This window comes from Erythrobacter sp. HA7-11 (genome assembly GCF_055693605.1).
Window position 1 is genome coordinate 2,593,283 of sequence record NZ_JBVFUF010000002.1, and the last position, 112,251, is coordinate 2,705,533.

Sequence of the window (112,251 nt, forward strand, 5' to 3'; positions counted from 1 at the left end):
GCGAGGTATTCCATGATGGCGAGGCTATCCCAGATGACCTTGTCGTCATCCCACAAGATCGGAACTTTGCCCGAGGATGGCTGAACGTCGCCCATTTCCTGCTTTTGCTGATCCCAGTGCTCGCCGAGGATCGGCACGGTAATCTCTTCAAATGATAGGCCGGATTGCTTGGCTGCAAGCCATCCGCGCAGGCTCCAACTGGAGTAATTCTTATTGCCGATAATCAGCTTCATGTAAGACTGGCTCCGTTGCGCAGGCGAGGCGACCCTAGGCTGAGTACGCCATTTTCCTGTCTGCCCTAGTTATTCAGTGTTTCGCTGTCGAGGCTGAACAGGTTACGATTACGCGATTTTTGGATTGGAGCCACGTTGCAATGACCCTACCGCCCTTTCACCTCGCCTTTCCGGTCGATGACCTTGCTTCTGCGCGCCAATTCTATGGAGAAGTGCTAGGCTGTGCGGAAGGGCGAAGTTCAGACGAATGGATCGATTTCGACCTCTGCGGCCATCAAATTGTCGCGCATCTCGCGCCAGAGGCTGCTGGGGATCGCGCTAGTAATCCCGTGGATGGGCATGGCGTGCCTATCCCTCATTTCGGTCTGGTTCTGGAGATGGGAGACTGGCAGGCGCTCGCCGAGCGGCTGACCGCAGCGAAGACGGACTTCGTGATCGAACCCACGGTCCGTTTCAAAGGCCAGCGCGGCGAGCAGGCGACGATGTTCTTCCGTGACCCCGCAGGCAACGCGATCGAGATGAAGGCTTTCGCCGATCCGGCTCAGCTCTTTGCACGCTGAGGCGTTTCGACGCGCAGCAGCCAATCAGTCGAGCGTAAAGCCGATCTTCAAGTGGACTTGAAAATGCGCGACTTGCCCGTCGGTGATGTGCCCGCGTGTTTCGACCACTTCAAACCATTGGAGGTTGCGAACGGTCTCATTGGCTTTGGCTACCGCACCGCGAATGGCATCATCGGTCGACTCGGTTGAACTGCCAACGACTTCGAGAATTTTGTAAATGTGGTCCGGCATGCTGCTCTCTCCTGTGAATTGAGTGCTCTCACTCTCAACGCACGAGACAGCAAAAACGGTCCTTCACTTCTCTGCGAACCAGCTCTCGCCCAGCGCGTCTTGTACGAGAGCAGCACGCAACGCGGCGATGCCCATCCCTTTCTCGCTGCTGGTTATGTGCAATTCGGGGTAGGCTGCGGGGTGCTTTCGCGATTCTTCCGCGACTGAGCGTGCCGTCTTTTCGAGCTCGCTCGCTTTGATTTTATCCGCCTTAGTCAGGACGATGCGATATCCGACGGCTGCTTCATCTAGCATTGTCATCATTTCGCGGTCGACTTCTTTGAGGCCATGTCGGCTGTCGACCAACACGAGATTACGGGCGAGAACCGGTACGTACCGCGCAGATATTGCCGAACCAGCCGCTTCCAGTTTTCGACTACTTTGATCGGAGCTTTGGCAAAGCCGTATCCGGGCATATCGACCAAGCGGAACAGCGTCGGCTCCCCCACTTCGAAGATGTTGAGCTCCTGCGTGCGGCCAGGCGTCACCGAAGCGCGAGCGATGGCTTTGCGTCCGGTCAGAGCGTTCAAAAGCGAGCTTTTGCCGACATTCGACCGTCCGCAAAAGGCGATCTCCGGCACAGTCGGCTCTGGCAGGAATTTGAGCTGCGGCGCGGACAGCAGGAAATCGACCCGCCCCGAAAACAGCTTGCTAGCCTGGCGTTCGCGAAATTCCTGCGCGCGTTCTTCTTCCGGCGTCATCGAACAACCTCAGCCCTTTGAGGCTTCCTCACGCTTGGCCGCCAGCGCCTTTTCCTCTTTCTCTTTTTCCATCGCCGCGCGCAATTGCGGGTGCTTGGAATAGAGATAGCTCTGCTGCGCGAGCGTCAGAATGTTCGACGTTACCCAGTAGAGCAACAGGCCAGCCGCAAACGGCGCCATTACGAACATCAAGATCCACGGCATGAAGTTGAAAATCTGCTGCTGCATGGGGTCCATCGCGCTCGGGTTGAGCTTGAAGGTCATCCACATCGTGATGCCCAGAAGCACGGCGAGCACGCCAATGCCAAGGAAGCCGCTGACTTCAAAAGGCAACAGGCCAAACAGGTTGAGGATCGTCCAGGGGTCGGGCGCGGAAAGGTCCCGAATCCAGAAATCGACCAGTGGCTCGTGGCGCATTTCGATGGCAAGGATCAGAACTTTGTAGAGCGCGAAGAAGATCGGGATCTGCACCAGCAAGGGAAGGCAGCCGGAAAGCGGATTGACCTTTTCATCCTTGTACAGCTTCATGATCTCTTGCTGCTGCTTTTGCTTGTCGTCCTTGTAACGCTCCTGGATCGCTTTCATCTTGGGCTGAACGGCCTTCATTGCGGCCATACTCGCAAAGCCCTTTTGAGCAATCGGGAACAGCAAGCCGCGAACGACAACCGTCAGCAGAATGATCGCGACACCGAAATTGCCGACCAGCGCGAACAGGTTTTTAAGCAGCCACAAAAGCGGCTTTTCAAGGAACCAGAACCAACCCCATGAGATCGCCAGACCGAAGTCATCGATCCCGGAGTCTTCGTAAGTATCGAGAACCGAGCTCTCCTTTGCTCCGGCGAACAATTGCGTCGTCTGGCTGACTTGCTGGCCAGCGGGCAAGGTCACGGCGTCATAGATCACATCGGTGCGGTAAAGACCGTCTCCGAGCGACCGGAAGCTCGCATCGACCGAGCCGCCATCTCCGGGTATCAAGGCAGACAGCCAATAGCGGTCGGTGAATCCCAGCCACGACGCAGTCCCTTCGGGCTCATAGGTTTGGCCATCGGTCAAATCATCATAGGCGTATTCTTCGTCTATCGTGCCATCGAAGACGCCGACCGGCCCGGAATGTACGATAAACTCGTCGGCTGATGCATTAGCATCGGTGCGTTTGATCAAAGAGAACGGTTGAACAACCGCGGCATTTTCACCGGTGTTCGCGACCGATTGCTCGGCCTCGATCATGTAATTTTCATCAATCGACAGTTTGATTGAATAGGTAAGTCCGTTCGCGTCCGCGTGCGTCAGAGTCACCGGCGTTTGCGGGGTCAAACGCTCGCCATCTGCCGACCAGACAACAGTCGGCGCCAGTCGCTCCGCATTGGCAAGAAAGCCAAACTCGGCAAAGTATTGACTGTCCGTCCGGTCTGGCGCGAACAGCCGGACAGGGCCACTATCCTTATCGATTGTGGCTTGGTGATCTTTCAGAACAAGATCATCGATCCGCGCGCCAACCAGATTGATCGAACCGGCGACACGCGGTGCATCGATCACAACTCGCTGCGGATCAGCCAATGCGGCGTCAAGATCAACGGGACCTGCGGGAGGCGTGACGCCTTCTGGAAGATCAGCCGGCACAACGCTCGTGCCCGGCGCCCCGCTTGCGCTCGCTCCTGCAGCGGGCTCGACTTGTTCAGTTGGAGCGGTGATCGACGCCTGCGGATAGAACACCCGCATAGCCATATCCCAACCGAGGATAAGCAAGCCTGACAGCGCCACGGCCAGCAACAAATTACGCTGATTGTCCAAGAGTTCGATCCCGTCCGTTCGTCGATTACTGTGTTATATAGATACTACACTAGCGATTGCTAGGGCACAGGGTCATAGCCATGTCCGCCCCAAGGATGGCAGCGCATTAGCCGTTTCGTTGCCAGCCATCCACCCTTGATCGCCCCATATTTGCGTAGGGCCTGAATGGCGTATTCCGAGCAAGACGGAGCATATCGACAGGTGGGCGGCAAAATCCGGCTTGGACCCCATTGCCAAGCGCGCGCGATGAAAATGAGTGCGTATTTCAATTGGCACGCTTTCCGCGGCGCGGTCGCCGCCCGCGCGCTGGATCACCTTGACCGGCGTAAGCCCGCTTCAAGGCCAATTCCAGCTCTTCGCCCATCTGCTTGAAATTCCGCTCCACACCACCTGCGCGGTACGATCAGAATATGGTCGTGATCAGCCAGTCCCGATTCGGGCAAGGCTTGCCATAACAATTCGCGAAAACGGCGCTTCATGCGATTGCGCACGACCGCGTTGCCGATCTTTTTAGTGACGGTGATGCCGTAACGCTGGCCTCTCCCACCATTAGGCCGCGTCAACAATACGAAACCCGGGCGTGCATTGCGGAGCCCCTTATTCGCGGCGAGAAAATCAGCGCGTTTGGTCAAAACCGTGGCCATGGGGTGCTCATATACGCAAACGGGCTCCCTATTGGGAGCCCGCAAAGCTATTCAAGTCACTTTGCATCGCCGCAGCGATGCGCGACCTTTGTTAGGCGCAGAGAGTCTTGCGACCACGCTTGCGACGAGCACGCAAAACCTTGCGGCCACCAGGCGTTGCCTTACGTGCGAAGAAACCGTGACGGCGGGCGCGCACGAGATTGCTGGGTTGAAATGTCCGCTTCATATCGTCCTCGAAATCAATTCTGCGATGCGGCCTCGAAAGCCGCAAAGCGTATCAATAAAACTGTACCAATAAAAAGGGCCGCCAACTGGCGACCTCAATCACCGCGTGCAGTTATGGGAAAGCGATGAGCGAGTCAAGGCTTGCGACGCGAATGAAGGGCTCGTCATTTGCAGCTTTGGCAATATTGTCAGGGGCAAGAAAATCAAGCGCAAGCCTGCGTTTGCGAACGAGCTTTCGCGCATCTGGACGCAGCCAATGGCGCATCTCTGCCGCGCCCAGCCATTTTGCGCTGCGGTGCGGAGCCGAATTGGTCATCGCATAAAAATTTTTCGCACGCGTCGCGCTCATTCCCATTTCCCGGTAATAGTCGAGATATAACCGGTTTTCCGGAGCATCTGGAGCGAAATCCTTTGGTTCACGCCCACGGCTGTCGAGCCACGAGTGGACGGCGAATTCGGCACCGTCATCCATTGTCCGCTTGGTCCCTGCAAGAAAAAGCTCGACCGCACCGGAGCGAACAGAACCGCCGTTAGGTACGTGTGTCGCAAGTCCCGCAGCACGGATCATGCGCCCAACCCTGAGATTGGCGATGTCGTCACTTGTTCCGGGCGCTTCGATCATCTCCAGCGATTCCAGATTGGGGAAATCGTGCAGCATGGCAGCGAAGTATCGTGGGCTCATCGGCCCAGTCGGACCGACAACCGCTGCGCGCTTGCCGTCCAGAACCTGAAAAGGCCCGTATTGGGCTATAGCGCCAACGTGATGACTGTGTGACAGCGGCAATGCATAACGCGCATTTTGAGGGGCACTCGCGCGCTCGGCATAAGTGTATTCAGCCACAATTTTCTGACTGGACCGTAATGCCGAATTTTGCGGCTTTCGTGGCTCTTGGGGAATTGTCTCTGAAACTCGAACCCAGCGCTGTTCGGCGGGGTCCCATTCTTCAACCCAGCGCTCAACAGCAATGGATCGCGAACCTGGATTATCTTGAGCCATTGCCGCGCTAGGGGACAGCAGTGGCAGAGCCAACAGGCTTAAAGCAGCAAATAGAATGTGGCAAAAGCGTTGCATGCTCATCGTATGAGCCGCAGGCTTTTTAAGAATGACGAAGTTTTATCCTTGCAAAAACCTTTAGGAATCGCCCCTATACGGCACGCAAGATCTTGCTAACCTTAGCCTCTTCTTTGGTTTGATGATCGATTTGGCTGGGGGAAGAGGCTTGGTCGCCTTAGTAAAAACTGTCGCATATCTGGGTCTCGAGGCTCGTAGCGTGGAGGTCCAGTGTCAGGTGGCATCGGGCCTCCCGCGCTTCACGATCGTTGGATTGCCCGACAAAGCTGTGAGCGAAAGCCGGGAAAGAGTGCAGGCGGCATTGTCTGCTATGGGGTTGGCCCTCCCGCCCAAGCGCATCACCATCAACCTTTCGCCCGCTGACTTGCCCAAAGATGGCTCGCACTATGATCTGCCGATTGCGCTAGCGCTATTGGCGGCCATGGGCGTCACCGATGCCGAACAATTGGTTGACTGGTTGGCTGTTGGTGAGCTTTCTCTCGATGGGCGCATTGTGGCGACCCCCGGCGCGTTGCTGGCCGCTCTGCATGCAAGCGAGCAAGAAGTGGGTCTAATCTGTCCGTACCGAGCAAGGTCCTGAGGCCAAATGGGCAAGTGGTGTCCCAGTGTTGGCCGCAAGCGACCTGGTCAGCCTGCTCAATCATCTCAAGGGCACGCAAACACTCGACGAACCTCCACGGGGAGAAGTCGAGGAAATGCATGTCAGCGCCGATCTGAAGCAGGTGAAGGGGCAGGAAACAGCCAAGCGCGCGCTCGAAATCGCAGCTGCTGGTGGGCACAACATGCTGATGGTCGGGCCGCCAGGATCAGGCAAAAGCCTGCTCGCCTCGTGTCTTCCGGGCATTCTTCCAGAGCTCACACCGTCCGAGGCGCTTGAGGTGTCCATGGTGCAGTCTGTCGCCGGGCTGCTCGACAATGGCAGGATCAGCCGGGCAAGACCGTTTCGTGCACCTCACCATTCAGCGAGTATGGCAGCGCTGACAGGTGGCGGCTTGAAGGTAAAGCCAGGTGAAGTCAGCCTCGCACATCTGGGAGTCCTATTCCTCGATGAGCTGCCCGAATTTCAGCGCCCGGTGCTGGATTCGCTCAGACAGCCGCTCGAGACTGGAAAGGTCGACGTCGCGCGGGCAAATGCCCACGTCACTTTCCCTGCACGCGTTCAACTGATCGCAGCCATGAACCCGTGCCGCTGCGGCCACGCCGGAGAACCAGGCCATGTTTGTGCGCGAGGACCGCGCTGCGCCAGCGAATATCAGGCTCGGATCAGCGGACCATTACTCGACCGTATCGATCTGCATGTCGAAGTTGGTGCGGTAAGTGCTGTCGACATGGCGATGGCATCGTCCAGTGAGAGCAGCAATGCCGTGCGGGGACGGGTCGCCGATGCACGCCGTGCGCAAGAGGCACGCGGTGTGCGATCCAATGCAGAACTAGAAGGCGAGAAGCTGGAACACTTTGCGGCGCCCGATGATGCGGGGCGTGACCTTTTGATGCGAGCCGCGGAGAAATTGCGACTGTCTGCGCGTGGATACACTCGAATGCTTCGTGTTGCGCGAACGATCGCTGATTTGGATGGTTCGCAGAAAGTTCGCCGTTCACATATCGCCGAGGGATTAAGTTATCGCCACCAGCCTGCAAGGGTTTGAGTTTTTTCGGCGTCTTGAAGCACTGGACGAGATGAACGCGCTCGATTCTCGCGCACAACCGCGCTAATACCGGAGCTGAAGGGTCATTAAAACGACTTCGTTCGCGGATGACACTATGCGCGCGCGCATCAAAATAGCTGAGGTTTGTGATGGCCCGCCCGTTTCGCATGGTCGATCATCAAAGCGTTCAGCCGAGGAGACCCGCATGATTACTTGGCTTCAGGAAAAATATCTCGACCTGCTGGGGTCGATTTACATTTATAACGAGCATCGCGGTTACACAGCGCTCGATCGTGTGCTGGAGGCCGTGCGCCAGCGTTCGCCCAACGACACGGAATTCATCGCAAAGGTTGAGCAGCACCGCGCCGATGAGCGCAAGCACTATGTCATGTTCAAACGGTGGTTCGAACTGCGCGGCACAATGCCGCTGTCGGTTGATCGCACATTTGGCCATATCGACCGCTTCATTGAGATCATGTTTGGAACCCAGATCGACAGCCTCGATACGCAAGCGATCGTCGATGATGATCGCCTGTTCGAGCGGCTGTGCCGGGTCATCTCTCTGACCGAACAGCGCGGCTATCAGCAGGTCGAGATCCTTCTCGGCAATCGATTTGTGAAATCCGATCCCGCGCTTATGCGCATATTTGAGGTGATCAAACGCGATGAGCCAAGCCATTGGGCGCCCTATGACGGATGGCTCAAAGATAATGCCAAGCGTGATCCCAAGTGGTGGGAGCGATTAGTAGACAGCTTCATCCATTCAGAGCTGCTGGTGGTGAAATTGCCGATCCTTTTCCTCAATCCGCTGGTCGAACGCCGTATCAATTGGGCGGATGATGGTGAGATTGACCCAGATCGCTATCAGCTGAAACGTGGTCTATCGCGCGCATAAGTGGCTCAGCATTTGCCCGCCTCTGAAATGAGCGACGAGACAACGACAGTGCAGGCGAGCTTGATAGCGCGCCTGTTCAAGTGGCGAGTTGGCGCGATGTTGGTGCGCAACACTGTGGTCAGCACCGGCGTGTTCCTGATCGGCCTCGCATGCCTGTGGGCATTGGTGGAATTTGGCAGGCTCGATGAAGTCATTGCTTCGGGTATCGGCTTCATAATTGCCAACACCTTGCACTATGTGCTGGCGCGCAGTTGGGTATTTCGCGGCACCGATCGCGAGATTGTCAGCGGCTATGCCTATTTCGTATTGAACGGACTGTTCGGGCTAGCCATCACCATGGGGTTGATGGCGATCATGCTGGAATACACGCCGATTAATTATCTGATCGCGCGAATTTTGGTCTCCGTCATTGCAGGTCTGGCGATGTTCGTCATCAACGCGGTGTGGAATTTCCGCCGCGTTTGAACCTCATCTCAACCAGCGGCGCGTTTGGCCTTGTTGAGATCGACAACGTCACCGCTACCCATGGCAGGATTGGGTTCTGCGATCGTACCGTCGGCGCGTTTGCCAAGGTTCTCACGGGCCACCAGCCAGAGATCCTCATGCGTGAGAATTCGCCCGTCGTGCGAAAGGATCGAGACGGGGCCGATCGGCAGCCGGTCCTTTTCATCGACAAGCACCGGGCTCTCTTCGACCTCAACGCCGTATTTCTGTCCCCACTGACGCAAAGCGAGCATCGCGGGCAGCAGATCGAAGCCCTTCGCAGTCAAACGATACTCAATCTTGCGACGATCATCTGCGCACGGTTCGCGCTTCAAGATGCCATGCTCAACCAGCTTGGCGAGACGGTTTGAGAGGATATTGCGCGCGATCCCAAGCTCGCTGAGAAATTCCTCAAAATGATGCAGGCCGTTGAAGCTCGCCCGAAGGATCATGAACGACCACCGTTCGCCCATGACTTCCAGCGCCTGCGGCAACCCGCATTCGGTCAATTCTCTCAATGGCTCGCGAATGTCGCCCATATTTCAGTCCCTCTCGTGAAACCCTTTTTAGCGCGTTTTTCACAAAGCTCAAAAAGATTTCAGTTTTTAGTTGCAACTAAAAACTTATTATCATAGGTAGTGATTCGCAACTAGTTTTGATTAGAGACCTAGTAGCAGATGTTGAATATCTGAAAAGGACCGAAGCGATGACCCTCTCCCTTCCCCGCGCCAGCCGCCTGTCGATTTTCGCCTTGGCGATTGCGTACACTGGCCTCACTTTTGGCGTAGCGACCGCGCCTGTGTCTGCGAAAAGTGGCGCTTACTACACTGCCACCCTCGCTCAACCTGCTGAAGACGATCGCGCCGTCGCATCTGGCGTGGCATGGTCATGCAAGGGCACGACCTGTGTTGCGAACAAAGGCAATTCACGCCCCTTGCGCATCTGTCGCGGCCTGTCGCGCGAGTTCGGTGAAGTTGTGACCTTCACTGCGAAAGGCGAAGAGTTGGCAGACGACAAGCTGGCCAAGTGCAACGGCAAGTAACTCCCACCCTCTCCTCTCGTCCGAAGCTCTCCAACTCGGACGAAGAACATGACCCCTGGCGCTTTCCCCAATTCGCGCCAGGGGTTTTTTGTTAGCGTGAGAGAAAACCAGCAGACATCAATTGCCGTTCAAGCGCGTACCGCATCCGTGAAGAGATGCGCACTCCAACCCCGTATTTGAGCAGCGGCAATATTGGCGGCATTGTCGTCCGTGAAAAACACCTGATCGGGTGCGAAACCACTGCGCTGTTCCGTGATTTCATAGATCCGCGGATCGGGCTTGGCGACCTGCTCTGTACCCGACACTATGATGTCATCGAAAAGATCGAAAATCAGCTGATTCGGTCTGAACCCGGCCCAGAATTCATGGCCAAAGTTGGTCAGGCAGAAAAGCGGAACGCCTTCTTCATGCAGTTGCTTCACCAAAGCGTGCGTACCCGGCACTGGCCCCGGTATTGTTTCGTTGAACCTCTCGGCATACGCGCGGATAAGCGCTTCGTGATCCGGAAATTCGGCAATCCGTTCGGGGAGCATCTCGGCGAGAGGCCGCCCGCGATCATGCTGGAAATGCCATTCTTCGGTAACGACGTTAGCTAAGAACCACTCGCGTTCCTGCTCATCTTCGATCAGCTTTTCAAATAATGCGCTGAGCCGCCAATCGAACAGCACCCGACCCACGTCGAAAACCACGGCTTTGGCAGCAACACTCACAATATGGTCTCCCAAAACACCAACGGCCCGCTCTCCTGTGCGGAGGCGGGCCGGTGCGTTCGCGCAATTGCCTGATCAGGCAATACGCAATCGAAAAGGCTGGTTAGCCCTGACGCGCTTTAAAGCGACGGTTGGTCTTGTTGATAACATATGTGCGTCCGCGACGACGAATAACGCGGCAGTCGCGGTGACGGTTTTTCAGCGACTTAAGGCTGTTGCGGATTTTCATTGTTCGTTCCTGATAATAAAACAGGCACCGGAGGCAGTCTCCGATGCCGGAAATTCTGCCGCCGCGCCTAAGCGCCAAAACGCGATTCGTCAACTGTTCTCGCGGATTTCCGTGAGTTTACGCTCCCACGCCAAAGCGTGCGCGATGATTGTATCGAGGTCGGCATGCTGCGGCTGCCACGGCAATGTTGCCCGGATCCGCGCCGGATCGGAGACCAAAGAATCTGGATCACCGGCGCGGCGCCCCTCAATGACCCGCTCAATCTTCTGGTTGGTCGCCCGGTCAACAGCATCCAAGACTTCCATCACAGAAAAACCGCGACCATAGCCGCAATTCATCGTCAAAGATCGCTCTGGCTGGTCCATAAGCGCTTCTAATGCGAGAACATGTGCCGCAGCCAAGTCGCTTACGTGAATATAGTCGCGCACCCCGGTACCATCGGGAGTGTCATAGTCGGTTCCGAATACACTTACCGAGGCGCGCTTGCCCAAAGCCGCTTCGACCGCGACTTTGATCAGATGCGTTGCCCCTGCTGTCGATTGTCCGCTTCTGGCTTCCGGATCGGCCCCGGCCACATTGAAATAGCGCAATGCACAAAAATTGAGGTCGTGCGCGCGCGAAACATCGCCGAGCATTTGCTCGGTCATCAGCTTGGACCAGCCATAAGGATTGATCGGAGCCTGCGGTGTATCTTCACTGACGGGCGACTCCTCGGGGATACCATAGGTAGCCGCCGTCGAAGAAAAGATGAAATGTTTGACCCCTGCCTTGGTCGCGGCATCGATCAGCGCCCGGCTTTTCGCCGTGTTGTTGTGGTAATATTTGAGCGGGTTCTCGACGCTTTCGGGCACAATGATCGAGCCTGCGAAATGCATGATGGCTCGGGTGCCCTGCTCTGCGAAGATGCGAGCAAGCAAGTTACTGTCTTCGATGTCGCCTTCATATAGAGCGACACCTTCAGGAACGGCAAAACGAAACCCGGTGGTGAGATTATCGATGACTGCGACCGGCCAGCCTGCATCTTTCAGCGCGAGAACAGCGTGGCTGCCAATATAGCCTGCACCGCCTGTTACAAGGACGGGCACTTTCGATTTGGAGATCATGTCTATCGCCTAGATCGTCTGGCCGCCTTTACGCGGCTGATGTTGCGTCTTTGCGCCGCTCTTTGCACAATCCAGCAAAAGGGTTCAAATACATAGATAAGGTTTTGGCAGGATTTTAGCAGCTAGGGCCGCCACGAGAGGACGCGAACATGAAACCGAGAATGATGCAGAGGTATGCGAAGGTCGCAGCATTGACCGCATTGGCAGGGCTCAGTGCTTGCGCGACCACCGCACCGCCCAGCCCAATCTCGGTGACCCGGTTTCATGATGCATCAAGCATCTCTGAGATTGGCCAGGGCGTTGTTTTTATCGAAAGCGCTCCCGGGCTTGAGGACCAATCGCTAGAATTGGCCCCATACAAGTCAGCAATTGCAGCTGAATTGGCTTCTCTCGGCTATCGCGAAGGACCGCGAACGGAGGCGGACGCAATCGCACAGATTGCCGTCGAAACCTTTGAGACCCGCGGCGAGCGCGCTGGGCGCAGCCCGGTAAGCGTCGGTGTTGGCGGGCGGACCGGCTCGTTCGGATCAGGGGTCGGTCTTGGCCTAGGCATCAATCTTGGCGGCGGTGCGAAAGCACGTGTCGCCCGGCAGATGTCAGTTGTGCTCAAGCCGGTCACCACTGATGGAAGCGCGGCTACGAACCTGTGGGAAGGACGTGCTCAGCTTGAAGTGACTAAGGAAACGACCGAGGACAGCGCGTCAGTTGTGGCACCACTTTTGGCAAAAGCCTTGTTCCGCGACTTTCCAGGCGGCAATGGCGATACGACCACGGTCGAAATCGAAAATCTCCAGCCAAGCGAGTAACAACTAAAGTGCCTGACATTGCAATTGATGCCGCGTTTGACAGTGGCAATATCGAAGTCCTGTCGATCAGCGGCCAGACGGCAGAGCTGGCCATTCCGCGCGATCACATGTCAGAATTCGCGCAGTGGTTCCATTTCCGCGTTACCTGTGAAGCAGGCGTCAAGCTTACCCTCAAAATCACCGGACTGAATGGAAGCGCATATCCTGGCGGCTGGCCCGATTATGATGCGTGTGTCTCAGAAGACAGGGAGTTCTGGGGCCGTGCTGAAAGCAGCTTCGATAAAGATAAAGCGAACGGCACGTTGACCATCAATTACGCTCCGTCTGGCAACACCGCCTGGTTCGCCTACTTTGCCCCCTATTCGATGGAGCGCCATCACGATCTCGTCGCGGAGGCAGCGTCATGTGAGGGCGTAGAATTGCTGCGCTTAGGGCAAACGTTGGACGGCCAGCCGATCGATTGCCTTGAAATGGGCGAAGGTGAACGTTCGGTCTGGCTCTATGCCCGGCAACACCCTGGAGAAACCCAGGCTGAATGGTGGATGGAAGGCGCGTTGGAGTGCTTGACTGATCCGACCGATCCGGTTGCGCGTGCCCTTCTTCAAAAATGCCGCTTCCATATTGTCCCTAACTGCAATCCTGATGGCTCGCGCCGCGGACATCTGCGCACCAATGCTGTTGGCACCAACCTAAATCGTGAGTGGGCAGATCCCAGCGCCGAGAAGTCACCGGAAGTTCTCGCAATCCGCGATTACATGGACAAGACCGGCGTGAATTTCGCAATGGATGTGCACGGTGACGAGGCCATTCCGGCGGTATTCCTCGCTGGCTTTGAGGGGATCCCCAGCTGGACCGACGAATTGGGAGAGAGCTTCTATCGTTACGAGCGCATACTCGACCGCCGAACGCCCGACTTCCAGACCAAGCTGGGCTATCCCAAGGCGCCGGCGGGCAAGGCAAATCTATCGATCAGCACAAATCAGGTCGCACATCGATATGGCTGCACGGCAATGACGCTCGAGATGCCATATAAGGATCTGGCCGATGCGCCCGAGCCCGAGCAGGGTTGGTCGCCTGAGCGATGCAAATTGCTCGCGCGCGATTGCCTCGCAGCTTTGCTGGAGTGGATCGAGACCGAAGCCACCTAGTCGAGGTGGGCCGGCCCGAACGCGTGAGGCAGCAATTGGGAAAGACGGACCGTGCGGACCTCGTCGTTACCAACGCAATAGATGGCTGGATCAGTGCCACCCAATTGCGCTAGTTCATTGAGCACTTGGCGGCATCGCCCGCACGGAGTGATCGGCGCTCCATCGCCTTTATCGTCAGGACCAGTCACCGCGACAGCGACCAGACCTCCGCGCACACCTTCAGCCATAGCCTTCGATACGGCAATCGTTTCGGCGCAGAGCGAAAGCCCATAGCTAGCATTCTCGATATTCGTGCCAGTGACCATTCTTCCGTCATCGAAAAGCAACGCCGAACCAACAGGATACTTCGAGTAAGGCGAATAGGACTGAGCCGAAGCCTCGCGTGCTGCGGAGATCAGAACCTGTTCGTCTATTTCTGTATCACCACCCATTCGATTGGCTCCTCTGCCGCCTCAGAAATCAATTGGCTGTTCGCACTCCACAATAGCCAAGGGCGCCCGGCATAATTCGGTTTAGCCCTATCACGCTCAAGCCAAAGATCACGCTCGACGGTGTTAGCGATTTTGTACCGTTCCTCAAAATCACGACTGACTTTAAGGACGACCGGCTTGCCTGCGTGCAATTCCACCTGATTGATGAGCGTCATGACCTCACTCTCGATAGCGGCATCACTTACCTTTGAAGCGCACTCTGCTTCGGCAAGGTTCAATTCAATCGCCGGGGGAAGGAGATCAGCATTCCGCGCCACCATCTGCGTGAAATAAGTGCTTTGCGGATCGGCAGGGAGGCAAGGATTGAATGGCAGGAGAACGCCGATCTTTAGCTGCGTGCCTGACGCACGCTCAATACGGGAGGCGAAATCGTCTTCTTCAGCGCGAGAACTGTCTTCTAGGCGGAGGTACACAAACTTCGCACCGATCGCGCTAAGTGCCGAAAAACGCACTTGCTCTGGTCCGGAACGGATGACCGCCCCCTGCTCTGGGTACGATGCTTCGTCGGGTCGCCAACTGCGCATGTCCCACCACAACCATGAGGCATAAAGAATGGTTGCAAACACTATCGTCGCCAAAGTGTAGAGCGCGAGGCGCCGCGCCAAAGGTGGCTGCTTTTTACGGCGTGCGTCGCTTCTCGTATTTCTTGATCGAATTGCCTTTTTTGCCATTTTCCCGCTGGTCTCTTTTCAGCCCTTGATGTGCAGGACGCAGATCAGAGTGAACAGGCGGCGAGAAGTGGCAAAATCGGTCTCAACCTTGCCCTCAAGGCGCTCCATCAAAAGTTCAGCCGCATTGTTGTGAATGCCCCTGCGAGCCATGTCGATTGTTTCGATCTCCGATGGGGTCGCCTTTCGGATGGCCTGGTAATAGCTGTCGCAGATCGCAAAATATTCGCGGATTGGCCGGCGGAAACGCGCAAGTCCGATCACCAGACTTTCGAGCAGGCTATCGTCCGTGTCGCTCACATCCATGACTAGGCGACCATCGCGAACAGACAGCTTCAAATGGAACGGACCATCAGCGCCGCGCTCAGTGCTCCGCACCGGCTTGAAAGTGTTTTCTTCGATCAAGTCGTAGATCGCCACGCGCCGCTCTTGCTCGACATCGGCATTTCGCCAGAGGATCGTCTCCTCATCGAGCGCAACGTGCGCGATGCGATAGCTTGCATTGGATTCGGGCGATTGATTGACCATCGTGGAAAGCGCCTTCGCAGATTGCAGCGGGGCTGTTCAAGCACTTCGCGAAACCATCCCCGCTATCCACAGTCATGTGAGGCGAAATTGCCGCCATTTGCACTTGCGTGTGAGGGCGTGAAGGCAGAGATAGGCCCGCATGGCCGAACCCGAATTTCTTCTACCAGCCGATTCACAAGCCGAATCTGGGCGCAAACTTCCCTCGAATCTCGAAGCGGAGGCAGCCTTTTTGGGTGCAGTGTTGATCGACAATCGGGTCATTGAGGAACTGCAGACGCCGATCCGGCCCGACCATTTCTTTGAGCCACTCCACGAACGCATTTACGCGCGGATCCTGACGCTGATTGAGCGCAATGCGACAGCCAGCCCGGTGACTCTGCGCCCCTATTTCGAGGGCGATGAAGCGTTGAAGGAGCTCGGCGGCACCAGCTACCTTGCACAACTGACTGCAAACGGAGCTGGCTTGCTCGCCCCCGAGAGTTGGCGCAGCAAATTTATGACTTGGCCCTGTTGCGCGAATTGGTGAGCGTTGGACGCGGACTGGTTGAAGGGGCACTCGATACCAGCGAAGAAGTCGATCCGATGGACCGGATTTCGCAGGCCGAAGCGGACTTGTTCAAGGTCGCCGAGGGTGCTGCGACCGGCAGCGAAGCCTCATCCTTCCGTGATGCTGCCTTAACCGCCATCAAAATGGCTGAGGCCGCGATGAATTCCGGCGGCGGGCTGTCGGGAAAGACGACGGGTCTGGATTCGATCGACCGAAAAACATCGGGCCTGCACGCATCGGACCTGATCATCCTTGCCGGACGCCCCGGCATGGGCAAGACATCGCTCGCGACCAACATCGCGTTCAATTGTGCCGAAGCGCATCTGAATTGGGAACGTGATGGAGGCGAATTCAACTATGGTGCGCCAGCCGCCTTCTTCAGTCTGGAGATGAGCGCAGACCAGCTTGCAACCCGTATTCTGGCGGAGCAGGCAGAGATCAGTTCTGAAGCGCTTCGTAGCGGTAAGCTAAGCCGTGAAGATTTTCAGAAGCTTTCGTTTGCGAGCCAGAGGCTGGCTGAACTGCCACTCTATATCGACGACACACCTGCTCTGACCATCGGGGCGCTGCGTACGCGTGCGCGAAGGATGAAGCGGCGGCATGACATTGGCCTAATCGTGGTCGACTATCTGCAATTGCTGCAAGGTTCGGGTCGCGCAAACGACAACCGCGTCAATGAAATCTCCGAAATCAGCCGCGGTTTGAAGACACTAGCAAAGGAACTCAGCGTTCCGGTGATCGCCCTCTCGCAGCTTAGTCGTGCTGTCGAGCAACGCGAAGACAAACGCCCGATGCTGTCAGACCTGCGCGAATCCGGGTCGATCGAGCAAGACGCCGACATGGTGTGGTTCGTCTATCGTGACGACTATTATCTTGAAGCGACAAGGCCGGATTTCCCGACCGAGGCGAGCACTCCGGAAGCGGTCGAGAAATACCGCGCTTGGGAGGAGGCTTTCGAGCAGGTCAAGAACAAGGCGGCCGTGAACGTCGCAAAGCAGCGCCACGGCTCGACTGGCATGGTCCCGCTTCACTTCCAGAGCGAGTTCACCAAGTTCTCTTCGCCAAATCTCAAAGATTATTCGGATTACGGATTCGAATAAAGGTGCAGGCCTTGTGCGCGCTTCACGGATTAAGGCGCCTGGCAAGCCACGCATCGGTAAGGCCCAGCCAGAGAGAGGCGCGCCACACGATCCGTCTCCAGAGCCCGGCGTTTTCGCGGTACCATTCCTCGGAAACCTCAGTGCTAGCGCCTTCCAAATGGTCAACGAATTCTCGAAGTCGCGCGGCAAGCTCCTCGTCCTCGACACGCACCATCAGCTCAAGATTGATGCGCAAAGACCGGCGATCCATATTCGCGCTGCCGAAATAGCTGATCGCATCGACAATGATCAGTTTCATGTGGAGCTTACACGGCTGAAACTCGAAGATTTTCGCGCCAGCGCGCAAAGGCAATTTGTAGAGTAGTCGAGCAGCCTCAATGCTCGCGTCAATGTCAGACTTGCCAGCAAGAACCATCCGGACTTTGCCACGGCGCGCGATCTGCGCGATCTGCCGGCGAATGCTGCGTTGCGGCGTAAAATAGGCGGTTACCAAGTCAAGCCGCGTCGCCTTAGCCATATCGCGCTTGAATTTGAACGCCCATTTGGGCGCCCTGACGACTGGCCCACCCAAAGTAAGCTGCACCGGACCGTCGCCGGGATCCCAATCGCGGACCATGCGGCGGATGGCGCGCAATTGCGATCCGCCATTGCTCACCCAGTCGCACAGAATACCGAACCATTCCGTGAACCGATTGACCACCGGTCCCTCGATCGCGACCGCCAGATCGCACCAACCGTTCTTTTCTGGCGGCGCGAAATAGTGGTCCGACACGTTTGAGCCGCCCGTCATCACGCGCTTGCCATCTGCGATGGCAAACTTTTGATGATTGCGGATCAGGTACCCCCTGCCGAAGCGCGGCGAAAAAACCTCGAAGGTGCCGCCGGCTCCAATAAGTGGATCGAAAAAGTGGTCCGGTGCATCACTCCCGAAGGCGTCGATGACAAGATGCACTCGCACGCCTCGATCGACGGCCTTAACAAGAGCATCGAGAACCTGCTGCCCCGATCCGTCGTGCTGGAACATGTAGTAGAAGATATCGAGAGATTCTGTCGCCTCAGCAATATGGTCGATCAATGCGGCAAGGCGATCCGAACCACCGGGATAAAATGTAAATGCGTGCCCCTGAGCATCCACTTGGAAACTATGCGAATCGCAATAGTCGCTGGTCGAGGTTTCAGCAGGATTGGGGGCAGGAGCGTCAGGCACGATTGCTCCATGCCCACTTGTGCAGCCCGTTGCAATTTCTTGACTCATCGTTGCAGCATCCCTACCTGCGTCGCTTCTTCCGAAATTTCAGACTTGTGAGGCCAGAATGGCACGCGTTACCGTTGAAGATTGCGTCGATAAGGTTCCAAACCGCTTCGATCTCGTATTGCTCGCTGCACAGCGCGCGCGCGAGATTTCCGGCGGCGCAGAGCTGACCGTTGATCGCGATCGCGACAAGAATCCTGTGGTGGCGCTGCGCGAGGTGGCTGAACAGACCATCAAGCCGAAAGAACTGCACGAATCACTCGTGACAGGTCTTCAGAAGATCCTCCCCGATGACGAGGATGATGCCGATGAAATCGGTTCTTTGAGCCAATCTGCTGAGGCGCTGCGGATCACTGCATCGGCACCGACACGCTCGACCTCAATCGGTTCGGATTACGACGCTGGCTGATCGCTCAGCTCGACATGACCTCAAAGAAAGGCTGCCAGAATGGCGGCCTTTTTTTATGCTCCCAGGTGAAGTGAGCGCCTGCGTCGTGCTTATCAGTTTGCTGAGCACAGCGACTTTGCGGGCGCTTCCGCAACCGCGTCCAACCTGCCTATAAGCTCAGCAGATTTGATGAGGAGCTCATGAGCGACATCTCGGAAGGCGTGGGGGCAGCCATCGAAGGCGCGCTGGCTGGCAAAGCTGTTGAACCCAAACATGGCGTAGCGCCTTCCCAAGGATGTGATCCCGCTGGCCAAGGCCAATGCCAGAATTGTGGCACCGAAACGATCGGTTCGCATTGCCATCGATGCGGACAGAAGACACACATCCATCGCAGCTTGGCAGCGATCGGCCACGACATCATGCACGGTGTGTTGCACCTCGATGGCAAGCTGTGGCGCACCTTGCCTATGCTGATCGCAAAACCTGGTGCGCTCACCAGGCGTTATATCGACGGGGAACGAGCGAAGTTCGTCAGCCCTATGGCGATGTTCCTTTTCAGCGTTTTCCTAATGTTTGCCGTTTTCCAGATGCTCGGCGTCACGACGCCAACCGACCTGAACAACAACGGATTCAGCGAGGCGATTGAAGCGGATGCTCAAGCTGAGCTCGACAATGCGACTGAACGGTTGGCGAATGCCGATGAAGGTTCAGCAGAGTTCGAGCAAGCTACCGAAGACATCGAGGCAGCGCGCGGGGCCATCAGCGCCATGAATGAAGTGCGTGCAGTTGATTTGGGTGAGAATGCTGAGATTAATCTCACGGGAATTAAGGCCATTGATGAGGGCTTGGTGAAGAAGTGGCAGGAAAATCCCAGCCTCATGCTCTATAAGCTGCAGACTAACGCCTATAAATTTAGCTGGCTACTAATCCCGATCTCGATCCCATTCGTATGGATCCTCTTCGCGTGGAAACGTCGATTCAAAGCCTATGATCACGCGATTTTCGTCACCTATTCACTGAGTTTCATGACGATCCTATTTATCACTGCCTCGCTGCTGATAACGGTCGGTGCGCCGCTACCCATCGTCGTGTTAAGCACGGCGCTAATCCCACCGATCCATCTCTACAAGCAGCTCCGGTACTCCTACACGCTAGGTCGCTTCGGTGCCTTCTGGAGGCTCGTTATGCTCAGCATCTTCATCTGGATCGCAGTGGCGTTGTTTCTGCAGGCGCTTCTGGCGCTCGGAGCTTTCTAGGCCCGAATGAGGAAGGGCGGCCTTGCTACCAAGACCGCCCTCAAGCGCTTTTACTGCTCTCAGGAAGCGCAGCGTCAGGCACCTTGCGGTGCTGCACCACCTTTATCGTCCTTGGAGCCAAACCGCTTTCCCGCCTTTGGAATGGCCGAGCCATGCGCTGGTTGGACCACCGAAGGTCCCTTCGGCTCGTCGGGGCGGTCAAACTTGCCGTCTTCCAACAGCTGCTTGATCTCATCACCCGTGAGCGTTTCGTATTCAAGCATCGCTTGAGCAAGAAGATGCAGCTGATCTTCATGCTTTTTGAGCAGCTCGGTCGCTCGCTTGTGGGCGCCTTCAACCAAGCCTTTGATCTCAGCGTCGATCAGCTTGTTCGTCTCCGCACCGCCCATCGTGCGCGCGGTCTGACCCATGCCGAGATAGCCCTCTTGGCTCTGCTCATATTGCAGTGGCCCGAGCTTTTCCGACATGCCCCACTTGGTCACCATATTGCGGGCCAAGTCGGTCGCGTATTGGATGTCGGATGATGCGCCAGAGCTCACCTTGTCGTGGCCGAAGATCAGTTCTTCAGCGACACGGTCGCCCATGCTTACCGAGAGGTTCGCATGCATCTTGTCGCGGTGATAGGAATAGCTGTCACGCTCAGGCAAACGCATGACCATACCCAGCGCGCGACCACGCGGGATGATCGTCGCCTTGTGGATCGGGTCCGACGCCTCTTCGTGGACGGAGACGATAGCATGGCCAGCCTCGTGATAGGCTGTCATCTTTTTCTCGTCCTCAGTCATGACCATGGAGCGACGCTCCGCACCCATCATGACCTTGTCTTTCGCGTCTTCGAACTCCTGCATCGCGACAAGGCGCTTATTGCGCCGCGCCGCCAAGAGGGCCGCCTCATTCACAAGGTTTGCGAGATCCGCGCCTGAGAATCCGGGCGTGCCGCGCGCGATGGTGCGTGGATTCACATCGGGTGCCAGCGGAACTTTCTTCATGTGCACGCCGAGGATCTTCTCGCGGCCATCGATGTCTGGGATCGGAACCACGACCTGGCGATCGAAGCGCCCTGGACGCAGCAGAGCTGGGTCAAGCACGTCAGGGCGGTTAGTCGCCGCAACGATGATGATGCCTTCGTTGGCTTCAAAGCCGTCCATCTCAACGAGGAGCTGGTTGAGCGTCTGCTCGCGTTCGTCGTTCGAGTTGCCAAGGCCATGGCCACGCGAGCGGCTAGACCGCATCAATTTCGTCGATAAAGACGATACACGGAGCATTCTTTTTGGCCTGTTCAAACATGTCGCGCACGCGGCTGGCGCCGACGCCAACGAACATCTCAACAAAGTCCGAGCCGGAGATGGTGAAGAACGGAACGCCAGCCTCACCCGCAATTGCGCGAGCAAGCAGGGTCTTACCCGTACCAGGCGAGCCGACCAGCAGCGCGCCCTTGGGGATCTGGCCGCCTAGTTTTGAAAATCGTTGGGGGTCCTTCAGGAACTCAACGACCTCTTCGAGTTCCTCGCGCGCCTCATCGATGCCAGCGACATCCTCAAAGGTAACACGGCCCTGCCGCTCGGTCAGCATCTTGGCCTTGGACTTGCCGAAGCCCATGGCGCCGCCGCCGCCGCCTTTTTGGACCTGGCGCAGTGCAAAAAATGCGATACCGAGGATCAGAATAAATGGCAGCGACTGGATCAGGATGTAAAAAAGTACATTGGGTTCTTCAGCCGCTTCGCCGGAGTATTTTACTCCGTTCTCATCCAGCAGTTCTGTGAGGCCGTCATCGCTTGGGACTGGGATAGTAGAGAATGGCTTCTCGTCATTCTTGAGCGTGCCAGTTATCAAGTTGGGTGCAATCTGAACTTCACTCACGCGCCCTTCGGCAACTGCTTCACGGAATTCGGAATAGCGGATTTGTTGACCAGTTGGCGCGGCGCCGTTGTTGAACATGGACACAACCACGAGCAGCGCCATGAAGATGCCGCCCCAGATCATCAATTGCTTTACCCAAGGATTGGGGTTTTCCGGTGGGTTTTGCTGCGGGTCGTTTTCGTCGCTCATTCGCTCAGATTCCTTATTTCCAACAGAATATGTAGGCGCGGATGGATGAATGGCAAGTTAGGTTCGACAGAGTGTGTTCAACTGAATTTCTGATAAGACTGATAGCGCGAAACGATCACATCAGACGTCGCACTGGTCCGAAGGCGCATACGCCCTGAGAAATACATCCACGGCACCCGCAATCCTGAGGTCGTTATCCTCTTGGCTTGGTACCGCGCCGAAGCGCCTCTCAAGGTCACCCATACCCTTGGCCATTGAAACGAATTGCTCGGCGGCGAGGTCCGCGTCTTCAATATCCAATTCGCCAGTCGCGCAAGCATGCGCCAACCAAGCGCTGAAGCTCTGCTTCATGCGCCAAGGTCCCGCCTCGAGAAACGCGTGACCGATCGCTGGCTCGTATTCGGTTTCTGCCGCGATACGCCTGTCAAACTGAATCATTTCCGGACGGGATAAAAACGCAAACATCGCTTGAGCAATGACAGTCAAACGGTCTCGGATAGAGCCGTGAGGAACCCCCTCAAGGCTAAAATAGCCGCGCATCTTCTCGCATTCGCGCTCGACAGTGGCTGCGAAGAGCGAGCGCTTGTCTCCGAAGTGATTGTAAATGGTCACCTTTGAGACACCGGCATCGTGCCGCGACCTGCTCGATAGAAGTCGCAGCGAATCCAACGTCAAAGAATCGCTCGGATGCCGCCTCAATGATCGCATGGCGTTTGGCAACGTCGGACGGGCGGCCCGGTTTCGGTTTTTCCGAGCTATTTTTCAATTCTTTGGAACTCATCCTGTTTTTGCCAGTTGACAATCTGAACGTCACCGTTCAGTTAAACGATATCGTTCACTATTGTCTAAACCGCTTGTTCCTGCAACCCCTCACTGCGCGAAAAGGTTCCCCCATCCCATGCTTTGGATCGCAATCCGGATGCTGACTGGCGATGCCCAAAAGTTTTACGGGCTTTTGTTCGGCATTGGCTTTTCGACCTTGTTGATCACGCAGCAGTTGACAATTTTCGTCAACTTGATCGAGCGCGGCGCAAGCGGCGTATATAATGTCGCTGAGGCTGAAATCTGGGTTATGGACCCGGTCAGCCGCACCACTGATGTCAAATTTGAAATGCCCGCCACCGCCCTTGATGAAGTGCGCTCCGTGCGCGGGGTTGAGTGGGCTGTTCCGCATCTTCGCTCGGCTGCCTCAGTGCGAAGTAGCACCGGTGATTTGGAACAGGTGGCGATTATCGGCGTCGATGACGCAACACTGATCGGCCTACCCAAAAATATGCTCGAAGGAGCAAAAGAAAGCCTCTCGCGCCCCGATTCCGTCATCATCGACGATCTTGGCGTCGTGAATATGTTTGAGGACGGGACTGATCCAATCGGCCAGCGGCTCGAGTTAAATGATCAGCGTGCCGTTATTCGCGGTATCGCTGATTCCATTCCCAGCTTCACTAGCCAGGTCACACTCTATACCAAATACAGTCAGGCGCTGAATTATGTCCCCGGCACACGCAATCGCCTAAGTTTCGTCCTTGCGGGAGCTAGTGAGGGCACCGATCCAAAAACGGTCGCACTTCGGATCGAAGAGCAGACAGGGCTGAAGGCACGTACACGTGATGAGCTGGCTCAAGCAGGGGTCGATTTTATCATCCAGAACACCGGTATCCCGACCAATTTCGGGATTACGGTATTCTTGGGCTTCGTTGTCGGCGTTGCAATTGTGGGGCTCACTTTCAGCCTGTTCATCCGCGATAATATAAAGCAATTCGGTGCGCTCAAAGCCATTGGTGTAACCAATGCCAAGATCATCAAAATGGTCGCTGCACAGGCCGCGCTTGTCGGCTTGATCGGATATGCCCTCGGCGTGATGGGCACAGCGCTCTTTATGTATGGGTTTAGCGAAGTTCCTGAATTTAAGGGTTTCTATATCCCGCTCCCAATCCCGATCATCAGTCTCGGCGCAGTGTTTATTATTTTGGCCCTGACCGGTTGGATCGCGATCCGCAGCGTCCTTCGCACAGAACCCGCAGCGGTGTTCCGGTGAGTACGAATGCAGAACCCGATCAAATGATCGACCAAGACGCAACTGCGATTTGTGCGCGCGGAATCGTGCGCGACTTCCAGGCTGGCCAGTCAACAATCCGCGTCCTTCACGGGATCGACACGGATATTCGATCTGGCGAGATGACCTATGTCGTCGGAGAAAGTGGCTCGGGAAAAACCACCCTGATCTCAATCATGTGCGGTATTCTCTGGCCGACCGAAGGCGAAGTGCAGGTCTTTGGCACAGACATTTACAGTCTGTCAGACACCGATCTGGTCAACTTCAGATTGGAAAACATCGGCTTTATTTTCCAACAGTATAATCTGATTCCCTCAATCGATGCCGCAGCCAACGCCGCCGTGCCGCTGATCGCGCAGGGGATGGACGTTGCTCCCGCACGCGAAAAAGCAATCGAGCTTCTCAAAAAACTCAATATTGGCGATCAAGCCGAAAAGCTGCCCAACCAACTATCGGGAGGCCAGCAACAACGCGTCGCTATCGCCAGAGCGCTGGTTCATGAACCCCGTTTGGTAGTGTGCGATGAACCAACAGCGGCGCTCGACGCAAGTTCTGGTCGCCGGGTCATGGACCTGCTGCGCGAAGTCGCAGTCGCACCCGATCGTGCCTGTATAATTGTGACCCACGACAATCGCATTTTTGATCTCGCAGACCGCATCCTCGTGCTTGAGGACGGTGTTGTAACCCATGATGGCACAGAGATGCCGGATGACCACTGATCTCACCGTTTGAGGATATTATGGCCTTGCTCCCCTCCAAAATCAGTTTTTCGCGCCAAGTTCTGCCGGTCATTGCATTGATCGGTCTTATCATTGCTGTGCTCTACGTGTTCGAGCTCTTGCCGGATCGCGAACTGAGCGAACCCGATCAGGAACCGCCAAAAGCGACGGGCGAGTTGGCTGACAGCAACCGTGTTGCGGGCTCAGGTCTGGTCGAGCCCTCGAGTGAAATCATCGACGTCGGCAGCGCGCTTTCCGGTCTGATCGTTGATCTGCGGGTTCAGCCGGGTGACTTTGTCGAAAAAGGGCAACCCCTGTTCGTTGTCGACGATCGGGCGATCAGGGCGCGCCTTCAAGAAGCAAATGCTGCGATTGGTGAGGCGCGCGCAGCCATTCGCGAGGCGCAGACCGCGCGATCCACCGCTCAGCGTCAGCTCGCTCTCTACAGGAACATTGATGATCCTGCCGCGGTTAGCCAAGCTGAGGTCATCCGCGCGGAAGGAGATGCTTCCGCCGCGAGCAGCCGTCTGGAACTGGCGCGCGCTCGGCTCACGGCTGCGCAAGCAAGCGCTGGTAGCGCGAGAACTGAATTGGGCCGATTGACGGTCCGCGCGCCAATCGCTGGAGAAATTCTTGCGGTAAACATCCGCCCAGGCGAATTCGTTTCCACTCAAGGTGGCAGTTCGACTCCATTCATCCAAATGGGCGAGACTCGACCCCTGCATGTACGAATCGATGTGGATGAGAACGAGGCTGTACGCTTGGCCCTGGGTGCAGATGCGACGGTGAGCCCGCGCGGCGCAGCGAGCGAGCAGGTGAAAGCCAAATTTGTTCGCGCCGAGCCCCAAGTCGTTCCCAAAAGACAACTGACCAACAGCGCAGCCGAGCGTGTTGACGTAAGGGTGCTCCAAGTCATCTACGAACTGCCAAGCGGCGATCTGTTCAGGGTCGGTCAGCAGGTCGACGCGTTTATTCCAGCCAACAATGGAGACGATACCAAGAACGAAGCCGAACCAAGCGCAGAGCAGGAAGGCTGAGGCGATGCATTTGTATTCACCAAAGCTGCTTGGTCTGGCCGCGCCGCTGGCTCTTGCTGGTTGTGTTGCAGGGCCGCCGCCAGAGATCGCAACGCCAGCGCCCGATCTACCCGAAGCATTTCTCTACGCTCCATCAGCGAGCACAAATGCAGCTCTTGGAGACCTGCTGCCGAACCATGATCCCGCATTCGTTGCCTTGTCCGAAACGGCAATCGAAAGCGGTCCGAACCTCGCTGAAGCTTTGGCCCGAATTGAGGCGGCCCGCGCCGGCGCTCGCGGTGCAGGAGCGAGCAGGTTGCCGACAATTTCTGGCGATGCAGCAGTCACCGGCACACGCATCAATCCAGCACAGTTCGGTGATGGCGCGGCGCAGGGCGGCTTTATCGACGCCGAGCAGGTTCAATACGGAGCCAACCTGATCGCCAGCTGGGACGCCGATCTTTTTGGCCGGTTGAAGGCGCAGGAGCGCGCTGCCCTCGCCCGGGTCGACAGCGCAAACGCTGCTGCAGCCGGCGTGAGAATTGCTCTGGTTGCAGAGATTGCGACCAGCGTGATCGACTGGCGAACGCTGGCCTCCCGCGAAGCTGAATTGCGCAATGATGTCCAAGCGGCGGAGCAACTCGCGAAGCTCGCCAAGACTCGCGAGGACGCAGGTTTATCGCCCGGTTTCGACCGCGTTCGAGCAGAAGCAGCGGCGAGCGCATCGCGATCACGGCTGGCAACGCTCGATAATGAACGCGCCCGCATTATCGGTCGCTTGGTGGTACTAACAGGGCGAAATGCTGGCGTGGTCAGTCAAACCCTGACTGTGGTTCCAGCCGAACGCGGCGCACTTCCGTCTGCGCCAGCCTCCTTGCCATCACAATTGCTTGCCAACCGACCCGATGTGCTCGCGGCAAACGCCGAACTTGCTGCCACTGACGCAGACCTCGCGGCAGCCGCTCGTCAACGGTTTCCGCAGCTCACCCTATCCGCAGCAATGGGCCTATTGGCGTTCAATCTTGGCGACCTGTTCGACAACAACTCGCTTGTCGGTTCTGCGACGGCGGGATTGGCGGCGCCGCTGCTCGACTTTGGCCGGATCGAAGCCGAAATTGACGGCGCCGCAGCAAACAAGCGCGCGGCATTTGCAGCCTATCGCGGAGTAGTTTTTCAAGCGCTGGGTGAAGCAGAGACAGCCTACGGCCTAATCGATGCAATCGACCGGCAAGCAGAGCTCGCAACAAAGGAGCGTGACGAATTGCAGCGCGCCGCGCGTTTGGCTGACACAAGATACAGAGCGGGGCTGGCTGATTTTCTGACTGTGCTAGAGGCTCGCCGAGCCGCAGACGATAGCGGCGCGCGGGCCGCACTTGCATCTGGAGAGGCCGAGCGTGCACGCGTCATCTTATGGCAAGCATTGGGCGGAAGCCAATCAGAGCAAGATGCGCTCGAATAGCCAATAGCTCGCTATGATCCCTATAAAATAACTTGCGAGGTTGAGCGCCGGAGCCTCTGCATTGGGCGCAATTCGAACGATCATCGCTCGCAGCGCCAATAGGCCGGCGATAATCAGCAGCTGCCCTGCCTCCACCCCCAGATTGAATGCCAGGAGAGCCGCTGGGACTTCTCCCCCGGGCAGGCCAATTTCGGCAAGCGCTCCTGCAAAACCAAAGCCATGGAGCAGGCCAAAAGCAAATGCGACGATCCAAGGTGCGCGCTTGGTCCAGGTCTCGCTGGCCGGATCCCTCAATGACTTGGCCAATTCGACCGCCAGAAACACAATCGATAATGCGATCAATGCCTCGACAGGGCGACCTGGCAAACCAGCATAGCCTAAACTTGAAGCGATCAATGTGATGGAATGTGCGATGGTAAATGCGGTCGCAGCCTTGATGACCGGCCAAGGTTTTACGATCAGCAAGACCAACGCGATTACGAACAACAAATGGTCCCATCCCGCGAGGATGTGCTCGACACCGATGATAAAGTAGCTCTGAAAAACCTGCCATCGGCTTGGTTCGGGAGCAATTTCTGCTGTTGGAGAGTCTGCAGTCAGCCGAACAGTCTGAACTGGCGTTGCCATGGGGACGTAGCGCAGCAACGCGTCGCTCCGCCCGAACAGCCCATCGAAGCCAACGCGCCGTCCCTCAATCGGTCCCTCGCATTGGACTTTCGCGTGACCCGTTTGAGCAAGGTCTGCGACACGGACAATTGGCTCCACCGCGTAAGCGCAGTTGCTCGGAAGGATCGGTCTAACCGCGAACGCAGAATCAGCAGAGCGATCCACGGCCAAAGGCAACTTCCAGTCGAGCGACCACTCTGTTTTGCTGATCTGTTCAAAGTCCATTACGGCGGGCCGCATCTCGTCAGCTGCTGCAGGCGCCGACCACCAAACCAGCCCAAGGGCGATCACTACGAACAACTTTCGAAACGCGCCCATCACTTGTCTATCTCGACAGTGTAGGCTTCGCGCAGCACGTTGTAGGCGGAGTTCTTGCGGTCTGCGATTGTGGCAGTACGCCAGGCTTTCTCAACTTCGCCGCGGACCTGTTCGAATTCCGGCGTTTCTTTCACTTCGCGTTTGCGCAAACGGACAAGATGCCACCCAAATCCAGAGCGCAACGGGCCATGCCAAGCCGAACCTGTCTCCAATGGCCCCATCGCATTCAGGAACTCTTTACCGAAGCGGGCTTCAATATCGCTCGAGGTCATGCTGTCGACCGATCTCGACAGGCTGATTGCTTCCCCGCTCTCTGACCAATTCTCGGTCCGCCCGATGGAGTTCAGCGCATTTCGTGCGGCTTCCAGTTTTGAAAAATACAGCTGGTCAAAGCTAAATTCTGCTTTCCCCGAAAATTGGTCCGGGTTCTGCTCAAACCAGTCGCGCAGAGTCGCTTCACGCGGGGTTGCAGCCTCTGCCTGCGCGCTGGCGGCGAAATCCATTTTGCTGACCAAGCGTCGCCGAACAACCGGATCATTCTGATCCAAGCCCAATTTTAAAGCCTCGCGATACAAGACCTCATCGCGCACATATTGTGCAATCTGTTGGTCGAGTTCCGCATCGGTTGGAGCCCGTCCCAAGGTCCGCTCAAAGCGCAGTGCCAATTCAGCCTGAACGTCCCGGTCAACTTCGATCACACGGCTTGAAGGATCGATATCTGCGCCGCGCAGAGTAAAGAAGACAAAAACCAAAGCCCCCGCAAACAGGAAATGGACCAGCGGTTCGCGTGTCCACTGAGGCCAGCTCACCCCTCCTCCATGATCGCTGGAGCAGCGGGCTTGAGCCAAATTGGTGAGGTGTAGGCGCGTTCTTGCGCAACCGCGTCCGCGAGCGCCTCTTCGGACAAGGTAATGCCAAACCGCTTCGCATCGAACAGAGTCCATCGCGGTGTCGGGATTTCAATCACACGAACATAATAGAAAGCGCGCTGACCTTCTGTGTAATCAGGGTCGACCCACACGGTGCGTAACTCGTACCGCGCCGATATCATTGGTGTAGGTTGCTTGCGCGCGGTCGACCGTATCACCCACCGCTGGAACCGAACCGTTCGTGAGTTGACGCTCCTCCATCTCGCTCCAGACTACATCGAAGACACGTTCTCGCGTCGATCCATTTTGGTCGACCCAGCCCTTCACCACTTGAACGCGGTCTAAATTGGCACCGTCAGGATCTTTCAATGCGGAGATCATAAAGCTAGGCGCCGCCCCCCGTCCGGTCAGTTCTCCCCCATTGGAACGCCGCGTGTGTACCCTTCGCGAACCCAATCGCCATCCCAATCATCCTCGGTGAAATCGAAACCGCCAAACATGCGAACCGTCATGCGCGGACCGGTTGTGGCGTAGACTTCGCGGCGAGCAAACGCGTCAAATATCTCAGCTCTGGTGTTGCCCCGCGCCCATGCGGCGGTATATCCCCCTGCCAGATAGTGCCAACCAAACCTGCCTTCTCTGGTGCCTAGATTTTGAGCCTGATTGGCCCGACCTCTGTTATCCTGTTCGTTGCCGCTGTGCTTACCCCAGAAGTTGTCTTCATCACCTGTCGCAAGCGACGTGTGGCTATCGGTCGAGCCAATCATCCCGAATGCATAAGGATTTGCGCCAAGCTGTTCCTCAAGCGACAGCCCCCGCTTTAATGCCTCGCGAGCGTAGGACCCGGCATACATATCCGGGTTGGTCCTCGCGGTCAGCGGCAGGTTTCCAAGCTCCCAGCCGGTGACGCCGAAACCTGCCATCTCGTCATTCGGCGACAGGAATGGATGCGTCTCGCTGTCACCCTTAATCTGCGTTACTTCAACCACTGGTTCTGCCGCCGCACGCTTCGCCGCATATTCAGAGGTCATCGGACTACCATCCGGCATTGTGGTTTCGAACATCAAGCCGTTCGAGAGGTTCGAATTGTGCGGGATTGCGAGTGCCTGGCCTCCCGTGGTCTCGCTGTAAGACGCCATATAGTCCCACAATTGCTCAGGCGTTGTTGAAAGACCTGGGAAGGGCAGGATTCGGCTGGTTTTGTCGCTCCCATCGCGAAACATCACGACGCGGTGAAGGTTGTTGCCGTCCGGCATTAAGGTCCACTCAAAGCCGGCCAATGCAGTAAAATCACCCGGCTTATTATAGCGATCGAGCAATTCGATGTGCGCGTTCCAGATCTCCGTTGTAGCCTCGCGTTGCCGTTCTGGATCGCTCAGGGCTTCGGGAAGTCTGCCATTGGCAGCAGCAGTGATCAGCTCGGCAATTGCCAATTGGGACTGCTCTGGGCTTTCGTGCATCATGTCGTACCATCGCAGCAGCGTATCATCGCCCATGGCGACCACACCGATCCGAGGTGCATCATACAGCCTTCGAGTAGCGCCCAAGCCGTCGGAGTGATCAGCAATAACGAGAAAATCGAGCGGCCGGGCAAGTTTCGTCTTCATGCCAGTCGTCGCCGTCACCTCTTCACCGCTCGCAAATTGCAAGGCAGCTTCTGGACCCAAGCGGACACCAAAGCCAAAAGCATCGACCGAATTGTCAGTGTGAAGGTGCGTGTCGCCCCAGTACGGGCGATCGGGAAATTCTGCGAGCTCTATGGTGCCTTCGCCATCTCCGCTTTGAGAGGGGTCAACACTCTCCAAGCTGTCGCAACCGCTCACCGCAAAGCATGCCAGCGCTGCCAATGTCCATGATTGACGCATCATTCCCCTCAACTCTCCGCTGAGAAGTGTGCGCCCGTCAGAAGCCTTGCGTCAAGTACGGCGGGCTAGGCAGATCTTTGCAATAAGGCAGTTCGCTCGCAACGGCAGACAACTTCATCGCGTTGATTCAGCATTTCATGCGTGAAAGTGACGATGCCCGCTTTGGGACGAGATTTGCTTTCACGCAATTCTTTGACTTCACTGGTCGCGCGCAGCGTATCGCCGATAAACACCGGTTTCGGTGTGGTGACGTTGTTGAACCCGAGATTGGCAACGAGAGTGCCTAGCGTCGTATCCCCGACCGACAGACCGACCAGCAATGAAAACGTGAAAGTGGAATTGACGAGGATCTGTCCAAATCCGCTTTCCTTGGCGGCTTCCACATCCAGATGCAGCGGCTGAGGATTGTGAGTCATTGTCGAAAACAGCAGATTATCCGTTTCGGTCACCGTGCGCCTGATTTCATGCTCGATCCGGTCGCCAACTGTCCATTGATCAAAGAATTTCCCAGCCATAATTTATCGCCCCTCCTTCCAAGCGGCGACTACATCCGCACCATCCATATCGCTACCTCTTATGGTTCCTGGTGTGCGACTGAAGCGAGGAGCAGGAGCCGTGTGCCATTCGCCGTCATTCTCAATATAGCTTCCTCGCGCTCGCAAGTGAGGATGGTTGCGCGCTTCATCGACATTAAGGACCGGCGCAAAGCAAGCGTCTGTGCCTTCAAGCAGATCGCACCACTCAGCTTGAGTTTTGGTCTTGAACATAGTCGCTAGAGCCGCGGCATAATCATCCCAATTGCTCGAATCCATTTGGCCAGCTTGCAAGTGCTCCGGCGCACCGGACTTCGTCAAAAACTCTGCATAGAACTGGGGTTCGATCGCCCCAACAGAAACCTCTCGACCATCTGCGCACTCAAAACAGCGATAGAAATGAGCAGCCCCGCCAAGCATACCTTTGCCTCGCTCGGTGGAGAGGTAAGGACGATTTCTGACGCCAAAAAAGAAGCTCATCAAGCTGGTGGCACCGTCGACAATGGCAGCATCTACGACCTGCCCTTTGCCCGAGCGTTCCCGCTCGTAAAGCGCGGCAAGAATGCCGAACGCGCAATAAAGTGAGCCGCCCCCGAAATCCCCAACGAGGTTTTGCGGTGGCACTGCAGGTTCGCCCGCTCGGCCAACCGCCGACAGTGCCCCGGTGACTGCAATGTAATTGATATCGTGGCCAGCCGACTTCGCTAGCGGACCGTCCTGGCCCCACCCAGTCATCCGAGCATAAATCAGTCGCTCGTTTGCGGCGCACAAGACGTCTGGACCCAGCCCAAGTCTCTCCATCACACCGGGGCGAAAACCTTCAATAACGACGTCTGCGTTGGAGAGCGCAGACAAGCAAAAGGCTTTCCCCTCCTCGCTCTTCAAATCAACTTCGACGCGATGCCTCGCCCGCTCCACCACCGGATTGCTTATTAGCGTGCCCGGTACCGCTCGATCCGGACGACCTCTGCGCCGAGATCCGCCAGAAGCATCGCGACGTGTGGTCCTGGACCGATCCCAGTGAATTCAACTACCCGCAGTCCGGTTAGCGGACCGTTCGATTGCGACATCGCGTCATCTCCCAACATTAGAGAACACCTTTGACCCGCTGCGCAACGACTGGCAAGAATCTCACGGCAAAACAGGAGTGAAATCGTGAAACGGGTCTTGGCTGCTGCCTCTGCTGGCGGGCATTGGGAACAATTGATGTTGCTGCGCTCAGCCTTTGGCCAAAACGAAGTGTGCTTCGTCACCACCGACAAAAGCATGGCAGAATTTCACGGGATTGCTGACGCCGTTGCGATTATTGATTGCAATAAGAGCAAACCAATTCACGCGCTGATTTGCCTCGCCCAAGCAATTGCCGTCGCGCTCCGCGAGAGACCTGATGTCGTGATTTCAACTGGCGCTGCGCCAGGCCTCTTTTGCGCGCTTGCTGGTCGGTTGCTCGGTGCAAAAGTGCTCTGGATCGACAGTCTGGCCAACGCAGAGCAGCTCTCCATCTGCGGCAGTCTTTCGAGGTTCATCTCGCATGAAACACTTACACAGTGGGAGCATCTTGCAGACGCTCACCGTGTTACGCATGCAGGATCCGTGCTTTGATTTTGGTTACCGTTGGAATGCAGTTAGGTTTTGACCGGCTTGTCAAAGCGATGGATGACATTGCGCCGTCACTTGATGAACCGGTCTGCGCTCAAATCGGGAAAGGCGAATTTGAGCCCCAAAACATGGATTGGAAGCGCAATTTCGGTGCAGCGGAGCTCGAAGCCCATGCGGCGCGATCACGCGTAATTGTGGCGCATGCTGGGGTCGGAACCGTGCTCACCGCCAGGCGGGTGGGGAAGCCGATTATACTGTTTCCACGATCAATGGCGCTTCGCGAACATCGCAACGACCACCAGATCGCCACTGCGAAACAATTGATCGCTTTACCAGGTATTTACGTCGCTGAAGATCAACCTCAGCTAAGCGAGCTTCTGCATCGACCAACCGATGAGCTAGCACCGCCTGATACCGAAGCACGGCCAAGCAGCAAGCTCTTGGATAAGATAGAGAATTTTATCTTCGCGGCCTGAAAGCCGCTCAAATCGACACAGGCTATCACGGTCAAGCGCCCAGCATGGTAAAAATGCTGGCAAGCCTAACGCGATTTTAAGCCCTTCTGCTCCATGAAGCCTTCCAAATTTGAGGCTATAAGCAGATGAATGCACCCTTTGATGCAGAAAAGACCCTCGATCCACTAGGATCGGTAGAGCCAGCGCTTGACGTTCAAGTGGCGGTGATTGGTCTTGGCTATATCGGCTTGCCGACGGCAGCTGTGCTGGCAAGCACTGGCTGGAACGTTTGCGGCGTAGATATTTCCGAGAGCGTAGTAGATACAGTAAATAGCGGACGCGTGCACATTGAAGAGCGCGATCTCGATCAGCTCGTAACAGATGGCGTCGCCGAAGGTCGCCTTAGGGCCTCGATCGAGGTCCCCAAAGCGAACTTTTATCTGATCGCTGTGCCGACACCCTTAGCCGAAAACAACGAGCCAGACATAGGGTTCGTAGAGGACGCTGCTCGCGTCATCGCACCCAAATTGCAAAAGGGGGCATGTGTCATTCTGGAAAGCACTTCGCCAGTTCGGACAACCGAGCGTGTGGCTGAAATCTTTGCTGAACTCAGGCCCGATCTGCAGATTCCCACTTTCGCTGATGAGACCAACTTTGCGCCAAGCAAGGCGGATATTGCATTGGCGTATTGTCCAGAACGGGTGCTGCCAGGCAAAATTGTTAAAGAGCTTATCACGAACGATCGGGTCATCGGCGGCATGACGCCAGATTGCGCTGAACGAGCCGCAGCGCTGTATTCCAGCTTTGTGCAAGGAACCTGCCTGATCACAAACGCTCGGGTCGCTGAAACGGTCAAATTGGTCGAGAACAGCTTCCGGGATGTGAACATCGCCTTCGCGAATGAGCTATCCATGATCGCCGATGAGATCGGCGTGGACGTTTGGAACGTCATTCGGCTCGCCAATCGCCATCCAAGGGTGAACATTCTTCAACCAGGACCGGGCGTCGGTGGGCATTGCATTGCTGTTGATCCGTGGTTTCTTGTAGCGGGCGCTCCGGCCAGTGCGAGGCTCATAAGAACGGCTCGCGAAGTGAATAATCACAAGGCAAAACATACCGAAAACCGGATCAGGTCGCTGGTCGCATCGCAGCCCGACAGCACGGTCGCCTTGCTTGGCCTAGCCTTCAAGCCTGACATCGATGATTTCCGCGAAAGCCCGGCACTAGAGATTGCTGAGGCATTGGCACCAAATCTCGGAAATAGGCTGAAGGTGGTAGAGCCTTTTACTGACGTCCTCAGCCCCACGCTGGCAGACGCAGGTGCCCACCTTTGCGACCTTGACGAGGCACTCAGTACAGCAGACATCGTTGTCGTCTTGGTCGACCATACTGATTTCAAATCGCTCGACCGTGAACAGCTCAACGGCAAGATCGTCTTCGACACAAGAGGCATGCTCAGCAAATGACAAACAGCCAAGATCGGACCAAAATTCTGGTTACGTTTGGCACTCGTACCGGAAGCCATCAAAATGTTCCCGGTCGTAAGCGCGCTGCGCGGCTACGAATGCTTTGATGTTCGCGTAGCTGTAACTGCGCAGCACCGTGAAATGCTCGATCAGGTCATGGAAATTGCTGGGATCACCGCAGACATCGATCTCGATTTGATGCAACCGGGCCAATCGCTTGATGGGCTATCAGCTAGGATCATAACTGAATTTGGAGCAGTGCTTGACGCCGAGAAGCCAGACCGTGTTCTCGTTCATGGCGACACGCTCACCACAATGATGGCAACGCTTGCTTGCTATTTTCGCCGCATCCCGGTTGGTCATGTCGAGGCCGGGCTGCGCAGTGGCGATATCTATTCACCATGGCCAGAAGAAGTGAACCGCAAGGTTACCGGCGCGATCTCAGATCTCCACTTTGCCCCAACACAAGGCGCGGTACGACGCTCTACTGGCTGAGAATATTGCAAAATCTTCGATATTTGTGACGGGAAATACAGTGCTCGACGCCTTGTTTGCAGCGAGGGAGAGGCTGGCTAAAGACCTAGGCTTGGCGAACATAATCGCCCCGCTCAAACAGCGGTTCTCTGACAAGAAAATCATCGCAGTCACAGCTCATCGTCGCGAGAATTTCGGTGAGGGAATGGAAAGGATCGCATCCGCCTTGCGCACGCTGGCTCAGCGTGACGACATCGCGATCATCTACCCTGTCCATCCTAACCCGAATGTCTCGGAAATAATGCATCGAGAGCTTGCGCAGATCCCATCAGTCGCGCTGATTGCGCCGCTTGATTATCTCAATTTCGTGGCGATGATGGAAGCGTCCCACATTATCCTGACCGACTCTGGCGGGATACAAGAGGAGGCCCCGAGTTTGGGCAAACCTGTCCTTGTCATGCGTGAAACGACGGAGCGGCCTGAAGGTGTTGGGGCAGGCACCGCAAAATTAGTCGGAGCAGAGGCCAGCACCATCGTCGATGAGACAGTCAAATTGCTCGACAACCCCGATGCCTACGAGCGAATGGCACAGGCACACAATCCTTATGGAGATGGCAAATCGGCGCAGCGAATAGCCCAGATCATCTCAGCTCATCACTGATCGGGCTTCTTCTCCAAGCCAGACCAAAGCGCGCATCCAGCAACCATCGCGGCGCATCCCAAATCGAACAGCCAATTCACTTTCAATGGGCCACTGCCTTGCAGCCATTCATCACCACCATCTCCGCCGATCAAGACGCGGCAGCCATCCGCAGCAGCTTGACGTTCCAGATCGCGCGTCATCGCCCCATTGGTGGCGATTGGGATGTCAAAATTCGACTGCGCTTGTGCTTGGAACCACTCGAGGGGTGGCTGGCAAAGCGTAACCTCAGTAATTTCCCTTCCGAGATGCTCGCCGACCGCTCTTGCGAATTCCAATTCATCGCCTGGAGAGCCTTGCTCCGTTACAAGCGTGTAGCCGGCAAGCCCCGGGGCGGGCAATTCTCCGCGCCGCGCGAGTCGATCAGCGATCGCAAAAATGGCTGAGGAATCGAGCCCCCCACTTACGTTGTAGCCAACCTTGAAGCCCGAGCGCGATGCACGCCGAACGCAATCTGTCAGAAGCCAGCGGTAGTGCTCAACATAGTCGGCATCATTTGTGTGACGGTTGGAGATATCGGTGTTGAGCGCCCAATGACGCTCAAAAGCGAGTTTTCCATTAGCGAAGGTCATCACATGGGCAGGCTGTAGCCGTCTAATACCTTGCCAAGGCGTGGCCTCCCGATCGAACCATTTGTCCGCCATCAGCCCGGCGAGATAGTCAAGGTTCGGCTTTGGCTTTGGATTAATCTGGCCAACCATTGCCGCAAGATCACTCGCGACAATCAGTCTCTCGCCGTCATGGTGGAAGAACATCGGGCGCAGTCCGCGATGATCGCGGGCGCAGACCAATTCTGCCCGGCGCGAGTCTGCGATCACAAACGCAAACTCACCATCAAGGTGCCTGGCGCATCCCGAACCCCAAATTTCGTAAGCGCGCAAAACCAATTCGACATCGGACTGGTCGCGTAAAGGAATACACCGCTTACGAAAATCTGCCCGCACCTCATCGCGATTGGCAAGATATCCATCGAACACAAGCGCGACTTTTTGATCTTCGCTCAAGCGCGGTTGTATTTCATCTTGAGCATTCTGCGTGGTGAGGAGAAGATTCGCCCCTAGACCCACTCGACTTCCGCCATTGCTGGCCGGCTCGCCTTGATCATCGAGCCAGAAATCACTGCCATCAGATCGACGATTGCTCATTGCCGACAGCATTTTCTTGAGCGCGGTACGGATCGACGCCATTGCCGTCGTATATCGCTGCGATCGAAGTCATTGTTCCACGGACGCCAGCCTTGTTGAGGCACCATCTTCAACTTCGAATAGATAGCAGAACGGCTCTAACTCGGGAAATCCGAAATGACTGGCCCATAGTTCGGGATGAACCAGGCCCTCGGCACCAGCCGGATAGTAGTGAAGGAAAAGCAAATTGCAGAAGCCGCCCGGCGCAATAGACTTGCGGTAATGCCAGCGCGAACTGCCACAGAAAAGTAGAGCCTGACCCGGCTCCAGCGCATAATCCTCCCACTTGATTTTTTGGTCTTTCATAACCTCTCGGGCTTGTCGGTCTTGCGATATTGAAAGACACGACCAGTCCACCGGATCGCTAAAGGAAATGGGCCAAGGCTCGCTCTGATCAATGCAATAGTCGAGCGTGAACATGGATACCGGCTGATCCATATGCACTTCACATTTTCCCGTCCGCCCATAGAGACTTAAGAAGTTGTATCCCAAGGCAAGCTGGCAGCCGACCAATTCACTGACCCAAGGCAAAAGACGCTTTTGCAGTTCGATAAAGTAGGGATGGTCATGCAAAATATGCCGGCCAAATCGCTCTAGCTCATAATGCTGTAAGTTATGCACTGGAAGGTCAGCTACGACCTGCCTGATTTCATGTTGCACAGCAATTTCTATCGGTGGGTTGCATTCTCTGACGGGCCCGCGCCCGTATCGCTGTAATTGCGAAAATCCTTCCCGAAACGGAGCCAGCTTGTCTGGCGCGATTTCTGCAAGATAAAGTTGCGCCGCCTCGAAGCGCCGCACGAATTTGGCATCATACCAAAGTGACCCATCAATCTTCGAAAGAGCGGAAACAGCGGCTAGATGGAGGTAGCGATACTCGGGATCAGCCAAGCGATCTCTGATCCTGTCCTGCGGCATTTGCTCAAATTGCTCCTCAATATCCCTGCCCGATTGGCACTAGGCGAGCGGCACGTTTGGTGACACGATAGAGAACCATGACCAAGACGCCAACATCGCCCCACCTGATCCAGAAGGACAAGTTGAGGTTTCGAGACTGGCAGTGGCTCATCCCGTATAGCATTCGTGGCATAGGAGAGCTGGCACGAGCTCGGATTGAGCTCGGAACCATCGATACCCGTGAGATTGCGACCTATGGCGAAAGCAAAGGGCTCTCAACTGGCCCGATAGACCCGCTCCCCATGCTTTTGCGCATTCAGTTTGTAATTCCGCGCCTCGCCAAGAAGCTTCCTTGGCGTACCGACTGTTTGGTGCAAGCGATTGCTGCGAGGAGATGGATCCATTCATCAGGTTTGGAAACGCAGCTGAATCTTGGGGTCAAGAACCGACCAGATGAGCCATTCGGGGCGCACGCGTGGTTGATCTGCAACGGTCTGATCATCACGGGCGGGGACGTTGATGAATACACTGTATTGACGCACAAAAAAGCGCGGTACTGACAGGTCCGCTTAGATCGCTATCAAGGGCTGGGGGCTCCATCGCACGTGCGCGGTCTACGTATTTCTTGCTATCTTAATGAATCTACATCTATCATGACGTTGAAGTCGCAACATATTGGAGTGCCATATGAAGGCTTTTAGTCAAATTTCACTGGCCACACTGGCTTGTGTTTTGGCGATTACGCCTGTCGCCGCACAAGCCAATACGCGTGCCGGAGACTACTCGACCAACTACTCGAATTCACTCGGTGATTTTGGCGCGCGCTGGACCGCACAGGAATTCTGGTTTGGTGAAGAGGATGAGGTTGGCGCCTACGTCTACGCGTTGATAGGCGGAGCGGCTGTGATCATCGCGTTGATTGTGTTGAGTAGCAGCACTGGCGAACCCAACACGCCGCCGATCAATCAATCGCCAGGGGCTGCTTGAGCCAGTCGACCGGGACAGGTCTGGACGCCAATTGTCGCTCGCCACCTTTCATGCAACCTCCTAACCGCGCTGGATGTCCGGCTTGGTCGAATCCCATTCAAGACGCGACAGCAAATGGGTGATCGCCCTATTGCTCGTCGCAATTCTGCTGGGAGGTGGCGGCGTACGCTATGGGCTGACCAATTTGGCAGTGCAGCTGACTGCCCTCATCGTCTTGTTCTTCCATCGCCAAGAGTTGGTAGCGTTTTGGAAGAATGCCCCCTTTGCTTTGGCTGCTTTGATAGGGATGACGCTGCTCGTTCCTTTGCTACAACTCATCCCGCTGCCTGAACACATTCTAACAATCTTGCCCGGGAGAGAACCCATCGTCGAGGCTCGATCCTTAGCAGGAGCGAGCGGGTGGGTCCCCTTCAGTGTTGACCCTGCACGCACGCTCGTATCGTTGACGGGGTTGATATTGCCAATGACGGTTTTGGCGATAGCGTCGGCACATAGCGGCCAGCGTCTGATAACGGTTGGTTGGTGGATCGTTGCTGCGTCCGTCGCTGCGCTGTTCCTCGGCATGATCCAAGTCATGAGCAACGGCATGATCGGCTTGCTCTATCCAGAAAATCCGATGCCCGGAGTTTTGTTCGGGACATTCGCCAATCGCAATTCGGCAGGTTTATTTTTCGTCGGAGCGCTCGCTCTCGCTGCATTGCTGCCCCTGCCAGAAAGGATCAAGGCGGTCCCATTCGCACGGTGGGTGATTTGCTGCCTCTTGGTTCTGGCAGTCCTACTCACGCGGTCGCGCAGCGCAATCGTGTTGGCATTGCTACCGCTTGGTTTGATTGCGGGAAAAGCGATTGCGGCGCGCGGGCTCCCTGGCCTTAAACTCGGGAGCTTGCTTGTCGCCCTGATCGCAGTCTCAGGGCTCGCTTTTATCGCGGCGGGTTCCAACAATCGAGTTAGCGAGAGCTTTGAGCGGTTCAAAGTAACGCAAGATGCAAGAATTCACATCTGGGATGACGCAGCTTATTCTGCTGAGCGTTATTGGCCTGTCGGATCGGGAGTTGGAACGTTCGATGAGGTTTTCCAACAGGAAGAGTCGCTCGAAAATCTGACGCCGCGTCGTGCCGGTCGAGCGCATAATGACTATCTGGAAGTCGCGATCGAAGCTGGATTACCGGGCCTGCTGCTGATCGGTGGTTGGCTTGCTGTCGTATTTTGGTTGAGCTGGAAAGCGCGTCGTTCGCGATTGCGATGGGAGGCTTGGGCCGGAAGTACGATACTGATCACAATCGCAGTCCAGAGCGTGACCGATTATGCGCTCCGATCCCAAACTATGCTTGGATTAGCAGCCTTTGCCTTGGCACTGCTGTGGCGATTGGGAAGCGTCCGGTACGGAGGGTTCGCGATGAAAGCAACACTGTGGGCGGTATTTCTTCTCGGAATTGCTGCGATAACGACAGCAGCGCAGCTTGATCGCCAATCGCGGATCAACCCTGAGCTTGCCGTTTACGTGCCAGCGCCTTTTCGCGGCTTTGCACAAGAGCATATTACTTTCGATGCGGTCCGGCGATCAAAGGGACCTGAGTCACTTCGCCAAGCACGGAAACTCGTCACACGCAGGCCCCTGCCAGCTGAACATTTGCGCCTGCTTGCGCTGGCTGAGGGATTGAACGGAAAGCCAGGTCGGAGCGTCTTAGCCATCCAAGAAGCCGGCCAAAGAGGCTGGCGCGATCCCGCTGTTCAGGAGACGATGTTGCGGCTTGCTCTAGCCAATAATGACCGTGGCGAGGCCGCGCGGCGGTACACTGCGCTGATCGCCAATCCGCAAACACCTGAGGAGCTTCTTCGCGAGCTCGGCCCGCTGGCTCTATCGACGCAGCAGGCGCGCGCCGATTTTGCAGCGATATTGGCTCCTGCAGAACGGTGGCATCGCCTTTTTCTGAGGCGGGGCGTGACAACCCTGCCTCCCGAGAATGCCGATGAGGTCATATATCAGGCCATCGGTCGAAACGCAGATTTTCCCTGCTCCGAGCTTAGGCAAGCTGAGCGCGTCATCCAGCAAAACAATCCCTCAGAGCGCTCTCATACTTCCAATCTCATCGCACAAAAGTGCTGACCTAGATCAAGCCTCTTTGAGCGTAGGACGATAGAGTAGCGTCATCCCATCCCAGCAATTCGCCGTAAACTTCTGCATTGTGCTGACCTGGAACCGTCGGAGCCGAGCGCCGAAACCCTGAAGAAGTCTTGGAAAACTTCGGGAAGGCATTTTGCATTTTGAGCTTTCCTTTCCCTTCCGTTTCAACCTCAATAATTGCCTCGCGAGCTTTGAAGTGTGGATCATCCAGCATGTCCTTGGCGGTGTACACCCGCCCGGCAGGGATTGAATGCTCAATCATCAAGGCATCGACTTCAGCAATGGTCAGAGTTCCGGTCCATGCGTTAATTATTTCGTCCAGCTCGATCTGGTTGCGACCACGCGCCAAATGGGTAGCGTATTCGGGATTCTCAGCAAGCTCTGGCTGACCCATCGCTTGGGCCAAACGCGCGAAGATCGCGTCATTGTTCGCGCCGATCATGAATGGACCGTCTTCGCAAGAATAGACATTGGACGGTGCGATACCCGGAAGGATTGAACCGGATCGCTCGCGGATAAAGCCGTTGTAGTCATACTCCGGAACGAGGCCTTCCATGACTTGGAGCACCGCTTCATACAGAGCAGTATCGACCACCTGCCCCTCTCCGGTTTTTTCGCGGTGGTGGAGCGCGGCGAGCACGCCCATACATCCGTATGTCGCGCAAAGTGTATCGCCAATAGAAACACCCATCCTCGCTGGCGCGCGATCTGGCTCACCCACGATGTAGCGCCATCCGCCCATTGCCTCACCAATGCCGCCGAAGCCTGCCCGCGATGAATAGGGACCGGTTTGGCCATAGCCGGACATCCGAGCGATGATCAGGCGAGGATTCTCTTGGTGAAGCTGTTCAGGTGCGAGGCCCCAGCGCTCAAGCGTGCCGGGTTTGAAATTCTCGATTAATACATCGGCCTTCGCGATCAGCTTGCGGGCGAGCGCCTGACCATCGGGCTCTCTAAGGTTGCACGTCACAGAACGCTTGTTTCGCGCGATAACTTCCCATTGAACTTTGACGTCTCCTTGCCCCCAATCGCGCATCGGATCACCCTTGCCAGGAGGCTCAATCTTGATGACATCCGCGCCCATGTCGCCGAGCAATTGTCCGCAGAATGGACCAGCGAGCAGCTGACCCATTTCCACGACGCGCAATCCATCGAGCGCACCGGGTGGGGCATGCTCGCTCATTCGGCTGCCTCCGCGATCTGGTTGTGCCATTGGGGCTGGATCGGTGCGGGTAGGCCGGTTTCGTCCTCACAAGCTGCGCGTAATGCTTCGATGCCGGGGCCATAGTCGAAAAGCGGCAAATCGCCGCGCGATCCTTTGATCTCCTCGCGCAGCGCATCCGTCGCAGCTGTATCAATTTCGCCAGTAGCGTCCGCGACAACGCCGTAATCGCGCGCGCCTTCGGGCGTTACCAGGCCTTGACGGATTTCGAGCCCCACCGTTTCGGGGGCACGCTCTAGCGGGTCGCCCCAACCTCCGCCGCCCCATGTGATGAAGTGCAAGAGATCGCCTGCCTTAACTTCGACATCTTCGATCTTGTTACCGACAATTTCGGTGGTGCCGTTGGCGCGTTCGAGCACTTTTTTCGCGCGCGCCCCGGGATGCCCACCGTTAACCCCCAAGGCGGCACGAACCAGCGGTCATCGTGGATCGCAATCGCCCCGTCAGCGAGAAAGCGGTAGGTCATATGGATACCGTTGCCGCCGCGATGCAGGCCCGCACCGCCGCTGTCTGGTTCGGTCGAATAGCGTTCGATCCGCAACGGGAAGTAACGTTCGAGGAATTCGTTCGGGACATTGGTAAAGCCCGGCCACAGCGAGTGCCCGTCCGGCCCATCGCCCAATGGCCTGCCCGGAATGCCCCCGAACCCGATCTGGAACAGCTGGAACCAGTCGCGCGAACCGCCACTTGTATCCCAACCCGAATAGAACAGGTGGGGCGAGGACGAGAACCCGGCTGCATTGAGAAACTCTGGCGTCCCCTGCCCCAGCAATCCCCCCAGAATATCGAAAATTCGGCCAAGCGCATGGGTGCGGCCCGAGAGCGCGGCGGGGAATTGCGGTTTGAGCAGTGATCCTTCGGGGATGCGGACTTCGATTAGGTCATAGAACCCGTCATTGAACATAATCTGCGGGTCGAAGACCATGATCATGTAGATGCCGAAGAACATCTTGAACATGTTCTCATTGAGGTAGAAATTGATCGACGCGGCGCTTTGCGGATCAGTCCCGTCGAAATCGAGAATAACTTTCTCGCCGTCGCGCCGCATCGTGCATTTGATCTTGTAGGGACCAAAGCCCTTGCCATCGTCGCAGATGTAATCCTCGAAGCTCTTCGGCTCTTCAGACACTGCCATAGCGATAAGCGCCTTCATAGCGCGATGGTTGCGGTCGAGCAGCTCTTGCGTTGCCGAGACATAGACATCATCGCCAAACCGCTCGGCCATTTCGATCACGCGATTGGAGGCAACCCGGCACGACGCGATAAGCGCATTAAGGTCGGCCTGACACCAATCGGGCTTCCGCGTCTGGTGCATAACGAGCTTCATCAGGTCGTCATTATACTCGCCTTTTTTCCAGATCTTGACCGGAGGAATGCGCACGCCTTCTTCGAAGATGCTGGAAGCGCCGATCGGCATGGAGCCCGGCACCATGCCGCCAATGTCGCTTTGGTGACCAAACATAGCGGTGTAGGCGATCAGGCGGCCATCCTTGAACACCGGCAAAAGGACAAGCCAATCATTCGAGTGGCTGATCGCCCCTTCGCAGGAATAGGGATCGGACAAGAAGATCATGTCGCCATCTTCCAGTGTGTCGTCATAGCCCTTCAAAAAGCCGTCGATGAAGCTGCCGAACTGGCCGACGATCATCTTGCCCGATGGGTCCGCGATTAAGGGAAAGGCATCGCCCTGTTCACGAATGCCGGGCGACATGGCGGTGCGCACCAAGGTCGCATCCATCTCGATCCGCGCGTTGCGCAAGGCGTTCTCAATAATGTCGAGCGTCACCGGATCGATCTTCACGCGATCAAAGGGCTTATTGTTGGTTTCGATGATTTGTGCTGGCATCGGGTTAGCCCTCCTTTTCTGGGTTGATGAGGATGTTGCCGACCTTGTCGACCGTGGCGATGCAGCCGCTTTCGACGAGTGTGGTCGAGTCCATTTCAGTAATGATGGCGGGGCCAGGGATTGTGTCACCCTGCCTCAACTTGCTGCGGTCGTAGATGACGGCGGCCTGCTCCTTGCCATCCATCCAGAGCGTGTGATCGCGGATTTTGGCCGCTGCCGGATCGCCTTCGCCTTTCGGCAGTTCGTTCGCGGGAAGCGCGGGTGCCTGCCCCAGCGCGACCGCGCGCAGGTTCACGATTTCATGCGGCGTATCCATGTTGAAGGTAAAGAGCCGCAAATGCTCCTCGTCAAAACGGGCAAGAACGCCTTCGATACCGTTTTTCTCGAGCACCTCTTTGTCGATCGTCAGCGGCACTTCGAACGCTTGCCCGGCATAGCGCACATCGACTTCGAATTGGGTGGTGATCTGGCTTTCATCGACGCCATCAGCCAGCAATTCGCCGCGGGTCTGCTCAGCCATTTCGTCAAGCACCGCTTCGAGATCGACGATGCTGGTGTCTTTCGCAAGCTTGGAGAAGCTGCGCGCAGTTTCGGTGCGCATCTGTGTGGTTGCATCACCCAAGGCGCAGAGCACGCCGGGCGAAACAGGTGATACCGCCGGCCAACTGCCCATCAACTTGGCTACGGCGTTCACATGCAGCGGGCCCGCACCGCCAAAGCCCATCAGCGCGAATTCGCGCGGGTCATAGCCTTGCTGAACCGAGATCATGCGCAGCGCGCCAAACATGTTTTCGTTCACGATGTCGATGATGCCGCGCGCAGCCTCCATCAGGCTTACACCGAGGGCATCGGCGATGGTCTGCACCGCTTTTTCCGCGCCTTCACGGTCAAGCTTGAATGATCCGCCCAACAGGTCTTCGGGCAGATAACCGAGCACGACATTGGCATCAGTCACGGTCGGCAACTCGCCGCCCTTGTTGTACGCGACTGGTCCCGGCACTGCCCCCGCGCTTTCCGGGCCGACGCGCAGCGCCTTCGTGAGTTCGGGTACGTGCGCAATCGAGCCGCCGCCTGCGCCCACTGTCTTTACATCAAGCGCCGAAGCGCGAACCGACAAGTGCCCGACTTCGGTGGTGCGCACTCTGCGCGCCTCAAGCCCTTCGATCAGCGCCACATCGGTCGAGGTCCCGCCCACATCGAGCGTCAGGATGTTCTTCAGCCCTGCATTCTTCGCCACCCATTTCGCTCCAGTGACGCCGCCGGCCGGGCCGGACATCAGTATGTTGACGGGATGCTCCTCGGCCTTGTGGCTGCTCATCAATCCGCCGTCCGAGCGCAACAGCGAGAGCTTGCCTTTAAGCCCCTCATCCTCGAGCTTGATGCGAAGGTTGGAGACATATTTGCTCACGACCGGACGCACGTACCGCGTTGGCGACGGTTGACAGCGTGCGCTCATATTCCTGCATTTCAGGCAGCACTTCGTGGCTGAGCGACACGGGGATACCGGGCAGTTCTTCAGCGGCGATTTCGCCAATCCGCTTTTCGTGCGCGCCGTTCACATAGGCATTGATGAGGCTGACCGTCAGCGCTTCAATCCCCTGAGCTTTGAGCTTTTGCAGCGCCGCGCGCACGCCGTTCTCATCTAGCGGACGCACTTCCTGGCCATCGGCACCCATGCGGTACGGGCACTTCGACTGTGTCTTCGAGATGCGCGAGCGGTTGCGGCTTTGGCCAGACGATCCAGGCGGCGAGGCCGCCGGGGACGAAACTGCGCGCGATTTGCATGATGTCGCGGTAGCCCTCGGTCGTGACGAGGCCGACCTTGGCACCTTTCCCTTCCAGCACGGCATTGGTTGCAACCGTGGTGCCGTGGAGAAAATAAGCAATGTCTTTCGCGGACACGCCCGCCTCGGCGGTGATCGCCTTCACCCCATTGAGGATACCCTCGGAGCTGTCATGCGGCGTCGACGGCGTTTTGTGCCGCCAGAAGTTTCCCGTTTCCTCATCGAAAAGCAGGAGGTCAGTAAACGTCCCGCCCACATCAACGCCAAGCCTGTAAGTCATAGTCTCTCCCGGTTCTTCCGGATTAATGGGTCAGGCCGCGCGAGCGACCCGTGAAGGCAATTCGCGGCCCAGCTTCTCAGCAAAGCCGCGATTGGTTTGGACCACAGCGTCGAGATCGATGCCGGTCGCGATGCCAGAACGCTCCATCATGTAGATAAGGTCCTCGGTCGCGATGTTTCCGGTGGCGTTGGGGGCAAAAGGGCATCCGCCAAGGCCACCGAGCGATGCGTCGAAGGTGTGGACGCCAGATTTGTACGCCCCCCACGCATTGGCGATCCCCGTCCCGCGCGTGTCATGGAAGTGGCAGCGCATCGGGATTTTACCGCCCAGCAGATCACCAAGCCGGCCGAACAGATCCTCGACCTGAGCGGGCACACCCACGCCGATCGTATCGGCGAGAGCGATTTCGGCGGGGTCCTCCGCCGCCATTTCTTCGGCAATCGCGAGCACTACTTCTGGCTGCACTTCGCCCTCGAACGGGCAGCCGAATGCGGCGCTGATCGTAACCTGTGCAGACAGTCCTTCGGCCTTGGCGAAGCGGATCATGTCACGGTTCTCGGCGATCCCCTCGGCAATGGTCTGGCCCTGGTTTTTCTGCCCGAAAGTGTCAGAGGCGACGAGCACGCAGCCCGCCTGATCTATGCCCCGTTTCCCGCCTTCCTTCGTCGCAAGCCCGCGCAGCACGCCTCGCTTATTCAGCGTCAGGCCAATGTAAGTGATATCTTCGCGGTCAGGCAGGCCAGCAATCACATCCTCGGCATCGGCCATTTGCGGCACTCGCTTAGGATGGACAAAGCTCGCAACCTCGAGCCTTCGCACTCCACATCCGATCATGCGCTCGATCAGCGCCAGCTTGTCGGCGGTGGAAACGATATCCGGCTCATTCTGCAGGCCGTCTCGCGGCCCAACTTCGAGGACTTCGATATCTTTTGTATACATTATCGAACTAGGCTCGCTTCCTGGAGCGCTCTAGCTCAAGCACAGCCATCTCTTGATGAGCATCTGAATAGGCATGGAAAGCGCGACGTATATGGCCAGACATGATTGATTCTGCCCAGGCAGAGTCGCCTCGCTCAAACGCGGCTATCAATTCGTCATGCTCCTGATGCGAACGATGCAATTCGCGCTCATCATAATGATGGGCGGTCCGCCAAATTATAGGCTGCTCGATCAACGCCTGGAGCAATGTTTTCAGCCGTGTCGACCCCGCCGTTTCAAGTATCAGGGTGTGAAACTTCCGATTTTCCTCGAGAAAGACATCCACACCAGCAGGTGTTCGCGAAACCGCCCTGCCGATGGCTTCATTGAAGGATTTGAGGCGATCTACACCCTCAGTATCGATGCGCGTGGCCGCGCGGCGCGCCGCGAGCCCCTCAAGCATGGCGCGCAGTTCAAACGCATCTTCAATATCGTCGAGCGACCAGTCTGCAACGAAACTGCGCTGCGATTCAGTTCGCGTTATCAAGAGCTCAACCTCAAGCCTGCGCATCGCCTCGCGAACGGGAGTACGCGAGACACCGCACGCCTCAGCCAGCGCCTCTTCCCCCAGAGGGTCTCCCGGCGCAAGCTCACCTGAAACAATCATTTCGCGGATCGTCTCATATGCGATGTCAGAAGCTTTGGACATGATTCCTCTTTGAACCTTGACTGTGCGGTTTTGTATACAATAAGAGCGACGCTTCGCAACTGGAGTTTATCCAAGCGATCAAAATAGCGAGGAAATGGGGAAACAAATCATGAGATATGCCACCAAGATTTTTCTGTTCGCTTCGGTAGCCGCCATGCCGCAGTTTGCAGCCCCAGCCATCGCTCAAGACGCGAGCGGAAGTGCCGCCGAAGAAGCCACTGAAGAAAACGCTATTATCGTTACAGCTCGGCGCCAGAACGAGCGGCTACAAGATGTGCCGGCATCGGTCTCGGTTCTCACTGCTCAGGCACTCGAACGCACAGGCGCCGATAGTGCGGAAGACTTCGCTCAGCTTACTCCGGGCGTCACAATTGTCACCGGCACTGCAGAGGCAGGCGATACCCAGATCAACATTCGCGGTATAAATGGCGCGCGCGATGCAGAAAGCTCGGTCGCGTTGGTGGTTGATGGCATTCTCAAAACAAACACGGCCCAACTGAACCAGACCCAAGGCACGCTTCGTCAGGTTGAGATCCTCAAAGGTCCGCAAGGCGCTCTATACGGTCGGAATGCTGCCGCGGGTGCAATCGTGCTGCAAACACTAAAACCCGCTGATTTCTTCGAAGGCGGGGTCACTGCCTCTTATGCTAATGAGAACACCATCGAAGCGACCGGTCACATTGCCGGGCCACTCGGCGACAATCTCGGATTTGTCTTGTCAGGCTATTATCGCACAACAGACGGCTTCTTCCGCAACGAGTTCCTTGATGCGGATGTCGTGGACGATCAGGAAGTGTGGTCCGTCGACGGACGCCTTGTGGCCAATCTTGGTGACGCGACCGAAGTGGACATCAAGGCACGCTATTCGCAGCTGCGCGGCGCGTCGATCAACTTCAATTCTTCGTTCCACCTGCCAAATTTTGCAGGCGTAAATCCTGCGTTTTTCGAGGACGTGAACGAGCACCCTTTCCGCTATTACGGCAACATCCGCCCCACCAACGAGCAAGATAGCTTCGACATCTCGGCCAAGATAGAGCACGATTTTGGCGACGTGGTGCTGACGGCATGGGCGCTTTATTCCGATGTCGACCAACTGCTGACCGCTGATGGCACCTCGGCAGATTTTGCACGTTTCATCAGCGCGGCAGATCCGGCCGCAAACAACGTGGTCAACAGCTGCTTCTCTTCGACAGCGAGCCTTACCGGCTTCCCGGTCAACCAGCCCGGTTTCGTAGGCGCTCTGCCGGTGCCGTTCATTTTCGATCCCGTGAATGGTTCAACCTTCGGAGCTTACAGCCCAAGCACTTGCGATGGCACTCAGCTACAGATCCGTCAGCAATCGGACATCAGCGCCGAAATTCGCCTGGCATCCAACGATGGCGGTCCGCTGAACTGGCAGATCGGTGCCTATTTCCTCAATATTGACCGCGAAACCGGCGTCAGTATCGGCGGCGACACAGGCGCTGGCGTCAGCCGCGAACTGTTCAACTTGCCGGGAAGTGCCAACCCAACCTCGCTGCTCCTAAACGACGCGTTCGATACCAATGTCTATGCGATCTTTGGGAATGCCGAGTATCAGTTTGGCAACTTCACCGCCGGCCTGGCGCTTCGCTATGACATTGAGGACCGCTCTTCAGAGTCGCTCGTGCCTGCGGGTGCGCTCGATCCCTTCACCGGGGGCCCGATCAATCCTGGCCTTGCCTTTGGCGCATTCCAGCCGGTTGACGCGACTTTCAAACAGCTTCAGCCCAAGGTCAGCCTGAGCTGGCAGCCAAACCCTGATCTCAATTTCTACGCGAACTGGGGCATCGGCTTTAAGTCAGGTGGCTTCAACAATCAGGGTTCATCGGCAATCATCGACGCCAATTTCGTCCAGTTCATTGGCGCAGACGTCACGATCGAGGATCAATACGACAAAGAAGTTTCATCCGCATTCGAGGTCGGCGTGAAGGGCGAGATCGCCAACGGCGCGATCACGTTCGATTTGGCCGGTTATTACACTGACATCGACGACATGCAGTTCTTCGAGTTCTTCGTTGGTTCTTTCGGTCTGCTAAGGGTTGTCTCCAACATTGATGAGGTCGAAGTCTACGGCATCGAGTTCAATACTTCTGCCGAAATCGTCGATGGTTGGACTTTCTTCGGCTCAGTCAATGTCACCGAAAGCGAGATCAAAGCGAACAGTTCACGCCCGAGCACCGTTGGCAATAAATCGCCATACACCGCCGATTACACCATCAACCTCGGCACCGAAATCGACGTGCCCTTCAATGATAGCATCGACCTAATCGTGCGCGCTGATTATCGCATCACGGGCCCGACATGGTTCCACTCATTCCAAAACCAAGAAGCCCCGACACTCTTCTCTGGCCTGCTGCCAATCTCGGCTCTCGCGCTTCCAGACTTTGTCGGAAATGCGAATTATGGAGTGGCGAGACGCGACGCCTTTGGAGTGTTGAACCTGCGAGCAGGGATCGAAACCGGCAACATCACCGCAGCGGTCTTTGCGAACAATGCGCTCAACCGCGAATATCTCAATGAGGTGATCCCCGCCATCGAGTTTGGCGGATCCTTTATCTCGCCGGGCGCCCGCCGCCTTGTTGGAGTTGAAGTCGGGTTCAAATTCTAATAGCCAATCGGTCGATCACGCATCTGAAACGGAATAGATTGTGACCGGTTTGCAGGACAATTACGCCAAGGCCTATGGTCACAAGGCTGGCTTTGGTTCGCGCCCTGCGCTGGTCATGGTGGATTTTGTCGAAGCTTATTTTGATCCTGACTGCGACCTATACGCCGACGTTGACGATGTGCTTGCATCGGCCCTCAGAATACGAGAAGCGACGCATCACGCCGGCATCCCGGTCGTTCTGACGAATGTGGTGTACCACCCATCGACTTTGGATGGTGGGCGCTTCTATCAAAAGGCGAAGCCCCTGCGCTATTTCCTTCAGGGCAGTTCGATGGGCGCATGGGCGAAAGGGCTTGAGCCGCAGAGCAATGAGCTGGTCATCTCCAAACAATACCCCAGTGCGTTTTTCGGAACTTCTCTTGCGTCCACTCTCACAAGCCTCGGCGTCGACAATGTCATCCTCACCGGCCTAACAACCAGCGGCTGTGTGCGGGCATCTTGCGTTGATGCGATGTCTCACGGCTTCATCACTACGGTAGTCCGCGATGCGGTGGGAGACAGGCATGCAGACCCTCACGAAGCGAACCTGTTCGACATGGAAGCCAAGTATGCTGACGTTGTGAGTGAGACCGAGATTATCGAGCATCTGCAAAGCTTGGCTGGCCTCTGAACAAACTGCCGCATCAACGGCATAGGGGCAATCTTGGCGTCGTGACACTTGCAGTGTGGCGCGGCATGCGACATGGCGTGCGCAACGAGTCACGCACGGGATGCGCATAGATAATGTCAAACTCCAACCCTTTTGAGGACAAGCTCGTCACCGTCTTTGGTGGCGCGGGTTTCGTCGGCAATTACGTGGCGCAAAGCCTGCTTGAACGCGGGGCGCGGCTGCGCATTGCGAGCCGCAATCCGGAGAAGGGCTTTTCGCTGCAACCGCTCGCGGACCTCGGCCAGCTTCAGCTTACTCGCTGCGATATCACCAACGAGCAGAGCGTCGCTGCGGCGATCCATGGCGCTAGCTATGTCGTCAATCTCGTCGGTGTGTTCGCGGGCGACCAGACCAAGGTGATGGGTGAAGCCCCCGGCACGATTGCTCGGATCGCCAAGGCAGAAGGCGTCGAGGCGCTCGTCCATGTCAGCGCTATCACTCCCGGCGCCGACAGCACAGCCGAATACGCAAGAGCCAAAGCGCTCGGCGAAGAGCGCGTCATGGAGGCGTTTCCCCAGGCGACGATCCTGCGACCTTCGATCGTGTTCGGCAAGGACGACAACTTCCTCAACATGTTCGGGCAGATGATCTCGACCCTGCCCGCCCTTCCCGTGTTCGCACCCGATGCGAAGCTGCAGCTGGTCTATGTCGATGACGTTGCCGAAGCGGTTCTGCGCGCGCTTGAGCATCCGGCGAAACATGGCGGCAAGACGTTCGAGCTGGGCGGTCCGGAGCAGCTCAGCATGATGGAGATCAACCAACGCATTGCGGTACCGCGCAAGGGCGCGAGCGGCGCTTCATCGCCATGTCTGATAGCATGAGCGGTCTGTTCGCCGCGATCCCCGGCACACCGATGAGCCGCGATCAGTGGACCCTTCTCAAGCCTGGCAACGTCGTCTCGGGCGAGCATCCCGGCTTCAAGGAGCTGGGCATTGAGCCCAAGCCGCTGGGCCTCTTCCTCGACAAGTGGATGGTGCGATATCGGAAGTTCGGTCGGTTCGGATTGGAGAACTCGCGGAACGCTGGCTGACCAACGGCCAAGCTGCTGTAAACCGACCATTTTCGGGAGATATGGACCGCATGTTACACGGTCCTAGAGAAAACTCCTGCGCCGCTCGCGCACCTCAAAATCGCTCCATTAAATAAGAGGAAGAGGACAAGCATCCGGCCCCTCTACCCAGCCAAACTTGAGTAGGAAAACCGTAGCCGAAGCGCGGCCTAGCTCTCCGCTAAAGCGCGCTTCGATAGAGCTCCAGCTTGGCCGCATAAGCGCGCTCGGCAGCGTCCCTCGCATAGGCAGGACTGTCCGGTACGGTCCAGCCGTGATCGCCGGCGAACACCTCGACAACAGCGGGCCGACCCGCCGCATCGCTCGCCTCGCGGAGCGCGACCTTGTCATTGGGAGCTTCGGCGTCGTCATCCTGCGCGATGGCGAAGAGAAAGCTCGCTTCGGTGTCTGCCAGCAGCTTGTGCGAGCTCTCCTCATCCTCGCGTACCAAACCGCCCCCGTGGAAGCTCGCCGCCGCTTTCACTCGTCCCGGAACAGCGTGCGTCGAATAGACGGTGAATGGTCCGCCCATGCAGTATCCTTCAGCGCCAATTCCGCGCGCGCTATCAACCGCAGCCTGCGCATCAAGCCATTCGACAATCGCCCGTGTGTCGCTCTTGATCGCAAAGGAAGACAGCTTTTCGCGCATCTCACCCGCGCGGTCCCAACCGCCATCAGCGAAGCTCGCAAAGTCCGGCCAGATTACACCGGACACATCGCGATAATAGGGATTCACGATAAGCACCGAATAGCCATCGCTGGCCGTGCGCTGCGCCATCTCCAGATGCGACTGTCGGATGCCGGCAATATCAGGCCAATGGATAATCGCCGGAGCAGCGCCATCGGGCGCAGCAAAGAACCGCGCATCCATTGTGCCATCGGCGGTCGCAAAGCTGACCTCGCGCCCCGGCAACGCTGCATCCGATCCCTTGTCATCCGAAGCGCCACCAGAAGACGTCTCCCCGGAGGTATCACCCGGCGCGCAAGCGGCCACCGCAGCTGCTCCGGTTAGGACGCCAAATTGACGACGGCTCAGCGCAGCTTTCGCCCAGTTCTGCAGTTTGGTCTCATCGCACATATTGCCGCTCCAAATTCGTCAAAAAGCTAATACAAAGTAGACCACAGCAGAGGTGATGGACAAGCGGCGAATTGCGCGGCAACATGCGCGAAAAAGGGAGAGAGAAATGCGGAAACTGGGATTGACGCTCGCCGCTACGCTTGGTCTGGCTGGATGCGGGGGCATGGATTCTACAGACGGTGGCGATGGCATTACGCACGCCGCTTTGGTCAATGCTGGCGAGAACAGCACAGACTGGATCACCCACGTACCGCACCTATTCAGAGCAGCGCTTCTCTCCGCTCGATCAGATCAATACCGAAAGCGTAGATGACCTAGGCCTCGCATGGTTCGCCGATATGGACACCGCGCGCGGGCAGGAAGCCACGCCGCTAGTGATGGACGGCAATCTCTACCTCACCACCGCCTGGAGCAAGGTGAAGGCCTTTAAAGCGGCGACCGGCGAACCGCTATGGGATTACGATCCAGAGGTGCCGGGCGAGACAGCCGTCAAAGCGTGCTGCGACGTGGTCAACCGCGGACTTGCGGCCTTTGGCGACAAGTTATTTCTCGGCACGCTCGATGGGCGCTTGGTTGCGCTCAATCAGGATGACGGTTCGGTTGCGTGGGAGGTGCAGACCACCGATCCGACACAAAGCTACACCGTAACCGGCGCGCCGCGCATCATTGATGGCAAAGTAATCATCGGCAATGGCGGAGCCGAGTTTGGCGTACGCGGATATATCGCCGCTTATGATGTCGATGACGGCTCAGAGCTCTGGCGCTTCTACACCGTGCCAGAAGGCACGGAGGACGAAACCTCGCCCGAATACATGCAGGCTGCTGCCGAGACTTGGAACAAGGATGTTCTAGCCGGCAGCGATGCGATTGGCGGGGGCGGAACGGTTTGGGATTCGATGGCCTATGATCCCGACTTGGACCTGCTCTATATCGGAGTTGGCAACGGTTCCCCGTGGAACCGCGCTTATCGTAGCCCGGGAGAAGACGGGACCGGCGATGGCGACAATCTCTATCTATCCAGTATTGTCGCGATCAAACCGAGCACGGGCGAATATGTCTGGAATTATCAGACAACGCCGGGCGAAACCTGGGACTACACCGCGACGCAGCATATCATGCTCGCAGATATGGAGATTGAAGGCGAAAAGCGTCAGGTTCTGATGCAGGCGCCCAAAAACGGGTTTTTCTACGTAATCGACCGCAAGACCGGTGAGTTCATTTCAGCCAAGCCGTATGTCTCGGTCAATTGGGCGAGCGAGATCGACGAGAATGGCCGTCCGGTCGAAAACCCCGACGCGCGGATCGACAAGACCGGCCAGCCAGCGCTTGTCACTCCGGGCGCGCTTGGCGGCCATAATTGGCATCCGATGGCATTTCACCCGGATCAAAAACTGGTTTACATTCCAGCCTTCGAAGCAGCGATGGTCTACGCGCCGGAAGCCGACTGGAAGCCGGATCGTGCGCGCGGCTTTAACGTAGGCTTCAATCTGGGCGCAGGCGATCTTCCGCCTGACCTCGGCATCCGCCGCCAGGTTTACGGCACGGTCAAAGGCATGCTGCTCGCCTGGGATCCGGTGAAGCAAGAGGCGCGCTGGAGCGTCGAGCACCCCGGCCCGTGGAATGGTGGCCTGCTCGCCACGGGCGGCGATCTGGTGTTCCAAGGCAATTCGGGCAGCGAGTTCAGCGCCTACAATGCTGGCACTGGCGAGAAGCTGTGGAGCTTTGCCGCGCAAACCGGGATCGTGGCTCCTCCCATCACCTACACGGTCGATGGCGAGCAATATGTCGCTGTGCTCGCTGGATGGGGCGGCGCCTATGCGATCACCGCCGATGGCGAGCTGATCAATGCGCAAAAGCCGGTGAAGAACATCAGCCGCCTGCTAGTGTTTAAGCTGGGCGGCGAAGCGGAACTGCCGCCTGAGCCAGAGTTAGCTGCGCTGCCGCTCGACCCGCCTGCGAGCAGGGCGAGTGCGGAGACCATCGCTTTGGGCGGGCAGAAATACGCGCGCTATTGCGCCGTGTGCCATGCGCCAGCTGCGGTGGGATCGACTTTGCTGCCGGACCTGCGCCGCTCGGGCGCGCTCGGCAATGCCAAGACCTGGCAGACCATCGTCCATGATGGTGCGCTCAAAGATAATGGCATGGTTGGCTTTTCGGACTCGATGAGCACTGAGGAGATCGAGGCGATACGCGCTTACGTGATCCACCGCGCGAACGAGGACAAGGCGATTGACGGGGCCGAGAGGGTGTCGGCGCGTTAAACAGACCCGTTGCGGGCGAGCTTATTGAGCTGCGAAACTCGCTCCTAGCTCCGTGACCATCGCCCGCTCACGGCAGACCAAAGGCCCGTGGGTATCGCCACTTATCCCTACTCGCATACCACCGCTTGCTCGCGCCATCACCAGCGCCAACTCGGCGTGCTTGAATGCGTGATCGACACCGCCCCTTAGCGCTGTGATACCAACGCTCGCCGAAAGGCGCGGTTCGCGCGCAGTGGAACCGATCGCAAGCGCGGCAAAGGTTTCAAGTACATCATCGCACCAGATCTGCGCATCCTGCGTCGTCATGTGCGGCAAGATCACGCCAAAGCGACCACTGTCGAGATGGGCCAACTCCTGACCCTCATGCGCCATCGCTTGGAGGAATTGCGCAAAAGCCCACAGGATTTCGTCAGCCGCACTCCGACCATATTGCATCAGGATCGCTTTGAACCGGTCGACCTCGAACATCGCCAAAACATGATCACCCGGAGCTTTGAAGGCCCGCCGCATTTTGGCCGAGAAAGCTTTGCTGTTACCTAGTCCTGTGAGGGCATCGGTGGTTGCACTGGCGTGCAATTCGTTTTCAAGCACACGGCGTTGATCGACGGAACGCAGCAGGCCGATTGCCCCGCCCTCACTGCCATCATCGTTCTGAACCGAGCGCAGGCTCAATTCATGCCATTGTCGGCCTGACTGCCCTTCAGCCTCGTGGCTCTGCGCCAATGGAAATTCAAATGCGCGCTGGCTTGTCTCGTTCGCCAGAACGGCATCGACATGATGACGCAAATCTTCAGCATAAGTCACACATGCGAGATCGGCGATGTGCGGGTGAAAGAGGAATTGCGTTAGATCAATTCCCAACGCTGCTATGTTTGGTGACGCGTGTTCGATGAAGCCTCGCTCATCCAACTTAATGACGATATCACCTGCCGCTTCGGCCAATAGGCCATGCAGTACGGTGCCTTCCGTTGCACTTAATCCAATATCCATTGCCGTTTGCCCCCGGCTTTTTGACGACCACTGTTTGCCGACACGCTTTTGAGTCAATACAATTGATAAGCTAACGACAGAGAATAAGAATAAATAAATTCGTCCTAATTCTCTACAAAACCCCCGTTTTTCGTTAGTCTGATTAGTTTACTTGACTAAAAAACGAATCAACTAGTGACTTCGTTTACCATAGATACGCATTTTTCCATGAATTATGTCATCGTTACTTTGTAAACACTGATTTCACAATTCGATCATGATACGCACTTTGTCAGGGGTCGTTCCAAGCACAGTAGCAATACGTAATCGGCTTTCCGCGATGACTGCCGCGCTGTCATCAGGCATCGAAGCGCCGGACAATTCATCCGAAGAAACGCCCAGAACTTCCGCGATGGCATCCAGTCGATCAGGCAGAGGGCGCGCCTTTCCCTTTTCCCAGGCCCACACTGTTGGCTTACTTACACCAAGATAATCAGCGACTTGAGCGAGGGTTAGGTTCCGCTCTTTGCGAAGCCGGGAAAGTTTGAGCCCTAGCGTCTCTCCAGTAAGCGGTGCCATGCTCAAGGGTGCACCTACATTGTCTGGCAACGGCGCCTCAGAGCGCAATTCAGCCGCTGCAAGCGCGGTACGAACTAAGTGCTTGTGCGAAGGCACAGCCAACCAAGGAACCGCTCACCCAAACCACCTCGGCCAGCACATCGCCGATCTGAGGCAATTCAACCTGCAGGGCTTCGCCGCTTTCGATAGGCAGTGTTGTTTCGAGTAACAGGCCAGTGGCAGAGATGTTGTGAACGGTTACGTTGGCGCTCACTCCGCCGGGCAAGACACCGCTCGTCTCAAGCCGCAGCTCTCGCCTCGGCTGATTACGTCCTGCGTCAGCTTGGGGATCGGCCTCCACCGGACCGAGATGTGCTTTCAAGACCATGTTCGCGACTCCTTTGCGAGCCGCAAATCTTTGCGAACGGAGTTAAGAAAGGGTTAGCAAATGGCACTTAACTCGACGAAGCGAAGGCTTAAGCGGGTCAACACCATTCGTCGCAGCTCGATCGGGCTGATCAGGCCGCTTCCTTGCCCGAATCCAGTCCATAAGCGGTGTGAAGGACACGAACAGCAAGCTCGGTCTCGTCTTCATCAATCAGCACACTAACCTTGATCTCTGAGGTCGAGATCGCCTGAATATTGATACCGCGATCGGACAGCGCACGGAACATATTGCTCGCAACACCGGCATGGCTTTTCATCCCGACGCCCACGACGCTGATCTTCGCGATCTTGCTGTCGGTAATGATCCGGTTGAAACCGATCTCGCTCATCCGGTCCTCAAGCAGCGCTTGTGCGCGAGCCAGATCAGCTTGCGGCACGGTAAAAGTCACGTCGGTTTCGCCTTTGTCGCGCCCGACGTTTTGAATGATCATGTCGACATTGATGCTGGCATCAGCAAGCGGCTCAAAGATATGCGCCACTGCGCCGGGCTTGTCTGGCACGCGGGTGAGGATGATTTTCGCCTCGTTCTTATCGTGCGCGATACCAGTTACGTGTTGGCGTTCCATATCGCCATTCTCCACTAGAGTGTCCATTTCCTCATCCGAGACGATGAGGGTGCCGGGGATTTGGTCGGCCGGGATAGCGTCGTCGCCGACAAAGCTCGAAAGCACCTGGATGCGCACGCCTGCTTTCATCGCCAGACCAACAGAGCGGGTCTGCAGGACCTTGGCCCCGACTGAGGCCAGCTCCAGCATCTCTTCGTAAGTGACCGCCTTTAGTTTGCGCGCCTTGGCAACAATCCTCGGGTCGGTGGTGTAGACTCCATCTACGTCGGTGTAGATGTCGCAGCGATCGGCCTTCACCGCCGCGGCAATGGCAACAGCCGAGGTGTCTGAGCCGCCGCGGCCCATTGTTGTCACGCGCCCCTCGTCCGAAATGCCTTGAAAGCCGGGGATGACCGCAATCTCGCCGTTTTCGAGAGCCTCGACCAGACCCGGTGCATCAATCGTATCGATCCGAGCTTTGGCGTGCGCTTCAATCGTCTTGACCGGCAGCTGCCAGCCGAGCCAGCTGCGCGCTTTGCAACCCAAGGATTGCAGAGTGAGCGCCAGCAACCCGCTCGTGACCTGCTCGCCGCTCGACACCACCACGTCATATTCCGCCGGATCATAAAGCGCGTTTGCCTCTCGGCAGAAATTGACCAACCTATCCGTCTCGCCCGCCATGGCTGAGACGACGACCGCTACCTGATGCCCAGCCGCAGCCTGCGCGCGGACGATATTGGCCACGCGGCGGATGCGCTCGGTCCCGGCCATTGATGTGCCGCCGAATTTCATCACTATGCGTACCAAGGCGTCAAAGCTCCTGCTGGTGAGAATCTTCGCGCGCTGTTAGGGGGAGCGCATGACAAAGGCAAATGTCTCGAATGTAACTATCCGGCCCGAAGAGGCGGAGCACTTCGCCTCGCTTGCGCGCGATTGGTGGAATCCCAAAGGCCCGATGGCTTCGCTGCATCAGGTCAATCCGGTTCGGCTGGAGTTTATTCGCGCCGGGATCGACACGCATTGGGGCGGTGATATTCGCGCTGCGCAGCCGCTTGCAGGAAAGACCGCGCTCGACATTGGCTGCGGCGCGGGGCTCGTATGCGAGCCGTTGGCACGGCTTGGCGCGCAGGTTACTGGTGTCGATGCGGCGGGCGAGAATGTCTCCGCCGCCGCCGCCCATGCCGAGGCGATGGGGCTCGACATCCGCTACATGGCGGGAGAGCTTGCCAGCCTCGATATCGGCGCATTCGATCTCGTCACCTGCCTCGAAGTGGTCGAGCATGTGGCGGACAAGCCCGCATTCCTCGCCAATGTCGCCGAGCGGCTTGCGCCGGGTGGCCTGCTGGTCATGTCGACGCCCAACCGCACCGCTGCAAGCCGCGTGCTGTTGGTCGGGGCGGCTGAGGCAGTCGGCTATGTGCCCAAAGGGACGCATGACTGGAGCGACTTCGTTACGCCAGAGGAACTTGAGGATTTGCTCAGCGATGCTAGCCTGCAAGTCGGCGAGCGACGCGGAATCGCCTATCGTCCCGGCAAAGGTCTGCACCTGTCGGACGATGAGGCGCTAAACTATATCCTTACCGCACGGCGCGATTGACCGTCTCCGCGGAACCGGGGTTATCGGCAAAGATACCGTCCACTCCAGCGGCCACAAGCAGACCTTGCAGCGCTGCGTGATTGCCATGCGCAGCATCGCCGCCATCTGATTTGAGTGGTGCGGGCAGAAACGCATTCTCCGGACGAAGCGTCCAGGCGTGCACATCCAATCCAGCCGCCTTGGCATCTGCCACCAGCGACGTCGGCGAGCCATCCGCGTTGAGGATCACTGAAATGTTCGCGCCCACCCCATCGGCATAAGTCGCAATCTCCTCCAAGCCTGATGGCGCGGTCATATCGGCGTAGCGCATTTGCGGCTCATCCGCCGGACCGCCCTCTGGCTTCACCAATTGCACCAGCTTGAAATCGCTGCGTTGGTTGAGCCGCCGCAAAGCGCCGACCTCGAAACTCTGGACGATCACTTTGTCATCGACGTTTAGGCCAAGCTGTCTGACATCGCGCAGGAAAAGGTCGACCAGATCAATCCCCGCCTCTTCCAGCAGGAACGTCGGATGCTTGAGCTCTGGATAGAGGCCGACCTTGCGCCCGGTCTCTTGCTCTTTCGCGCGCACCAGCCTCACAATCTCTTCAAAAGTCGGAACTTGATAGAGACCGTTAAAGGCAATGTTGGCAGGCCGCAGGTTGGGAATGCGCTCTTTCGCGCGCAGAGTATGAAGCTCTTCCAGCGTAAAGTCCTCGGCAAACCAGCCCGCAACGAGCTGGCCGTCGATCATCTTTTCGCGCTGACGGCTCTCAAACTCTTCGCGGCTCGAAACATCGGTGGTTTCCGACAGTTCGTTCTCGTGGCGCGAAACCAGCACCAGATCCTTGGTCGCGACCAGATCGGGCTCGATATAGTCCGCGCCCTGATCGATCGCGCGCTCGTACGCGGCGAGCGTGTGCTCGGGCCGCTCTGCGCTCGCACCGCGATGGGCGATCACGATGACATCGCTTTCAGCCATTACGGGAACCGGGGCTATCGTAGCGAGTGCAGCGGCGATCGTCGTTAAAACAAAGCGGACCATTCATCTTCCTTGAAACCTACCAATGTCCCACCGGGATATTCCACCACTGGACGCTTGATCATTGAAGGGTGCTGAACCAACAAGGCGACCGCTTTGTGACTGTCGACCGCATCGGCCTTCTCGGCGTCAGAAAGCTTGCGATAGGTCGTGCCGCGCTTGTTGAGCGCGACATCGACGCCATGCGATGCGATCCACTGCTCCAGCTTTGCGGGGTCAGCGCCTTCCTTCTTATAGTCGTGAAAGATGTAGTCATGCCCGTTCGCATCGAGCCACTTTCGCGCCTTTTTGACCGTGTCGCAATTGGGGATGCCATAGAGTTGGATTGTCATCGTCTTGTCAGCTTTCAAAAATCTCTGGTCAGATGCGCGTCGGCAATCGCCACCGCAAGTGCATCGGCAGCGTCCGCTCCAGCCAGATCGGCGCCGGGAAGAAGCACTTTGAGCATCGCCTGAACCTGCGTCTTGTCGGCGCCGCCCGTCCCAACGACCGATTTCTTTACCGAGCGGGCGGAATGTTCGTTCACGGATACACCTTGCGCACCGCAAGCTGCCAGCACTGCTCCACGCGCCTGCGCCAGTTTCAGCGTTGACTGCGGATTCTTGTTCACGAACACTTCTTCGCAGGCCGCGCGTGTCGGTGAATGCTCTGCGATCACCGCCTCCAGTGCGGTGACGATATGCGACAGCCGTACAGGCATGGCCGCCTTCGCATCGGTCTTGATCTGACCGTTGGCGATATGCGTGATGCGAGACCCCTCTGCACGGATCACGCCCCAGCCGGTGCAGCTGAGTGAAGGGTCAAGGCCGAGGATCAGCACTGGCGCAACTTCACAATCCGATCAACCATCCGAGCCGCCATGCAATCGCGAGCAGGAATGCTGCCCCTAGCCCGATGGCAAAGAGCCACTCGCGCCAAGTCACGCGTCCAGCTTGGCCATGACCTCATCTGAAATGTCGTAATTGCCCCAAACGGTCTGCACATCGTCGTCGTCATCCAACGCATCGACCAGCTTGAGCAGAACGCCGGCGTCTTTCTCGTCGAGTTCAACCGTCAGGTTGGGTTTCCACGCGAGCTTTACTTCCTTTGCTTCACCCAAAGCCGCCTCCAGGCTAGAGGCCACCCCATGAAGGTCTTCGGCTGCGGTCCAGATTTCATGGCCGTCGTCGGAGGACGAAATGTCCTCTGCACCGGCTTCCATCGCAGCTTCGAGGACTTTCTCTTCGTCGCCAGCATCGGCGCCGTATTCGATGTAGCCGAGCCGTTCGAATCCGTGTGCGACCGAACCTTCTGTGCCGAGATTGCCGCCATTCTTGCTGAAAGCGGTGCGCACGGCGGTGGCGGTGCGGTTGCGATTATCGGTCAGCGTCTCGACGATGATCGCGCTGCCGCCGGGGCCATAGCCTTCATAACGGACCTCTTCGTAATTCTCGTCATCGCCCGCGCTCGCTTTGTCGATCGCGCGCTGGATGTTGTCCTTCGGCATGGACTGCGACTTCGCGGTGTTGACCGCGAGCCGCAGGCGTGGGTTCATATCGGGATCGGGCGTGCCCATTTTCGCCGCGACAGTGATCTCGCGCGAAAGCTTGGCAAACAGGTTGGAGCGTTTCTTGTCCTGCGCACCCTTGCGGTGCATGATGTTCTTAAATTTGGAATGGCCTGCCATGGGATGTCATTTCGCCGAGTTGAATGATTGATAGCTGGGGCGCATTAAACCGATGAACGACAAGATCACAAGCCCCGTGTCGGTGGCATCAGGCGATGTGGACGCAGACGATCTGCCAACCACCTCCGATCAAAACACACCAAGCGTGCAACCGGTAAACCTGCGCGCGCAATGGTCCGACTTTTTCTCATTTCTAAAGCGCCCCCATCTGCCGGAGCAAAAGCGCGGCGGCTTGGGCGGACAGACTATTGCGACCCTGCGCATGCTGGTGCTCGATCTGATCGCAATGAGCCTATTGATGGCGGTTGCCGGAGCGGTGATGGTGTTCGGGTTCGAGATCCCGCGCACCGCACTCGCTGAAATCGAAATCACAGCCGCCATTGTCTTCGCGGTGGTGCTGGTCGCGCCATTGCTGGAGGAGCTTGTCTTCCGCAGTTGGCTTTCGGGCAGGCCGCGCTATCTCATCGGCTTCCCAATTGCCCTGATTGCCGGCGTTGGCGCCGCGATGGCCGGAGCGAACTCCACTGGCGACCAGGCAGAGATCGCATTGGGTGCGGCCATGCTTGGCGGCATTGTGCTCTACATGATCGCGGCAGCAATGCTTTGGAAACGCCAAGCGCCTGCATGGTTTAGAACAATCTTCGTCGCCATGTTCTGGCTTAGCACTTTGGCCTTCGCCGCCATCCATCTGCTCAACTTTAGCGAAGGCAATTTGGCCGCACTGCTCCCATTGATCCTGCCGCAATTTATCCTCGGCACAATGCTCGGCTATCTGCGCGTCAACGATGGCCTGTGGACGGCCATCGCACTGCATATGCTGCACAATGGCCTGATTATCTCGCTGGTGCTGGCTGCGACGAAAGCCGCGTCCTAGACTTTCACCGCCGTCCCGCTGGCAGAGACCATCAGCATGGAACCTGTGTCGCCGATCACTTCATAGTCAAGGTCAACGCCGACCACCGCATTGCCTCCGCGCGTCGCGCATTCGGCCTGCAGCTCCTCGATCGCCTGATTGCGCGCATCTGACAGGATACGCTCATAACTGCCCGAGCGGTACGCCCACGATATCGCGAATATTGGCGAACAGATCGCGGAACAGGTTGGCCCCGACGATCACTTCGCCGGTCACGATACCCAGATATTCCTGAATCGGTTGCCCTTCGAGTGTGGGCGTAGTGCTGACAGTGATGCCGCGCGCATCTTTCCATGGTCCAGCCATATGATAATCCTCCTGATATTGCTGTATTACCCATATAATACAGGCGGCGGAGATTTCAACGCAGGTCCCAAGGGCGAGCGATCAGCCGAGGCCGAGTGCCGCCTTATAGGTCTCAAGCACGGTTTCCATCTCGTTGCGGTCGTCAGGCTTCATCTTCCGCAGGCGCACAACCTGGCGCATGATCTTAGGGTCGTAACCGACGGCTTTCGCCTCGGCGTAGACATCGCGAATATCGTCGGCGATGCCTTTCTTTTCCTCTTCGAGGCGTTCGATGCGCTCGATCAAAAGGCGCAGGCGGTCATCGGTGGCTTCTGCCATGTCTGTAGTCTCCGAGAATCAGTGAAATTTGTGTTGTCGCTGCGATAGCGAGCGCGCCCGCTGGAATGAACCGGGGGTAAGAAGATTTCCTGTGTGTAGCTGTTGATGACCGCGCGCGGGCGCTAGTCCGGTCTATTCTTAGCGACGCTCGCTTGCATCGCCGCAAGCTGCTCTTCGGTTGCAGAGGTCTGCCGCGTGGCCTTCCACTCCTCCATCGGCATGCCGTGGATCAGCTCACGCGCCGCCGCTTTATCACCCTCAAATCCCGCATCGCGGATCCAGTCCGCCAGACAATTGCGGCAAAACCCGGATAGCCCCATCAAGTCGATATTCTGGGCATCGTGGCGATGCTGCAAATGCCGCACCAATTGGCGGAATGCCGCCGCTGCAACCGCATCATCAAGCTCGTCGAGCGCTTTCGAATTTGCAGACGCATTCGTATCCATATTCACCTTATCCTTGAGTTGAAATCCGCCTGTGCCATAGCTGCGATTATGAGCAAGAGCGATTTCGACCGAATGAACCCTCGTGGCCGCAAGGTCAAAATTTTGGCGACTGTCGGTCCGGCCAGCCGATCGCCGGAAATGCTGCGCAATTTGTTCAAGGCGGGGGCGGATGCGTTTCGCGTCAATATGAGCCACGGCGAGCATTCCGATCACGAAGCGACGATCAAGGCGATCCGCGCGATGGAAAAGGAATTCGCGCGCCCAATCGCGATCCTCGCCGACCTTCAGGGACCAAAGCTGCGCGTTGGTACGTTCAAGGATGGCAAGGCAGTAATTCGCCACTCGGGCCATTTCACGCTCGACCGGGACGAGGCACCGGGCGATGAGACGCGGGTCTGCCTGCCGCATCCTGAGCTGTTTGGCATTCTCGACAAAGGCCAACGGTTGCTGATCAATGACGGCAAGATCAAACTTCGTGTGATTGAGGCCAATGACGAGAAGATCTTCTGCTCGGCTGAAGTCGGCGGCGTGATTTCGGATCGCAAAGGGGTCAACGTTCCCGACGCCGAGGTCCCCATTCCGGCGCTGACTGACAAAGACCGCAAGGACCTCGCCTTTGCCGTCAAACACGGAGCGGACTGGATCGCGCTCTCCTTCGTTCAACGCCCAGATGACTTGGCCGAAGCACGCCGCCTGATCGGACCCGGCACTGCGCTCTGCGCCAAGATCGAAAAGCCGATGGCCGTGCACCGTCTCGACGAGATCATTGAGATGTCAGACGGCATCATGGTAGCGCGCGGCGATCTGGGCGTAGAGCTTGAGCCCTTCGAGGTTCCGCCGCTTCAAAAGAAGATCGTCAATGCGACGCGGGGCGCGGGCAAGCCGGTGATCGTCGCCACGCAAATGCTCGAAAGCATGATCGAAAGCCCGATGCCGACCCGCGCCGAAGTCTCCGACGTTGCCAATGCGGTCTATGACGGGGCGGATGCGGTGATGCTCTCGGCTGAAAGCGCTGCGGGCGACTGGCCAGAGGAATCAGTGTTGATGATGGACCGGATCGCCGATCAGGTCGAACACGACGAGGCCTATCTGGAACGGGTACGCTTCCTCGATACGCCGCCCGATGCGACGACCGCCGATGCGCTTGCACATTCCTGCATGACGATCGCTGACACTGTCGCGATCAGCGCAATCACAGTGTTCACTAGCTCCGGTTCAACCGCTCGGCGGGTCGCCCGCGAACGGCCTGATACGCCTATGCTCGTGCTCACCCCGAGTATGCGAACCGCGCGCCGGGTCGCCTTACTTTGGGGCGCGCATGCCGTTGCTACCAAAGACATTGGCAGCTTTGAAGAAATGATCGCGAAGGGTAAGCGGATGGCGCTGCGCCACGGCTTTGGCGAGGCTGGCAGCAAGCTGATCGCGCTCGCAGGCGTGCCGTTCGGAACACCGGGCAGCACCAATTTGCTCAATGTCGTCACGCTCAAGGGCGATGAGCTCGAAAAGCATTCCGAGTAGCGCGCGATCATGGATTTCGATGACCTGCTTCTGCGCTATTTCGCCGTTAGCGATCCGTCAGATATCGCTCCGGGCGCGCTTGAGGCAGGAACGGAGAAGATGCTGGTCGACCTGGGCCTTGAAAAAGACCGGGGCAAGAGGTTCGCGCTGTGGTCGTTGCTCTTTATGCTGGGCCGAGCGCCCGACCTTGATGTCGCATTCAAAGACGAAGATGATCGTGAGGCAGCGCGTAACTTTATGGATCTGATGGCCGGACTTGAACGCGAAGAGGGCTCCAACCCTCTTTGACCGTTCCAGCCGCTGCGCTTAGATGTTTGTCGACCTAGGGAGTCTCGCGAATGAAACGCTTTGTAGTATTGGCGGCAACGCATCTTGGCACTTTGGCAGTGGGATTTGCACTTGGAATCTACTTCCTTCCAATCCTAACCGCTCAACCTGCGCCCGCTGCAGCCACTCTGGAAGCCGAAGCGCAGGCGGCTGAATTCTCCGCAAAGCTGACCCGCGACTTGCGCGGCAGCGATGCGCTGCACTGGGGCGAAGGCACGATCAGCATCTCTCCAACAAAGATCGTGCACCAAGGCGGGCTGGCTCCCGGACCGGACTACAAGATTTATCTGACGAAGGAATTTGTCGAGCACGAGGACGAGTTCGAACCGATCAAATCCCAATCGGTACCGTAATCGGCGATGTGAAAAGTTTCGACGGATTCCTGCTCGACGTGCCGGCAGGCGTCGACGTCAATGAATACACGACGGTCGTTGTCTGGTGTGAAAGCTTTGGCGAGTTCATCACCGCCGCAAAGTACCGCTAATCGAGGTTTAGCGAACCAAGTTCCCGGTTACCTGCTCAAGCGCCAGCCGCCCTTTCTAGTCGCCGCCGCGCAACCTCTTCGCCAAGAACCGGGAGCAGATCGCCCATATCCGGCCCATGGTCCATGCCGGTCAGCGCCTGACGCAGCGGCAGGAAGAGCGCCTTACCCTTACGACCCGTGCTTTCCTTCAGCTTCCCAGTAAGCGTCGCCCACGGGTTGTCGCCCCACTCAAGCGATTTGGCCGCCTCGGCCAAGTAGGCACGGACTTCATCGGTAAATTCAGGCAATTCTACCGGTCCGGTGACAATGCGCCAATAATCATGCGCGCCGCCGACCGTTTCGAGATTGGGTCGGATCGCGCGCCACGCGTCTTCACCCATACCGTCAGGCAAGCGGTCAGAGACATCGGCAAAGTCGAGCTGGTGCACAATCGCCGCGTTAATCCGGTCCAGATCGGCATCGTCGAACTTGGCTGGCGCTCGGCCAAAGGTCGAAAGGTCGAACGTCTCCAGCAGCGTCTCGCGGCTCGCGATCGGCTCAACCGGCAATGATGTGCCGAGCCGCGCGAGCAAAGCGATGATCGCTTCGGGCTCGATTCCGCGCTCGCGGAACGCATCACAACCGAGCGAGCCGAGGCGTTTGGAGAGCTTACCCTCGCGACCCACAAGAAGCGCCTCGTGGGCGAATTTGGGCAGTTCGTTCTGCGCGCCCGATGCTGCAGCAAAGCCTGCAGCATAAAGTGCGGTAAACATCTGAATTTGAACGGCAGTATTAGAAACGTGGTCTTCGCCACGTAGCACTTGCGTGACACCCATTTCGACATCATCGACCGTGCTTGGCAACATATAGAGCCACGATCCATCCGCGCGCCGGATTACCGGATCAGAGAGCTGCACTGCATCGAATTTCTGCTTGCCGCGAACGCCATCTTCCCACTCGATCGGCTCATCATGATCGAGCTTGAAACGCCAATGCGGTGCGATCCCCTCGGCTTCCTTTGCTGCGCGCTCTTCATCGCTCAGCTTCAGCGCGCCGCGATCATAGATCGGCGGCAGGCCGCGCCCCAACTGCACCTTACGCTTAAGCTCGAGCTCTTGCTGGGTTTCGTAGGCAGGATAGATGCGCCCCGCTTCCTTGAGCACTTCGAACGCCGCGTCGTAACGATCAAGGCGAAGCGACTGCCGCTCTTCCATATCCGGCGCAATGCCAAGCCAGGCGAGATCCTCGCGAATGGCCTCGACATATTCTTCCTTCGAGCGCGCAGCATCAGTGTCGTCAATCCGCAGCAGGAACTTGCCGCCAGCTTTGCGCGCAAGCATCCAGTTGTGCAGCGCGGTGCGGATATTGCCAACATGAAGGCGGCCCGTGGGAGCGGGCGCAAAACGAGTAGTGTGTCTCATTCAGAATGCGCTAAAGTGTTTCGGCGGAGGACAAAAGCCATGAATTACAAATCTTCAGTTTTCGCGCTGTTTGCCGCAGCCTGCCTCACCCTTGGAACGAGTTCCTCCAATGCGACAACCTTCTTCGAAGAGGAGTTTGTGTGTCCGATCGGCGGCGAGAAGTTCAAAGCACAGGTCGTTGGGAGTAACTCTTCATTCGGACAGCGTCCTGATGGTCGGCCATATAGCCCGCTCCCCGTTTACCCTGTGATTGAATGCCCAGAGAACGGCTTCTTGCTCTTCGATGAAGACTTCACCGAAGAAGAGCTTGCTGCGCTCGCTTCCGCGATTGAAACGCCCGAATTCAAGGCCTTGCGCGAGACAGAAACGCAGCATTACCGGGTTTGGTGGCTTAAGGAGAAGGCAGGACGCGGACTAGGTTCTCAGGTCAGCTCTTTGCTTCAAGCAAGTTGGGAAACCGACGACAACTCGAAGCGGAAGGCTAGATACCAAACCAAGTTTGCTGAAACAGCAATAAAGTGGCCACGCAACGAAGATGATGCAGCTGATTGGTTTTGGTTGAACTTGCGGGCGGCAAACGCGCTTCGTGAGCTCGGGCAATTTTCCAGAGGACTGCAGTGGCTCGATTTTGTTATGCAGCCAGAACACCTGCCTAAAGACACAGATGCGCTTGAAGGCGCGAACCTCCTAGGCGGTGAACTACGCACTTTGCTCCAAGAAGAAAACAGATACTTTGAGCCTGCTAATCTCGTGCCGACCGAAAGTGCTGCGTTTCGTTGTGTGATTTCTCGGTCTGATTTGAGCCCGGTCGAGGTAAAAGTTTGCAGAAGTGAAGCGGTCGCCAAATTTGTAGAGAAATTCAGCTTTCAATCTGACGATGACACCGAGTTGACCGGCGAAGCTGCAGTACGAGCGGCGAACCAGAAATGGAAAATAGTACCAATTGGATCATAGGGGCTTGTCAGAGGCCAACCGAGTGAAGGCGTAGAAGCTTAAAGGCTACGACCACGAAAAACCCCGCCGAAGCCTGCGCTCCAGCGGGGTCTTTCAAGTCAGCAGCCGAGGCGATTACTCGGCAGAGGCATCGCCTTCCGGAGCAGCCGGAGCGGCTCCGCCACCCATCGCTGCTTTCATCGCTTCTTCGCTCGATACCGGATCAGCTTCCGGCTCTTTCTCAGCTTCGCCAGCAGCGGCCAGAGCCTCTTGCTGCTTCTTCCACTGAGCCTTGAGCGCGGCATCACGGCTTGATGCGGTAACGCGCATGCGGTTCATGCCCGCACCAGTACCAGCCGGGATCAAGCGACCTACGATCACGTTCTCTTTGAGCCCGATCAGCGTGTCCTTCTTACCCTCGACCGAAGCTTGGGTGAGAACGCGCGTCGTCTCTTGGAACGAAGCCGCCGAGATAAACGAACGGGTCTGCAGCGAAGCCTTGGTGATACCGAGCAGGATTGGCGTGCCGGTGGCAGGCTTCTTGCTCTTCGTCAGCTTGCTGTTGATCTCGTTCATTTCTTCAAGGTCAACCTGCTCGCCCGGCAGCAAGGTGGTGTCGCCACCATCGGTGATCTCAACCTTTTGCAGCATCTGGCGAACGATCACCTCGATGTGCTTGTCGTTGATTTTCACGCCCTGCAGTCGGTAGACTTCTTGGATCTCATTGACGAGATATTCGGCAAGCGCTTCCACGCCCATCACTTCCAGAATGTCATGCGGGTTCGGCGAACCGGAGATGAGCGTATCGCCCTTCTTCACAAAGTCGCCTTCCTGAACGTCGATCACCTTGGTTTTGGGGATCAGGTACTCGACTGGATCTCCTTCCTCGGGAACGATCGCGATCTTGCGCTTCGCCTTGTATTCGCGAACGAATTCGATCTTGCCGGAAATCTTGGCGATGATCGACACGTCCTTCGGCATGCGCGCCTCGAACAGTTCGGCAACACGCGGCAAACCACCGGTGATGTCACGGGTCTTGGCAGCTTCACGCGATGCACGCGCAAGGATGTCACCCGCCTCAACCGTCTGGCCGTCTTCCACCGACAGGGTGGTGCCCGGAGCCAGCATGTAACGCTGTGCTTCGGTCTCACCATCATCGGTCTGACCTTCGCCGAGAAGGGTCATGCGCGGACGCAGGTCTTCCTTCTTCTTGCGGTACGGTTGCCCGGTTTTCGGTCACGACACGTTGAGCGATACCGGTTGCATCATCAGTGCGCTCCTCAAGGGTCGTACCCTCGACGAGGTCCTGATACTTAACCGTACCCGATTGCTCGGTGATGATCGGCAGAGTGAACGGATCCCATTCAGCGAGACGATCGCCTTCCTTCACCTTGGCGCCATCCTTGAAGTGCAGAACGGTACCGTAAGGAACCTTGTGCATTTCGCGCTCACGGCCCTCGGCGTCGATCACAGCGATTTCACCGTTGCGTGCGAGCGAGAGGATGCGGCCCTTCTTGTCGGTGATCGTTGGCATGTCGCGCAGTTCGATCTTACCGTCGGAGATGGCCTCAAGGTGCGAGGTTTCGTTGAGCTGTGCAGCACCACCAATGTGGAAGGTCCGCATGGTCAGCTGGGTGCCCGGCTCACCAATCGACTGTGCAGCGATGACGCCTACAGCTTCACCGATGTTGACGGGAGTACCGCGAGCAAGGTCACGGCCATAGCACTTGCCGCAAACGCCCTGCTCCGCTTCACAAACCAGCGGCGAGCGGATCTTGGCAGACTGGGTTTCAGCCGCCTCGATTTCCTTCACCATCGGTTCGTCGATCAACGTGCCAGCCTTGACGATGACCTCGCCGGTCGCAGCGTTGACGATATCCTCTGCCGTGGTGCGGCCCAAGATACGCTCACCAAGCGAGGCGATGACCGAACCACCTTGAACGATGGCGCGCATTTCGAGCGCATTGTCGGTCTTACAGTCCTCTTCAACGATGACGCAGTCTTGCGACACGTCGACCAGACGGCGGGTCAGGTAACCCGAGTTTGCCGTCTTCAGAGCGGTATCGGCGAGGCCTTTACGCGCACCGTGGGTCGAGTTAAAGTATTCAAGAACGGTAAGACCTTCCTTGAAGTTCGAGATGATCGGCGTTTCAATGATCTCGCCCGAAGGCTTTGCCATCAGACCGCGCATACCGGCCAGCTGCTTCATCTGCGCGGGCGAGCCACGCGCACCGGAATGGCTCATCATATAGATCGAGTTGATCTGCGATTCCTTGCCATCCTTGTCGAACTTCTGCGACTTGATCTCTTCCATCATGGCGTCGGCCACCTGGTCACCACAACGGCTCCATGCGTCGATCACCTTGTTGTACTTCTCTTGCTGAGTGATCAGACCATCTTGGTATTGCTGCTCATAATCGGCGACCAGCTTCTTGGTCTCTTCGATCATGCCTTCCTTGCTGTCAGGAATGATCATGTCGTCCTTGCCGAAGCTGATGCCGGCCTTGAACGCGTGACGGAAGCCAAGGACCATGATCGCGTCAGCGAACAGGACCGTGTCTTTCTGGCCGGTATGACGATACACTTGGTCGATCACATCGCCGATTTCCTTCTTGGTCAGAAGGCGGTTGATGATGTCGTAAGGAACCTTGTGGTTCTTGGGCAGACATTCACCGATCAGCATGCGGCCAGGGGTCGTGACAAAGCGCTTCATCACCACATTGCCATCTTCATCAGCCTGCGGAACGCGGGCGATGATCTTGGTGTGGAGGGTGACCGACTTGGTCTCAAGTGCTTGGTGCACTTCGGCCATGTCGCCGAAGCGCGGCAGTTTTTCGACCTTGGTGCCATCCTTCTCTTCGATGAATTCAGGGCTCTTTTCCTGACGTTCCATCGAGAGATAGTAGAGACCGAGGACCATGTCCTGCGAAGGCACGATGATCGGCTTACCATTGGCGGGCGAGAGGATGTTGTTGGTCGACATCATCAGCACGCGCGCTTCTAGCTGCGCTTCGAGCGACAGCGGAACGTGGACAGCCATTTGGTCGCCGTCGAAGTCGGCGTTAAAGGCCGAGCAGACCAGCGGGTGAAGCTGGATCGCCTTGCCTTCGATTAGCACAGGCTCGAATGCCTGGATGCCAAGACGGTGAAGCGTTGGCGCGCGGTTCAGCAGAACCGGGTGCTCACGGATCACTTCGTCGAGGATGTCCCAGACTTCCTTGCGCTCCTTCTCAACCCACTTCTTCGCCTGCTTCAAGGTCATCGAAAGACCCTTCGCGTCGAGACGGGCGTAGATGAATGGCTTGAACAGCTCGAGCGCCATCTTCTTTGGCAGACCGCACTGGTGCAGTTTAAGCTCAGGCCCGGTCACGATGACCGAACGGCCTGAATAGTCGACGCGCTTACCGAGCAGGTTCTGACGGAAGCGGCCTTGCTTGCCTTTGAGCATGTCGGAAAGCGACTTCAGCGGACGCTTGTTCGCGCCCGTGATGACACGGCCACGACGACCATTGTCGAACAGGGCGTCAACGGCTTCCTGCAGCATACGCTTCTCGTTACGGACGATGATGTCCGGCGCGCGCAGCTCAATCAGGCGCTTCAAACGGTTGTTCCGGTTGATCACGCGGCGATAGAGATCGTTAAGATCCGACGTTGCGAAACGGCCGCCATCCAGCGGCACCAGCGGGCGCAGCTCTGGCGGGATCACAGGGATCACTTCGAGAATCATCCATTCCGGACGGTTGCCCGAGTCGATGAAGCTTTCAACAACCTTCAGACGCTTGATGATTTTCTTTGGCTTGAGCGCGGACTTGGTAGTCGCGAGCTCTTCAAGCAGGTCTTCACGCTCCTGCTCAAGGTCGAGATCCATCAGCATGACCTTGACGGCTTCCGCACCGATATCGGCAGAGAAGGCGTCTTCGCCATACTCGTCCTGCGCTTCGAGCAGCTCGTCTTCGCTCAGCAGCTGGAATTTCTCAAGCGGGGTCAGGCCCGGCTCGATCACCACATAGCTTTCGAAGTAGAGAATGCGCTCAAGCTGCTTGAGCTGGATATCGAGCAGCAAACCGATGCGCGAAGGCAGCGACTTCAAGTACCAGATATGCGCAACCGGAGCGGCGAGCTCGATGTGGCCCATACGCTCACGGCGCACCTTGGTGACGGTGACTTCAACGCCGCACTTCTCGCAGACGACGCCCTTGTATTTCATGCGCTTGTACTTGCCGCACAGGCATTCGTAATCCTTTACCGGACCAAAGATGCGCGCGCAGAACAAGCCGTCACGCTCTGGCTTGAACGTACGGTAGTTGATCGTTTCCGGCTTCTTGATTTCGCCGAAAGACCACGAACGGATGCGCTCTGGCGAGGCAATGCCGATCTGAATCTGGTCAAAGGTTTCCGGCTTGGCCAGCTGGTTGGTGAATTTTGTCAGTTCATTCATGACTTGGTTCCCTCAGGGGGTGAAATCTCTTGGGTGGCGAAGTGGAAGGGGCTGAGCGCCCGTTCCCTTATTCCGCCGCCTCCGGCCATTCGTCTTCGTTTTCTTCGCCGTCAGACAGCGACTTCAACTCGACGTTCATGCCCAGCGAGCGCATTTCCTTCACGAGCACGTTGAAGCTTTCCGGAATGCCGGCTTCGAAAGTGTCGTCGCCTTTGACGATTGCTTCGTAGACCTTGGTCCGGCCAACAACATCGTCCGACTTGACGGTGAGCATTTCCTGCAAGGTGTAGGCAGCGCCGTAAGCTTGCAGCGCCCAGACCTCCATCTCACCGAAGCGCTGACCACCGAACTGCGCCTTACCGCCCAGCGGCTGCTGAGTGACGAGCGAGTATGGACCGATCGAGCGAGCGTGGATCTTGTCATCGACCAGGTGGTGCAGCTTGAGCATGTAGATGATGCCCACTGTAACCTTACGGTCGAAGGCTTCACCAGTGCGTCCATCGAACAACGTCGACTGACCCGAGCTATCGATACCGGCCTTCACCAGCATGTCCGAAACGTCTGCTTCGCGCGCACCGTCAAACACCGGCGTACCCATTGGGACGCCCGCAGACAGATTGGACGCGAGCTCAACGATCTGCTCGGTCGAACGGCTTTCCAGATCATCGTGATACTGGTCACCGTAAACGTCCTTCAGACGCTCAACAACGGCCTCAGGAGGCTTGGCCTTCTTATAGTCTTCAGCCGCATTCGGGTTGGCCGCTTTCCACTCTTCCAGCTTCTCAGCGATGTCCATACCAAAGCCGCGAGCCGCGAAACCAAGGTGGGTTTCGAAGATCTGACCGACGTTCATACGCGAAGGCACACCAAGCGGGTTGAGAACCACGTCAACGGCGGTTCCGTCTTCTAGGAACGGCATGTCTTCCACTGGCAGGATGCGAGAGATCACGCCCTTGTTGCCGTGGCGGTCGGCCATCTTGTCCCCTGGCTGAAGCTTGCGCTTCACCGCGACGAAGACCTTGACCATCTTGAGCACGCCCGGTGCGAGTTCGTCACCACGCTCAAGCTTCTCTTTACGATCCTCGAACTTGGCATCGATCAGCCCGACTGCATCATCGTACTGCGACTTGACCGCCTCAATCTGAGTCTGGCGCTTGTCTGCGGCGACCGCAAACTTGAACCATTCATGCCGCTCAATGCCTTCCAGCGCGTCAGCGGTAATCTTGTCACCTTTCTTGAAGCCCTTTGGTGCGGCAGATGCTGTCTGGCCGACAAGCATATCGCGCAAACGGTTGTAGGTCGCACGGTTCAGAATCGCACGTTCGTCGGCGGCATCCTTGCGCAGACGCTCGATCTCTTCGTTCTGGATCGCCCGCGTTCGGTCGTCGATCTCGATACCGTGACGGTTGAACACACGAACTTCGACGACAGTCCCTGCTACACCTGGTGGCAGGCGCAGCGAGGTGTCGCGAACGTCGGATGCTTTCTCACCGAAGATGGCGCGCAGAAGCTTTTCTTCCGGCGTCATCGGGCTTTCGCCCTTCGGCGTGATCTTGCCGCACAAGATGTCGCCCGGATGCACTTCCGCACCGATATAGACGATGCCCGCTTCATCGAGGTTGCGCAGAGCTTCCTCGCCAACATTCGGGATGTCACGAGTGATGTCTTCCGGGCCAAGTTTCGTATCGCGAGCCATGACTTCGAATTCCTCGATGTGGATCGAGGTGAAGACGTCGTCTTTCACGATGCGCTCGGAAATGAGGATGCTATCCTCGTAGTTGTAGCCATTCCACGGCATGAACGCGACGAGGCTGTTCTTGCCGAGCGCCAGTTCACCCAGATCGGTCGAAGGACCATCGGCGATGATGTCACCAGCTTCGATCACTTCACCAACCTTCACCAGCGGACGCTGGTTGATGCAGGTGTTCTGGTTCGAACGCTGGAACTTTTGCAGTGTGTAGATATCGACGCCCGATTGGCCAGGCTCGACATCGCCCTGCGCGCGGATCACGATCCGGGTCGCATCGACCTGATCGACGATACCGCCGCGCTTGGCAGCAATCGCAGCGCCGGAGTCGCGCGCAACCGTTTCTTCCATGCCGGTTCCGACCCAAGGCGCTTCCGCCTTGACCAGCGGCACGGCCTGACGCTGCATGTTCGAGCCCATCAGCGCGCGGTTGGCGTCATCGTTTTCCAAGAACGGAATGAGCGATGCCGCAACCGAAACGAGCTGCTTTGGCGAAACGTCCATGAGCGTGATTTGCTCATTCGGCGCCATCAGGTTGTCGCCCGCCTGACGAGCCGAAATTAGCTCCTCAACGAACGAACCATCTTCCTTCAGCTCAGCCGAAGCCTGCGCGACGGTGTGCTTCTGCTCTTCCATTGCGGAGAGATAGATAACCTCGCTCGAAACCTTGCCGTCCTTGATCGTGCGATAAGGCGTTTCGATGAAGCCATATTTGTTCACGCGGCTGAACGAGGCCAGCGAGTTGATCAGACCGATATTCGGGCCTTCCGGCGTTTCAATCGGGCAGATACGACCATAGTGGGTCGGGTGAACGTCGCGGACTTCAAAGCCAGCGCGTTCACGCGTCAGGCCACCTGGGCCAAGCGCCGAAACGCGGCGTTTGTGCGTGACTTCAGACAGCGGGTTGGTTTGGTCCATGAACTGCGACAGCTGCGAAGAGCCGAAGAATTCACGGACAGCCGCAACAGCTGGTTTCGCGTTGATGAGGTCGTTCGGCATAACAGTCGAAACATCGACGCTGCTCATGCGCTCTTTGACTGCACGCTCCATGCGCAGCAGGCCGACACGGTACTGGTTTTCCAGCAGCTCACCGACCGAGCGAACACGGCGGTTGCCGAGATTGTCGATGTCATCGACTTCGCCCTTGCCGTCCTTCAGGTCGACCAATTCCTTGACCACGGCCAAGATGTCTTCCTTGCGGAGCGTGGTCACAGTGTCTTCGGCGTCGAGGCCGAGACGCATGTTTAGCTTTACACGGCCAACAGCGGACAGATCATAGCGCTCACCATCGAAGAACAGGCCTTCGAACAGAGCTTCTGCGGTTTCCTTGGTTGGCGGCTCACCCGGACGCATGACCTTGTAGATCGCTTCCAGACCTTCGTCGCGGTTTTCAGCCTTGTCGACTGCGAGCGTGTTACGGATCCAAGGGCCCGTGTTTACTTCGTCAATGTCGAGTAGCACGAGGCTGTCGATGCCAGCGGCATCCAGCTTCTCGAGGTTTTCAGGCGACACTTCTTCGCCCGCCTCGATATAGATGCGGCCCGTACTCTCGTCGATTAGGTCGCGCGCGGCATAACGGTACCGATCACTTCCTCAGTCGGCAGTAGCAGGTTCTTGAGGCCATCCTTGGCCGCCTTGTTGGCAGCACGCGGGCTGATCTTCTGGTTGGCGGCGAAGACTTCTTCGCCGGTCTTGGCATCGACCAATGGGAAGGCCGGCTTCTGACCGCGCCATGCTTCGGCGTCAAACGGGATTTTCCATCCGTCTTTCGCGCGGTCCCACGTGACCGTATCATAGAAGTGGTGCAGGATTCCTTCGCTGTCCAAGCCCAGCGCATAAAGCAGCGCCGTCACCGGCAGCTTGCGCTTACGGTCGATCCGGACGTTGACGATGTCCTTGGCGTCGAACTCAAAGTCGAGCCATGAGCCACGATACGGAATGACGCGGGCAGCAAACAGCAGCTTGCCGGAAGAATGGGTCTTGCCGCGATCGTGATCGAACAGCACGCCCGGCGAACGGTGCATTTGCGATACGATAACGCGTTCGGTGCCGTTGATGATGAACGTGCCGTTATCCGTCATGAGCGGCATGTCGCCCATGTAAACATCTTGCTCTTTAATATCGAGAACCGAGCGGGTTTCGGTTTCCTGATCGACTTCGAACACGATCAGGCGCAAAGTCACCTTCATCGGAGCAGCATAGGTGATGCCGCGCTGACGACACTCGGTGGTGTCGTATTTCGGGTCTTCGAGTTCGTAGTGAACGAAGTCGAGTTCCGCAGTGCCGGCGAAGTCACGGATCGGGAATACCGAACGCAGGGTCTTTTCGAGACCTGAGACGTATCCGGTTTCTTTGTCCGAGCGCAGAAATTGCTCGTAACTCTCGCGCTGAACCTCGATCAGGTTCGGCATGTCGACGACTTCATGGATATCGCCGAAGATTTTACGGATGCGCCGTTTCGCCGTGCCCTTGGCGATCGCCTTAGACTTGGTGGGCTTTGCTTTGGTTGCCATGGAGGAGAAGTGCCTCTTTATTTATGGCGGGACCCGGAAGAAGGCCCAGCCGCTCAATTTCGAACGCTTGCGTTGCGCGAGAATTCAGCCCCATTTCAAACGCACAAAAGGCCGCGAACAAAGACAAGCCTTTCTGGCCCGCAATGCTGCAGCTCAAAAATACGTCGCGAATATGGAACTCGCCGCTTCCATTCCTAAGCCGATCCCCGCGTATGAATCAGCTTTGCTCGAAGCGCGGTCGAAAAGCCATGTAGGAATTGTCGCCCCGGGCGTCAACCGCTGGAAACCACCAAGGCCTGTGGCGATCAGATTAGCTGTACTGATCGCGCCATCTGCACAGTCTAACCCCACCGTCAATATCCGATTTTCAATATGTCGCATATTGTTTTTCAATATTATTGATTGACAATAAATCGAATCGCTCCTAGATCCGAATTATCGAATTTCAATAACGCCTATCAAGGAGAACGATATGTCAAATGTATTCACCCACTCACTCGCCGTTGTCGCCGCGCTGGTTCTCACGCTCGGTTCAATCGGCACCATCATCACGGTTCCGCCGGCACAGGCAATGTCGCCCGTGGCCATGGTTGAACTGGCCTGACCTTAGAACACCTGAAGGAGGATCACGTGAAGAAGTTCAGTTCAGACCCACTGTTGCTGGCAGGCCAAGTGCTAGCTCTTATCATTCAAGGGCTGATGGCGTTTGTCGCTGTCGTCCTGGCGATACTCACCCCCTTCGTCCTGTTGTTCCAGGACAAGATCAACGCCGAAATCCAAGCGGAGCACGCGCAGACGCTCACTGCGTTTCCCGCCTTTCCGCTTGCGGCGCTGTTTCTGGCGATTATCGCGGTGGTAGCGCTCATCTTCTTTTTCTTCTCTAGGTTGCGCGCGATTATCGGCACGGTTGGCGATCGAGATCCCTTCGTGCCTGAAAACGCTGATCGGCTTAGTACGATGGCTTGGCTGCTGCTTGCAGTGCAGGTCCTGATGATACCGGCTGCTGCCATTGGGTTGATGGTCGCAGAATGGGCCAAACAGATTGAGGACAGTTCATTCAACATGGATGCCGGGTTCGATTTGACCGGGATCATGATGGTCATCGTTCTCTTCATTCTCGCCCGCGTTTTCAAACAAGGCGCAGCGATGCGCGAAGACCTGGAAGGAACGGTCTGATGCCTGCCGACGAAGAAGGAGCAACAATAATGGTCAAACTCGACGACCTGCTGCACGAACGTCGCATGACGCTGACCGAGCTAGCCGAGCGCGTAGGCCTCACCCTCGCGAACCTCTCGATCCTGAAAACCGGCAAGGCCAAGGCGATCCGCTTTAGCACCCTCGCCGCGATTTGCCGCGAGCTGGAGTGCCAGCCAGGTGATCTGCTCGAATATAGCGTAGGTGAATAGCATGCGATGTAAGGGGCGGCAGCAAAGCCCGCCCCACTCGCAAGCCAGATAAGTAATTGGAACCATTCGCCGCCTTGCCAGTTTCAAATGTATTCGCTGAAACAACATTTACAGGGGTTCATTATGAAATTCTCAGCACTGGCAATTCTTCCCGTAGCTCTAGCTATCTCGGCATGTGACGGCCCAGCCGAAGAGGCAGGCGAGGCGCAGGACGACATCACCGAAGCAGCAGGTGAAGTTGTCGAAGAGCGCGCTGAAATGGTAGAGGCGCAAGCCGATCTCGCTGAAGAACAGGCCGATGCCGCGACAACCGAAGCTGGCGAAATGGAACTTGAGCAAAAGGCTGAGCGCCTCGAGCAGAAAGCCGACGAATTGGCCGAGCAAGCGGACGGTATGTAAGGTTTGGCTTGACTCAGACCTGAAATCTCTTAGAGGCCCGCCACTGACTGGCGGGCCTTTTTGGGTTGCTCGGTCATCCGTCCGAGACAGTTGGTGAGAGCAATCGGGTTCTCTTAATTTCCAGCCTAGACGGGGAAAAGAGATTTTGGCCAGCCAACTGGCGGCCCACACGATGCGTTTTTCGCATCCTCCTTCCCCATCAACGGACTTTCGGTCTTGTCGGTTAGCGGCAGGACCAAATGTGAGCCGGTCGTCAGGCATATGTCTGGCGATCATTAGTGAAGGAGCAAAAGCATGGATCGTTCGCAAAAAGCCGACGCAGTTGCCCAGCTCAACGACGTCTTCAAAGAGGTCGGCGTGGTGGTTGTCACCCGCAACCTCGGCCTGACGGTGGACCAGTCCACCGAACTGCGCGGGAAGATGCGTGAAGCAGGTGCATCTTATAAGGTTGCGAAGAACCGTCTCGCCAAGCTCGCCCTGAAAGACACCGATTACACGGGTATCGAAGAGTATCTCTCCGGCCCGACCGCGCTGGCATGGTCCGAAGACCCTGTCGCAGCCGCCAAAGCTGCTGTCGAATTCGCAAAGTCGAACGACAAGCTCGAAATCGTCGGTGGATCGATGGGTACGCAAGTGCTCGACGAAGCTGGGGTCAAGGCACTCGCCTCGATGCCATCTCTCGACGAGCTGCGCGGCAAGATTGTTGGCCTCGTCAACGCCCCGGCAACCAAGGTTGCTCAGGTCGTCAACGCACCAGCCAACAAACTGGCCCGCGTATTTGGTGCCTATGGCGCCAAGGATGCTGCTTAACAGAGACGATTTCGCAAACGCGATTTTTACATGTGTTTTGGGGTGTGACCTAGTTAGGCCGCCCCGCATAAATTGGAGTGAACATCATGGCTGATATTGCCAAGCTTGTTGAAGAACTTTCGAAGCTGACCGTCCTTGAGGCAGCTGAACTGGCCACGGCTCTTGAAGAAGAGTGGGGCGTGAGCGCTGCTGCTGCTGTTGCAGTTGCTGGTCCAGCTGGCGGCGGCGACGCTGGCGCAGCTGCTGAAGAGAAGGACGAATTCGACGTCATTCTTACCGGCGACGGCGGCAAGAAGATCCAGGTCATCAAAGAAGTCCGTGCCATCACCGGTCTGGGCCTCACCGAAGCCAAGGGTCTTGTCGAAGGCGCACCAAAGCCTCTCAAAGAAGGCGTTGCCAAGGCAGAAGCCGAAGAGATCAAGGGCAAGATCGAAGCAGCCGGCGGTACCGTTGAACTGAAGTAACGGGCTCGCTCAAGTAAGCTTTTCGCTTACGCTTCGAGCTCCTCGAGAGATCAACAAGAAGGGCGGTGCCAGCAATGGCGCCGCCTTTTTTGCGCATGAACGCAGACATGACCAAAGCGGACGATGACTTTCGCGTTCGCACATAATCCCGACCGCAATGTCGCTGAGATACAATGCCCTCCCTACGAACTGAGGTAATATTGTGTGCGATCCAGGGGGGATCGAAAACAGGGATTATACTCTATGAAAATTGTTCCGATTCTGGCGGCTCTCGCCGCTGGCGTGAGCCTGAGCGGCTGCGCAACCGTGCTCAATGGCACCAATATTGACTACACCACGCAAACCGATCCGGAGGGCGCCAACATCGTCTTCCTCGGCGGGCTGGAATGCACTTCTCCTTGCGAGCTCGAATTGCGTCGCAAGGACGACACCCGTGTGGACATTACGAAGGACGGCTACGAACCAGTTTATGTGCTGGTCCAGTCAAAGCTGGCCGGATCGACTTTCGGTAACGCGCTTGCAGGCGGCCTGATCGGCGCTGCAGTCGACGGAGGCAACGGCGCGAGCAACACGTTGCGTCCTCGTCCGCTCTACGTGAAGCTGGCTCCGCTCGGGTCGGGCGAACCGGCACTTTTGCTCGACAAAAATGGCGAATTAATCAGCACTGTCGACGAACACAATGACAGCGTGCGCGAAGACGTTGCCAAGACGATCGGCGCAGATCTTGCTGGCGTTGATCCTGCCTCCGTCGCTGCTGAAGATGCTGCTGGCGAGTAGGCAATTACCACCGCGCACCCAGCCGGTTCACAATTTGCCATAAGGGCGGTTCCTGAAACGGGGCCGCCCTTTTTCGTTTCTCAATTATTCGGTAAGCGCTTGTAGCGCTGGTCCCGAGGCTGCTCAGCCTCGATTGCTAAGCGATTTAGCGGCGACGAATGCAAGCCCCAGACCGATCAACGCCGCAGCGCCATATCCAAGATAGGTGGCGGACCAATCTTCGCTTTCGACGCTGGTGGACTCAGCGAAGCTGGCATTCTGCATCTCGCCAACAGCATCACTCGCATCGGCACCCGTGCGGGGGACGAAGCCATTGGCAGTGAGGGTCATCAAGGAAAGGTCTAAACCGCTCGCACTCGCGCCCTGCCGCGCGGCTGAAGCCACCTGATCAAGCATCGCCGGATCATTTTTCCATTGCTCAAACGCCGAGCTTAGCATCGTACCCTGAAGCAACAATGCTTCAGCATATTCCTGTCGCTGTGCATCGGTCGTTCTTGCAAAATCTGGAGCTGCAGCAAACGCGTTTTGTACCTGCTGCTTGACCATCGCAATGGTGCCTTGGTCTGGATCTTCGTCTCGCTTATTCGCAACAAGCCAAGCATTGATCCACCAAAGAGCATAGGCATCAGCGACATTGTGCGTATCGAGACCATAAGGCTGAAGCGCGCTTCTAAGTTCGTCGAAAAGCCTAGGCTGAACTGCAAACATCTGCTCCAATTCAGCGCGCCCTTTCTCACCCGGCGTGCGCTGAACAAAGGTACGCATATTTTTGCGCGTCCGCGCGGCGTCATAGCGATAGCTAGTGTCGGGAGAGCGAGCCGCGCTACTTATCTCGGCTGGCGCGGTAAGACCCAAAACTAGGCTCTGACCAATCGAGCCAACGGCGCTTTCGCCAATATAAACATCGTCACCACGGGCTGCATCAGCAGCCTGCTCGTTTTGGCGACCAAATTCTATTGCATTAAGATGGGGGAAAGCACATCTATCGCAGGGGGCGAGATATCTTGCGCAAGAGCGGGCGAGGTGTTGCCTATGACAAGAAGAACCGCACAGACTGCGACAGAAACCTGGCGAATTGGGGACATTGCATTGCTCTCCTCATGCTTGGGCGAGGTCAATAAGCACCTATAAGGCGTTAAACAATTGTTCGCACTGGCTTCAAGAACAGTAAAGGGTGGCTCCGTGGAACCACCCCATACCACATTCAATTCGTCGTCTATTGTCTGCGAGCCATCGCGGAAAGAGCATCGCCGATCGTTTTGATCATGTTGCTTGTCGCATTCATCATCATTGAGAACTCTTGCGTTGCAACGGTCAGCTTGGTGTTGATTTCAACCGAGTCGCTCTTGCCCTTCTTATGCTTCACCCTGTCCATTTGGGCTGCGAGATCCTGCATCTCACCGACCTTGCTATTCATCGCTCTGATCATTGCTTCAGCGATCACCTCAAGGATACTTCCGCGGCCACCGCGGCGAGTGCGGCCACCACCTTGCGCTTCACCGCGCTCAACCGCGCGCTCAATCTGGCGCATGAAGTCGTTTATATCGAATCGCGCTGCCCGCTCGAGGTTCGCCGAGTCGCGTGGCGAAAGATTGAATTGATCGCTTAGGCCGGCGATGACTTCACCAATTTCGCGCCGAGCTAGACCCGGCATACCCATTTGCGTAGCAGCGCTGGCCTGAACAAAATCAATCATTGTTTGTGGCATGCCGAGGCGCTCGCCCAGTTGTTGGATCGCATTCATCGCGATTTGTGATCCAATGGTGCGCATCGCCAAGCTAGCCCAGCCAGCTGGCCCCATCGCAATCTGCATCAGACTGATTGGGTTAACGACCGAACGAAGAATTCCACCTAAAGGCATCACAGATACTCCCAACTGAGTGTTCAAAGTGTCGAGGCGATTTTCGCCGTCGAGGCTTTTCTGACCCAATTGTCCGAGTCGGCCCATCTGCAGAATGCATAGATCGCCTCTGCAAAACGCTTAGGCAGCGGTCAATTCACTCTGCGATAGCGGAGCGCCTCAGCCCGGCGCAGCCAGACAACACTTGGACGCCGCGCCCCATGCACCTGCTATTCACCCACCCCGCATTTTGTAGACTAGCTGTGTGATTAATTTCGCGAATATGCGATTCGGGGGGAAGGAATGCGTGGCATACGAAACGTTCTGGCGGGGATCGCGATCGCAAGTTCAACTGCGCTTCTGACTAGCCCCTTTAACGCCAGCGCTCAGAACAGCACCTCGCAGACAAGCAATTCCGAAAACAGTATTCTTGGCGATGACTTCGCGCGCGACACTGGCGCCATTATCGTCACGGCCAGCCGTTTCAAGGACGGCAATTTGTTCGAGGCGGTCGACGTTCCCGAAGACTCCTGCCTCCAAAACGCGCCAGCTCTTGGCGAGAACAATCCCGGTTTTGCAATTGATGCATCTGGCATGCGGCGCATCCGTGATCTTCAACGCATCCGAAAGAAAACACGCGCAGGCACGATCTTCATTTCGGGCGGCTCATTCGTTGGTGCCAAGCTGAAGAAAGCCAACCTCTACAATATGTGCTTCTTCGGCACCGATTTCAGCCAGACCGATTGGACCGGCTTTTCGGGATCGGGTCTCGGCTTTATCAATACAGACCTGTCGGGTGCTAAGATGGCAGGATCGAAACTGCCTTATGTGCTCATGCGCGATGCCAAACTTGCAGAGGTCGACGCGCGGCAAGCCGACTGGAGCTATGGCAGGCTTGATGGCGGGTGGAGCGGATCGATGCGCAACCTCGACCTGACCGGCGCAAACCTCACCAATTTCCGCATCGCCTGCGGCAGCGATGAACAGGATGGCTGCCCGACGGAACGGGAGGGGATTTCTCTCAAAGATGCCAATTTGCGCCGCGCCAGTTTCTACGGCTTTTTCTGGCCGGAAACCGATCTTTCCGGTGCCACGATTGACCAAACAGAGCTCGCGCTTGACCACCTTACCAGTCTCGAACGCGCGCGGCTCGTCGGACCGATCGTGCTTCGTTCGCCGCGGCGAGCAATCATGCTCTTCCCCGGCGAGGTCGAAAACCTGGTCGAAAGCGCGCAGCGCTTGGAGAAGACATCTGCTCCATGCGAAGCAGCTTTGGTCGAACCAGCGCTGCAATTGGCCTGCAACGTGCCAGGCAGCGAAACACGCTCGCTCTTAAGCTCAGTCGCGCAACTTGAGCAGCAAAGCATGGCGAAATCAGGCTATGCGCAGCGCAGGGTCGCGTGGCTTGCCAGCCGCGATGCGTGTTTGGACCTCTCCACCGAAGATCAGCAGACGAGCTGTGTGCTTTCGGCCTATCGGGCTCGGCAGGCGGACCTTCGCGGCGATGCTGGTTTGCCGGCTTGGCTAGAGCGGCCCGGCTATAAGCTCTTTGTTTCCAGCGAAGCGGTATATCCGACGACGGGAGGCGATCCGGGTCTCTATGGCCGAATCTTGCCGATCTTGCTCGATTCCGCGGTCGCTGCGGTGATCGTCAAGACTGATGGCAATGGACGCGCGAGTGCAAAGGGCGTCGCGCTCGATGGTTGCTTCTTCGAAACTGAAGGCCTCGCCTATGATAGCGGCGAAGGTACCCTCAACTTCGCCAAGCGCACGCGGCGGCGGCGTGGACGCGTTCAAATGCGAGAGCCATTGCTCGGTTTTGCCGGACAAAGCGCCTCGGTCCAGGAAGCAGGCCTCGCGCGGTTCGAAGGATGCTCAGCACGCGCCGACTTCCCGAGGCTCGAAGCGCTCGAGCTCGACGACACCTTGCTCGAGACCATGTGGGAACGGTTTTAGGACTGCCATCCACGGTACCGATCTATACGAAACGTATAGAGACATATTGCTGCTCCACTGGCACAGCTTTTCGAAGATGTGAGTGCTATGCGTATCGAACGGAGCGGGCAATGGAGACAAATCGCGTCAACGACGTTGGCTTGGACAGGCGGGTGGAGCTTGGCTCTGCCGCTCAAACCACCGCCCTGCATACAGCCAGCGATGCGCGAATTGAGGCCGCCCGATTATCGCTAGCGGGGGCTGGTGTTCCGCAAACCGTCCGCGTTCAACAGGAAATCGTGCCGTCACAGACTGTTGCTGGCAATCCGGTCGGCCAGACCAGCACAGTCGTCACTGGAGCGCCCCCTCCGCCAACAACGCGTGAACTCGCCGCGATGGCAAGCGATGTTTACACCCCTGGTGCAGCGCCGCCTGCCGGCTGGGATCTGGCGACAAGTGCGCAGTTGGCTGAAATCGGCTTGAGCGAATCCATGCTCTCCTCCCCAACGTCCGATTTCGCCGCTGAGGTCTATTCTCGGCAGATCGGCGGCCAAACCAGCTATGTCGTCGCATTCCGCGGAACCCAAAGCGGTGCCGATTGGCGCGGCAACATCCAGCAAGGCCTCGGCATTCGCACCGACTACTACAACCGCGCACTCGAAATCGGAGAGCGGCTGGTCGTCCCCAATGGCGCGCGTGTGACATTGACGGGCCACTCGCTAGGCGGTGGACTCGCCTCTGCAGTCGCAACCGCTGGAGAGCTGGATGCAACGACATTCAATGCGGCGGGCCTGTCCGGTACCACCATTTCCGATGCACGGGCGATCGCTTCGGCAGATGGCCAACTCGAAGTGCCGGACATCAGCGCCTATTATGTTCGCGGCGACCTGCTCTCCGCGCTGCAAGATGGCGGTGACCGGATGATCGGCGCGCTGCTCGGCGGCGTCCTCGGCGCGAGTGTAGTCGACATGCCTGAGGCGATCGGCAACCGCATCGAACTCGATCCGGTCCGCCCGGAAGGAATGCGCTGGTATCAGGACAACCCGGTTGCCCGCCATTTGATGGACTATGTGCAGTCCAGCCTCCCCCACAGTGAATGCTGCCTCAATGGCTTGGCGATTTGGCTAGCCTCACCTATAGTTTGCTGCTGATATGCGCCATGCGCTCAAACTTTCTATCCTTGCGATGGCCGCCGCCATCCCAGTTGGGAGCTGCTCTGCATTGAGCGAAACATCATCCTGTTACACGCGCTCTCAGCCGCAGCTTCCCGACCGTCAGAAAGTGCGTCCGCACCTTACCAATGGTGAAGAAGGTCGCCGCCTTTATGACGCGGTGATGGCAGGCGACATCACGCTGGTTGAACAAATGGTGCGCACTAATCCGAAATTGCTTTCGACCCATCGACAGCTGCGCCCCAACGAACGCGCGGCCAGCGGCAATAGCGGAGGATTGGTCACCTTTGCGGTCGCGAATTGCGATCCGAGAATGCTGGGCGCGCTGCTCGAATTGGGTGCAGATCCTGATGGCACGCCGCCAGGGCTAGCGCTGACTTATGCTGTTCTGGCAGATGATCCTGTGATGGCGATGATGCTGCTGCAAGCGGGGGCCTCACCCGATGCGGCAAGCGCGGCGGGTGCGACACCGCTTAAGGAGGTCTTGTATTTCGAACGCGCCGACGCGGTGGAATTGCTGATACGCGGCGGCGCCGATGTGAACCGCCCGGATAGTCTTGGCGCGACACCGCTAGAAATGGCGCTTACCTTCGAGGACTATAAGAGTGCGCAGGTGCTCCTCAACGCCGGATCAAACCCTTGGCTCGTCGGAAACAAGGGCCGGATTCCGGCTTACATGCTCACGCAGCCAGCGAAGGAAAGCGCGCATGAACCAGCGCGGAAGAAAGTCCTCGATATTGTGCGGGAGCGGAGCGCGACGTGGCCCCCGCCCTCGCCAGACGAAGTGCGCGAAGGTTTCCTGCGCGGCGGATGGCCGACAGCTGCTATGCAAAGAGACAGTTTTGTGGCCACTGAGCCGGCGATCAAGTCAATGCAACTCGTCGATCAGGCCGAGAGGTAACCCGCCATGGTTGGATCAATTCGCCCCACTGGCGTTGGCGCTGTCTCGGCCGTTTCCGCGGGCTCAGGCAAGTCGGGCAGCCGCACCGGCGGTGCTTTGCACAAACTCGCGCATCGGATCGCGGGCAAGGTCGCGCGCGAATTTCGCTTGTTAGGCGAAGATGGCGACCGCGACGAAGACCAGCCGCGCCGCGAAGGCGAAGACATCTATGAAATCCGTAAGGTCGCGAAGGAACTAGCTAGCGATCTGCAGGCACGACCGACCGACGAAGGGCGACTGGCCCGGTCATTGGGAGCTTTCGCTCAGGAGAGCGCGTCGCTGCTTGCGGCCCGTCCGGGAGCGGCATCGCTTGATGCAATTGCGCATGTAATTGCCGCCAATGAGACCCCGCAGGACGGTGAAACCGCAGATCGCGCAGTCAAACAGATCGATCAGACGGTCTCGGGAATTGTCGAATCCCGACCTGGCTGATTTCGCTCCGGTTTCTCAAAAATAAGCGAAGCGATCTTGAGCCTGCGCCGGTCGAGCCCGTGGAGCAGCGCGAGCTGAGCGTAGCCTGCCCTTAAAGCATTCAACTTCGGATCAAGACCGGCAATTCGAATTGCCACGCTGCCATCAGCTTGACGCGTCAGCAGCGCGCTTTGCGCAAGCGAACCCGGGGGAAATCCACTTCAGCTAGACGCTAAGTCTGTCCCCGGCCAGCTCTCCGCTATCCGTGCTGCCATCCTTTCAAGAATGGCTGTGTCCGCAGCATTGGCTGAACTCAACTGCGCCGCGGCTGATGAATGCTCCGTCCTCACCAGCCGCGACATGTCTCCGCGCGCCAGATCGGCATCGCCTTGCTGGCCGCTCTCTCCTGAAAGGCTATCGAAGTCGCGCGAACGTGATTGAGACGAACGCGCGCCATCACTGCTCTCGCCTGCACGCTGCAGATTGCGAGTATTGTCGTCGCCCGCACGCTCAAGTTTGGAAGAGAAACGTTCGCTCACGCTGCGGTTCTCGGCCTGTTGCCGGGGAGGCTCAGGCTCGCTCGGGCGCTGCGACCTCGGGTGGTTTGCGGTGCGATTTGCAGCATCAGAGGCGGATGTCGGAGGTGTCATGATCGTTGCTCCTGCGCCTCTTCTTCCGCTGCGATCTCATGTCGCCGCGCCTCGGCCACTCTCGCCTTGGCCAGCTCTCCGGTGACGATATTGCCGCGCTCGACCGCGCGTTCATGTAACGCCCGTTTCTCGGCCAATTCAACGCGAGCTTCGCGTAAGCTTTCAAAAGCATCGGAACGTTCGCGGCGCGCATACTGACATTTGCGCTCTGTTACTTCGCGCCACAGCAATGCCTGCGGATCAGCCGGATTGTCGAGCAGCATGAACTCAGCCGAGTTTCGCCGCGACTTTTCCATTTGGTAAAGTTCATGCGCGCTTTGCGCTTCCAAGGTTTTTTGCGCTTCTGCCGCCTTCGCTTCGCTGCGAATGCGTTTCGCCCGCCGCTCGCGAAGTTCTTCTATGCGGTTTGCCCGCTGGAGTTGCTCTCTCACAGAATAGCCTCCCCGACTGACCTCAGCCGAGCCAAGGTCGTTGCATGGTCACTCGCCTCATCGGGGCGCTGACAAAGGAAAGCTTCGATCGCCTCGCGTTGCTGCAAGGCGGCGTCAGCAAGCAGGTCTTGCCCCGATTGGTACTCGCCCATTTGCAATAGCAATTCGATTTCAGAGAGCTTGGCCAGCATCGCGCGAACGGCCTCCGCCGCGGCGATCTGACCCGGTCCCGACAGCTTGCGGAACAGCCGTGACTGGCTGCTGCCAATGTCGATCGCGGGATAGTGCCCACGCGCTGCAAGTTTGCGCGAAAGGTGAATGTGACCATCGAGCAGTGAGCGAACCTCTTCGCCAACGGGGTCTTCTTCCTCGCCTTCGGTCAGCACCGTGTAGAGTGCGGTGATCGCACCATCGCTATCGGTGCCAGCCCGCTCGAACAGCCGCGGCAATTCGGCGAAGACAGAGGGAGGAAGTCCGCGTCTTACCGCAGGCTCGCCCGCCGCCAATCCGATCTCCCGCAGCGCTCGGGCATAGCGTGTGACGCTATCTACCAGCAGCATGACGTGCTTGCCTTGAGCCCTGAATCCTTCGGCGATCGCAGTTGCAGCGCGTGCGGCGCGCACCCGTTCCATTGCCGGGCGGTCGGAAGTGGAGACGACGACGACCGAACGCGCCAGTCCATCGTCCCCCAAAGTATCTGATATGAATTCGCGAACCTCGCGCCCGCGCTCACCGATCAAGCCAATCACAATCGCGTCGGCCTTTGCACGGCGGGCGAGCATGGCAAGCAAGGTTGATTTGCCTCCTCCAGCCGCTGCGAAAATGCCCATGCGCTGACCCACACCCAGGGTAAGCAGTCCATCGATAGCGCGTACTCCGCTCTCCAGGGGTGTTTCGATCACGGGTCGATCCATCGGCGATGGTGATGACGCCACGAGCGGACGATCGGGCGATGGTGCGATCGGCCCCAGGCTATCGATGGGCGTTCCATTGGCGTCGATGACCCGGTACGAACAGGCTGTCATTGGCGGGTATCCGGTCAGCCATCTCGCGCAGGACTACCTCAGCATCAGCGTAAAGACCGCGCAATTCTCCCAGCGGCGTGAGCAACATGACATCGCCATCGAAACCTACGATCTCAGCCCGCAAAGCCTCTTCGCTTTGCGCCGCCGCGATCTCCATCACATCGCCAATGCGTCCACGCGCACCGCGCACTCTCAGCGTCGTACCGACCGCACCCACCAGTCGCCCGCGCTGCTCAAACAGCGGGCTGCGAAGGCTCTCGATCAGGTTGGAGAGCTTCGGATCAGCCATCACTCGCACTCGGTTCGCCGTTCCAGCGCGTGCGGAGCGCGTCGAGCTGCTTTTCGAGATCGGCGATAATCCGGCCACCCTCGACCTCGATGCGGCATCCCATCATCTCAAGCGTGGTATCGCCTTCCACCAAATCCTGATCGGTGTCGGGCAATTCAGCGCGCACGGCGTCGACCCATTGCGGCGCAACGATGATGCGCAGCGGCTTCGCACCTGATCGTTGCATGGCCTCCCGTACGAGGCCAGTAGCCACTTCTGCGTCATCACGTCCGCCGATCAATTGCTCGACCGCTTGCATCGCGGCAATGCTGGCTGCTCTCTCTCGCCGCGCATCTTCTTGCGTGACGCTTTGCTGCAGCCGTGCCGCGCAGTCAGCAAGAACATCACGCATTTCTATCAGCGCCGTTTCGAGTCCTTCACGATAACCCTCTTCGCGCGCGCGTTTTGCATGCTCTTCCGCTTGACCAGCAATCCGATGCGCCTGCTCGAGCAATTGTGTGCTTTCGCGAAAGTCATTCACCTGCTCTTTTGAGATACGCGCAGAGGAGGTGCGCACCAGCGCATCGCCGCAAAGAACAAACTCAGTCACCTGAAACGTCCCTCGTTTGCTCGCATTGCAGAATTGCCGCGCCAGTTTCGGCAAGCATCGCCAAGTCAGGGTTCATTTCAGCTGCGTCGATCAGCTTCTCGCCTTGCTCGATCAGCTCCAACGGATTGGGCAATCCGCCGACCTCGTCCGCGAAATCGAAGACCGAACAATCCACTTCGCAAATTTCATCAAAGCGCTCCTCACCGACAAATTCTGCAAGGCTCGCGAGTTTCTGGCCGTTCAGCTCTCCATCGATTGCTGGGCGCGATTTGAGTAGGGCCATCGTCACCGCGAGGTCGGTGCGGTGCTCGGCAGCGACCTGCTTCCATGCCGGCGGGTCCACCAGGTCATTAAAGGTGGGCACATGCTCACCGCGAAGGCGCGCGGCAAATCGCCGTGCGCGCCCCGAGAGGGCTGCCATTTGCTGCTCAGGCACCACGGCGCATCTGGATCGGTTCTTCAACCGGCACGGCACGAGGGCCGGTGAATTGTTCACGCCTAAATGCTCTCTTGCGGCGCCAGAACTGGAAGCCACCTAGGGCCAGGAGGCCGATGCCAAGGATCGCGGCAAACACCGTGAGGGTCTGCGTCCACTGCGCAGACGAGCTAACCGGCTTGATAGTAGGCAGCGGCTTTGCCTCTGTCATCGCGATCGAGACCTTGTCGTATTCGAGGCCTTCGATGCTGTTCGTCACCAGCGCCTTGATGGCCGCCGTCTGCGCCCGCAGGTCAAAGCCCTCGCGATACTTGACGAACACCGATGCTGACGGGGGATTGGACGCGCCGGTCAGAACGTCGGCCTCTGGTAGGGCGAGGTGTACGCGCGCTTCGATCACGCCATCAAACTCGCTGATCGTATGCGATAGTTCCTGGCTAAGACCGTAAACGAGCCGCGCGCGCTCCGCGAGCGATGACGATGTGAAGCCTTCCTTTTTGAAGACAGTGCCGAGCGATTCGTACTGATCGCGCGGCAAGCCATTCTGCCGCAAAACCTCGACCGAACGGGCGAAGTCGCTTTGTGACACGGAAACTGAGAACACGCCTTTCTCACCCGGACTCTTGCCACTTTCGATGCCCGCACGCTCCAGCACGGCGACCATCTCATTGGCTTCTCGCTCGCTGACATCACGGTAGAGCTCTTGTCCACTGCAAGCCGTAACTGCCAGCATCAGAAAGACGAGCGATAAGCCTCGCTTCCACCGCTCAAAGAGCGCGTTCATCACCCAACCCATGACCGTTCTATCCTTGTTGCCGGAACAATTGTTGCACTCCGTCCGCGCTGCGATTGGCAATGTTCGAGGTCAGCTGGCACTGGAACATGAATTCCTGGCACTTCATCGTCAGCTGCACGATTTCGCCCGGCGTCAATTCGCCATTACTCGCCTGTGCCGATTGAGCGAAGTCGGTCACTGAGCGCGCCTGCACATCAATCCCGTCCAAGGCTGAAAGCATGTTGCTGAATGGTGCGGGGAGATCGGCGCGCGATACGCCATTGACACCTGAGGCCTTCTCCAACGCCTGTGCAAATCGACCCGCTTCGGTGCCTTGCGCCCCTTGAGCTGCCGATGATGGTCCAAGCGATATTGTTCGATCCATAGACGCATTGTTTTGCTGGCCCGCGCCACCGGGCAGCAAGCTCGCGGTCAAAATCTCGATACTCATCGATCAGTTCTTCCGCGCCATCGTCTCAAGCGCTTTGGAAACGCTGTCGAGCGAGGTGTGACTGCTTTGCGCCATGAAGCTCATGCGCATGGATTCTGCGGTCAGCTTGGTGATTTCCGAAGGGGTGTCACTGCCATTTTCGCCGCTGATGACGTTCGCCTGCTGCTCGATTTTTGAGGCCTGATTGTCAAGCGCAGAGCCCCAAGCGCCTGCAAATGCTTCAAACCAATTGCGGTTACGTCCGCTGGTGAAATTCGCGGGGCCAGAATTGAGGCTGGCTAAAACCCGTCCGCTAATATCTGTCATATCTCGTCCTTTCGTGCTCGTTTCAATTCATGCTTCACATCGTCAAAGTGTCGCGCATCCCATTGCGCTCGAACGTCACTTGGCCCTCGCCGATTTCGACAATCTTGTGCCCGGTTGGCAGGCTCGCGCCGACAAACCAGCGTGTGCCGTCCTCGGTCACGAGATAGCCGGGATCACCCGCCACAAAACTGGCCGCGCCGTACCCGGGAGCGTTGAAGAAGTAGGTGAGGTCGCTGCCGCCACGATTGGGATCGGCGCGAAAGCTAACCGCCCGTACATGCGGTAGGTCTTGCCGCACCAAAGCGGTCAGTTCGGCCTGTCGGTCCTTTGGGAGGAACGGGCCTTCGATCAGCAAGCTGTCCGCGCCCTCGGGAACCGCGCGCGCATCGAGCTGCTGCGCAGCCAGTAAATCAGTCGCGGTCTCCGCTGCTTCGGAAAGCGTGTCGACGCCGACGAATAAAGACGGATGCTCTGCTGCCGCCCATTCGCGCAAAGCGATCAACGCGCGCTCATCCGCGACCAGGCCCGTCACCGCGAGCGCGCCCGTGCCCGATGCGCGTCCCACTGAAAGCGAACGGAACCCCTGGTCAACCAGAGCCATCTCAATCTCGACCGGATCATCAGCCTTTGGTCCCAGGACAGAATTTCCGAAGAACGCTCCACCCGCAATGGTGATAAGCCCGGCACCAATAAGCCCGAGTTTAGCGGGAGACCACTCGAATCCAGCGAGTTTCTTGCGCGCAGGCTCAGAGCGCAGAGCGAGCCGTTCACCCAAATCGGTTTCAGGCAATGTCTCTTCGTGCGGAACGGCGACCGGCACCATTTCTCGAGCGGCCTCGTTTGCATCTTCCCAACGAGCATCATCATCTGCGCCAATGGCGAAATGCAAATCGCCGACCTTGACGGGCAGATATGGCTCTAGCGCGATACGTTCACCTGCTCCCATGTCTCTGCCAAGCACTGTGGCCTCGCCGGAAATGACCTCGAGCACAGGTCGCTTGCCGCAAGTCGCCAGCTTGAACGCGCATCCTTTCGTGGATCGGTCGCGCAAGACGATATCGTTTTCAAAGCTGTGTCCGATTGCGAGGTTGCGGCCAGGCGGGAGACGATGCTCCGCGCCTTGCGACCGGCCGCTCAACACTCGCAACGTAAGCGCGATTTGCGCCTCGCCCTGCCGGGTTTGTTCTAAGTTGGACAGCGCGTTCACCGGCGCTTCCTTTGGACCGGCACCTCGCCGCGCAGCTGCTCCATGCTCAGCGCCTCAACTTCGCTCGCGGCGAGCTGAGATGTACCAAGATTGCTGATCCGAGGTGTCAGGAGGAAAAGCCGCTCGTAGTGGTCCTCGCCTTTTTTTCGCTTGCGAAATGCCTGTCCGAGCAGCGGAATATCACCAAGCACGGGCGTCTTTCGCTTGCGATCGTAAGTGGTGTTGCGCGTCATACCGCCAAGCATCACGCTCTCGCCCTGGCGAACGATCATATGGGTTGCCAAATTGGCGCCTCCTGTAACTGGCACGCCGTCGACCACCAACCCGTTCAGCTGCGTGTCATCGATTTCGATCTGCATGCGAATGCGCATTTCACCGCCATCTTCGATGGCCGAAGGCCGGACCCGCATGGCCAAGCCGTAATCGACGGTGACTGCATCGACTTCGCGCTCTCCTTCGAGTTTGACGACTTGCCGAGTTGTGTCGCCGAAAGAAGCAACCTCATTGTTCAGCGAAGAAAGCGTCTGACGAGTTACCACGCGCACGGCTCCGCGCTCCTGCAGAGCTTTGGCGCGCAACAGGAATATTTCGCCGTCGCCGCTCAAATAGCCGCCTGTAATTCCGCCAGGGCCAAAGTTTGGGCCACCGCCGAAGAGCAGTCCGAGACTTTCCAAGCCGAATCCGAAGTCGAGACCCAGCTCTTTCAGCTTGGTCATGTTAAGCTCAAGAATCGTGACTTGCGTCTCCACAACCAAAGGCTCGATATCGAGGTTGGCGATCAGCTGCTCGTAGACACCCATGGTTTCGGGTCGGTCGCGTACGATCACTGCATTGACAGTAGAGTCAGCGGAGATGCGTGGACCATTGAGATCGCGTTCGCGTTCGTAGCGTTCGTCTTCGTCATATCGCTTGCCAGATCGATCATCACGATGTGGCCGGTTGCGCACGCTGCGAAGTCCAGAATCTGGGAATTCGTTCGGAGCATTCGACGTGACCCCGCCGACCTGCCCGCCATCTCCCATCTGCTCTTGAAGCAGGGTCGCAACACCGGGAATGATCGAAAGCAGATCGCCATTTCGCGATTGGCGGTCTGCAGCGCTGCGATATTTGAGATAGAAGATGCGAACCTCAAATGGGCTGCGAATTCCGGCATGCCGGACGACTTCCGACCGCACGCTCGCCCGGGCCAATGGCGCACGCAGCAGCGGTGACGCCATTGTGCGCGGCTTGCTAGAAATCGGCTGCACGGTCGGAGCTTGCTGTGCGGACAATGCCTGAGCGCCGATCTGCCCAGCCATCCGTTCAATGCGATCGAGAAACTCAGGGACGCCAGTTGCGAGTACCAGACCGTCTCCCGGACGCACCGTGTTGACCTGGTCCACCAAGCGCATTCGTTTGGCCTGTGCCGCGATGCGCTCGCCTGCAAACGTCGGAATGGAGCGGCTTGCCACTTCCTCATTGCTGTAAATGCGCACTACTGAGCCATCCCAATAGGCGACCAAGCCATAGGCGCGCGAAATCGTGCCCCAAATCACCTTGGGCGGATCGCGGAACACGCCTTGGACCTTGCCCTTCACGCCAGTGCTTACCTTTGCGCGCAGCCCCGCTTCGCTGAACAGGTCGGCAACAAAGTCGCGAACGTCCTGACCGCGGGCGCTGATCGAGATTTCACCCTCAGTGAACGGAGGCTCAGCTGCGCTTGCCACTCCTGGCCAAACCAAGGCCATCACCGCCAGCAGTGGCAACAGAACAGACCTTTGGAATCGCGCGAAATTCGGAACAGTCAAGGGAGTGTGTAGGGGTGTCACTCTGCGGCCTCCGCATAGATTTCATCGGGACTGGGCGAATGAGTCACCAAGTCGGGGGCGATATCGAGTTGCCGCACCACATCGAGTGGAACAGCAGGGTTTAGCTCATTGAAACTGAGCACAGGGATGTCGAACAAATCAGCTGCGCAGACTAAGCGGAGCGAGTCGGCGCAAGTCTTGCGCAGTCAGGATCGCGCGCGCGCCGCCGGCTTCCACTTCTTGGCCTATCAATTGCACCAGCTCGCGCATCCGCATCGGATCGACTGCAAGGCGTGGCTGACCATCAATCGAAGTCAAAGTCGCCCGGATCGCTTCTTCCGCGCGCGGACCAATCATCATGACTTTCAGGCGGTACGCCTTCGCAAAGCGGGGCGACGATATTCCGCCGCAATGCGATGCGGACCCGCGCTGCAATGAGATGCGGCTCGCGCTCTGCCTGACCGGCTTCGCAGATCGCCGCGATGCAATCGCGCATATTACGCAATGAAACTTGCTCATCGGCAAGGATGCGCAGCACTTCGACGATGGTCTGAATCGGAACCGCCCTGACGGTTTCCTTGACGACCTCAGGATAGGTTTCACCGAGTACGTCTAGCTGATCGGTGACTTCCTGCAGCCCCAAGAACAGCATCAGATTGCGGCGAAGCAACTCGCGCACAAACGCCGGCAAGCGCTCTCGCAATTGCGTTGGATCCTCTTGCGCTGCCCCCAAAGGCGCGTCGTATGCGAGCAGCTCCCAACTGCCCTCCGCATGCAGATCCGTCAGACGCGCAATTCGCAGGGCTGGCAGTGCCACGCCGGAGCGCAATTGCAGATCGTCTTTCGCGGCCTCAATCGCTTCGGTCAGCTGCGACATTTCGCCTGCAGTCATTGCGCCCCACTGCAATTGCAGGACGAGTGGTTGCACCTGCGGAGCGGGCCGAGCCTCTAATATGATTTCGTCTTCAACCGGCGCGTCTTGATCGTTTGTACTAGAGAAGAGCGAGCGCAATTTGGGTCCGATCGTCGCGTCACGCCAGGCTCCAGCGGCGATCAGGGTCAGCCCAAGCGATATGAACACCGCCCAAGGGAACCCCGGAATGAAACCGAGCGCCAGCGCGATCATGCCAGCCGCGATAAGCGTGCCTGAACGCGCGCCAACTTCGGCGAAGATCGCCGGTGCGAGATCGGGCTTCTCATCCGGATCGTTACTGCGCGTGACCAACAAGCCCGCGGCCAAGGCGCATAGGAAAGCGGGGATCTGAGCGACCAGGCCGTCGCCGATTGTGAGGATCGAGAACGTTGCCGCAGCCTCTGCTAGCGAAAGGTCGTGATAAAGCGCGCCGACGGCGATACCGCCGATCAGATTGATTATGACGATTACGACCGAAGCGATGGCATCGCCTTTAACAAACTTCATTGCGCCATCGAGACTGCCGTAAAGTCGGCTTTCCTGCTCCAACTGGCTGCGTTTGGTGCGCGCCTCATCCTTGGTCAGCATGCCCGATCGCAAATCGCTGTCGATTGAGAGCTGCTTGCCCGGCATCGCATCGAGGCTGAACCGCGCGCAAACCTCTGCAACGCGCTCCGACCCCTTTGAGATAACGATGAATTGCACAACCGTGATGATCAGGAACACGACAAGGCCGACAACGATGTTGCCAGCCGCCGCCGTCTCACCGAACTCGCTGATGATCTGCCCGCCATCCATCTCTGTCAGGATCATGCGCGTGGTCGCGATACTGATCGCCAGACGCGCAACAGTCGTGAACAAGAGAATCGATGGGAATGTCGAAAAATCGAGCGGATGGCGAACACCGATCACTGCGATCAACAGCAACGCAGCTATGGTGAGATTGATGGCGATGAACACATCCAGCATGACCGGAGGCATCGGCAATATGAACATGGCGAAGATTGCGATCAGGCCACCGATCACGACCAGCTGAGCCGCCGGCACAGCGGTGGCAACCCGCCTTATCTTCGCCCCGAGTTCCATCAAAAGTTGACCGCCAATCCGTTTTCACTGGCAAGCTTCGCGTAGTTCGCCTTCACCTTGACGACGTAATCCTGCGTTTCGCGATAGGGGGAATCCGCATCCCGTGCTTCCGCACTGCACCCTCACCTGCGTTGTAAGCGGCGAGGACGAGATCGAGATTACCATCGAGATTGTGCCACAGCTTTGCGAGCAGCTTCGCGCCAGCATTGATGTTCGTGGCCGGATCGAAAAGGTGCTGAGAATTGCTGACGCCGAGGTCGCGCCCTGTCGCCGGCATCACCTGCATCAGTCCCCGCGCGCCAGCATGGCTCACAGCTCGATCGCGATAGCGCGATTCCTGCTTGATCACCGCATGGAGCAGGAGGGGATCGACTCGGTGCGCGCGCGCCGCCTGATCGATCAGCGTATCGAACTTCGTGCCGTAGCTTTGCGGGCGGAGTGCGAGCACAGCTTCGCCCGCATCGTCGTACCGCGCACCCTCGGTAAGCTGCGCGAGGTCAATCGTGCTGGTCGCAGCCTCAGGCGGGACTATCGCGACGATTGATCCATCGCCAAGCTTGAACGTTGCGGTCTTGGCGCCGTCCTCTTGCTTCTTTTCAGGCGAAGCGCCACGAGCCTCAGCGGCCAAAATGAACCTGGCATCATCTTCATTCTGTTGTTCGCCATCAAGGATCGAATCGCTGTCCTCGGAAATATTCGTCGCGCGAACATCGCCGCGAGGACGGTTCGCCTTGAATGCGGGAGACTCGATCACTTTTGTTTCGGGACAATGTCCAATCAGGCCCTCAAAGTGCCTCAGGGAATCGACACTCGCCACGCGGATGGGAGCATCAACCGGGCACTCGCCTGGATTTTCGATAGGCTCCGGCGGGCGCTCTTTGGCAGCTGCTGGAGCGGCGGCAGCCAAAGCAATTAGTATAATAAAATTTGAAGGTGTGGTCAGCTGACACTGAACGTGAGTTGCGTCAGCCCCAGTATTCTTCACGCCTTTACTTGACATACGACCTCCCATTCGGAATCGAACCCGAACTAATCAAGTAATCGAAATTTCAATGACGGGCAGAATTTCCTGCCTTCAAAACCCACCCGACTGACGAATGTAAGCTTAACGAATAATGAGGAAGTTTGAAGGCCCCTTGTAAAGCTAGGGAAAAGTCGCCCAACCGCGCAGAAATCCTAGAGTTTCCGGACACAGGTGGCTCAACACAGTGCTTCAATTCGTCGCAAAAAGCGCGCAACTCATCACTGACACTTTTGTCAATAAATACTGATGACTTCTCGAGTCGAATTCAGTTTCATTAGTAACGACTTAGCTTGCCGTTGACATTACTAGCTACAGTGCAAATAACTTGTCCGACCGGGCCTGCCTTACCGGATTCGCGACGCGGGTAAACAACCTGCGAAGCATATGCTCAGACCAGTAAAATACTGGTGCAATAGAGGGGTTGGCAGGCACAAATGTCGGATAAGGATAAGGGCGGCGATAAGACAGAGCTACCCACTCCCAAAAAGCTGAAGGACGCACGCAAGAAAGGCGATATTGCCAAGGCGCAGGAGATCACCTCCATGCTTGGCACGTTCGGCGCGGTCATCCTCCTACTAGTTGCAGGAGGATGGATCGCCAGCAACATTGCCGATTTCGGCGACCGGGTCGTCACCCAGGCCGCCTCCGGCGAATTCAACCTTTCACTTAGCAATCTGGGCGGCGAGGGCATTTTCTTGCTGATCATGCTCAGCGCCACATTTCTCATTCCGTTGGCGGCGCTTGGCGCATTGTCCGAAATGCTCCAGACGCGCGGGCTGTTCGCTCCTAAACGGCTCGAACCAAAGCTCGAAAAACTGAATCCAGTCGAAGGGCTCAAGCGTCTCTTCGGCAAGCAAGGAATGGTCGAGCTGGTCAAAACGCTCGCCAAGGTGCTCGTCGTGGTGTGCGTGGTCTGGCTCGTCTCCTACGATCATATAGAACGCATGGGCACGATGCTGCTGCCAGCCGCTGAACCCGTCTGGAGAGAGGGGATCGGCGAGCAGGCCGGAATGCAGGATGCACATCTCACCTATACGCTCGCGCTCAAGGTGCTCGCGTGGGTCGGCCTGATGTTTGTTGGTATCGCAGCGCTCGATGCGGTTTGGTCGAAGCAGCGCTTCATCAAAAAAATGATGATGAGCCGCAGGGACATCAAACAAGAGGTAAAACAGGACGAGGGCGATCCGCACGTCAAAGGGCATCGTCGCCAGTTGGGGCAGGAATGGGCGCAGTCTGGCGCGGTTTCAGCGACGGGTGATGCTTCCGCCCTGCTCGTCAATCCAACCCATCTGGCGATCGCGCTCGACTATGATCCGGAGCGCGCCCCGATCCCGGTCATTCTCGCGCGCGGGGATGGGGAGATTGCCGAGGCCATGCGCGACGCTGCGCGGCAAGCCGAAGTCCCGATTATCCGACACATCCCGACTGCTCGAAAGCTGTGGGCGCGCGGCGAGGTTGGGGAGATGGTCCCAGAAGAGCTCTTCGATGCGATCGCCGAGGTGATCCTGTGGGCCAAGCGAGCCCGGTCGGGTCAAGCGCCCATGGAATGCGAGTTGGAGGCGGAGGCCACGACCCAAGATTTATCAGACACACAAGAAAAAGAAGCTGAACCAGTATGACGATTTCCGCCGTTCTTTCTTCCTTGCTCGCGATCATTCTGTCGCTGGCGTTCGTGATCGGGCTCGCTTGGGGCGGGCTCTATTTGCTACGGAAGTTTCAGGACGGCAGCTTTGGCAAGCTCGGCGGGCAAATGGATGGCAGGGATCTACGCTTTATCCGCGCGCTACCGATAGGCCCACGCGAGCGACTTGTAATGGTTGAAGTCGACGGTGATGAGATGCTGCTAGGTGTGACCGCGCACTCAATCACGCGATTGCGCGAATGGCCGGCCGGCGGGTCAAGTTCCTCGCAAAAGATCAACGCATCAGAAAGTGTCGAACAAACCCAGAGCGATGCCGCGCGGCCCAAATTCCGCTTGCGGATGACCGACGGAGGCGAGGGATGAGCGAAGAACCGCAAGGCATTGCCAGCGCTTTGCCGGAGCTTGACCCGGATCAAGTCGAGTGGGCCCATCACGCCGCGCATTTGCTCGCGCGAATGGGTTATCAGGTCGATGTGCTCCCGAAATCTGGAGGTGATGGCGGATGGTATATCGGCCCTGCTCTGGCCTTTCGACCTGCTCCAGCGTCCCGCCCGGCCACGGGATCTACTGGTGAAGCCTTGGTTGATGCGTTGGCGCACCACGATGACATCCTCAGCGCAATAGAGGAGAGCACTGGGCTGGCCGCTGAATTCAAGGATCATGGGGCAATGGGCTGCGCAACGGTTCGCGTCGTGCTCCAAAAGGAGGGCGACGAGATCGGGGAAATCATCGCGTTGGCCAAACCGGCCCGGCTCGCTCCCCGAGATCAGATTGACCACGCTCACTCTGGCCTTTTCAGCTGCCCGATTGTCACTCGAGGAAGCGCATCAGCTGAGCGACGGCGATTTGCTGTTGCTCTCATCGGGTCCGTGGCCGCTTCTCAGCGAGATGCGCTCACAAGCGGAAGGCACGCTTAGCCTTGAGCCGGCAACAGGCGTCATATCCCACGCCATTCAAAGCCCCCACATGAATGCGGAGACTGCTCCCATGTCCGACCCAGCCGACACTGGTCAAATGACCGTACCCGTCGCGATCCATTTACCCGACGTCGTTTTGAGCGAGGACGAGCTTTCGCGGCTCACACAAAGAGGATCGCTGGATATCGGGCCTGTGACAGAAGGCCTGCATGCGAAGGTCAGCGTTGGCGGGCGATCCGTTGGCCAAGGCCAGATCGTGCGAATAGGGGATCGGTTCGCGGTGCTGCTCGAAGAGCCAGTTTCCTCAACCGAAGAGGCGCCAGCTTCTGCCGAGGCAACGGATGAGACGGAAGCTGGTGTAGCCACTCAAGCAGAGCCAGCCACGAGCGAACTCCAGGCCGAGATCGAGTAATGGAGCTCGGTACTTTCACCCCAGGCTCTGCACTGATCACGGTCCTCCTGATCGCGCTTGCCCCCTTCGTCGCCGTTATGGTCACGAGCTTCACCAAGATCGTCGTCGTTCTCGCGATTGTGCGCAGCGCACTGGGCCTGCAGCAGACCCCGCCCAACATTGTCCTCAACGGGCTGGCGCTGATCCTCTCGGTCTATGTGATGTACCCGACGCTGCAGGACATGTCGGAAGCGGCAGAGATTGGGACAGAGGCCGCAGCGACCATGCCCGGCGATGAGGGCCCAGCCCCGCCGCAACTAGGCGATACGCAAGAGATCATTTCAACCGCCGACAAAGCCAAGGAACCTCTACGCAAATTCCTGCTCGCCAATACGGATGCCGATGACAGGGCTTTCTTCCTCGCGACCCAGCGCCGCATTAGCGGTCCCGAACGCGCAGCCGAATTGAGCGACACCGACTTCGTCATCATCGTGCCTGCTTTCGCTGTACGAGAGTTGAAGGTTGCATTTCAGATCGGGTTTCTGATCTTCTTGCCATTCCTCATCATCGATCTGGTGATCTCCAATATCCTGCTCGCGCTCAACATGATGATGCTCAGTCCGGTGACAATCTCATTGCCGTTCAAGATATTGCTGTTCGTGCTCATTGATGGCTGGGTGAAGCTCACGCAAGGCCTTGTGCTGTCTTATGCGATGTAGCGTAGCGGAGGCTAAAACGTGGATCTGACCGACATCACTTTGGAGGCCCTGTGGCTGGTGCTGCTTCTTTCAGCGCCGCCCGTGATCGCGGCTTCAGTGGTCGGATTGCTGGTTGCCGTCGTACAAGCCGCAACACAGATTCAGGAGCAGACGCTTCAATTCACTCTCAAGTTCTTCGCTATCGTTCTCACGCTCTTCATCACCGCATCGCTTGTTGCTGGAAGCCTGTTTGCATTCGGCGATCAGATATTTACGAACTTCCCGGGCATGGTCGGATGAGTGTTGGTGCTGCGCTTGGCCAATCGCTCATCGGGGTAGCACCTTGGACCGAACAGGCGTTGCTGGTCGGAGCGGGCTCAGCGCGATTTGCGATGGCGTTTATCATGCTGCCGCTGTTCTCGCCGCAATTGATTCCCTCGCTCGTGCGCAATTCTTTGATCATTGCCTTCGGCTTAGTCGCGCTTTCACTGCCGATCTCGTTCAGTCCAAGCCTGCTGACCGCCGGGCAATGGCTAGCGCTGTTTGGAAGAGAGGCAGCAGCCGGCATAGTGATCGGCCTGTTTTACGGCACCTTCCTTTGGGCAATGGCCTCAGCAGGGGAGATCATCGACAGCAAGACAGGTGCAACAATTGCGCAGGTGATCGACCCGATTTCCGGCGGCACGCAGTCTCTCTCCGCCACGCTGCTCGACTAGATTTGCGCAGGTAACGTTCGTGACCGCTGGCGGTCTCACATTGCTGATCGGAACGCTGATGGTCAGCTATGCCGTCTGGCCGATGGGCCCGGGCGGGATGGAGCTCGATCTAGCCGCCATCACCCTTTTTCAAGGCGAATTCGGGCGCTATTTCATGATCGCGTTCATTCTCGCTACCCCCGCGCTCATGGTTCTGTTTATTATCGATCTTGGAATGGGACTGCTCAATCGCTTTGCACAGAACTTCAATGTGTTCATGCTCTCGCTGTCGATCAAAGCGAGCGCTGCGATCTTCGTGCTGATCCTAATCCTCCCGTTGCTCGGCAACATGGTGGTCGACGAATTGATGACCCGCGATGATGTGGCCCAGGGCATGTTGGAGCGGGCAGGAGTGCCGCAATGAACACACGCACTCCGCAGCCTACTGGCGCGCCCCATCCAACGCCAATGGCATCGACCGCACCGAAGGTAGACGCGGAATTGCTAGCACTGATTGAGCAGATGCGAAGCGCGGCACAGCAGGATCCGGCACGCCAGCGCGAGGTGACCGTGGGCGAATTTCTGGTCGATGGCGCCCGCGTCCCGCTTTCGCTTGTCGATCCGCTGCAGCAATTAACGCGTACCGAAGCAGCCGCCTTGCGCTTTGCCGGTTGGGGCCGCTCGAATGCTGACATCGCGACGCTGCTTGCGATCAGTGAGGGGACCGCTCGCACGCACCTTAACAGCGCGGTGCGCAAGCTCGAACTCGATGGCATGCGCGGCCTAACCGCGCTGGCCGGACTGCTCTTTCATCCGCTGGATTAGCGCCCAGCTGCGACGAAATCCCCGAAACTATACGTTCTGCAGATACCGGCGAAGCTCTTGCTGACATAGCTTCGATTCCATCATGGTTGGAGATGCTTGATGGCCGAAGTCGCTCGCAGTGAAAATTCTCTTCAGTCGCAATCGTTTGGGCAAAGTGACCCGATGGCTGTGGCAACAAGACTGGTCAATCAGAACCGCAGCCCTGTTCTCGACACCGTAGGGCTCCGCAGTCAGCTCAATGTACTGCAAACGACTTTCCCGGCGCAGGCGCAAGCGATGGAACGCGCTGTGCTGGCCCAGATGTCTCCCCGCGAGCAGGGTGAATTTGCTCGTCTGTCGCAGGCCTCGCCAGTTCCTGCCAATGATCCTGGCACGAGCACTGCGACAATGGTTGCGGACCTAACCCAGCTGTCGCTCGACTTGGTCGGCATCATTGAACCCACACCTTTTGCAGATGGCAGCAATGCGATCATTTCCCTAGGGCGTTCGATCGGCGCCGCTTGGGATGGCAATTGGGGCGACGCGGGGGGACACCTACTTAATGGTACGCTCTCAGCGGCGGGGATAATCCCCTATCTTGGCGATGCGGCAAAGGCCGGAAAGATTGGCAAATGGGCGCAAACCGTCGCCGATGCGGTTTCGATGGCTGCGCGCAACCCAGCCATGCGCGGAGTACTTGAAGCTCCGCTCAAAGAGATCCAAGGGCTGGTCAATCGCATCCCTCAAGGCGCGCTGGATGCTCTGCCAAGCGGTGCGCGTGAATCGCTGGAGCGGATGAAGTCACAGCTGGATGAGTTTTTTGGAGCTGGCGCACGGCAGGCCGATAACATTGCAATCCGTCAGTTCGACAACGCCGCTGACTTTAACCGAGCAGCCAACAATGCCGTACCAAACACCCGTTATGAGTACGGCAATTATAGCTACACAACCGATGCCAATGGCCGCGTGTCAGTAGCCGAAGGAACGATCAACCTATCGCCAGCCGGACGCAATGATCCGACCCTTCAAGCCCAGATTGGCCGTGAAGGACGCAGCACAGATGTTGGTTTCCATATCATCGCTGATAGATTTGGCGGGCAGACCAACCGGTTGAATGTTGTTCCCGGCAATGGCCGTCCGATTGGTGATGGCGCACCCAACCTAAACCAAGGCGCGTTCAAACGCTTTGAAAACGAGATCGGTGACATAGCGTCGCAGCCCGGAAACCGCGTTGAAGTGAGGATACAAGCCGAGTATGATCCAACCAACGCCAGTGCTCGCCCTGATAGCTTCACTGCTCAATACAGGGTCAATGACGGAGCCTGGAGGACCAGAACCTTCGACAACAAATAGGCCTGCTCAAATGGATTTCACTCAAGCTCAGACCGACGTGGTGAGAGCGGTCGCTGGCAGCTTTCCCGCGGGCGATTGGCAAGCCGCCATTCTCGATTACGAAGTGCGTGAAGTCTCAGACGGGTTTGACTCGGATTACATTGGCATCGTCCTGATGCGCTCGGCTGACGGAACGCTGACGCAGGAGCAGTTCCAGCTTGACCGCCAGGCACGCCAAGCGTGCACCCAGCTTTACCTTCAGCGCAAAAACGAAGCGGGAGAAGATATCGCAGGCTTTGTTTTGCGGATTGAGCAGCCGGGCAAATTCCGATTCGACTTCAAAGATTCACTGAAGCGGTTGGAAGGCGTCTGGGATGCTGAGAATGAAGGCTATCTCGACAATTATCTCGACAATTACAAACGCGAAAAGGCTGTGACCGACGCCAGCTGAGGCGTTCAATTACCAGCTATTCTCGGCCTTTCGCGGTGTGGCGCATTTGCCGCATGGGTGGTTGTTCGCTTTGCCACTTAGGCGCGCCTCTTCCACTCAAACACGCATAAGCGTATCCGGGCCGGCTTTATGCGCGAGACACAGGCCTTTGTAGCGCCAACCTGGCGCGATGAAATCCGGGAGACTTTCAAGCTTTCCTGGCCGCTTGTGCTCGCCAATCTGCTGCAGATGGGCATCTACATGGTGGATGTCATATTCATCGCGCGGCTTGGCGAAGAACCGTTAGCCGCATCTGGCCTTGTCGCAGGGCTGTTCGGCCTGATCGTTTGGTCGCTATCCTCTCTATCCGGAGCAGTAGCCCCGCTGATTGCAGAGGCGATAGGCGCAAAAGGCCCTTCTTTGCGGCCCGTTCGGCGCGCAACGCGCATGGCCTTGTGGCTGGCTGCTATTGCAGGAAGTGTTGGCATGGGCCTCGCGCTGTTACTTGGACCAGTGATGCGGCTCACCGGGCAGGCCCCGAGCATCATCGCACTGGCGCTCGAATATAATTACCTTGTCATCTTCTCGCTGATCCCGATGCTGCTTGCATCTGTCCTGCGAAACTATGTTTCGGCGCTCGGTTGGCCCGTTTTCGCAACGGCGATCACCGCGCTTGGCATCCCCATCAATGCGCTCGCCAATTACGCGTTCATCTTCGGCAATCTGGGCGCGCCAGCGCTTGGACTGACTGGCGCGGCTGTCGCTACGATCATCACAGCGTTGGTGACACTAGCCGCCTATGTCGTGGTTATATTGGTGGTACCCAAGCTCGCGCGCTATCACATCTTCTATCGCTTCTGGCGTCCAGACTGGACGCGCTTTGCCCTCATCCTCCGCATCGGTACGCCGATCGCGCTCACCGTGGCAGCAGAGGCAGGCGTATTCAGTGCCGCGGCGTTCCTGATGGGCCGGATCGGAGCCGCAGAATTGGCTGGCCATATCGTCGCCCTCAACATTGCTGCACTCGCCTTCCAAGTGCCTTTCGGCGTCGGCCAAGCCGCGACCATTCGCGTGGGCTATGCCTATGGAGCGGGCGATCGAAATGGCATCAAGCGCGCGGGCTGGGTGGCCTTGGCGCTGGGCACCAGCTTCATGGCGTTCACAGCAATGGCGATGGTGCTCGCACCAGAATACCTCATGCGGATTTATGTCGATATCGACGATCCCAAGAATACAGCACTCGTCGGCTTTGCCTTGCAATATCTCGTGCTTGCGGCTGCATTCCAACTGGTCGACGGCGTACAAGCCGTCGCCGCAGGAGCCTTGCGGGGACTGCAAGACACGAGAACCCCGATGTGGATCGCGATATTTAGCTACTGGGTGCCCGGCTTTGGCCTCGCGATTGGCCTGGGGTTCTTTGCCGGACTTGATGGCGTCGGGGTCTGGATTGGCCTAGCAGCGGGCCTCGCCTTTGCGGCCGTTTTGCTCACATGGCGCTGGATGCTGAGAGAGCGCCTCGGCTTGACGGACCGGCCCGTCATAAGCTGAGGATCATCCGACCTCAAAAAAGTGCATGCGGCACTGTTGACTCGCGCGCGCGCCATCCCCATTTGCGCCGCGCTGGCACTCTCATGGGGAGAGTGCCAAACGACAATCATTCTTCAAAAGAAAGGTCATCAATCATGGCATTTCGTCCGCTGCACGACCGCGTTGTGGTCCGCCGCATCGAAGCCGACCAGAAGACCGCTGGCGGCATCATCATCCCCGATTCAGCCCAGGAAAAGCCAAGCGAAGGCGAAATCGTCTCTGTTGGCGATGGCGCTCGTGACGACAGCGGCAACCGCGTCGCTCTCGACGTGAAGGCTGGCGACCGCGTGCTGTTCGGCAAGTGGTCCGGCACTGAAGTAAAGATCGACGGTGAAGACCTGCTGATCATGAAGGAAAGCGACATCATGGGCGTGATCGGCTGAGCCGACCCCAGTCACTTTCAAATCTAACAAATTTCAGGAGAAACAATCATGGCTGCCAAGGACGTAAAGTTCTCGCGTGACGCACGCGAAGGCATTCTCAAGGGCGTCGATACGCTCGCAAACGCCGTCAAAGTGACCCTCGGCCCGAAAGGCCGCAATGTCGTAATCGACAAAAGCTTTGGCGCGCCGCGCATCACTAAGGACGGTGTAACCGTTGCCAAGGAAATCGAACTTAAGGACAAGTTCGAAAATATGGGCGCGCAAATGCTCAAGGAAGTTGCAAGCAAGACCAATGACCTTGCCGGTGACGGAACCACCACTGCCACCGTTCTGGGACAGGCCATCATTCGCGAAGGCATGACCGCCGTCGCCGCTGGCATGAACCCGATGGACCTGAAGCGCGGCATTGACACCGCAGTTGCGAAGATCGTCGACAACCTCAAGAGCCGCTCGAAGGATGTGGCTGGTTCCTCTGAAATCGCTCAGGTTGGCATCATTTCGGCCAATGGCGACCGTGAAGTCGGCGAGAAAATCGCTGAAGCCATGGAAAAAGTCGGCAAAGAAGGCGTCATCACCGTTGAAGAAGCCAAAGGCCTCGAGTTTGAACTCGACGTTGTTGAGGGTATGCAGTTCGACCGCGGCTATCTCTCGCCATACTTCATCACCAACCCGGACAAGATGACAGTCGAGCTCGACAATCCATACATCCTGATCCACGAAGCCAAGCTGTCAAACCTGCAAGCCATGCTGCCGATCCTCGAAGCAGCTGTGCAGTCGGGTCGTCCGCTACTGATCATCGCAGAAGATATCGAAGGCGAAGCGCTCGCTACCCTCGTGGTCAACAAGCTGCGCGGTGGTCTTAAGGTTGCTGCGGTCAAAGCACCTGGCTTCGGCGATCGCCGCAAGGCGATGCTGCAGGACATCTCGATCCTTACCAAGGGCGAAATGGTCAGCGAAGACCTCGGCATCAAGCTCGAAAACGTCACGCTCGGCATGCTGGGTGAAGCCAAGCGCGTTACCATCGACAAGGATAACACCACGATCGTCGACGGTGCTGGTAGCGAAGACGACATCAAGGCCCGCGTCGGTGAGATCAAGGCTCAGATGGAAACCACGACCAGCGACTATGACCGTGAAAAGCTGCAAGAGCGTCTGGCGAAGCTCGCTGGCGGTGTTGCCGTGATCAAAGTTGGCGGTGCTTCGGAAGTCGAAGTGAAAGAACGCAAGGACCGCGTTGATGACGCGCTCCACGCAACCCGTGCAGCCGTTGAAGAGGGCATCGTCCCTGGCGGCGGCACTGCGCTGCTTTATGCATCAAAAGTGCTCGAAGGCGTGAAGGGCGACAATGACGACCAGACCCGCGGTATCGACATCGTTCGCCGCGCGATCATGGCACCAGTTCGTCAGATCGCTCAGAACGCCGGTCATGACGGCGCGGTTGTCTCTGGCAACCTGCTCCGAGAAGGCGACGAAACCCAAGGCTTCAACGCTGCGACCGACACCTATGAGAACCTCGTCGAAGCCGGCGTGATCGACCCGACCAAGGTTGTCCGTACTGCTCTGCAAGATGCGGCATCGGTTGCCGGTCTGCTGATCACCACCGAAGCGGCGATCACCGATGCTCCGGAAGACGACAAAGGCGGCCCTGCAATGCCTGATATGGGCGGCATGGGCGGCATGGGTGGAATGGGCGGCTTCTAAGCCCGCCCCACTCAGCGCAGCTGAAAACACGAAGCCCCGCTGGAGCAATCCGGCGGGGCTTTGCTTTGTCTGGCAAACGCCTATGGTGCGCTCAAATCTTCAAGAGGGAACCTTTCACCATGAAACGTGTAGCCGCAGTTCTGCTGGCCTCCGCTGCTTTGACCGGATGCGATGTGATGGGCACGACTGTTGCCACAATCGAATGCAGCACCACTCAAACCGAGTGCATCAACACATGGTTTGATTCCAAGTTTGAAGAGGAATTGGCTTTCAGCCCGATCCGGCAAACCGCGCTCGGTTTGAAGACAGATTATGACAAGATCGACGATTTCAGCGTAGAGGCGGAACAAGCACAGCTTGAATGGTGGCAAGCGACCGCTGCCGAGATGGACGCCAATTTCGACTATGACGAGCTGTCGGATGACGCAAAACTCTCATGGGACATGTGGATGTTCCGTAAGGAGCAGGCAGAGAAAGCTGCCGAGTTTCGCGATCAGGCTTACATCCTCCATCAGATGAACGGCACGCATACTGCCCTGCCCAGCTTCCTCATCAGCCAGCACAAAGTCGAAAGCGAAGAAGACATGACCGCTTTCATCGCGCGGCTTTCGGGCATCGGCACTGCGATGGATCAATTGCTCAAGCGCGCGCAGGACAACGCAGCTTCGGGAACGCGCCCGCCGCGTTTCGCCTATGATGCAGTGATCGAGGAAAGCGGCAAGATCACTAGCGGCGCGCCGTTTGACGATGGCGAAGCATCGGCACTTTGGACCGCATCCGAAGAGCACCTGGCCGCGCTGGTCGAGGCGGGCACGATCACATCGGAACGCGCCGATGAATTGCGTGAAGAAGCCCGCAGCGCGCTCGTCGACGACATGGCTCCGGCCTATGGCCGCGTGATTGCTTGGTTCGAAGAGGACCTGCCAAATACATCCGAGCAGGCCAAAGGCGTCGCAGAATTGGCCGATGGCTCCGACTTCTACAATTATAGTCTCGGCGCGATGACCACGACTGAGCTGAGCGCTGATGAAATTCACGAAACAGGTCTCGATGAGGTTGCGCGCATTCGCGAAGAGATGATCGCGATCAAAGACCAAGTCGGGTTTGAGGATGACCTACCCGCCTTCTTCGAGTTCATCCGCAGCGATGATCAGTTCTATTTCTCGAATGATGATGCGGGTGCGCAGGCTTACATTGATGCAGCGGAAAAGCATCTTGCATTCATCAACACGCGGCTGCCCGAATTCTTCGGCATTTTGCCAAAAGCACCGCTGGAAGTCCGCCGGGTGGAACCTTTCCGCGAGCAGGACGGCGCGCCGCAACACTATCGCCCCGGCACTCCCGACGGCTCACGCCCCGGCATCTATTATGCGCATCTATCCGACATGCGAGCGATGGCTATCCCGCCACTTGAGGTTATCGCCTATCACGAGGGCAATCCCGGACACCACATGCAACTATCGATTGCGCAGGAGCAAACTGGAATCCCGAAATTCCGCGCGCAGGGCCAGTATATTCCAGCGTATGGCGAAGGATGGGGCCTCTATTCAGAACTGCTTGCCAAGGAAATGGGCGCCTACAAGGACCCCTATTCCGACTTTGGCCGCCTAACGACCGAGATGTGGCGCGCGATCCGGTTGGTGGTCGACACAGGTATCCACTCGAAAGGTTGGAGCGAGGAACAAGCCGTCGAGTATTTCCTCGCCAATTCACCGGTGCCAGAGGCGAAGGTTCGCGCTGAAATTCAGCGTTACTTCGTGATGCCCGGTCAGGCCACCGCCTACAAAATTGGGATGATCCGCATCCAGGAATTGCGCGCCAAAGCCGAAGAGGAGCTCGGCGAAAAGTTCGATATCCGCGGCTTCCATGACACCGTGCTGGGTGGTGGACCTGTACCGCTTGGCATCCTTGAGCGCCGGGTCGATCAATGGATCGAAGCCACAAAGGCTTCGTAGAACAAACCGAACGCAAACCCAAAAGCAAAAGGCCCGGCGGATCGCTCCACCGGGCCTTTTTCGTTTCGTCAAAAGTGCGTCGTTAGCCGCCCTTGCGGCTTGCCTCCGCAGCCTCAATCACGCTCTCATCCCAAGTGACCTGCGTTTGGGTTTGCGGGTTGAAGCGCGTGTCAGCATAGCTTGCTTCTTCTGCTGCTGTGATTTCAGCTTGCGTCAGAAATTCGCTCGGCTCGAGCGCGAACACATCGACACCGCGCGTGATTTCGGTTCCATAGATCCGGCCATCGTACCAGTAAGAAGACCAGTATCCGCCCACGACCAGCTGCTCCTTATCAATCGGACCACGATCGAAGAACGCGATCTCTTTCGGATTGGCGCTGTCAGTAAAGTCCATGACGCTGATCCCACCTTGGTACCAGGATTGTACGAAGATGTCGCGGCCCGGGACCGGAACGATTGAGCCATTATGCGCAACACAGTTTTCCATGTCACTCTGCGGCCCGGGCATCTTGTAGTGACTGCGGAATTCTAGTTTGCCATCAACAATGTCGTAGATTGCATTCGCGCCCCAAGTCATCGGATCAGATGCGCGACAACGCGGACGACCACCGCCGCCCCATTCATCCGTGAAGATCACTTTCGTGCCATCATTGTTGAAAGTGGCCGAGTGCCAATAGGCAAACCCCTTGTCGAACACCGCGTCGATCCGAACCGGGTTCATCGGGTCAGAAATGTCCATCA

Annotated in this window: 115 protein-coding genes and 11 pseudogenes (2 of these 126 only partly in view); 60 read left to right on the plus strand and 66 right to left on the minus strand. The window is 57.5% G+C overall.

Annotated elements, in window-relative coordinates:
• Positions 1–233: the 5' end (the start) of a glutathione S-transferase family protein gene (locus ACZ1GU_RS13240; RefSeq protein WP_472648433.1), read on the minus strand. It extends 430 nt beyond the left edge of the window; only the first 233 of its 663 coding nucleotides appear in the window; the start codon lies at positions 231–233; its stop codon lies beyond the left edge, outside the window.
• A 140-nt stretch (positions 234–373) separates the two neighbouring features.
• Here ACZ1GU_RS13240 and ACZ1GU_RS13245 point away from each other — a divergent pair, with 140 nt between their 5' ends.
• Positions 374–793, plus strand: coding sequence for a VOC family protein (locus tag ACZ1GU_RS13245; RefSeq protein WP_472648434.1), 420 nt, complete (start codon positions 374–376; stop codon positions 791–793).
• A 24-nt stretch (positions 794–817) separates the two neighbouring features.
• Here the strand turns inward: ACZ1GU_RS13245 and ACZ1GU_RS13250 are convergent, their stop codons facing one another.
• From ACZ1GU_RS13250 to ACZ1GU_RS13280, 7 genes and pseudogenes are all read right to left on the minus strand, one after another.
• Positions 818–1,024: a dodecin gene (locus ACZ1GU_RS13250; RefSeq protein ID WP_472648435.1), complete on the minus strand. Its 207-nt coding sequence runs from the start codon at positions 1,022–1,024 to the stop codon at positions 818–820.
• Positions 1,025–1,087: 63 nt separating this feature from the next.
• Positions 1,088–1,764, minus strand: a pseudogene (yihA, locus tag ACZ1GU_RS13255) (ribosome biogenesis GTP-binding protein YihA/YsxC).
• Between the two features lie 9 nt (positions 1,765–1,773).
• Positions 1,774–3,555 carry a membrane protein insertase YidC gene (yidC, locus tag ACZ1GU_RS13260; RefSeq protein WP_472648436.1) on the minus strand — a complete coding sequence of 594 codons (1,782 nt, stop codon included), beginning with the start codon at positions 3,553–3,555 and terminating at the stop codon, positions 1,774–1,776.
• A gap of 59 nt (positions 3,556–3,614) precedes the next feature.
• On the minus strand, positions 3,615–3,824 hold the full coding sequence (gene yidD / locus ACZ1GU_RS13265) for a membrane protein insertion efficiency factor YidD (RefSeq protein ID WP_472648437.1): 210 nt from the start codon (positions 3,822–3,824) through the stop codon (positions 3,615–3,617).
• A pseudogene (rnpA, locus tag ACZ1GU_RS13270) lies at positions 3,821–4,199 on the minus strand (ribonuclease P protein component). Before rnpA ends, yidD begins: the two are co-directional and overlap by 4 nt.
• Positions 4,200–4,290: 91 nt before the next feature.
• Entirely contained in the window at positions 4,291–4,425 is a 135-nt protein-coding gene (gene rpmH / locus ACZ1GU_RS13275) for a 50S ribosomal protein L34 (RefSeq protein ID WP_119514694.1), read from the minus strand.
• 111 nt (positions 4,426–4,536) lie between these two features.
• Complete coding sequence (locus ACZ1GU_RS13280; RefSeq protein ID WP_472648438.1) at positions 4,537–5,265, minus strand: alpha/beta hydrolase; 729 nt, start codon at positions 5,263–5,265, stop codon at positions 4,537–4,539.
• A gap of 379 nt (positions 5,266–5,644) precedes the next feature.
• Between ACZ1GU_RS13280 and ACZ1GU_RS13285 the strand changes: the two are divergent.
• From ACZ1GU_RS13285 to ACZ1GU_RS13295, 3 genes and pseudogenes are all read left to right on the plus strand, one after another.
• Positions 5,645–7,142 (plus strand): annotated as a pseudogene (locus ACZ1GU_RS13285) (YifB family Mg chelatase-like AAA ATPase).
• 205 nt (positions 7,143–7,347) lie between these two features.
• Positions 7,348–8,037: a ferritin-like domain-containing protein gene (locus tag ACZ1GU_RS13290; RefSeq protein WP_472648439.1), complete on the plus strand. Its 690-nt coding sequence runs from the start codon at positions 7,348–7,350 to the stop codon at positions 8,035–8,037.
• Positions 8,038–8,064: 27 nt separating this feature from the next.
• Positions 8,065–8,502 (plus strand): GtrA family protein, encoded by a 438-nt coding sequence (locus tag ACZ1GU_RS13295; protein ID WP_472648440.1) that lies wholly within the window; start codon positions 8,065–8,067, stop codon positions 8,500–8,502.
• Between the two features lie 8 nt (positions 8,503–8,510).
• Here ACZ1GU_RS13295 and ACZ1GU_RS13300 read toward each other — a convergent pair whose 3' ends face one another.
• The gene (locus ACZ1GU_RS13300; protein WP_472648441.1) at positions 8,511–9,059 is read right to left on the minus strand and encodes a winged helix-turn-helix transcriptional regulator; all 549 of its coding nucleotides are present in this window, start codon (positions 9,057–9,059) and stop codon (positions 8,511–8,513) included.
• Between the two features lie 167 nt (positions 9,060–9,226).
• Between ACZ1GU_RS13300 and ACZ1GU_RS13305 the strand changes: the two genes are divergently transcribed.
• Positions 9,227–9,562, plus strand: a complete 336-nt coding sequence (locus tag ACZ1GU_RS13305) for a DUF8200 family protein (RefSeq protein WP_472648442.1) — start codon at positions 9,227–9,229, stop codon at positions 9,560–9,562.
• 128 nt (positions 9,563–9,690) lie between these two features.
• On the opposite strand, the gene ACZ1GU_RS13310 is transcribed toward ACZ1GU_RS13305, so the two are convergent.
• From ACZ1GU_RS13310 to galE, 3 genes are all read right to left on the minus strand, one after another.
• Complete coding sequence (locus ACZ1GU_RS13310; RefSeq protein ID WP_472648443.1) at positions 9,691–10,272, minus strand: HAD family hydrolase; 582 nt, start codon at positions 10,270–10,272, stop codon at positions 9,691–9,693.
• Between the two features lie 103 nt (positions 10,273–10,375).
• Positions 10,376–10,501, minus strand: a complete 126-nt coding sequence (ykgO, locus tag ACZ1GU_RS13315; protein ID WP_007165381.1) for a type B 50S ribosomal protein L36 — start codon at positions 10,499–10,501, stop codon at positions 10,376–10,378.
• Between the two features lie 89 nt (positions 10,502–10,590).
• Positions 10,591–11,604: a UDP-glucose 4-epimerase GalE gene (galE, locus tag ACZ1GU_RS13320; protein ID WP_472648444.1), complete on the minus strand. Its 1,014-nt coding sequence runs from the start codon at positions 11,602–11,604 to the stop codon at positions 10,591–10,593.
• 149 nt (positions 11,605–11,753) lie between these two features.
• Here galE and ACZ1GU_RS13325 point away from each other — a divergent pair, with 149 nt between their 5' ends.
• Positions 11,754–12,410 carry a DUF4136 domain-containing protein gene (locus tag ACZ1GU_RS13325; protein WP_472648445.1) on the plus strand — a complete coding sequence of 219 codons (657 nt, stop codon included), beginning with the start codon at positions 11,754–11,756 and terminating at the stop codon, positions 12,408–12,410.
• 8 nt (positions 12,411–12,418) lie between these two features.
• Positions 12,419–13,558, plus strand: a complete 1,140-nt coding sequence (locus ACZ1GU_RS13330) for a M14 family metallopeptidase (protein WP_472648446.1) — start codon at positions 12,419–12,421, stop codon at positions 13,556–13,558.
• On the opposite strand, the gene ACZ1GU_RS13335 is transcribed toward ACZ1GU_RS13330, so the two are convergent.
• The 3 genes from ACZ1GU_RS13335 to ACZ1GU_RS13345 form a co-directional block, all read right to left on the minus strand.
• Positions 13,555–13,989 (minus strand): cytidine deaminase, encoded by a 435-nt coding sequence (locus tag ACZ1GU_RS13335; protein ID WP_472648447.1) that lies wholly within the window; start codon positions 13,987–13,989, stop codon positions 13,555–13,557. The two genes, ACZ1GU_RS13330 and ACZ1GU_RS13335, sit on opposite strands and share 4 nt — an antisense overlap.
• Positions 13,968–14,654, minus strand: a complete 687-nt coding sequence (locus ACZ1GU_RS13340) for a glycoside hydrolase family 25 protein (protein ID WP_472648448.1) — start codon at positions 14,652–14,654, stop codon at positions 13,968–13,970. The genes ACZ1GU_RS13335 and ACZ1GU_RS13340 overlap by 22 nt, the downstream gene beginning before the upstream one ends.
• Positions 14,655–14,738: 84 nt before the next feature.
• On the minus strand, positions 14,739–15,245 hold the full coding sequence (locus ACZ1GU_RS13345; RefSeq protein WP_472648449.1) for a UPF0262 family protein: 507 nt from the start codon (positions 15,243–15,245) through the stop codon (positions 14,739–14,741).
• Between the two features lie 139 nt (positions 15,246–15,384).
• On the opposite strand from ACZ1GU_RS13345, the pseudogene ACZ1GU_RS13350 reads away from it, so the two are divergent.
• Positions 15,385–16,892, plus strand: a pseudogene (locus tag ACZ1GU_RS13350) (replicative DNA helicase).
• Between the two features lie 22 nt (positions 16,893–16,914).
• On the opposite strand, the gene ACZ1GU_RS13355 reads toward ACZ1GU_RS13350, so the two are convergent.
• Positions 16,915–18,147: a phospholipase D-like domain-containing protein gene (locus tag ACZ1GU_RS13355; protein WP_472648450.1), complete on the minus strand. Its 1,233-nt coding sequence runs from the start codon at positions 18,145–18,147 to the stop codon at positions 16,915–16,917.
• Between the two features lie 58 nt (positions 18,148–18,205).
• Between ACZ1GU_RS13355 and rpoZ the strand changes: the two genes are divergently transcribed.
• The gene (gene rpoZ, locus ACZ1GU_RS13360; protein WP_472648451.1) at positions 18,206–18,553 is read left to right on the plus strand and encodes a DNA-directed RNA polymerase subunit omega; all 348 of its coding nucleotides are present in this window, start codon (positions 18,206–18,208) and stop codon (positions 18,551–18,553) included.
• Between the two features lie 200 nt (positions 18,554–18,753).
• Positions 18,754–19,788 carry a DUF3667 domain-containing protein gene (locus tag ACZ1GU_RS13365; protein WP_472648452.1) on the plus strand — a complete coding sequence of 345 codons (1,035 nt, stop codon included), beginning with the start codon at positions 18,754–18,756 and terminating at the stop codon, positions 19,786–19,788.
• Positions 19,789–19,862: 74 nt separating this feature from the next.
• Here the strand turns inward: ACZ1GU_RS13365 and ftsH are convergent.
• Together ftsH and ACZ1GU_RS13375 are read right to left on the minus strand one after the other, a co-directional pair.
• A pseudogene (ftsH, locus tag ACZ1GU_RS13370) lies at positions 19,863–21,837 on the minus strand (ATP-dependent zinc metalloprotease FtsH).
• Positions 21,838–21,957: 120 nt separating this feature from the next.
• Positions 21,958–22,506, minus strand: coding sequence for a TetR/AcrR family transcriptional regulator (locus ACZ1GU_RS13375; protein ID WP_472648453.1), 549 nt, complete (start codon positions 22,504–22,506; stop codon positions 21,958–21,960).
• Positions 22,507–22,735: 229 nt separating this feature from the next.
• Between ACZ1GU_RS13375 and ACZ1GU_RS13380 the strand changes: the two genes are divergently transcribed.
• The 4 genes from ACZ1GU_RS13380 to ACZ1GU_RS13395 are packed head-to-tail and all read left to right on the plus strand — an operon-like array spanning position 22,736 to position 27,084.
• On the plus strand, positions 22,736–23,872 hold the full coding sequence (locus ACZ1GU_RS13380; protein ID WP_472648454.1) for an ABC transporter permease: 1,137 nt from the start codon (positions 22,736–22,738) through the stop codon (positions 23,870–23,872).
• The gene (locus ACZ1GU_RS13385) at positions 23,869–24,609 is read left to right on the plus strand and encodes an ABC transporter ATP-binding protein (protein WP_472648455.1); all 741 of its coding nucleotides are present in this window, start codon (positions 23,869–23,871) and stop codon (positions 24,607–24,609) included. The genes ACZ1GU_RS13380 and ACZ1GU_RS13385 overlap by 4 nt, the downstream gene beginning before the upstream one ends.
• 20 nt (positions 24,610–24,629) lie before the next feature.
• Positions 24,630–25,646, plus strand: a complete 1,017-nt coding sequence (locus ACZ1GU_RS13390) for an efflux RND transporter periplasmic adaptor subunit (RefSeq protein WP_472648456.1) — start codon at positions 24,630–24,632, stop codon at positions 25,644–25,646.
• Positions 25,647–25,650: 4 nt separating this feature from the next.
• Positions 25,651–27,084 carry an efflux transporter outer membrane subunit gene (locus tag ACZ1GU_RS13395; RefSeq protein ID WP_472648457.1) on the plus strand — a complete coding sequence of 478 codons (1,434 nt, stop codon included), beginning with the start codon at positions 25,651–25,653 and terminating at the stop codon, positions 27,082–27,084.
• Here the strand turns inward: ACZ1GU_RS13395 and ACZ1GU_RS13400 are convergent.
• The 7 genes and pseudogenes from ACZ1GU_RS13400 to ACZ1GU_RS13430 all read right to left on the minus strand — a co-directional run bounded on the left by ACZ1GU_RS13400 (position 27,061) and on the right by ACZ1GU_RS13430 (position 32,423).
• Positions 27,061–28,068 (minus strand): HupE/UreJ family protein, encoded by a 1,008-nt coding sequence (locus ACZ1GU_RS13400; protein WP_472648458.1) that lies wholly within the window; start codon positions 28,066–28,068, stop codon positions 27,061–27,063. The two genes, ACZ1GU_RS13395 and ACZ1GU_RS13400, sit on opposite strands and share 24 nt — an antisense overlap.
• Positions 28,068–28,877 (minus strand): peptidylprolyl isomerase, encoded by an 810-nt coding sequence (locus ACZ1GU_RS13405; RefSeq protein WP_472648459.1) that lies wholly within the window; start codon positions 28,875–28,877, stop codon positions 28,068–28,070. The genes ACZ1GU_RS13400 and ACZ1GU_RS13405 overlap by 1 nt, the downstream gene beginning before the upstream one ends.
• Positions 28,874–29,089: a DUF3604 domain-containing protein gene (locus ACZ1GU_RS13410; protein ID WP_472648460.1), complete on the minus strand. Its 216-nt coding sequence runs from the start codon at positions 29,087–29,089 to the stop codon at positions 28,874–28,876. The genes ACZ1GU_RS13405 and ACZ1GU_RS13410 overlap by 4 nt, the downstream gene beginning before the upstream one ends.
• Positions 29,073–30,805 (minus strand): annotated as a pseudogene (locus tag ACZ1GU_RS13415) (DUF3604 domain-containing protein). The gene ACZ1GU_RS13410 and the pseudogene ACZ1GU_RS13415 overlap by 17 nt, the downstream one beginning before the upstream one ends.
• A 62-nt stretch (positions 30,806–30,867) precedes the next feature.
• A complete protein-coding gene (locus ACZ1GU_RS13420) occupies positions 30,868–31,317 on the minus strand; it encodes a MaoC family dehydratase (RefSeq protein WP_472648461.1) in 450 nt (149 codons plus the stop codon).
• Between the two features lie 3 nt (positions 31,318–31,320).
• Positions 31,321–32,256, minus strand: coding sequence for a CaiB/BaiF CoA transferase family protein (locus tag ACZ1GU_RS13425; protein WP_472648462.1), 936 nt, complete (start codon positions 32,254–32,256; stop codon positions 31,321–31,323).
• 11 nt (positions 32,257–32,267) lie between these two features.
• Complete coding sequence (locus ACZ1GU_RS13430) at positions 32,268–32,423, minus strand: CoA transferase (RefSeq protein WP_472648463.1); 156 nt, start codon at positions 32,421–32,423, stop codon at positions 32,268–32,270.
• A 67-nt stretch (positions 32,424–32,490) separates the two neighbouring features.
• On the opposite strand from ACZ1GU_RS13430, the gene ACZ1GU_RS13435 reads away from it, so the two are divergent.
• The 4 genes and pseudogenes from ACZ1GU_RS13435 to wecB all read left to right on the plus strand — a co-directional run bounded on the left by ACZ1GU_RS13435 (position 32,491) and on the right by wecB (position 35,990).
• A complete protein-coding gene (locus tag ACZ1GU_RS13435) occupies positions 32,491–32,937 on the plus strand; it encodes a glucuronosyltransferase (RefSeq protein WP_472648464.1) in 447 nt (148 codons plus the stop codon).
• On the plus strand, positions 32,883–33,410 hold the full coding sequence (locus tag ACZ1GU_RS13440; RefSeq protein ID WP_472648465.1) for a glycosyltransferase: 528 nt from the start codon (positions 32,883–32,885) through the stop codon (positions 33,408–33,410). Before ACZ1GU_RS13435 ends, ACZ1GU_RS13440 begins: the two co-directional genes overlap by 55 nt.
• Positions 33,411–33,535: 125 nt before the next feature.
• Complete coding sequence (wecC, locus tag ACZ1GU_RS13445; RefSeq protein ID WP_472648466.1) at positions 33,536–34,855, plus strand: UDP-N-acetyl-D-mannosamine dehydrogenase; 1,320 nt, start codon at positions 33,536–33,538, stop codon at positions 34,853–34,855.
• Between the two features lie 141 nt (positions 34,856–34,996).
• A pseudogene (gene wecB, locus ACZ1GU_RS13450) lies at positions 34,997–35,990 on the plus strand (non-hydrolyzing UDP-N-acetylglucosamine 2-epimerase).
• Here the strand turns inward: wecB and ACZ1GU_RS13455 are convergent.
• Positions 35,984–37,174: an asparagine synthetase B family protein gene (locus ACZ1GU_RS13455; RefSeq protein WP_472648467.1), complete on the minus strand. Its 1,191-nt coding sequence runs from the start codon at positions 37,172–37,174 to the stop codon at positions 35,984–35,986. The pseudogene wecB and the gene ACZ1GU_RS13455 overlap by 7 nt on opposite strands.
• A 69-nt stretch (positions 37,175–37,243) precedes the next feature.
• Complete coding sequence (locus ACZ1GU_RS13460; RefSeq protein ID WP_472648468.1) at positions 37,244–38,104, minus strand: hypothetical protein; 861 nt, start codon at positions 38,102–38,104, stop codon at positions 37,244–37,246.
• A gap of 104 nt (positions 38,105–38,208) precedes the next feature.
• Between ACZ1GU_RS13460 and ACZ1GU_RS13465 the strand changes: the two genes are divergently transcribed.
• The 3 genes from ACZ1GU_RS13465 (at position 38,209) to ACZ1GU_RS13475 (ending at position 41,204) form a co-directional block, all read left to right on the plus strand.
• Positions 38,209–38,670, plus strand: a complete 462-nt coding sequence (locus ACZ1GU_RS13465) for a lasso peptide biosynthesis B2 protein (protein ID WP_472648469.1) — start codon at positions 38,209–38,211, stop codon at positions 38,668–38,670.
• 127 nt (positions 38,671–38,797) lie between these two features.
• A complete protein-coding gene (locus ACZ1GU_RS13470; RefSeq protein WP_472648470.1) occupies positions 38,798–39,097 on the plus strand; it encodes a hypothetical protein in 300 nt (99 codons plus the stop codon).
• Between the two features lie 463 nt (positions 39,098–39,560).
• Positions 39,561–41,204, plus strand: coding sequence for an O-antigen ligase family protein (locus ACZ1GU_RS13475; protein ID WP_472648471.1), 1,644 nt, complete (start codon positions 39,561–39,563; stop codon positions 41,202–41,204).
• A 1-nt stretch (position 41,205) separates the two neighbouring features.
• Here ACZ1GU_RS13475 and ACZ1GU_RS13480 read toward each other — a convergent pair whose 3' ends face one another.
• From ACZ1GU_RS13480 to ACZ1GU_RS13505, 6 genes and pseudogenes are all read right to left on the minus strand, one after another.
• Entirely contained in the window at positions 41,206–42,405 is a 1,200-nt protein-coding gene (locus tag ACZ1GU_RS13480) for a CaiB/BaiF CoA transferase family protein (RefSeq protein ID WP_472648472.1), read from the minus strand.
• Positions 42,402–42,725, minus strand: coding sequence for a hypothetical protein (locus tag ACZ1GU_RS13485; RefSeq protein ID WP_472648800.1), 324 nt, complete (start codon positions 42,723–42,725; stop codon positions 42,402–42,404). Before ACZ1GU_RS13485 ends, ACZ1GU_RS13480 begins: the two co-directional genes overlap by 4 nt.
• Before the next feature lie 18 nt (positions 42,726–42,743).
• Positions 42,744–44,290 (minus strand): annotated as a pseudogene (locus tag ACZ1GU_RS13490) (hydantoinase B/oxoprolinase family protein); the annotation flags it as partial.
• Positions 44,291–44,294: 4 nt separating this feature from the next.
• Positions 44,295–46,354: pseudogene (locus tag ACZ1GU_RS13495) on the minus strand (hydantoinase/oxoprolinase family protein).
• Between the two features lie 30 nt (positions 46,355–46,384).
• Positions 46,385–47,293, minus strand: coding sequence for a hydroxymethylglutaryl-CoA lyase (locus tag ACZ1GU_RS13500; RefSeq protein WP_472648473.1), 909 nt, complete (start codon positions 47,291–47,293; stop codon positions 46,385–46,387).
• Positions 47,294–47,300: 7 nt separating this feature from the next.
• Entirely contained in the window at positions 47,301–47,981 is a 681-nt protein-coding gene (locus tag ACZ1GU_RS13505; RefSeq protein ID WP_472648474.1) for a GntR family transcriptional regulator, read from the minus strand.
• A 109-nt stretch (positions 47,982–48,090) separates the two neighbouring features.
• Here ACZ1GU_RS13505 and ACZ1GU_RS13510 point away from each other — a divergent pair, with 109 nt between their 5' ends.
• The 4 genes from ACZ1GU_RS13510 (at position 48,091) to ACZ1GU_RS13525 (ending at position 52,349) form a co-directional block, all read left to right on the plus strand.
• Positions 48,091–50,610, plus strand: coding sequence for a TonB-dependent receptor (locus ACZ1GU_RS13510; protein ID WP_472648475.1), 2,520 nt, complete (start codon positions 48,091–48,093; stop codon positions 50,608–50,610).
• A gap of 40 nt (positions 50,611–50,650) precedes the next feature.
• The gene (locus ACZ1GU_RS13515; RefSeq protein WP_472648476.1) at positions 50,651–51,280 is read left to right on the plus strand and encodes an isochorismatase family protein; all 630 of its coding nucleotides are present in this window, start codon (positions 50,651–50,653) and stop codon (positions 51,278–51,280) included.
• 113 nt (positions 51,281–51,393) lie between these two features.
• Positions 51,394–52,140, plus strand: a complete 747-nt coding sequence (locus tag ACZ1GU_RS13520; protein ID WP_472648477.1) for a complex I NDUFA9 subunit family protein — start codon at positions 51,394–51,396, stop codon at positions 52,138–52,140.
• Entirely contained in the window at positions 52,125–52,349 is a 225-nt protein-coding gene (locus ACZ1GU_RS13525; protein ID WP_472648478.1) for a hypothetical protein, read from the plus strand. Before ACZ1GU_RS13520 ends, ACZ1GU_RS13525 begins: the two co-directional genes overlap by 16 nt.
• A gap of 199 nt (positions 52,350–52,548) precedes the next feature.
• On the opposite strand, the gene ACZ1GU_RS13530 is transcribed toward ACZ1GU_RS13525, so the two are convergent.
• On the minus strand, positions 52,549–53,445 hold the full coding sequence (locus ACZ1GU_RS13530) for a dienelactone hydrolase family protein (RefSeq protein ID WP_472648479.1): 897 nt from the start codon (positions 53,443–53,445) through the stop codon (positions 52,549–52,551).
• Positions 53,446–53,657: 212 nt separating this feature from the next.
• Between ACZ1GU_RS13530 and ACZ1GU_RS13535 the strand changes: the two genes are divergently transcribed.
• A complete protein-coding gene (locus ACZ1GU_RS13535) occupies positions 53,658–55,706 on the plus strand; it encodes a PQQ-dependent dehydrogenase, methanol/ethanol family (RefSeq protein WP_472648480.1) in 2,049 nt (682 codons plus the stop codon).
• A 21-nt stretch (positions 55,707–55,727) separates the two neighbouring features.
• On the opposite strand, the gene ACZ1GU_RS13540 is transcribed toward ACZ1GU_RS13535, so the two are convergent.
• From ACZ1GU_RS13540 to ACZ1GU_RS13555, 4 genes are all read right to left on the minus strand, one after another.
• Positions 55,728–56,696, minus strand: a complete 969-nt coding sequence (locus tag ACZ1GU_RS13540) for a GGDEF domain-containing protein (protein ID WP_472648481.1) — start codon at positions 56,694–56,696, stop codon at positions 55,728–55,730.
• A 243-nt stretch (positions 56,697–56,939) separates the two neighbouring features.
• Complete coding sequence (locus tag ACZ1GU_RS13545) at positions 56,940–57,254, minus strand: helix-turn-helix domain-containing protein (protein ID WP_472648482.1); 315 nt, start codon at positions 57,252–57,254, stop codon at positions 56,940–56,942.
• Positions 57,255–57,303: 49 nt separating this feature from the next.
• The gene (locus ACZ1GU_RS13550) at positions 57,304–57,621 is read right to left on the minus strand and encodes a PilZ domain-containing protein (RefSeq protein ID WP_472648483.1); all 318 of its coding nucleotides are present in this window, start codon (positions 57,619–57,621) and stop codon (positions 57,304–57,306) included.
• Positions 57,622–57,751: 130 nt separating this feature from the next.
• The gene (locus ACZ1GU_RS13555) at positions 57,752–59,032 is read right to left on the minus strand and encodes an aspartate kinase (protein WP_472648484.1); all 1,281 of its coding nucleotides are present in this window, start codon (positions 59,030–59,032) and stop codon (positions 57,752–57,754) included.
• Positions 59,033–59,084: 52 nt separating this feature from the next.
• Here ACZ1GU_RS13555 and ubiG point away from each other — a divergent pair, with 52 nt between their 5' ends.
• A complete protein-coding gene (gene ubiG, locus ACZ1GU_RS13560) occupies positions 59,085–59,822 on the plus strand; it encodes a bifunctional 2-polyprenyl-6-hydroxyphenol methylase/3-demethylubiquinol 3-O-methyltransferase UbiG (protein WP_472648485.1) in 738 nt (245 codons plus the stop codon).
• On the opposite strand, the gene ACZ1GU_RS13565 is transcribed toward ubiG, so the two are convergent.
• The 4 genes from ACZ1GU_RS13565 to ACZ1GU_RS13580 form a co-directional block, all read right to left on the minus strand.
• Positions 59,803–60,846 carry a glycerophosphodiester phosphodiesterase family protein gene (locus tag ACZ1GU_RS13565; protein WP_472648486.1) on the minus strand — a complete coding sequence of 348 codons (1,044 nt, stop codon included), beginning with the start codon at positions 60,844–60,846 and terminating at the stop codon, positions 59,803–59,805. The two genes, ubiG and ACZ1GU_RS13565, sit on opposite strands and share 20 nt — an antisense overlap.
• Positions 60,828–61,175 (minus strand): arsenate reductase, encoded by a 348-nt coding sequence (locus tag ACZ1GU_RS13570; protein WP_472648487.1) that lies wholly within the window; start codon positions 61,173–61,175, stop codon positions 60,828–60,830. The genes ACZ1GU_RS13565 and ACZ1GU_RS13570 overlap by 19 nt, the downstream gene beginning before the upstream one ends.
• Positions 61,176–61,189: 14 nt before the next feature.
• The gene (gene ruvC / locus ACZ1GU_RS13575) at positions 61,190–61,663 is read right to left on the minus strand and encodes a crossover junction endodeoxyribonuclease RuvC (protein WP_472648488.1); all 474 of its coding nucleotides are present in this window, start codon (positions 61,661–61,663) and stop codon (positions 61,190–61,192) included.
• Between the two features lie 99 nt (positions 61,664–61,762).
• The gene (locus ACZ1GU_RS13580) at positions 61,763–62,509 is read right to left on the minus strand and encodes a YebC/PmpR family DNA-binding transcriptional regulator (protein WP_472648489.1); all 747 of its coding nucleotides are present in this window, start codon (positions 62,507–62,509) and stop codon (positions 61,763–61,765) included.
• 52 nt (positions 62,510–62,561) lie between these two features.
• Here ACZ1GU_RS13580 and ACZ1GU_RS13585 point away from each other — a divergent pair, with 52 nt between their 5' ends.
• Positions 62,562–63,383, plus strand: a complete 822-nt coding sequence (locus ACZ1GU_RS13585; RefSeq protein WP_472648490.1) for a CPBP family glutamic-type intramembrane protease — start codon at positions 62,562–62,564, stop codon at positions 63,381–63,383.
• Here the strand turns inward: ACZ1GU_RS13585 and ACZ1GU_RS13590 are convergent.
• The 3 genes and pseudogenes from ACZ1GU_RS13590 to ACZ1GU_RS13600 form a co-directional block, all read right to left on the minus strand.
• Positions 63,380–63,728: pseudogene (locus ACZ1GU_RS13590) on the minus strand (heavy metal-binding domain-containing protein). The gene ACZ1GU_RS13585 and the pseudogene ACZ1GU_RS13590 sit on opposite strands and share 4 nt — an antisense overlap.
• Positions 63,729–63,809: 81 nt before the next feature.
• Positions 63,810–64,046: a DUF2312 domain-containing protein gene (locus ACZ1GU_RS13595; protein ID WP_472648491.1), complete on the minus strand. Its 237-nt coding sequence runs from the start codon at positions 64,044–64,046 to the stop codon at positions 63,810–63,812.
• A gap of 122 nt (positions 64,047–64,168) precedes the next feature.
• Positions 64,169–64,492, minus strand: coding sequence for a DUF1244 domain-containing protein (locus tag ACZ1GU_RS13600; protein WP_472648492.1), 324 nt, complete (start codon positions 64,490–64,492; stop codon positions 64,169–64,171).
• Between the two features lie 48 nt (positions 64,493–64,540).
• On the opposite strand from ACZ1GU_RS13600, the gene pyk reads away from it, so the two are divergent.
• The 4 genes from pyk to ACZ1GU_RS13620 are packed head-to-tail and all read left to right on the plus strand — an operon-like array spanning position 64,541 to position 66,821.
• Positions 64,541–66,010, plus strand: a complete 1,470-nt coding sequence (gene pyk / locus ACZ1GU_RS13605; protein ID WP_472648493.1) for a pyruvate kinase — start codon at positions 64,541–64,543, stop codon at positions 66,008–66,010.
• Positions 66,011–66,019: 9 nt separating this feature from the next.
• Entirely contained in the window at positions 66,020–66,298 is a 279-nt protein-coding gene (locus tag ACZ1GU_RS13610; RefSeq protein ID WP_472648494.1) for a hypothetical protein, read from the plus strand.
• Positions 66,299–66,348: 50 nt separating this feature from the next.
• The gene (locus ACZ1GU_RS13615) at positions 66,349–66,690 is read left to right on the plus strand and encodes a hypothetical protein (RefSeq protein WP_472648495.1); all 342 of its coding nucleotides are present in this window, start codon (positions 66,349–66,351) and stop codon (positions 66,688–66,690) included.
• A gap of 8 nt (positions 66,691–66,698) precedes the next feature.
• Entirely contained in the window at positions 66,699–66,821 is a 123-nt protein-coding gene (locus ACZ1GU_RS13620; protein ID WP_472648496.1) for a DM13 domain-containing protein, read from the plus strand.
• Between the two features lie 35 nt (positions 66,822–66,856).
• Here ACZ1GU_RS13620 and gltX read toward each other — a convergent pair whose 3' ends face one another.
• Positions 66,857–68,221: a glutamate--tRNA ligase gene (gene gltX, locus ACZ1GU_RS13625; RefSeq protein WP_472648497.1), complete on the minus strand. Its 1,365-nt coding sequence runs from the start codon at positions 68,219–68,221 to the stop codon at positions 66,857–66,859.
• Positions 68,222–68,260: 39 nt separating this feature from the next.
• On the opposite strand from gltX, the gene ACZ1GU_RS13630 reads away from it, so the two are divergent.
• Positions 68,261–69,175, plus strand: coding sequence for a hypothetical protein (locus tag ACZ1GU_RS13630; RefSeq protein ID WP_472648498.1), 915 nt, complete (start codon positions 68,261–68,263; stop codon positions 69,173–69,175).
• A gap of 114 nt (positions 69,176–69,289) precedes the next feature.
• Here ACZ1GU_RS13630 and ACZ1GU_RS13635 read toward each other — a convergent pair whose 3' ends face one another.
• From ACZ1GU_RS13635 to rpoB, 3 genes and pseudogenes are all read right to left on the minus strand, one after another.
• Positions 69,290–70,339 (minus strand): hypothetical protein, encoded by a 1,050-nt coding sequence (locus ACZ1GU_RS13635; RefSeq protein WP_472648499.1) that lies wholly within the window; start codon positions 70,337–70,339, stop codon positions 69,290–69,292.
• Complete coding sequence (rpoC, locus tag ACZ1GU_RS13640) at positions 70,308–73,592, minus strand: DNA-directed RNA polymerase subunit beta' (protein WP_472648500.1); 3,285 nt, start codon at positions 73,590–73,592, stop codon at positions 70,308–70,310. Before rpoC ends, ACZ1GU_RS13635 begins: the two co-directional genes overlap by 32 nt.
• Positions 73,593–73,659: 67 nt before the next feature.
• A pseudogene (rpoB, locus tag ACZ1GU_RS13645) lies at positions 73,660–77,852 on the minus strand (DNA-directed RNA polymerase subunit beta).
• Here rpoB and ACZ1GU_RS13650 point away from each other — a divergent pair.
• The 8 genes from ACZ1GU_RS13650 (at position 77,749) to ACZ1GU_RS13685 (ending at position 81,708) form a co-directional block, all read left to right on the plus strand.
• The gene (locus ACZ1GU_RS13650; protein ID WP_472648801.1) at positions 77,749–78,258 is read left to right on the plus strand and encodes a hypothetical protein; all 510 of its coding nucleotides are present in this window, start codon (positions 77,749–77,751) and stop codon (positions 78,256–78,258) included. The pseudogene rpoB and the gene ACZ1GU_RS13650 sit on opposite strands and share 104 nt — an antisense overlap.
• 66 nt (positions 78,259–78,324) lie before the next feature.
• Positions 78,325–78,456, plus strand: a complete 132-nt coding sequence (locus ACZ1GU_RS13655) for a hypothetical protein (protein ID WP_472648501.1) — start codon at positions 78,325–78,327, stop codon at positions 78,454–78,456.
• Positions 78,457–78,482: 26 nt separating this feature from the next.
• Positions 78,483–79,028, plus strand: coding sequence for a DUF2975 domain-containing protein (locus tag ACZ1GU_RS13660; protein WP_472648502.1), 546 nt, complete (start codon positions 78,483–78,485; stop codon positions 79,026–79,028).
• Positions 79,028–79,258, plus strand: coding sequence for a helix-turn-helix domain-containing protein (locus ACZ1GU_RS13665; protein WP_472648503.1), 231 nt, complete (start codon positions 79,028–79,030; stop codon positions 79,256–79,258). Before ACZ1GU_RS13660 ends, ACZ1GU_RS13665 begins: the two co-directional genes overlap by 1 nt.
• Positions 79,259–79,381: 123 nt before the next feature.
• Positions 79,382–79,657, plus strand: a complete 276-nt coding sequence (locus ACZ1GU_RS13670) for a hypothetical protein (RefSeq protein WP_472648504.1) — start codon at positions 79,382–79,384, stop codon at positions 79,655–79,657.
• A 294-nt stretch (positions 79,658–79,951) separates the two neighbouring features.
• A complete protein-coding gene (gene rplJ, locus ACZ1GU_RS13675) occupies positions 79,952–80,467 on the plus strand; it encodes a 50S ribosomal protein L10 (RefSeq protein WP_472648505.1) in 516 nt (171 codons plus the stop codon).
• Between the two features lie 86 nt (positions 80,468–80,553).
• Entirely contained in the window at positions 80,554–80,931 is a 378-nt protein-coding gene (rplL, locus tag ACZ1GU_RS13680; protein WP_190788825.1) for a 50S ribosomal protein L7/L12, read from the plus strand.
• Positions 80,932–81,174: 243 nt separating this feature from the next.
• Positions 81,175–81,708 (plus strand): hypothetical protein, encoded by a 534-nt coding sequence (locus ACZ1GU_RS13685; RefSeq protein WP_472648506.1) that lies wholly within the window; start codon positions 81,175–81,177, stop codon positions 81,706–81,708.
• A gap of 123 nt (positions 81,709–81,831) precedes the next feature.
• On the opposite strand, the gene ACZ1GU_RS13690 is transcribed toward ACZ1GU_RS13685, so the two are convergent.
• Together ACZ1GU_RS13690 and ACZ1GU_RS13695 are read right to left on the minus strand one after the other, a co-directional pair.
• The gene (locus tag ACZ1GU_RS13690) at positions 81,832–82,563 is read right to left on the minus strand and encodes a DUF6683 family protein (RefSeq protein ID WP_472648507.1); all 732 of its coding nucleotides are present in this window, start codon (positions 82,561–82,563) and stop codon (positions 81,832–81,834) included.
• A gap of 361 nt (positions 82,564–82,924) precedes the next feature.
• Entirely contained in the window at positions 82,925–83,656 is a 732-nt protein-coding gene (locus tag ACZ1GU_RS13695) for a hypothetical protein (RefSeq protein WP_472648508.1), read from the minus strand.
• Positions 83,657–83,851: 195 nt separating this feature from the next.
• Here ACZ1GU_RS13695 and ACZ1GU_RS13700 point away from each other — a divergent pair, with 195 nt between their 5' ends.
• The 4 genes from ACZ1GU_RS13700 to ACZ1GU_RS13715 all read left to right on the plus strand — a co-directional run bounded on the left by ACZ1GU_RS13700 (position 83,852) and on the right by ACZ1GU_RS13715 (position 88,027).
• Positions 83,852–85,504 carry a pentapeptide repeat-containing protein gene (locus tag ACZ1GU_RS13700; protein ID WP_472648509.1) on the plus strand — a complete coding sequence of 551 codons (1,653 nt, stop codon included), beginning with the start codon at positions 83,852–83,854 and terminating at the stop codon, positions 85,502–85,504.
• A 110-nt stretch (positions 85,505–85,614) separates the two neighbouring features.
• Positions 85,615–86,634 (plus strand): Tle-like phospholipase domain-containing protein, encoded by a 1,020-nt coding sequence (locus tag ACZ1GU_RS13705; protein WP_472648510.1) that lies wholly within the window; start codon positions 85,615–85,617, stop codon positions 86,632–86,634.
• Positions 86,635–86,704: 70 nt separating this feature from the next.
• Positions 86,705–87,556: an ankyrin repeat domain-containing protein gene (locus tag ACZ1GU_RS13710; protein WP_472648511.1), complete on the plus strand. Its 852-nt coding sequence runs from the start codon at positions 86,705–86,707 to the stop codon at positions 87,554–87,556.
• Between the two features lie 6 nt (positions 87,557–87,562).
• Positions 87,563–88,027 (plus strand): hypothetical protein, encoded by a 465-nt coding sequence (locus ACZ1GU_RS13715; protein ID WP_472648512.1) that lies wholly within the window; start codon positions 87,563–87,565, stop codon positions 88,025–88,027.
• Between the two features lie 200 nt (positions 88,028–88,227).
• Here the strand turns inward: ACZ1GU_RS13715 and ACZ1GU_RS13720 are convergent, their stop codons facing one another.
• From ACZ1GU_RS13720 to ACZ1GU_RS13785, 14 genes are all read right to left on the minus strand, one after another.
• A complete protein-coding gene (locus ACZ1GU_RS13720; RefSeq protein ID WP_472648513.1) occupies positions 88,228–88,656 on the minus strand; it encodes a hypothetical protein in 429 nt (142 codons plus the stop codon).
• A complete protein-coding gene (locus tag ACZ1GU_RS13725) occupies positions 88,653–89,087 on the minus strand; it encodes a hypothetical protein (protein ID WP_472648514.1) in 435 nt (144 codons plus the stop codon). Before ACZ1GU_RS13725 ends, ACZ1GU_RS13720 begins: the two co-directional genes overlap by 4 nt.
• Entirely contained in the window at positions 89,084–90,112 is a 1,029-nt protein-coding gene (locus ACZ1GU_RS13730; protein WP_472648515.1) for a FliI/YscN family ATPase, read from the minus strand. Before ACZ1GU_RS13730 ends, ACZ1GU_RS13725 begins: the two co-directional genes overlap by 4 nt.
• A complete protein-coding gene (locus tag ACZ1GU_RS13735; protein WP_472648516.1) occupies positions 90,060–90,401 on the minus strand; it encodes a hypothetical protein in 342 nt (113 codons plus the stop codon). Before ACZ1GU_RS13735 ends, ACZ1GU_RS13730 begins: the two co-directional genes overlap by 53 nt.
• The gene (locus ACZ1GU_RS13740) at positions 90,394–90,990 is read right to left on the minus strand and encodes a FliH/SctL family protein (RefSeq protein WP_472648517.1); all 597 of its coding nucleotides are present in this window, start codon (positions 90,988–90,990) and stop codon (positions 90,394–90,396) included. Before ACZ1GU_RS13740 ends, ACZ1GU_RS13735 begins: the two co-directional genes overlap by 8 nt.
• Positions 90,983–91,426 (minus strand): hypothetical protein, encoded by a 444-nt coding sequence (locus ACZ1GU_RS13745; RefSeq protein ID WP_472648518.1) that lies wholly within the window; start codon positions 91,424–91,426, stop codon positions 90,983–90,985. Before ACZ1GU_RS13745 ends, ACZ1GU_RS13740 begins: the two co-directional genes overlap by 8 nt.
• Positions 91,419–92,210 carry a type III secretion system inner membrane ring lipoprotein SctJ gene (sctJ, locus tag ACZ1GU_RS13750; RefSeq protein WP_472648519.1) on the minus strand — a complete coding sequence of 264 codons (792 nt, stop codon included), beginning with the start codon at positions 92,208–92,210 and terminating at the stop codon, positions 91,419–91,421. The genes ACZ1GU_RS13745 and sctJ overlap by 8 nt, the downstream gene beginning before the upstream one ends.
• A gap of 19 nt (positions 92,211–92,229) precedes the next feature.
• Entirely contained in the window at positions 92,230–92,652 is a 423-nt protein-coding gene (locus ACZ1GU_RS13755; protein ID WP_472648520.1) for a hypothetical protein, read from the minus strand.
• A gap of 3 nt (positions 92,653–92,655) precedes the next feature.
• Positions 92,656–92,958, minus strand: coding sequence for a hypothetical protein (locus tag ACZ1GU_RS13760; RefSeq protein WP_472648521.1), 303 nt, complete (start codon positions 92,956–92,958; stop codon positions 92,656–92,658).
• A 34-nt stretch (positions 92,959–92,992) separates the two neighbouring features.
• Entirely contained in the window at positions 92,993–94,165 is a 1,173-nt protein-coding gene (locus ACZ1GU_RS13765) for a SctD/MshK family protein (protein ID WP_472648522.1), read from the minus strand.
• A complete protein-coding gene (locus ACZ1GU_RS13770) occupies positions 94,162–95,910 on the minus strand; it encodes a secretin N-terminal domain-containing protein (RefSeq protein ID WP_472648523.1) in 1,749 nt (582 codons plus the stop codon). Before ACZ1GU_RS13770 ends, ACZ1GU_RS13765 begins: the two co-directional genes overlap by 4 nt.
• Positions 95,911–96,111: 201 nt before the next feature.
• Positions 96,112–96,270 carry a hypothetical protein gene (locus tag ACZ1GU_RS13775; RefSeq protein ID WP_472648524.1) on the minus strand — a complete coding sequence of 53 codons (159 nt, stop codon included), beginning with the start codon at positions 96,268–96,270 and terminating at the stop codon, positions 96,112–96,114.
• On the minus strand, positions 96,257–97,951 hold the full coding sequence (locus ACZ1GU_RS13780; protein WP_472648787.1) for an FHIPEP family type III secretion protein: 1,695 nt from the start codon (positions 97,949–97,951) through the stop codon (positions 96,257–96,259). Before ACZ1GU_RS13780 ends, ACZ1GU_RS13775 begins: the two co-directional genes overlap by 14 nt.
• Before the next feature lie 52 nt (positions 97,952–98,003).
• The gene (locus ACZ1GU_RS13785) at positions 98,004–98,705 is read right to left on the minus strand and encodes a lytic transglycosylase domain-containing protein (RefSeq protein WP_472648525.1); all 702 of its coding nucleotides are present in this window, start codon (positions 98,703–98,705) and stop codon (positions 98,004–98,006) included.
• Positions 98,706–99,409: 704 nt separating this feature from the next.
• On the opposite strand from ACZ1GU_RS13785, the gene ACZ1GU_RS13790 reads away from it, so the two are divergent.
• From ACZ1GU_RS13790 to ACZ1GU_RS13860, 15 genes are all read left to right on the plus strand, one after another.
• Positions 99,410–100,594: an EscU/YscU/HrcU family type III secretion system export apparatus switch protein gene (locus tag ACZ1GU_RS13790; RefSeq protein WP_472648526.1), complete on the plus strand. Its 1,185-nt coding sequence runs from the start codon at positions 99,410–99,412 to the stop codon at positions 100,592–100,594.
• Entirely contained in the window at positions 100,591–100,980 is a 390-nt protein-coding gene (fliO, locus tag ACZ1GU_RS13795) for a flagellar biosynthetic protein FliO (RefSeq protein WP_472648527.1), read from the plus strand. Before ACZ1GU_RS13790 ends, fliO begins: the two co-directional genes overlap by 4 nt.
• A complete protein-coding gene (locus ACZ1GU_RS13800; RefSeq protein WP_472648528.1) occupies positions 100,977–101,534 on the plus strand; it encodes a hypothetical protein in 558 nt (185 codons plus the stop codon). The genes fliO and ACZ1GU_RS13800 overlap by 4 nt, the downstream gene beginning before the upstream one ends.
• 70 nt (positions 101,535–101,604) lie before the next feature.
• On the plus strand, positions 101,605–101,946 hold the full coding sequence (locus ACZ1GU_RS13805; RefSeq protein WP_472648529.1) for a hypothetical protein: 342 nt from the start codon (positions 101,605–101,607) through the stop codon (positions 101,944–101,946).
• Positions 101,946–102,644: a type III secretion system export apparatus subunit SctR gene (sctR, locus tag ACZ1GU_RS13810; protein ID WP_472648530.1), complete on the plus strand. Its 699-nt coding sequence runs from the start codon at positions 101,946–101,948 to the stop codon at positions 102,642–102,644. The genes ACZ1GU_RS13805 and sctR overlap by 1 nt, the downstream gene beginning before the upstream one ends.
• Before the next feature lie 18 nt (positions 102,645–102,662).
• Complete coding sequence (gene sctS / locus ACZ1GU_RS13815) at positions 102,663–102,923, plus strand: type III secretion system export apparatus subunit SctS (RefSeq protein WP_472648531.1); 261 nt, start codon at positions 102,663–102,665, stop codon at positions 102,921–102,923.
• Positions 102,920–103,339 carry a flagellar biosynthetic protein FliR gene (locus ACZ1GU_RS13820; RefSeq protein WP_472648532.1) on the plus strand — a complete coding sequence of 140 codons (420 nt, stop codon included), beginning with the start codon at positions 102,920–102,922 and terminating at the stop codon, positions 103,337–103,339. The genes sctS and ACZ1GU_RS13820 overlap by 4 nt, the downstream gene beginning before the upstream one ends.
• Before the next feature lie 19 nt (positions 103,340–103,358).
• The gene (locus ACZ1GU_RS13825) at positions 103,359–103,742 is read left to right on the plus strand and encodes a flagellar biosynthetic protein FliR (RefSeq protein WP_472648533.1); all 384 of its coding nucleotides are present in this window, start codon (positions 103,359–103,361) and stop codon (positions 103,740–103,742) included.
• Complete coding sequence (locus ACZ1GU_RS13830) at positions 103,739–104,143, plus strand: helix-turn-helix domain-containing protein (RefSeq protein WP_472648534.1); 405 nt, start codon at positions 103,739–103,741, stop codon at positions 104,141–104,143. The genes ACZ1GU_RS13825 and ACZ1GU_RS13830 overlap by 4 nt, the downstream gene beginning before the upstream one ends.
• A gap of 162 nt (positions 104,144–104,305) precedes the next feature.
• Entirely contained in the window at positions 104,306–105,475 is a 1,170-nt protein-coding gene (locus tag ACZ1GU_RS13835) for a DNA/RNA non-specific endonuclease (protein ID WP_472648535.1), read from the plus strand.
• A 10-nt stretch (positions 105,476–105,485) separates the two neighbouring features.
• On the plus strand, positions 105,486–105,905 hold the full coding sequence (locus ACZ1GU_RS13840) for a hypothetical protein (protein WP_472648536.1): 420 nt from the start codon (positions 105,486–105,488) through the stop codon (positions 105,903–105,905).
• A 129-nt stretch (positions 105,906–106,034) separates the two neighbouring features.
• Positions 106,035–107,432: an MATE family efflux transporter gene (locus tag ACZ1GU_RS13845; RefSeq protein WP_472648537.1), complete on the plus strand. Its 1,398-nt coding sequence runs from the start codon at positions 106,035–106,037 to the stop codon at positions 107,430–107,432.
• Between the two features lie 134 nt (positions 107,433–107,566).
• On the plus strand, positions 107,567–107,854 hold the full coding sequence (gene groES / locus ACZ1GU_RS13850; RefSeq protein ID WP_472648538.1) for a co-chaperone GroES: 288 nt from the start codon (positions 107,567–107,569) through the stop codon (positions 107,852–107,854).
• A gap of 48 nt (positions 107,855–107,902) precedes the next feature.
• Positions 107,903–109,555, plus strand: coding sequence for a chaperonin GroEL (groL, locus tag ACZ1GU_RS13855; protein WP_472648539.1), 1,653 nt, complete (start codon positions 107,903–107,905; stop codon positions 109,553–109,555).
• Positions 109,556–109,674: 119 nt separating this feature from the next.
• On the plus strand, positions 109,675–111,510 hold the full coding sequence (locus ACZ1GU_RS13860) for a DUF885 domain-containing protein (protein ID WP_472648540.1): 1,836 nt from the start codon (positions 109,675–109,677) through the stop codon (positions 111,508–111,510).
• An 82-nt stretch (positions 111,511–111,592) separates the two neighbouring features.
• Here the strand turns inward: ACZ1GU_RS13860 and ACZ1GU_RS13865 are convergent, their stop codons facing one another.
• Positions 111,593–112,251 carry the 3' portion of a DUF305 domain-containing protein gene (locus tag ACZ1GU_RS13865; RefSeq protein ID WP_472648541.1) on the minus strand. It continues 1,465 nt past the right edge of the window, so 659 of the gene's 2,124 nt are visible here — the last part of the coding sequence; its start codon lies off the right edge, out of view; it ends in the stop codon at positions 111,593–111,595.

Excerpts from the sequence above, each read along its gene's own strand:
- ACZ1GU_RS13245 (WP_472648434.1), top strand. The coding sequence starts at position 374 with ATGACCCTACCGCCCTTTCACCTCGCCTTTCCGGTCGATGACCTTGCT.
- ACZ1GU_RS13250 (WP_472648435.1), bottom strand. The coding sequence starts at position 1,024 with ATGCCGGACCACATTTACAAAATTCTCGAAGTCGTTGGCAGTTCAACC.
- rpmH (WP_119514694.1), bottom strand. The coding sequence starts at position 4,425 with ATGAAGCGGACATTTCAACCCAGCAATCTCGTGCGCGCCCGCCGTCAC.
- ACZ1GU_RS13290 (WP_472648439.1), top strand. The coding sequence starts at position 7,348 with ATGATTACTTGGCTTCAGGAAAAATATCTCGACCTGCTGGGGTCGATT.
- ACZ1GU_RS13295 (WP_472648440.1), top strand. The coding sequence starts at position 8,065 with ATGAGCGACGAGACAACGACAGTGCAGGCGAGCTTGATAGCGCGCCTG.
- ACZ1GU_RS13300 (WP_472648441.1), bottom strand. The coding sequence starts at position 9,059 with ATGGGCGACATTCGCGAGCCATTGAGAGAATTGACCGAATGCGGGTTG.
- ACZ1GU_RS13305 (WP_472648442.1), top strand. The coding sequence starts at position 9,227 with ATGACCCTCTCCCTTCCCCGCGCCAGCCGCCTGTCGATTTTCGCCTTG.
- ykgO (WP_007165381.1), bottom strand. The coding sequence starts at position 10,501 with ATGAAAATCCGCAACAGCCTTAAGTCGCTGAAAAACCGTCACCGCGAC.
- galE (WP_472648444.1), bottom strand. The coding sequence starts at position 11,604 with ATGATCTCCAAATCGAAAGTGCCCGTCCTTGTAACAGGCGGTGCAGGC.
- ACZ1GU_RS13325 (WP_472648445.1), top strand. The coding sequence starts at position 11,754 with ATGAAACCGAGAATGATGCAGAGGTATGCGAAGGTCGCAGCATTGACC.
- ACZ1GU_RS13335 (WP_472648447.1), bottom strand. The coding sequence starts at position 13,989 with ATGGGTGGTGATACAGAAATAGACGAACAGGTTCTGATCTCCGCAGCA.
- ACZ1GU_RS13345 (WP_472648449.1), bottom strand. The coding sequence starts at position 15,245 with ATGGTCAATCAATCGCCCGAATCCAATGCAAGCTATCGCATCGCGCAC.
- ACZ1GU_RS13355 (WP_472648450.1), bottom strand. The coding sequence starts at position 18,147 with ATGAGTCAAGAAATTGCAACGGGCTGCACAAGTGGGCATGGAGCAATC.
- rpoZ (WP_472648451.1), top strand. The coding sequence starts at position 18,206 with ATGGCACGCGTTACCGTTGAAGATTGCGTCGATAAGGTTCCAAACCGC.
- ACZ1GU_RS13380 (WP_472648454.1), top strand. The coding sequence starts at position 22,736 with ATGCTTTGGATCGCAATCCGGATGCTGACTGGCGATGCCCAAAAGTTT.
- ACZ1GU_RS13390 (WP_472648456.1), top strand. The coding sequence starts at position 24,630 with ATGGCCTTGCTCCCCTCCAAAATCAGTTTTTCGCGCCAAGTTCTGCCG.
- ACZ1GU_RS13395 (WP_472648457.1), top strand. The coding sequence starts at position 25,651 with ATGCATTTGTATTCACCAAAGCTGCTTGGTCTGGCCGCGCCGCTGGCT.
- ACZ1GU_RS13400 (WP_472648458.1), bottom strand. The coding sequence starts at position 28,068 with ATGGGCGCGTTTCGAAAGTTGTTCGTAGTGATCGCCCTTGGGCTGGTT.
- ACZ1GU_RS13420 (WP_472648461.1), bottom strand. The coding sequence starts at position 31,317 with ATGGCTGGGAAATTCTTTGATCAATGGACAGTTGGCGACCGGATCGAG.
- ACZ1GU_RS13430 (WP_472648463.1), bottom strand. The coding sequence starts at position 32,423 with ATGTTGGGAGATGACGCGATGTCGCAATCGAACGGTCCGCTAACCGGA.
- wecC (WP_472648466.1), top strand. The coding sequence starts at position 33,536 with ATGAATGCACCCTTTGATGCAGAAAAGACCCTCGATCCACTAGGATCG.
- ACZ1GU_RS13455 (WP_472648467.1), bottom strand. The coding sequence starts at position 37,174 with ATGAGCAATCGTCGATCTGATGGCAGTGATTTCTGGCTCGATGATCAA.
- ACZ1GU_RS13465 (WP_472648469.1), top strand. The coding sequence starts at position 38,209 with ATGACCAAGACGCCAACATCGCCCCACCTGATCCAGAAGGACAAGTTG.
- ACZ1GU_RS13470 (WP_472648470.1), top strand. The coding sequence starts at position 38,798 with ATGAAGGCTTTTAGTCAAATTTCACTGGCCACACTGGCTTGTGTTTTG.
- ACZ1GU_RS13475 (WP_472648471.1), top strand. The coding sequence starts at position 39,561 with ATGACGGTTTTGGCGATAGCGTCGGCACATAGCGGCCAGCGTCTGATA.
- ACZ1GU_RS13480 (WP_472648472.1), bottom strand. The coding sequence starts at position 42,405 with ATGAGCGAGCATGCCCCACCCGGTGCGCTCGATGGATTGCGCGTCGTG.
- ACZ1GU_RS13500 (WP_472648473.1), bottom strand. The coding sequence starts at position 47,293 with ATGTATACAAAAGATATCGAAGTCCTCGAAGTTGGGCCGCGAGACGGC.
- ACZ1GU_RS13505 (WP_472648474.1), bottom strand. The coding sequence starts at position 47,981 with ATGTCCAAAGCTTCTGACATCGCATATGAGACGATCCGCGAAATGATT.
- ACZ1GU_RS13510 (WP_472648475.1), top strand. The coding sequence starts at position 48,091 with ATGAGATATGCCACCAAGATTTTTCTGTTCGCTTCGGTAGCCGCCATG.
- ACZ1GU_RS13520 (WP_472648477.1), top strand. The coding sequence starts at position 51,394 with ATGTCAAACTCCAACCCTTTTGAGGACAAGCTCGTCACCGTCTTTGGT.
- ACZ1GU_RS13525 (WP_472648478.1), top strand. The coding sequence starts at position 52,125 with ATGTCTGATAGCATGAGCGGTCTGTTCGCCGCGATCCCCGGCACACCG.
- ACZ1GU_RS13530 (WP_472648479.1), bottom strand. The coding sequence starts at position 53,445 with ATGTGCGATGAGACCAAACTGCAGAACTGGGCGAAAGCTGCGCTGAGC.
- ACZ1GU_RS13535 (WP_472648480.1), top strand. The coding sequence starts at position 53,658 with ATGCTGGCGAGAACAGCACAGACTGGATCACCCACGTACCGCACCTAT.
- ACZ1GU_RS13540 (WP_472648481.1), bottom strand. The coding sequence starts at position 56,696 with ATGGATATTGGATTAAGTGCAACGGAAGGCACCGTACTGCATGGCCTA.
- ACZ1GU_RS13545 (WP_472648482.1), bottom strand. The coding sequence starts at position 57,254 with ATGGCACCGCTTACTGGAGAGACGCTAGGGCTCAAACTTTCCCGGCTT.
- ACZ1GU_RS13550 (WP_472648483.1), bottom strand. The coding sequence starts at position 57,621 with ATGGTCTTGAAAGCACATCTCGGTCCGGTGGAGGCCGATCCCCAAGCT.
- ubiG (WP_472648485.1), top strand. The coding sequence starts at position 59,085 with ATGACAAAGGCAAATGTCTCGAATGTAACTATCCGGCCCGAAGAGGCG.
- ACZ1GU_RS13565 (WP_472648486.1), bottom strand. The coding sequence starts at position 60,846 with ATGGTCCGCTTTGTTTTAACGACGATCGCCGCTGCACTCGCTACGATA.
- ACZ1GU_RS13570 (WP_472648487.1), bottom strand. The coding sequence starts at position 61,175 with ATGACAATCCAACTCTATGGCATCCCCAATTGCGACACGGTCAAAAAG.
- ACZ1GU_RS13580 (WP_472648489.1), bottom strand. The coding sequence starts at position 62,509 with ATGGCAGGCCATTCCAAATTTAAGAACATCATGCACCGCAAGGGTGCG.
- ACZ1GU_RS13585 (WP_472648490.1), top strand. The coding sequence starts at position 62,562 with ATGAACGACAAGATCACAAGCCCCGTGTCGGTGGCATCAGGCGATGTG.
- ACZ1GU_RS13595 (WP_472648491.1), bottom strand. The coding sequence starts at position 64,046 with ATGGCAGAAGCCACCGATGACCGCCTGCGCCTTTTGATCGAGCGCATC.
- ACZ1GU_RS13600 (WP_472648492.1), bottom strand. The coding sequence starts at position 64,492 with ATGGATACGAATGCGTCTGCAAATTCGAAAGCGCTCGACGAGCTTGAT.
- pyk (WP_472648493.1), top strand. The coding sequence starts at position 64,541 with ATGAGCAAGAGCGATTTCGACCGAATGAACCCTCGTGGCCGCAAGGTC.
- ACZ1GU_RS13610 (WP_472648494.1), top strand. The coding sequence starts at position 66,020 with ATGGATTTCGATGACCTGCTTCTGCGCTATTTCGCCGTTAGCGATCCG.
- ACZ1GU_RS13615 (WP_472648495.1), top strand. The coding sequence starts at position 66,349 with ATGAAACGCTTTGTAGTATTGGCGGCAACGCATCTTGGCACTTTGGCA.
- gltX (WP_472648497.1), bottom strand. The coding sequence starts at position 68,221 with ATGAGACACACTACTCGTTTTGCGCCCGCTCCCACGGGCCGCCTTCAT.
- ACZ1GU_RS13630 (WP_472648498.1), top strand. The coding sequence starts at position 68,261 with ATGAATTACAAATCTTCAGTTTTCGCGCTGTTTGCCGCAGCCTGCCTC.
- ACZ1GU_RS13635 (WP_472648499.1), bottom strand. The coding sequence starts at position 70,339 with ATGACCCTTCTCGGCGAAGGTCAGACCGATGATGGTGAGACCGAAGCA.
- rpoC (WP_472648500.1), bottom strand. The coding sequence starts at position 73,592 with ATGAATGAACTGACAAAATTCACCAACCAGCTGGCCAAGCCGGAAACC.
- ACZ1GU_RS13650 (WP_472648801.1), top strand. The coding sequence starts at position 77,749 with ATGTCGACGACTTCATGGATATCGCCGAAGATTTTACGGATGCGCCGT.
- ACZ1GU_RS13655 (WP_472648501.1), top strand. The coding sequence starts at position 78,325 with ATGTCAAATGTATTCACCCACTCACTCGCCGTTGTCGCCGCGCTGGTT.
- ACZ1GU_RS13665 (WP_472648503.1), top strand. The coding sequence starts at position 79,028 with ATGCCTGCCGACGAAGAAGGAGCAACAATAATGGTCAAACTCGACGAC.
- ACZ1GU_RS13670 (WP_472648504.1), top strand. The coding sequence starts at position 79,382 with ATGAAATTCTCAGCACTGGCAATTCTTCCCGTAGCTCTAGCTATCTCG.
- rplJ (WP_472648505.1), top strand. The coding sequence starts at position 79,952 with ATGGATCGTTCGCAAAAAGCCGACGCAGTTGCCCAGCTCAACGACGTC.
- rplL (WP_190788825.1), top strand. The coding sequence starts at position 80,554 with ATGGCTGATATTGCCAAGCTTGTTGAAGAACTTTCGAAGCTGACCGTC.
- ACZ1GU_RS13685 (WP_472648506.1), top strand. The coding sequence starts at position 81,175 with ATGAAAATTGTTCCGATTCTGGCGGCTCTCGCCGCTGGCGTGAGCCTG.
- ACZ1GU_RS13695 (WP_472648508.1), bottom strand. The coding sequence starts at position 83,656 with ATGGGCCGACTCGGACAATTGGGTCAGAAAAGCCTCGACGGCGAAAAT.
- ACZ1GU_RS13700 (WP_472648509.1), top strand. The coding sequence starts at position 83,852 with ATGCGTGGCATACGAAACGTTCTGGCGGGGATCGCGATCGCAAGTTCA.
- ACZ1GU_RS13705 (WP_472648510.1), top strand. The coding sequence starts at position 85,615 with ATGGAGACAAATCGCGTCAACGACGTTGGCTTGGACAGGCGGGTGGAG.
- ACZ1GU_RS13715 (WP_472648512.1), top strand. The coding sequence starts at position 87,563 with ATGGTTGGATCAATTCGCCCCACTGGCGTTGGCGCTGTCTCGGCCGTT.
- ACZ1GU_RS13720 (WP_472648513.1), bottom strand. The coding sequence starts at position 88,656 with ATGACACCTCCGACATCCGCCTCTGATGCTGCAAATCGCACCGCAAAC.
- ACZ1GU_RS13730 (WP_472648515.1), bottom strand. The coding sequence starts at position 90,112 with ATGACAGCCTGTTCGTACCGGGTCATCGACGCCAATGGAACGCCCATC.
- ACZ1GU_RS13735 (WP_472648516.1), bottom strand. The coding sequence starts at position 90,401 with ATGGCTGATCCGAAGCTCTCCAACCTGATCGAGAGCCTTCGCAGCCCG.
- sctJ (WP_472648519.1), bottom strand. The coding sequence starts at position 92,210 with ATGAACGCGCTCTTTGAGCGGTGGAAGCGAGGCTTATCGCTCGTCTTT.
- ACZ1GU_RS13755 (WP_472648520.1), bottom strand. The coding sequence starts at position 92,652 with ATGAGTATCGAGATTTTGACCGCGAGCTTGCTGCCCGGTGGCGCGGGC.
- ACZ1GU_RS13760 (WP_472648521.1), bottom strand. The coding sequence starts at position 92,958 with ATGACAGATATTAGCGGACGGGTTTTAGCCAGCCTCAATTCTGGCCCC.
- ACZ1GU_RS13780 (WP_472648787.1), bottom strand. The coding sequence starts at position 97,951 with ATGGAACTCGGGGCGAAGATAAGGCGGGTTGCCACCGCTGTGCCGGCG.
- ACZ1GU_RS13790 (WP_472648526.1), top strand. The coding sequence starts at position 99,410 with ATGTCGGATAAGGATAAGGGCGGCGATAAGACAGAGCTACCCACTCCC.
- fliO (WP_472648527.1), top strand. The coding sequence starts at position 100,591 with ATGACGATTTCCGCCGTTCTTTCTTCCTTGCTCGCGATCATTCTGTCG.
- ACZ1GU_RS13800 (WP_472648528.1), top strand. The coding sequence starts at position 100,977 with ATGAGCGAAGAACCGCAAGGCATTGCCAGCGCTTTGCCGGAGCTTGAC.
- ACZ1GU_RS13805 (WP_472648529.1), top strand. The coding sequence starts at position 101,605 with ATGTCCGACCCAGCCGACACTGGTCAAATGACCGTACCCGTCGCGATC.
- sctR (WP_472648530.1), top strand. The coding sequence starts at position 101,946 with ATGGAGCTCGGTACTTTCACCCCAGGCTCTGCACTGATCACGGTCCTC.
- ACZ1GU_RS13820 (WP_472648532.1), top strand. The coding sequence starts at position 102,920 with ATGAGTGTTGGTGCTGCGCTTGGCCAATCGCTCATCGGGGTAGCACCT.
- ACZ1GU_RS13830 (WP_472648534.1), top strand. The coding sequence starts at position 103,739 with ATGAACACACGCACTCCGCAGCCTACTGGCGCGCCCCATCCAACGCCA.
- ACZ1GU_RS13835 (WP_472648535.1), top strand. The coding sequence starts at position 104,306 with ATGGCTGTGGCAACAAGACTGGTCAATCAGAACCGCAGCCCTGTTCTC.
- ACZ1GU_RS13840 (WP_472648536.1), top strand. The coding sequence starts at position 105,486 with ATGGATTTCACTCAAGCTCAGACCGACGTGGTGAGAGCGGTCGCTGGC.
- ACZ1GU_RS13845 (WP_472648537.1), top strand. The coding sequence starts at position 106,035 with ATGCGCGAGACACAGGCCTTTGTAGCGCCAACCTGGCGCGATGAAATC.
- groES (WP_472648538.1), top strand. The coding sequence starts at position 107,567 with ATGGCATTTCGTCCGCTGCACGACCGCGTTGTGGTCCGCCGCATCGAA.
- groL (WP_472648539.1), top strand. The coding sequence starts at position 107,903 with ATGGCTGCCAAGGACGTAAAGTTCTCGCGTGACGCACGCGAAGGCATT.
- ACZ1GU_RS13860 (WP_472648540.1), top strand. The coding sequence starts at position 109,675 with ATGAAACGTGTAGCCGCAGTTCTGCTGGCCTCCGCTGCTTTGACCGGA.